The sequence below is a fragment of the Streptomyces sp. RKAG293 genome (genome assembly GCF_023701745.1).
GTDB lineage: Bacteria > Actinomycetota > Actinomycetes > Streptomycetales > Streptomycetaceae > Actinacidiphila.
This window is the reverse complement of the sequence record NZ_JAJOZB010000001.1, coordinates 6783358-6897303: the sequence shown is the minus strand read 5'-3', so window position 1 is coordinate 6897303 and position 113946 is coordinate 6783358. Positions and strand designations below refer to the sequence as shown.

The following is a 113946-nucleotide window of genomic DNA, read 5'->3' as shown; positions in this document are numbered from 1 at the left end:
TGCACAGCTCGCCCGCCGTACCGCGCGGCACCGTCGCACCGGTCGCCGGATCGGCGACCTTCACCTCGAGGTGCGGCATGACGCGGCCGACGGTGGCGGTGCGGCGCTCCAGGTCGTCGTCGCGCCGGGTCTGGGTGGAGACGGGCGAGGTCTCCGTCATGCCGTAGGCGATGGACACCTCCGCCATGTGCATCTCGGCGACGACGCGCTTCATCACCTCGACCGGGCACGGTGAACCGGCCATGATCCCGGTGCGCAGCGAGGACAGGTCGAAGGTCGCGAAGTCCGGCAGGTCCAGTTCGGCGATGAACATCGTCGGCACGCCGTAGAGCGAGGTGCAGCGCTCCCGTTCGACCGCGTGCAGGGTGGCGACCGGGTCGAAGGCCGGGGCCGGGATGACGATGCAGGCGCCGTGGCTGGTGGCGCCGAGATTGCCCATCACCATGCCGAAGCAGTGGTAGAAGGGAACGGGCAGGCAGATCCGGTCGTGCTGGGTGTAGCCGATCATCTCGCCGACGAAGTACCCGTTGTTGAGGATGTTGTGGTGCGAGAGCGTGGCGCCCTTGGGGAAGCCGGTGGTGCCCGAGGTGTACTGGATGTTGACCGGGTCGTCGCAGCTGTTCGCCGCCTCGCACGCGGCCAGGTGCCCGGCCGGCATCCGGGCCCCGCCCGCCACCAGCTCGTCCCAGCCCGGGTCGCCGATGTACACGACCTCGCGCAGCAGCGGACAGCCACCGCGTACCTGCTCCGTCATCGCCCGGTAGTCGCTGGCCTTGTACGCGGTCGAGGCGATCAGCACCCCGATGCCGCCCTGCCGGAGGACGAACTCCAGCTCGTGCACCCGGTAGGCCGGGTTGATGTTGACCATGACGGCGCCGAGCCGCGCGGTCGCGTACTGGACGAGCACCCACTCCGGGCAGTTGACCGCCCAGATGCCGACCCGGTCGCCCCGGGCCACGCCCTTGGCGGCCAGCCCCAGCGCCACCTCGTCGACGGCCCGGCCGAACTCGGTGTAGGTCCAGCGGCGGCCGGTCGGCACGTCCACCAGCGCCTCGCGCCCGGGGTACGCCGCGACGGCCCGGTCCAGGTTGCGGCCGATGGTGTCGCCGAGCAGCGGGGTGCCGCCGGTGCCGCTCGCGTAGGACGGTGCGGCCGGGGAGGGTTCGGCCGGCTCAATCGGGGCCGACGGTTCGGCCGGTCCGGTCCCGGTCATCGGTGGTCCTCCTCGCGGTATTCGGCGCTGCCGTCCCGGGCCGTGGCCTCGCGCAGCTCGATACGGCGGATCTTGCCGGAGACGGTCTTGGGCAGCTCCGCGAACTCCAGGCGGCGGACGCGCTTGTACGGAGCCAGCGCCGCGCGGGAGTGCGCGAAGATCGCCTTCGCGGTCTCCGCACCCGGCTCCCAGCCCGCGGCGAGCACGATGTACGCCTTCGGCACGGCGAGCCGCAGCGGGTCGGGCGCCGGCACGACGGCGGCCTCGGCGACCGCCTCGTGCTCCAGCAGCACGCTCTCCAGCTCGAACGGGGAGATCTTGTAGTCGGAGGCCTTGAACACGTCGTCGGAGCGGCCGACGTAGGTGATGTAGCCGTCGGCGTCCCGCGAACCGATGTCGCCCGTGCGGTAGTAGCCGCCCGCCATCGCCTCCGCGGTGCGCTCCGGGTCTCCCGCGTAGCCGGTCATCAGCCCCACGGGGCGGTGCGCGAGGTCCAGGCAGATCTCGCCCTCGTCACCCTCCTTGCCGGTGACCGGGTCGACGAGCACGACCACGTAGCCGGGGCACGGGCGGCCCATCGAGCCGGTCTTGAGCGGCTGGCCGGGGCTGTTGGCGACCTGCACCGCCGTCTCGGTCTGGCCGAAGCCGTCCCGGATGGTGACGCCCCAGGACCGGCGGACGTGCTCGATGACCTCGGGGTTCAGCGGCTCGCCCGCCGCGACCACCTCGCGCGGCGGGGTGCGCAGCGCGCTCAGGTCCGCCTGGATCAGCATCCGCCACACGGTCGGCGGGGCGCAGAAGCTGGTGACCTCGCAGCGGTCCATCTCCGCCATCAGCCGGGCCGCGTCGAAGCGCGTGTAGTTGTGGATGAAGACCGTCGCCTCCGCGTTCCACGGCGCGAAGAGATTGCTCCAGGCGTGCTTGGCCCAGCCCGGCGAGGAGATGTTGAGGTGGACGTCCCCGGGCCGCAGGCCGATCCAGTACATGGTGGCCAGATGCCCGACGGGGTACGAGAGGTGGGTCTGCTCGACGAGCTTGGGCCGGGCGGTGGTGCCGGAGGTGAAGTAGAGCATCAGCGGGTCGGCGCCCCGGGTGGGGCCGTCCGGTTCGAAGGAGGCCGGGCTCGCGTACGCCTCCTCGTACGGGTGCCAGTCCAGGGCCTCGCCGCCGACGACGATGCGGGTGTAGTCCCCCGGCACCCCGTCGAACTTGGCGGTGTCCCCGGCCCGCACCACGACGTGCTTGGCGCCGCCGCGCTCGATGCGGTCCGCCAGGTCGGCCGGCCCGAGCAGCGGGGTGGCGGGGATGACGACGGCGCGCAGCTTCATGGCGGCGAGTGCGGTCTCCCACAGCTCGACCTGGTTGCCGAGCATCACGACGATGCGGTCGCCCGCCCGCACTCCGAGGCCCCTGAGGTGGTTGGCGACACGGTTCGACCGGTCGGCCAGCTCCGCGAAGGAGAAGACTCCCTCGGAGCCGTCCTCCTCCACGATCCACAGGGCGGTGCGGTCGTTGTCCTCGGCGATCCGGTCGAACCAGTCCAGCGCCCAGTTGAAGTACTCGGGCTCGGGCCAGCGGAATCCCGCGTAGGCCGCCGCGTACTCCTCGCGATGCCGCAGCAGGAAGTCGCGGGCGGCCCGGAACTCCCCGGTCGGCCCCTCGGTCGCTCCGGTCGTCCCACCGGTCACCGCCATGTGTCCTCCTCAGTGCCTGACCGCTGAGTAGCATCGTCCATCCAGTGACCCGGGTCTCACCACCCCCGGACGGGGGTGTCGGGCTGAAGGAGTGACCGTGACCGAATCCGGCGAAGCCGTCGACGTACGGGCGGCCCTGCTGCGCATGCGGCGGTCCGGCGGACTGCCGGTCGCCTTCGGCGGGCTGCTGTCGGGCGGCCGGCAGCTGCGGATCTCGGAGCTTTCCGGCACGGAGACCTCCGCCCTGCGCACCCTGGCGATCACCCCGGGCAACGGCCTGGGCGGCAAGACCATCGCCATGGCCCGGCCGTTCGCCGTCACCGACTACCACGCGTCGCGGGTCATCAGCCATGAGTACGACCAGGCCGTCGCCGCCGAGGGTCTGCGGTCGGTCCTGGCGGTGCCGGTGGTCGTCCGCAGCAGGGTCCGCGGGGTGCTGTACGGCGCGCTGCGCCAGCCCATGACGCTCGGCGACCGGCCGCTGACGGCAGCCGTGGACGCGGCGCGGGAGCTGGAGCAGTCCCTCGCGGTCCGCGACGAGGCCCACCGGCTGCTGGCCGTCTTCCACCAGCCGGTCTCCGTCGACCCCCGGGCCTGGGAGGAGGTCCGCGAGGCGCACGGCGAGCTGCGCGCCCTCGCCCCACGGATCACCGATCCCCGGCTGCGGCAGGCGCTGCTGACCGCCTGCGGGCGGATCGCGGCCGCGTCGGGGGCGGCGGGGCGGGACGGCGCGGTCCTCGATCCAGTGCCGCAGCCGGCGGTGCCGGTCCCGCCGCTGGCGCCGCGCGAGATCGATGTGCTGGCCGCGGTGGCCTCGGGTGCGACGAACGCGGCCGCCGCGCGGCGGCTGGGGCTGCGGCCGGAGACCGTCAAGAGCTATCTGCGTTCCGCGATGCGAAAACTGGGTGCTCACACCCGGCTGGAGGCGGTAGTGTCCGCGCGCCGGGCAGGGCTGCTGCCCTGACGGCCACGGAGGTGATGGTGATGGTCTCGACCGACCGCCTGCTGGCGTTCGCCGCGATGTCCCTGCTGCTGGTCCTGATACCGGGCCCCAGCGTGCTGTTCGTGCTCGGCCGGGCCCTCGCCCACGGCCGCCGCACCGCCCTGGAGAGCGTGCTGGGCAACACGGTGGGCTCCTATGTCCTGGTCATGGCGGTGTCGCTCGGGCTCGGCTCGCTGGTGGCGGGCTCCGCCGCGGTGTTCCTGGCGCTGAAGCTGGGCGGCGCCGCGTATCTGGTGTTCCTCGGGGTGAAGGCGCTGCGGCACCGCGGCGACCTGACGATGGAGCAGAACGTCCCCGGCACCGCCGCCCACGGCGGGCTGCGGACCCTCTGGGAGGGGTTCGTGGTCGGTGTGACGAACCCCAAGACGATGGTCTTCTTCGCTGCCGTGCTCCCGCAGTTCGTGGACCGGTCCGCGGGCCGGGTCCATCTGCAGCTGCTGATCCTGGGCATGGTCTTCAGCCTGACCGCGCTGGTCTTCGACAGCCTCTGGGCCCTCACCGCCTCCGCCGCCCGCACCTGGTTCGCCCGCTCCCCGCGCCGCCTGGCGGCGATCGGCGGCACGGGCGGTCTGGCGATGATCGGCCTGGGCGTCACGGTCGCGGTCACCGGCCGGACCGACTGACCCCCCGGCGATCGGGCCACCCGGTCGCCGTCCGCCCGGGATACCGGTAGACGTACGGAGCCGGGCCGTCGGCGCCGCCCTCCCGGGCGAACGCGCGGACCAGGCCGTGGTCCGGGGAGAGACCACAGGCCGGGTCGGTGCGGGCGGCGTCGCCCGTCAGGGCGAAGGCCTGGCACCGGCACCCGCCGAAGTCCTCGTCCCGGCGGGAGCAGGACCGGCAGGTGTCGCTCATCCAAGCGGTGCCCCGATAGCGGTTGAAGGCCGGGGACCGGTCCCAGATCCACTCCAGGGTGTGGTCCCGGATGTTCGGCGCGTCCAGACCGGGCAGCGTGGCGGCGGCCGGGCACGGCAGGACGGTGCCGTCCGGAGAGACCGTCAGCGAGACCGCGCCCCAGCCGCCCATGCACGGTTTGGCGACGCCGTCGAAGTAGTCGGGCACCACCCACACCAGGTCGGGGTGGCCGCCGAGCCGGGTACGCCACCGGTCGACCGCGTCCCGTGCCACGGCCAGCTGTTCGTGGGAGGGCAGCAGCGCGGCACGATTCAGCAGGCCCCACCCGTAGAACTGGGCGTTGGCCAGTTCGATCCGGTCGGCGCCCCAGGCCAGGCCCAGTTCGACGAGGGCGTCCAGGGCGTCCAGGTTGTCGCGGTGCAGGACGACGTTCAGGCCGAGCGGCAGTCCGGCGGCGCGCACCAGCGCGGCCGCCCGTTCCTTCGCCGCGAAGGAGCGGCTGCCGGCGATCCGGTCCGAGGCCGCCGGGTCCGCGTGCTGCACGGACAGCTGGACGCTGCGCAGCCCGGCCGCGGTGAGCGCGCCGAGCCGGGCCTCGTCGAGCCCGGTGCCGCTGGTGACCAACTGGGTGTAGATCCCGGCGGATTCGGCGGCGGTGACGATCTCCTCCAGATCCGGCCGCAACAGTGGCTCGCCGCCCGACAGATGGGTGTGCACGACGCCGAACTCCCCGGCCTGGCGCATCAGGTCCTGCCAGTCCCCGGTCGCCAGCTCCTGCGAACGGGCCTTCAGCTCCAGGGGGTTGGAGCAGTACGGGCAGTGCAGCGGACAGGCGTGGGTGAGTTCGGCGAGCAGCGCCCAGGGGCGCGGCACCGCGGGTTCTGACGTCGCGGATCCAGACGTCTCGGATCCGGCGGGGGCGGCGGAGGCGGTGGATCCGGTGGGGGTGGCGGGGGTGGTCATCGCAGCCAGCCCTCCGCCCGCAGCCGGTCGAGGAAGACGGGTACGTCCGTGGCCACGGGTGCGCCGGGGAAGCGTCCGGAGAGTTCGCCGACGATCTCCGGAACGCTGTGGCCGCCGTCGCAGAGCCGGACGATGGCGCCCGCCCGGCCGCTCAGCACGACGACCCGCTCGGGCAGCACCAGCAGGTCCGTCGAACGGACCCGGTCGCGGCGCAGCAGGATGGCGGGGGCGAGCGCGGGCCGCCAGTCGTCGCTCATCGCGGTCGTCACGCGTGGTCCACGGCGTCGAGCAGCGCCCACAGCACATCGCACTTGAAGCGGAGCGCGGCCACCGCGCGCTCCTGGTCGTCCCGGGTACGGGCCCAGCGCATGACCAGATCGAGCGCCTCCCCGCTGTCCCGGCGGCCCTGCGTGACGCGGGTACGGAAGTAGTGCAGCCCGTCCGGTTCGATCCAGCGGTAGTGCCGTTCGAAGGCGTCGATGCGGGTGCACATCAGGTCGGGGGCGGACAGTTCGGTGAGTGAGGCCGCGACGGCCTCGAGCGCGGGGCGCAGCCGGCAGAAGTTGACGTAACCGTCGACCGCGAGACGTACCCCGGGCAGCACGGTGGCGCCGGAGAGCAGTTCCGCACGGTCGAGCCCCGCTGCCTCGCCGAGGCGGAGCCAGCGTTCGATGCCGCCCTCGCCGTCCCGCGAGCCGTCGTGGTCCTGGATGCGGCGCAGCCACATCCGCCGCAGTGCGGGGGTGTCGAACTTCGCGGTGATCAGGGCGTCCTTGACGGGGATGTGCCGCTGGTAGTGGAAGCGGTTGGCGATCCAGCGGCGCAACTCGTCCTGGCTGAGCGTCCCTTCGTGCATCCGCAGATTGAAGGGGTGGCGGTCGTGGTACCGCTCCTCCCCCACCGCGCGCAGCCGTGCCTCGAACACGGCGGGGCTCCAGGGCCCGATGCCGATGGCGGAGTCCGTGGGCGTTGCGGGCGGCCCCGCTGCTGTCGTGGGCGCTGCCGTCATAGCTCGATCACCATCCCGTCGGAGGCCACCTCGATGCCCAGCCCGGCCAGCAGCTCGTGCTGCGGCGCGGCCGGGTCCACGAGGGGGTTGGTGTTGTTGAGGTGGGTGTACAGGCGGCGCCCCGGCAGGCCGGTGAGGCGTTCCGCGGTGCCGTGCGGTCCGTCGATCGGCAGATGTCCCATGCCGGTGGCGGTGCGCTCCGAAATGCCGGTGCGGCGGGGCTCCTCGTCGTCCCAGAAGGTGCCGTCGACGATGACGCAGTCGGCTCCTTCGGCGGCTCGCTGGAGGGGGTCGGGCCAGTCGGCCAGGGCGGGGGCGTAGACGGCGGAGGCGCCGGTGGTGCGGTCGCGCAGCCGGAGCGCGACGACCCAGGAGGCGTCGGGAGCGCTGTCGGCGGCGTAGCGCGGCCGCTTTCCGGACACCGGGATGGCGTCGATCTCCACGTCCGAGCCGGCGGCCAGCGGCTCCGCTACGGTCCCCAACTCCCGCCATTCCAGAACGGTGTACGGCGTAAGGACATCACCCAGGCGCAGCTTCGTCAGAAGGGCGTGTCGTACGGGCGCGGTCGACACCACCTGCAGTCCGCCGGCCTCACGGAGCCGGGCGAGGCCGAGGGTGTGGTCGAGTTCGGCGTCGGTGAGGACGAGTCCGGCCACCGGCGACTGCCGCGCGCCGGGTCCGGGGCGCAGCTCCGGGCAGTCCTCGATCTGATCGCCGATGTCAGGGGTCGCGTTGACGATGTACCAGCGGCCGGTGGCCGCGCGGACCGCGAGCGACGCGTGGCGGCGGCGCCACCCCGGGTGGCGGCGTGCCCCGGAGCACCCGGGGCACGCGCAGTTCCACTGGGGGACGCCGCCGCCCGCCGCGGTACCGAGTACCCGCAGCAGCACGGCGGCGGGCTCAGCGAGTGGCGAGCGAGTAGGCGGTCACTTCGAGCGCGGTCTCGACGACCGTGTACTCGGGCGTACTCCAGACCGCCGGGCTCTCCGGTCGCTCCCCCTGAGCCGGGGTCTGTTCCGTCGTGTCGGCCATGGCTGTGCACCGTCCTTCCTGTCGTGATGTCCTCGCGTGGATAGATCCGATCAGTTGGTGCGCGTGTGACAGCAGAACTGCCACAGCAGGCAGCAGCGCCATCAATCGGAGCGTATTCATCCGATCTGCTATCTGTAAAGGTTCTTGACGATTACTCGGCGGGCTCCTACCTTTCCGGTGCCGACCCGAGGAGGATGCCGTGAGACCGCACCGCCTGCTCTGCTCCGTACTGGCCACCGCGACCATCGCCGCCGCCGGAACCTTCGTAGCCCTGGCCCCCGCTGCCCCCGCCCACGCCCTGGAGAACGGCCTGGCCCGCACCCCACCGATGGGCTTCAACAACTGGAACACCACGCAGTGCAGCGCCACCTTCAACGAGGCGATGGTCAAGGGCGTCGCCGACAGCTTCGTGTCGCTCGGCCTCAAGGACGTGGGCTACCAGTACGTCAACATCGACGACTGCTGGGCCGAGAAGACCCGCGACGCGAGCGGCAACCTGGTGCCGGAGCACACCCGCTTCCCGCACGGCATCAAGTCCGTCGCCGACTACGTGCACGCCAAGGGCCTCAAGTTCGGCCTCTACACCAGCGCGGGCACCAAGACCTGCAACGGCACCGGCGGCTTCCCCGGCGGGCTCGGCCACGAGCAGCAGGACGCCGACCTGTTCGCGTCCTGGGGCGTGGACTACCTCAAGTACGACAACTGCAACAACCAGGGCGTCGACGCGCAGCAGCGCTACAAGGAGATGCGCGACGCGCTCAAGAAGTCCGGCCGCCCGATCGTCTACAGTATCTGCGAGTGGGGCCGCACCGACCCCAAGGTGTGGACCTGGGGCGCCGACGTCGGCAACCTCTGGCGCACCACCGGTGACATCAGCGACAACTGGTCGAGCATGATCAGCAGGGTGCACACCAATGACGATCTCGCCGCGTACGCGGGGCCGGGCCACTGGAACGACCCCGACATGCTCGAGGTCGGCAACGGCGGCATGACCGCCACCGAGTACCGCACCCACTTCAGCCTGTGGGCCATGATGTCGGCGCCGCTGTTGATCGGCAGCGATGTCCGCTCGGCGTCCGCCGCCACCCAGGCGATCCTGAAGAACACCGACGTCATCGCCCTGGACCAGGACCCGTTGGGCAAGCAGGCCACCATCGTCTCGGCCACCAGCGGCCTCGCCGTCTACAGCAAGCAACTCGCCGACGGCGACCGGGCGGTGGCGCTGCTCAACGAGACCGGCGCGACGGCGACGGTCTCCACCACCGCCTCGGCGATCGGCCTCGGCGGCTCGCCCTCGTACACGCTCAAGGACCTCTGGTCCAAGGCCACCCGCTCCACGACCGGCGCGATCAGCGCGGCCGTGCCGTCGCACGCCACCGTCGTCTACCGGGTCTCCCGTGCCGGAGCGCAGCCGGACGGCTGGTACCAGGCCGAGGACGCCACCGTCGCGCAGGGCGCGGTGGAGTCCGACCACACCGGCTACACCGGCAGCGGTTTCGTCAACTACGACAACGTGAGCGGAAGTTACGTCCAGTGGTCGGTGACCGCCGCGCAGGCGGGGCCCGCCACGCTCACGCTCCGCTACGCGAACGGGACCACGACCGGCCGGCCGATGGACCTCGCCGTCAACGGCACGGCGGTCTCCACCGGGCATCCGTTCGCCGGGACGGGCGACTGGAACACCTGGCAGAGCGCGTCCCTGACGGTCACCCTCAAGGCCGGCGCGAACACCGTCCGCGCGACCGCGACCACCGCGAACGGCGGACCGAACGTGGACCGGCTGGAACTCACCCTGCCATAACGGTCCCGGGACGCTCCGCCGGACCGGACCATGGCGCCCGCCACTGCCTTCCCGCGCGGTGGGCGCCATGGTCGCGGCGCCCGCCGTGCGCTACGCTCGCGCGCATGTTCCTCACCTCTCGTGCCTAGGCCGCAGCCCGCCCTTCGCGCCGGCCTGCCCGCCTCTGCCTGAGGAACAACAACCATGTCTTCGCCACGCCCGGCGGCGTCCTACGCCGCCGTCCTGCGGGTCCCCCATGCCCGCCGCACCTTCGCCGCCGCCCTGTTGGGCCGGCTCTCCTACGGGATCGTCTCCCTCTCCCTGCTGCTCTCGCTCGCCGCGGCGACCGGCTCGTACGCCGCCGCCGGCATGATCACCACGGTCTTCGCCGCGACCAGCGTCGTCCTCGGCCCGGCCCGTGCCGGGCTCATCGACCGCTGGGGCGCACGGCGCGCCCTGCCCGCCCTCGCCACCCCGTACGCGGTGGCGCTGACCGCGCTCTGTCTGGCCACCTGGCGGCCGGGTGCCCCGCTCTGGCTGCTCACCCTCCTGTCGGCGGCCGCGGGCACCCTCACCCCGCCGCTCGGCCCGACCATGCGGGCGCTGTGGAGCGCCCTCGTTCCCGACAAGCGCCTGCTGCAGCGGGCGTTCAGCCTGGACACGGTGGCGGAGGAGGGCCTGTTCATGACCGGACCGCTGATCGCCGTCGCCGTCCGCCCCGCGCTCGGCCTCGCCCTGTCCGCCACCCTGGTCCTCATCGGTACTCTCGCCCTGACGGCGTCCCCGGCCGCGAAGCTGCTCACCGCGCGCGAGCCCTCGGTCCCGGCCGCGCGGCTGCGGTCGGCGGGGGTCCGCAAGGCGGCGTTCGCGGCGGCCGGGCTCGGCTGCTGCCTGGGCGCCATGGAGCTGTACGTCGTCGCCTTCACCGACCACCACGACCGTGCCTCCGCCGCCGGCTGGATCCTCGCGGCGCACGCGGCGGGCAGCGCGATCGGCGGGCTCCTCTACGGCCGGATCGCCTGGCGGCGCCCGGCGGCCGGCCGGCTGCCGTATCTGCTCGCCGCCCTCGCCCTGCTCTTCGCCCTCACCGGCGCCGCCCCGACCGTCGTCCTCTTCGCCCTCGGCATCGCCGCCGCCGGCACCGTCGTCTCCCCCACCATGGCGACCGCGTACCTCGCGGCTGACGAACTCGCCCCGCCGGGGACCGCCACCCGCGCCACCGCCTGGGTCAACACGGGGGTCAACGCGGGCTCCTCGCTGGGCTCCGGCACCGCCGGGCTGCTCGTCGACCGGCTGCCGCTGCCGCTGTGCTTCCTGCTGGCGGCCGCGCCTCCGCTGCTGCTCGCGCTCCGCGCGTATCCCCGGTCCGGGCGGGACGCTCAGGACCGTGCCGCCGGGCTCCTCGCGGAGGCTTCCGAGGGCCGGGCATAGCGGCTCTCCGGCCGATACCTCGCGTGTCCGCCCATACCTCGCCCGCCGCGTACTTCAATCGTCAACTTCCCTATGCCACAGGCATGTTGGCGCTTACTGTGGCCCGCAGCACCAGACGTCAAGGAGCCGCGGTGGGCAAGCGCCAATTAGGACAATATCCCCAGTCCCGGTACACACACCTGCTCTCGTCCGAACGTAACAGCAACTACACACAGCACCGGCCGGCGACCTTCGAGATCCCCGTCGAACGGCCCCCGAAGGGCTGCCAGTCGTGCACCCTCGCCTGCGAGACCTGCCGTACGTCGCTCACCTACACGGTCTTCAGCATCCCGGCGACCAGAGCCCGGCGCTGGGCGTGGCTGCTCACCACCCTGGCGGGCATCGCCTCGATGCTCGTCTCGGTCCTGGCCATCCACCACCTCGGCGGCGAGCAGCCCGGCGAGCCCGGCGAAGGCGTCAGCGGGCTCCTCACCCTCGGCTCGGTCGGCGGCTTCATCGTCGCCGCCATCGGCCTGAGCTTCTGGTGGTACGAGGACGGCGTCCGGGGCCCCGGCCGCCTGATGGGCATCGGCGGCCACACCATCAAACGCTGACGGCGCGCCACGGCCTCGTAGCCGTGGCGCGCCGCAGTGGCGTGCGCTGTTCCGCGTGCGTCGTTCCGGGTGGGCGAAGGAGGATTTGAACCTCCACAGCCGAAGCGGGGGCTTTACAGGCCCTTGGGATCACCGATTCCCAGTTCGCCCGGGACAAAGAAAGCCGCCCTGGCGGGGATTCCCGCGGGCGGCTCGGCGACATCCGTCACCGGTGGCTACGTGGCCTGCCCGGGGCTCCCCTGCTGGGAACGGGTACTGGAAGAGCGCTGATACGCCTGCGACAGACCGGCCTGGACGTTCATCGTGCGCTCCCCTCTCGCCTCGTTGGTGGTGTCACCACTGTGCGGGGCGCCGCCCGCCAGAGCAACGGATTATCCGCCGGGTTCAGCCGATCCCACCGAACCGGCCGGGCTGAACCACCGCTGACCGGTGGCCGGACGGCGAGTGGCGGCCCGGTGTCCATTCCCCCGGTTCAGTGCCAACCGGGCATGGACGACCGGTTATCGAGGTGAGTGGGGACGGTTGTGGCGATAACGTCGGGAACGTCGGGGCGGCATCCGCACCGATGCCGCCGCCCCGCACCGCCACCTCGACACCGGAACAACCCGTCCGCTCCCCCCGGAGGACCGCAATGCCGCGCAGCCGCGCAGAAGAGCCCGGGAACGATGTCCCGGCGGGCCCGCTGTACGTACCCGTACGGCGCGGTCCCGCCGGTTACGCGCTGCGGCTGTGCCGTACGCCGCTCGGATCGAGGACCGCCGTCGCCTTCACCAGCGAGCGGCGGCTGCGGTCGGTCATGGGCGCCGGGCAGGAGTGGATCCGGCTCTCCGAGCCGGCGGTCCGGGCGCTGTCGGCGCCGCTGGGCGCCACCACGGTGACCGTCGACCCGCTGCTCACCGCCCGCCGGGTGCGGGACCCGGAGGCCGTCGCCGTCGCCCTGTGCTGATGACGGCCACGTCCACTATCCCCGCTCACACCGCGGGCTGTACGTCGCCCACCATCGAGGAGGGGACGTCGCCGCGGCCCGCCAGATCGCCCGGCGGGATGCCGGGGTGGTGCCGGGCGGCCGCGTCCGGGCCCGGAGCCCCGGCCTCGCCGAGGGCGAGCCGGGAGACGATCCGGTAGCGGTCGCCGCGGTAGAGCGAGTGGACGTACTCGACCGGGCGGCCGGTCTCGTCCCTGGTGAGGCGTTCGAAGAGCAGGGCCGGGGAGAGCAGCGGCACGCCCAGCAGCCGGGCCTCGACCTCGTTGGTGACGGTCGGCTCGATGGACTGGACCGCCTCGTGGACCCGCACCCGGTGCTCGTCGCGCAGGAACCGGTAGAAGTCCCCGGACTCCATGTCCGACGGCCGCAGACCCGGCACGAGCAGGGCGGGCACGTGCAGGTATTCGATGGCCATCGGCTCGCCGTCGACGAGCCGGAGCCGGGCGATGTAGGTGATCTCGGCCGCGGGTGAGATGTGCAGTTTGCGGCCCACCCTGGCACCGGCCTGGACGGTGGTCAGCTCCAGGACCTTGCTGGACCAGGTGCCGTCGGCCTTCGGCAGCGAGAACGAGTGCTCGTCCGCCACCAGTTCCTGGGTGATCTTGGCGGGAGCGACGAACATCCCGCGCCCGTGCTCGCGGACGATCAGTCCGGTGTTGACCAGTTCGTCGACCGCGGAGCGCAGCGTCGGGCGGGAGACCGACAACTGCTCGCACAGGGTCCGCTCGGAGGGGATCGGATCGCCGGGCACATGGGATTCGACGAGCTCCAACAGGTAGTCACGCACCCGTTCGCGCTTGAGCGCCGACCGCGGCGACTCGCTTCCCATACCTGACTCCTTCGTGCCGTCCGGGGTCCGCCCCGGCGCGTCCGGGCTGTGTGCCGTCTGCGTCCTGTCCAGTCCCGCCCCTGAAGGCTATCCAGATCCTGACCAGTACGCCAGGCCGGTCCGTCCCGAGTCGGCGGACGGGTTGCGACCGGAACCGAAGATCCGGGGGAATCAGGGGGTCAGGCCTTTGCCTGCACGACCTCTTGACGGCATCACTGGTCTATGCCACCTTCTCCAACCAGCACCAGACCAGTTGTGAAGTGGTAAGTTCCGCCGCTCCTATTCGAGGTGACAGACCCCGTGAGAACCAGACTCCTTGCAGGCACCGCGGCGCTCGCGATCGCCGTAGCCGGCCTGAGCGCCTGCAGTTCCTCCTCCGACTCGTCGAACACCGCAGGCGACGGCAAGAGCCCCGCCGAGCTCACCGTGTGGATCATGAAGGGCAGCGTCTCCGATCCGTTCCTCCAGCGGTTCAGGACGGACTTCGAGACGACCCACTCCGGAACCACCCTGAAGATCCAGATCCAGGAGTGGGACGGTATCGGCGCGAAGATCACCAGTGCTCTGGCGAGCAAGGACGCGCCGGACGTCATCGAGGTCGGCAACACCCAGGTCGCGCAGTACGCCGCCAGCGGCGGGGTCAGGGATCTGACCGGGAAGGTCGCCGACCTCAAGGGCGCGGACTGGATACCGGGCCTGGCCGAGCCCGGAAAGATCGACGGCAAGCAGTTCGGCATCCCCTGGTACGCCGCCAACCGCGTGGTGGTCTACAACAAGGACCTCTTCACCCAGGCCGGCATCACCACCCCGCCCAAGACCCGCGACGAGTGGATCGCCGACACCACCAAGCTCAACACCGGTGGCAACGACGGCATCTATCTGACCGGACAGACCTGGTACGCGCTGGCCGGCTTCGTCTGGGACGAGGGCGGTGAGTTCGCCGTCAAGGACGGCGACCAGTGGAAGGGCACCCTCGACACGCCCCAGGCGCAGGCCGGGATGGCGTTCTACAAGAAGCTCCAGGCCCTGGGCAAGGGCCCGAAGGACTCCGACGAGGCGAAGCCGCTCCAGGCAGAGGTCTTCGCGAAGGGCAAGAGCGCGCAGATCATCTCGGTCCCCGGTGGCGCGGCCGCGATCATCAAGGCCAACCCGGCGATGAAGGACAAGATCGGTTTCTTCCCGATCCCCGGCAAGACGGCCGACAAGCCCGGCGCGGTCTTCACCGGCGGCTCCGACCTCATCATCCCGGAGGCGTCGCAGCACCAGGACGCCGCCTACGAGGTCGTCAAGGCGCTGGCCGGCGAGAAGTGGCAGACGGACATGGCCAAGGAGATGAGCTACGTCCCCAACAGGACGTCGCTGGCCGGTGTGCTGGCGGGCAACGAGGGCGGCGCGGTGATGGCGGTCGGCGCGGCCAACGGCCACGGCACCCCCAACTCCCCCAACTGGGCGGCCGTCGAGGCGAACAACCCGATCAAGCAGTACATGACGCAGTACCTGACCGGAGCGGACCCGGCCGCGGCCGCCCGTACCGCGTCCGAGGCCATCACCAAAGCCCTGAACACCGCTTCCTGAACGGGGACCGGTCCGTGCGGGCCCGTGCGGCCGCCCCCGCCTGACGAGACAGCCCCCACCAGGACACCAGGAGAAGTGCCGTGCCCGCTGCACCCCCCGCCGCCCGCCGGCGGCCCCCTCAACAGACCTCCGTGGATCCGCCCCCGGCACCCCGCCGCCGCCGGCGCCCCGTGCTCGGCGCCGTCTGGCCGTATCTGTTGATCGCTCCCACCGTGGTGGGCACGGCCTTCCTCCTGCTCTACCCGCTGATCCGCAACACGGTGATGTCCTTCCAGCACTTCCGGCTGGGCGAACTGATCCGCGGCGGCGCCACCTTCGTCGGGTTCGACAACTACTCGGAGGTGCTGAACGACCCCGAGTTCTGGACGGTGGTACGCCGCACCCTGTGGTGGACCGCGATCGACGTCGTTCTCATCATGGTGATCGGCACCCTGGTCGCGCTCATGCTGGCGCGGCTCGGCAAGCGGATGCGGCTGGCCGTGATGAGCGCCCTCGTCCTGACCTGGGCGACGCCGGTGATCGCCGCCACCACCATCTTCCAGTGGCTCTTCCAGTCCCGCTTCGGAGTGGTCAACTGGGTGCTGGTGGAGCTCGGGTTCGACTCCTACCGCGACTACTCCTGGTTCGCCGACGGGAACTCGACCTTCTTCATCCTGGTCACCCTGGTCGTCTGGCAGTCGGTGCCGTTCGCCGCGCTGACCCTCTACGGCGGGCTCACCACGATCCCCGTCGAGCTGTACGAGTCGGCCCGGCTGGACGGCGCCGGCGGCTTCCAGGTCTTCCGGCACGTCACCTTCCCCATGCTGCGGCAGCTGTTCGCCCTGATCACCTCGCTCGAAGTGATCTGGTGCTTCAAGTGCTTCGCCCAGATCTGGGTGATCAGCGAAGGCGGCCCGAACGGGGCGACCACCACCCTGCCCGTCTACGCCTTCCAGATCGCGCAGTCGCTCCACAAGTACGACGTCGGCTCGGCGGTCTCCACGCTCACCGTGCTGATCCTGCTCGTGGCGCTCGTCTTCAATCTGCGCCGGATGTTCCGGCAGGAAGGAGAGGCGCTGTGACCCGGTCGCTGCGCAAGGTCCCGCTCAACCTCGCCGCGCTGTTCGTGGTGGCGGTGTCGGTCTTCCCCGTCTACTGGATGGTGCTGACCGCCTTCAAGCCGACCGTGGACATCCAGGCCGACACCCCGTCGTTCTGGCCCCGGCACCTCACCCTCGACCACTTCTCCACCGCCGTGCACGCCGACGGCTTCGGCACCTTCTGGCGCAACAGCCTCACCGTCACCCTCGGCGCGGTGCTGCTCTCGCTGGCCGTCGCGCTGCTGGCCGCCTTCGCGGTCGGCCGGATGCGCTGGCGCGGCAGGCGGGCGTTCATCCTGATGGTGTTCACCGCGCAGATGGCGCCCTGGGAGGCGCTGCTGATCCCGATGTACGTCATCGCCCGGGACACCGACATGCTCGACAAGCTGTCGATGCTCACCCTGGTCTACTTCATGACCACGCTGCCGTTCACCATCGTGACGCTGCGCGGGTTCCTCGCCGCGATACCGGTGGAGCTGGAGGAGGCGGCCCAGGTGGACGGCTGCACCCGGCCGCAGGCGTTCCGCCGGGTGACGTTCCCGCTGCTGGCCCCCGGGCTGCTGTCCACCTCGCTGTTCGGGTTCATCACGGCCTGGAACGAGTTCGCGTTCGCCAACACGCTGATCATCAAGAACCAGGACGCCAGGACGCTGCCGGTGTGGCTCTCCTCGTTCAGCAATGTCTTCGGCACCGACTGGGGCGCCACCATGGCCGCCTCCTCGCTCTTCATGCTCCCCGTCCTCGTGGTCTTCCTCGCCCTGCAGAACCGGGTCACCTCCGGGATGACCGCCGGTGCGGTCAAGGGCTGATACGCGTGCTGAGCGGGCTGACCCGATTCCGTCCGGGCCTGGAGGCCGAGCTGTGATCATTCCCCACCCCAGTCATCTGGTCCGTATCCCGGGCCACTTCACCTTCACCACCGACACGACCGTCCGGGTCACCGAGGGCGCGGAGGGCGCCGCCCGGCTGCTGCGCACCCTGCTGGGCCCCGCCACCGGGCTCCCGCTCCGCTCCTCCCCCGACGGCAACGTCATCCTCGCCCTGGACCCGCAGCTCGGCGGGCTGGGCGCGGAGGGCTACGGGCTGACCGTCGGCCCGGACGCGATCCTGCTGCGGGCGGCGCAGCCGGCCGGGCTGCTGAACGGCGTTCAGACGATCCGCCAACTGCTGCCCCCCGAGGCGCTGTCGGCGGTGCCGGTCACCGGGGTGCCGTGGCGGCTGCCGTGCGTCCAGGCCACCGATGTGCCGCGGTACCACTGGCGCGGGGCGATGCTCGACGTCGCCCGGCACTTCCAGCCGGTGTCGTTCCTGCGGCGCTTCGTGGACCTGCTCGCCTTCCACAAGCTCAACGTGCTGCATCTGCACCTCACCGACGACCAGGGCTGGCGGATGCCGGTGCCCGGGTACCCGCTGCTGACGGAGACCGGCGGCCACCGGCCCCGCAGCATGACCGGCCGGGCCGGCAGCGCCAGTTACGACGACACCCCGCACGGCGGTGTCTACACCGCCGCCCAGCTGCGGGCGCTCGTCGGCTACGCGGCCGAGCGCGGTGTGACCGTGGTCCCCGAGATCGAGATGCCGGGCCATGCGCGGGCGGCGCTCGCCGCCTATCCACAGCTGGGGAACGTCCCCGGCCGGCAGCTGGACGTGTGGACCGAGTGGGGGGTGTGCGAGAACGTCCTGGGCGTGCACGACGAGGTGCTGGAGTTCTGCCGCACGGTGCTCGGCGAGGTCCTGGACGTCTTCCCGTCCCCGTACATCCACATCGGCGGCGACGAGTGCCCCACCGTCGAGTGGGAGAACAGCCCGCGGGCACGGCAGCGGGCGGTGGCCGAGCGGCTGGCGGGGCCGAAGGCACTGCACGGCTGGTTCCTCGGGCGGATCGGCGACTTCCTGCTGCGGGAGGGCCGCAAGCCGGTGTGCTGGGCGGAGGACGGCGGGGTCCTGCCGCCGGAGTTCACCGTCATGCCGTGGCGGGACTCGGGCCACGGGCTGGCCGCCGCCCGCCGGGGCCATGACGTCGTGATGGCGCCGTACCGCTCCACCTATCTCGACTATCCGCAGACCGACCGGCCGGGCGAGCCCTTCGGGCAGTCCGGTGCCGTCGTCGATCTGCGGGCCGTGCACGGCAACGACCCCGCGCCGCCGGACTGGGAGCCGGCGGCCGCGGCCCGGGTGCTGGGCACGCAGGGGCAGTTGTGGACCGAGTTCGCCGCCACGCCCGCCCAGGTCGAGTACCTCGCCTTCCCCCGGCTGTCGGCGCTCGCCGACAGCGCGTGGAACCCGCGCAGCGACTGGACCACCGACTTCCTCCCCGCCATGCGCCACCACGAGGCCCGGCTCGCGGCGCTCGGCACCCACCGCTGACAGCCGTCCCGGCACCGCCGGGCGCGTCCCCCACAGATGTTCCACCGCGCACCACCCGCAAGCGCACCACCCGCAGTCGCACCAGCAGTAGTTCCTTCCAGCACCTCCCCCTGCGACACCCCCACCTGGAAAGGGATTCACCGTGTCCGCAAGATCACGTATACCCGTCCGCGTGCGTACGGCGATGGCCCTGTGCACCTCCGCGGGGCTGGCCTGTGCCGCGCTGACGGCCATGCCCGCCTCGGCCGCCCAGGACTCGCTCAGCGCGCAGTACCGCACCAGCGCGACCGGGGCCACCGCCGACCAGTCGGAACCGTGGCTGAAGGTCACCAACACCGGCAGCACGACCGTGCCGCTCAGCGGTGTGACGGCGCGCTACTACTTCAAGGCCGACACCGCCGACTCCTCGTACCGCTTCGCCTGTTCCTGGGCGGTGCGCGGCTGTGCCAACATCACCGGCACGTTCGGCACCCTGGCGCACCCCACCGCCACCGCCGACCGCTATCTGGAGATCGGCTTCACCGCGGGCGCCGGCTCGCTCACACCCGGCGCCGACACCAGCGACATGCAGCTGCGGTTCTACCGGTCCACCTGGGCGACGCTCCGGCAGAGCGACGACTACTCGTTCAACGGCGCCCAGACGTCGTACGCCAACTGGTCGAAGGTCACCGTGCAGCGCGGCGGGACGGTCCTGTGGGGCACCGCACCGGCCGGGAACGACCCGACACAGCCGCCGACCGACCCGCCGACGACGCCCCCCACCACGCCGCCGAACCAGAACGGCCCCGCGCTCTTCGACGACTTCAACTACACCAGCAGCAGCGACCCGCTGGTGCAGCAGCACGGCTGGACGGTGAAGTCCGGGCAGGGCGGGCCCGGTGTCCCGGGCGCCACCTGGTCGCCGCAGGACGTCACCTTCGCGCCGGAGAACGGCAACAGCATCATGAACCTCCGGCTCACCACCGACGGAACGGCCGCCGGCACCAAGGAGACCGAGATCCAGACCACCGCGCGCAAGTTCCGCAACGGGACGTACGCCGCCCGCGTGAAGTTCAACGACACCCCCGCCACCGGCCCGGACGGGGACCACGTCAACCAGACGTTCTTCGCCTTCACGCCGCTCGCCCACGACATGGACCCCGACTACGGGGAGCTGGACTTCGAGTACCTGCCCAACGGCGGCTGGGGCGAGACCGGCGACATCATGTACACCACGTCCTGGGAGACCTACCAGAACGACCCCTGGAACGCGGTCAACACCCACACCGAGAGCCGGCAGAGCTACGACGGCTGGCACGACCTGATCGTCACCGTCGACAACACGAACATCAAGTACTACATCGACGGGCAGCTGTTCGGGACGCACGGCGAGCCGTACCTGCCGGAGACGCCGATGTTCATCGACTTCAACCACTGGCTCATCGACCTCGCGGGACAGACCGGCAGCACGCCCCGCTCGTACGACCAGAAGGTCGACTACGTGTACTTCGCCAAGGACCAGGTGCTGAGCCCGGCCCAGGTGCAGACCCAGGTGGCCGCCTACCGGGCGGCCCATGTCACCCAGGTGGACACCGTCCCGGCGAGCTGAACCCGCCGGAGCGGCGGCACCGTCAGCCCGCGGGTTCGATCCGGACCTCGTGGGTCCCCGCCGCCGGGTCGCTGACGGCCAGCAGCCGCGCGCCCTCCGCCATGAGGGCGTCGCGGTCGCCGGCCGTCAGCCGTACGAAGGGCGTGACGCTCACCGCGGCGCCGGCCTTCGTACGATCGAACCGCCAGGTGCCGCCGACGAAGCCGTCGACCAGGATCGTGCCGCGGACGATGCCGTTGACCGTCATCACCCGCTTCCGGTGCTCGTCGGCGAGGATCCGGGTCCGGTCGGCGTGCGACAGCAGCAGGTTGTCGAAGTCGGCGACGAAGCGGGCCGGGACGGGGACGTCCCGGTCGGGGAGCGCCGCGCCGGGCAGATCGTGGAGCTCCCGGCCCTCCTCGTCACGGTATGGACGAAGGTCCAAGCCCGCCACGACCGAGCGCAGCCCGGTCAGTCCCGACCACTTCTGGAGGTCGGCGACGGTCGCGGGGCCGAACGCCGCGAGGTAGCGCTCGACGACGGGGCCGGGGTCGGGGTCGGCGAGCGGCGCGCCGAGGTACTCCTCGACGGTGGCGTAGGTGGGCTGCCCGCTCTCCCCCCACAGCCCGCGCGGCGGCAGCTGCACCAGCGGCGCCCAGGTGCGCAGCGCCTTCTCCAGCGAGTCCGGTGCGGTGTCCGGCCAGCGGAGGGCGAGCAGCTCGCGCAGTTCACCGGGATTGCGCGGGCGCTCGGCGAGCAGTTCGCGGCCGGCGGCCACCAGCTCGGCGCGGTCCACGCCGGCCAGCGCCGCCCCGCCCCACGTCGCGCTCCCGACCACCCGGTCGAGCATCGGCTGCAGCACCGGCCGCAGCAGCAGCGCGTCGGCCGCGCTCACCAGGTGCACGGTGCCGCGCATCAGCGTCAGCCGCACCGCGCCGCGGTCCTTCATCAGCCGCGCCAGCTCGTCGAAGGAGAAGTCCCGCAGCCGGGTCCACAGGCCGATGTACGGGGCGCCGGACGCCTGGGACTGCATGCCGAGCAGCCGCTCGATCATGTCGATCGCGGGCATCTCCGCCCGCTCCAGGAGGAGTTGGCGCTCCAGCAGAGCACGGTTGAGCGTACGGCGGTCCAGTGTCGTCGTCGGCATGGCGCCCACGCTACGACGCCTTGCGGACGGTTCCGGTCCGCAACGACGACGCGAGCAGGCGCTATGCCGCGGAGGAGCCGACCCGCCGGGCTATCGGGGGTTCGGCCTCGTGATGGATCGGGGTGTGCGCTCCGGTCAGCGGGACGCCGCTGCCGCCGCGCCGGTGGGCGACGATCTCCGCGGCGATGGACAGCGCGGTCTCCTCGGGCGTCCGGGCACCGAGGTCGAGGCCGATCGGCGAGCGCAGCCTGGCCAGTTCGAGCTCGGTGACGCCGACCTCCCGCAGCCGCTCCAGGCGGTCCAGGTGGGTGCGGCGTGAGCCCATGGCGCCGACGAAGGCGATGGGAAGCTTCAGGGCCCGCTCCAGCAGCGGTACGTCGAACTTGGCGTCGTGGGTCAGTACGCAGATGACCGTACGGCCGTCGACGCGTCCCGCGGCGGTGGTCTCGTCCAGGTAGCGGTGCGGCCAGTCGACGATGACCTCGTCGGCCTCCGGGAAGCGCGCGCGGGTAGCGAAGACGGGGCGTGCGTCGCAGAGCGTCACCTCGTAGCCGAGGAACTTGCCGACCTTGACGACGGCGCCGGCGAAGTCGATCGCACCGAAGACGATCATGCGGGGCGCCGGCACGCTGGACTCGACAAGCAGGGTGAGGGGTTCGCCGCAGCGGCTGCCGTCCGCGCCGATCCCGATGGTGCCGGTCCGGCCCGCCTCCAGCAGGGCGTGGGCCTCGGCCGCCGCCGTGCGGTCCCGCTCGGGGTCGCCGAGGCTGCCCGCGTACCGTCCGTCGGCCCGCAGGGCCAGGGCCCGGCCGAGCAGTTCGGCCGGTCCCTCGACGATCCTGGCCACCGCGGCCGTCTCTCCCGCTGCGGCGGCGGCCAGGGCCGCCGTGAACTCCGGCCGCACGCCGGGGTCCACTCGCTGGACGAAGATGTCTATGACGCCGCCGCAGGTGAGTCCCACGGCGAACGCATCGTCGTCCGAGTATCCGAAGCGCTGGAGCACGGGCTCCGCCGAGTCCCCTGACTCCAGCGCTTCCTTGCAGAGCTCGTAGACAGCTCCTTCGACACACCCTCCGGACACGCTGCCGATCGCGGTGCCGTCGGAATCGACGGCGAGCGCGGCACCGGGCTGCCGGGGAGCGCTTCCGCCCACCGCGACCACGGTCGCGACGGCGAACGGACGCCCCTGGCGGCACCAGCGGTGCAGCTCGTCAGCGATGTCCAGCATGGTGAACAGCTCCTCTACTTGACGCCGAGCCAGCTCTCGATGGGGTGGAGAGCGAAGAAGACGAAGAACACCGCCGTGAGCACCCACATGAAGAGGCCGGGCTCACGCCACTTGCCCTGCGCCGCCTTGATGGCGGTGTAGGAGATGACGCCCGCGGCGACACCTGCGGTGATGGAGTACGTGAAGGGCATGAGGGCCACGGTCAGGAAGACCGGGACCGAGACCGAGCGGTCCGACCAGTCCACGTGCCGGGCGTTGCTCATCATCATCGCGCCGATGACGACCAGCGCCGCGGCCGCGACCTGGCCCGGGACGATCTGGGCCAGCGGGGTGAAGAACAGGCCGGCCGCGAAGAGCAGACCGGTGACGACGCTGGACAGACCCGTGCGGGCGCCCTCGCCGACTCCGGTGGCCGACTCGATGAAGACCGTCTGGCCGGAGGCGCCGGCGACGCCGCCGATCGCACCGCCCGCACCGTCGATGAACAGTGCCTTGCTGAGGCCGGGCATCCGGCCCTGCTCGTCGGCGAGCTTGGCCTCGGTGCCGACGCCGATGATGGTGGCCATCGCGTCGAAGAAGCCGGCCAGCACCAGGGTGAAGACGATGACGCCGACGGTCATGCCGCCGATGGAGCCCCAGCCGCCGAACTCGACGTGTCCGAAGAGTCCGAAGTCGGGCATGGAGACCGCGCTGCCGTGCAGCTTCGGGGCCGCACCGCCCCAGTCCTGGTCGGTCAGGCCGCCGACGGAGTTGACCACGACCGAGAGGATCGTGCCGACGACGATGCCGATCAGGATCGCGCCGGGGATGTTGCGGGCCTGCAGCATGAAGATCAGGAGCAGCGTGACGCAGAAGAGCAGGACCGGCCAGCCGGAGAGCTGTCCGCCGATGCCGAGGGTGACCGGGGCGGTGCCCTTCACGTCACCCTTGCCGACGAAGCCGGCGTTCACCAGGCCGATGAGGGCGATGAACATGCCGATGCCGATGGTGATGCCGTGCTTCAGGGCCAGCGGTATCGCGTTCATGACGATCTCGCGGAGCCCGGTCACCACCAGCAGCACGATGATGACGCCGTAGATCACGCACATGCCCATGGCCTGCGGCCACGTCATGTTGGGGGCCACCTGGGTGGCCAGTACACCGGAGACGCTCAGTCCCGCGGCGAGGGCGAGCGGAACCTTGCCGAGGAAGCCCATCAGCAGGGTGGAGACCGCCGCGGCGAGGGCCGTCGCGGTGATCAGTCCCGCATGGCTGAGCTTGTGCCCGCTGGCGTCCGGGCCGGAGAGCAGAAGGGGGTTGAGGAGCAGGATGTAGCACATCGCCATGAAGGTCGTGATGCCGCCGCGGACCTCGCGGGGGATCGTCGACTCTCTTTCGGAGATGTGGAAGTACCGGTCGAGCCAGGATCGGCCGGCCGGTGGGCGCGAGCCCGCGCCCGCGTCCTCCGCCGTGGTCTTCAGCTCTACAGGGGTTTGGGTCATGGTGCCGACTCCCAAGGTTCAATGGGACACCCGCACATGGTGTGCGGATTTTGGGATGCTGCTATGGCTGCACGACCCGGGGGACGGCCCGAGGCGAACGGGGTGGAGCGGGGTGGCCGGTGCGCGCGGCGGGAGCCGGGCACGGGCCGGAACGGCGTCCGGCCGGCGGCCGCGGGTGCGGCCGGTCCGGTCGGGGTGCCGTTGCCACGGAGGCCGGTTGGTGGCGCCTCGGTGGCCCCGGACGGGGCGGGGTTCGTCATTCCCCCACCCCGTCCGGAGGTCGTCACGTGCCGGTGAGGTGTTCGGGCCTGACCGGTACGCGCTTGAGTGCCAGACCGGTCGCGGCGCGGATGGCGGCGACGACGGCGGGCGTGGAGGAGAGGGTCGGGGCCTCACCGATGCCGCGGAGCCCGTACGGGGCGTGCTCGTCGGCGAGTTCCAGCACGTCGACCGGGATGGTCGGCGTGTCGAGGATGGTGGGGATCAGGTAGTCGGTGAAGGACGGGTTCCGTACCTTCGCGTTCTTGTCGACGATGATCTCTTCCATGACGGCCAGGCCGAGGCCCTGGGTGGTGCCGCCCTGGATCTGGCCGACGACCGACAGCGGGTTGAGCGCCTTGCCGACGTCCTGGGCCGCGGCCAGCTCGATGACCTTGACCAGGCCCAGCTCGGTGTCGACCTCGACGACCGCGCGGTGGGCGCAGAAGGAGTATTGGACGTGACCGTGGCCCTGCCCGGTGACCAGGTCGAACGCCTGGGTCGGACGGTGCCGCCACTCCAGCTCGAGATCGATGGTCTCGCCCTCGATGACGTCCACCAGATCGGCGAGCACCTCGCCGCCGTCGGTGACGACCTTGCCGCCCTCCAGGAGGAGTTCGGCGGTGGCCCACGCGGGGTGGTAGCTGCCGAACCTGGCGCGGCCGAGCTCCAGGACCTTCTCGCGGACGGCCTCGCAGGAGTTCTTCACCGCGCCGCCGGTCACATACGTCTGCCGGGAGGCGGACGTGGAGCCGGCGGAGCCGACCTGGGTGTCGGCGGGGTGGATCGTCACCTGCGCGACGCCGAGTTCGGTGCGGGCGATCTGGGCGTGCACGGTGACGCCGCCCTGGCCGACCTCGGCCATCGCGGTGTGCACCATGGCGACCGGTTCGCCGTTGATGACCTCCAGCCGCACACGGGCGGTGGAGTAGTCGTCGAAGCCCTCGGAGAAGCCGACGTTCTTGATGCCGACCGCGTAGCCGACCCCGCGCACGACACCTTCGCCGTGGGTGGTGTTCGACAGACCGCCGGGCAGCGCGCGGACATCGGTGCTCCGGCCGGCGGAGTCGCCGGCCAGCCACTGCTGCTCGGGCGGCATCGGCAGCGCCTTGACGCGGCGCAGCAGTTCGGCGACCGGGGCCGGGGAGTCGACCGGCTGGCCGGTCGGCATGATCGTGCCCTGGCTCATGGCGTTGAGCTGACGGAACTCGACCGCGTCCATGTCGAGCGCGGCGGCGAGCTTGTCCATCTGCGCCTCGTAGGCGAAGCACGCCTGGACCGCGCCGAAGCCGCGCATCGCGCCGCAGGGCGGGTTGTTGGTGTAGAGCGCGACGGCCTCGATCTCGACGTCGTCGATCACGTACGGGCCGACCGCCAGCGAGGAGGCGTTGCCGACGACGGCCGGGGAGGCCGAGGCGTAGGCGCCGCCGTCCAGCACGATCCGGCACTTCATGTGCGTGATCTTGCCTTCGCTGGTGACACCGTGCTCGTACCAGAGCTTCGCCGGGTGGCGGTGCACATGGCCGAAGAAGGACTCGAAACGGTTGTAGACGATCTTGACCGGCTTGCCGGTGCGGAGCGCCAGCAGGCACGCGTGGGCCTGCATCGACAGGTCCTCACGGCCGCCGAACGCGCCGCCGACGCCGGACAGCGTCATACGGATCTTGTCCTCGGGCAGACCGAGGACCGGGCCGAGCTGGCCGAGGTCCGAGTGCAGCCACTGGGTGGCGATGTACAGATCGACGCCGCCGTCCTCGGCGGGCACGGCCAGGCCGGACTCCGGGCCGAGGAAGGCCTGGTCCTGCATGCCGACCTCGTACTCACCGCTGATGACGATGTCGGCGCGCTGGGCGGCCTCGTTCGCGTCGCCGCGGATGATCGGCTGGCGGTGCACGATGTTCGGGTGCGTGACGTGGCCGGCGTGGTGGTCGTCGCGGTTCGGGTGCAGGATCGGCGCACCGTCCGCGAGCGCCGTCTCCTCGTCGATGACCAGCGGCAGCAGCTCGAACTCGACCTTGATCTTGGCGGCCGCGCGGCGCGCGGTCTCCGGGTGGTCGGCGGCGATGATCGCGATCGGCTCACCGTGGTAGCGCACGACGCCGTCGGCGAGGACCGGGGTGTCCTTGTACTCCAGCCCGTACTTGGTGAAGGCGGGCAGGTCGTCATGGGTCATGATCGCGTAGACGCCGGAGGTGGCGAGCGCCTCGCCGGTGTCGATCGACAGGATCTTCGCGTGGGCGTGCGGGCTGCGGAGCGTGAAGCCCCACAGCATGTCCTCGTGCCACATGTCCGAGGAGTAGGCGAACTCACCGGTGACCTTCAGGGTGCCGTCCGGGCGCAGCGTGGACTCGCCGAGGCCGCCCTTGGTCTTGCTGCCCTGGGTGATGTTCGTGGGATTACGGGTAACGCCCATGGTCAGACGCCCTCTCCGGCGGTGACGGACTCGCCGCGCGCTGCCGCGAGGCGGACCGCGTCGAGGATCTTCTCGTAGCCGGTGCAACGGCACAGGTTGCCCGAGAGCGCCTCGCGGATGTCCTGGTCGGACGGGGACGGGTTGCGCTCCAGCAGTTCGTCGGCGGCGACGAGGAGGCCGGGGGTGCAGAAACCGCACTGCACCGCGCCGGCGTCGATGAACGCCTCCTGGATCGGGGACAGGTCCCCGGACTCGGTGCTCTCACCGGTCTGCCCGTCGGCCGGCTTGGCGGCCCACTTCTGGGCCTCGCCGAGCGGGGTGCCGCAGGCGCCGGTCCCGCAGCGGCCGGCCGCGCGGTCCTTGGCGTAGTCCGCCAGGCCCTCCACGGTCACGACATCGCGGTCCTGGACCTGAGCGGCGGCCACCAGGCACGCACACACCGGCACACCGTCGAGGCGGACCGTGCAGGAGCCGCACTCGCCCTGCTCACAGGCGTTCTTCGAGCCCGGGAGTCCCATGCGCTCGCGGAGGACGTAGAGAAGGCTCTCGCCTTCCCAGACGTCGTCGGCCTCCTGCGGGCGGCCGTTGACATTGAAGGTCACGCGCATGACTGCGTCCTCTCGTTCCCACGGTACTCGTCCCAGGTCCAGCCGAGCGTGCGGCGGGCCATGACGCCCAGCGCGTGACGGCGGTACGAGGCGGTGCCGCGTACGTCGTCGATGGGGTTGGCGGCCCCGGAGACCAGCTCCGCGAACTGCCGTGCCACGGCCGGCGGGATGATCTTGCCGTTCTCCCAGAAACCGCCCTCTTCGAGCGCGGCGGTGAGGAAGTCCTCGGCGACGCGGGCCCGCAGCGGGGTGGGAGCGGCCGAGCCGATGCCGGTCTTGACCGTCCTGGTCTCGGGGTGCAGCGCCAGGCCGAACGCGCAGACCGCGATGACCATCGCGTTGCGGGTGCCGACCTTGGAGAACTGCTGCGGCCCGTCGGCCTTCTTGATGTGCACGGCGCGGATCAGTTCATCGGCGGCGAGCGAGTTCCGCTTCACGCCGGTGTAGAACTCCTCGACCGGGATCAGCCGGGTACCGCGGACGGAGACGGCCTCGACCTCGGCGCCCGCGGCCAGCAGGGCCGGGTGCGAGTCGCCGGCCGGGGAGGCGGCACCGAGGTTGCCGCCGACGCTGCCGCGGTTGCGGATCTGCGGGGAGCCGACGGTGTGGGCGGCGAGCGCCAGACCGGGCAGCTCGGTGCGCAGGTGCTCCATGATCCGGGTGTACGGGACCGAGGCGCCCAGGCGGACGGTCTCCTCGGTCACCTCCCACTCCTGCAGCTCACCGATCCGGTTCAGGTCCAGCATCACGTCGGGCCGGCGGTGGTCGAAATTGATCTCGACCATCACGTCGGTGCCGCCCGCGATGGGCACAGCTGTGGGGTGCTCGGCCTTTGCGGCGAGCGCCTCCTCCCAGCTTGCGGGGCGCAGGAAGTCCATGGGGGTTCTCTTCTCGAATCTCGAGCGGGGCTGTTCACGTGTTGTTAACGCTGCGTGGGGCCCAGTACACGGCCCACCACCCTTCCGGGTGCAGTCACTGAAAACATGAAGGACTTGGCTGGCCAGTACTCATGTCTTGTAGATTCCTATGAAAGGGCGCCGTCCGAAACCTCGCGGCATCGGACCGGCAACACCGATGGAACGAACCAGGCGCCACCCTGGTAGGGCTTTGACCAGGCAAGCGTTCGAGACAAGGCGACAACGATGCGGCTGCGCGCACTGCTGGACACCGATGTTCTAGGCCTGCGCCTGCTCGGTGGTGAGGACGAGCTGGATCGCACGGTCCGTGGCGTGATGACCACGGATCTCCGCGATCCGAGCCGTTATCTCACGGGCGGTGAGCTGGTGCTCACAGGACTCGCCTGGCGGCACGAAGCGGAGGACTCCGAGCGATTCGTACGAATCCTCGCCTCGGCCGGTGTAGCGGGACTCGCGGCGGGCGAGGCCGAGCTGGGCTCCATCCCCGACGATCTGGTGGCGGCCTGCTTCCGGCACCGGCTGCCGCTGTTCGCCGTGGACGAGAACGTCGCCTTCGCCTCGATCACCGAGCACGTGGTCCGGCAGGTCTCCACGGAGCGGGCCGGCGATCTGGCCGCGGTCGTGGACCGGCACCGGCGGCTGATGTCGTCGGGCCCCGCGGGCGGCGGCCCCGACGCCGTGCTGGATCTGCTCGGCACCGACCTGGACCTGCGCGCCTGGGTGCTGTCGGCCACCGGACGGCAGATCGCCGGTTCTGAGCATCCGCTGCCCACCGCGGTGCGCGCCGAGCTCGCCGGCGCCCATCTGGCCGCCATGCGCACCGCCCGGCCCTCCCCGCACCGCACGTCGCTCGCGTCCGGCGGCACCACCAGCACGTACTCGCTCTTCCCGATCCGCACCGGCGGCACCACCCCCGCGGCCGATGTCCGGGCCACCCTGCTCTCGGACTGGTTCCTCGCCGTCGACGCCGACGCCGGGGACTGGCCCGCGGAGCGGCTGGACCTGCTCCAGGGCGTCACCCAGCTGATCGCCGTCGAGCGGGACCGCCACGACGCCGCGCGCACCGTGCGCCGCCGGCTCGCGCACGAGGTGCTGGAACTGGTCCAGGCCGGCTCGCCGCCGGCCGAGATCGCCGCCCGACTGCGGGTCGCCGCGCCCGTCCTGGTCCCCGGGCTGGGCGCCGCGCCGCACTGGCAGGTCGTCGTCGCCCGGGTGGACTGGGCGGGCGGCGACGTGCCCGCGGGACCGGCCGCCCAGATGCTGCTGGAGGAGGCGCTGGTCGACCCGGCCGCCATCGGCCCCGACCCCACCGACCGCATCGCGGTGGCGCACGCGGGCGACGAGGCGATGGCCCTCGTACCGCTGCCGCCCGCCGACCCGTCCGACGGCGGCTTCACCGACGACTGGCGCGCCGACGGCCTGCTCGACACCCTGCGGGGCCCGCTCAGCCGGGGCCTGGCCGACGACGGACGGCTCACCATCGGCGTCAGCGCCACCGTGCACTCCGCCGAGGGACTGCGCGGCGCCCTGGAGGAGGCCCGGCATGCCCGCCGGGTCGCCGCCGCCCGCCCCGGGCGGGTCTGTGTGGCCGGGCACGAGGAGCTCGCCTCGCACGTCCTGCTGCTGCCCTTCGTGCCGGACGACGTCCGCCGCGCCTTCACCGCGCGGCTGCTCGATCCGCTGCGCGCCTACGACCGGCGGCACCGCGCCGAGCTCATCCCGACCCTCGAGGCGTTCCTGGAGTGCGACGGCTCCTGGACCCGCTGCGCAACCCGGCTGCATCTGCACGTGAACACTCTGCGGTACCGTATCGGCCGGATCGAGCAACTGACCGGGCGTGATCTCGCGCGTCTGGAAGACAAGTTGGACTTCTTCCTCGCGCTCCGCATGAGCTGACGCCGTACCGGCGGACCCTCGATCACTCGGATCAGGAGCAATTGATCACCGCCCTCTTGGCGCGGGCCCCTGCGGCATGCTGGACTTCGACCACTTGGCTCGACGATGCGCTTGGGGGGGTAGGTTGTGGCGGATACCGCCATGCCGGAATCTGTGGTGGGCACGCCCGATGTGTGGCGCCTCAGGGCCCGCGGCTGCTGGGCGGAGGCGGCGGCGATACTCGCCCCGTTCTGCGCCGACAGCCCGGACACGGCGCTGCGCCGTGCCGCACTGCTCGTCGAGGGGTGCATGTTCACCCTCGACGGCTGGTCCGAGGCGGAGGACGCGCTGCGCTCCGCCGAGGCGCTGGCCGGCAGTGACGAGGAGCGGGGCGCCGCCGCGTGCGAGCGCGGCCATCTCGCCTACGCCGCCACGCTCTTCTCCGTCCGTGACCGCGCCGACGAGGCCCGGGCCGCGTTCGGCCGCAGCGCGGCGCTGCTGAGCCAGGTGTCGCCGGGAAGGCCGCTGCTCGACTTCCGCCGGGGTCTGTTCGCCGAGAACGTCGCCCAGAACCCCACCGCCGCCCGCGCCGCCTACCGGCGCGCGCACGCGGGCGCCGTCGCCCACGGCGACGCGCTGCTGACCTCGTTCACCTGGCGCCATCTGGCCGGCCTCGCCGCCGCCGACGGTGACCTCGCCGAGGCCCACCGGGGCTTCACCGAGTCCCTCCGCATCCGCGTCGACATCGGCTACCTCGTGGGCACGGCCCCGGCCATGCTCGCCCTCGCCGAGGTGGAACCGGAACCCGCCGCGACGGCCCTGCGCGCCGAGGCCGCCCGCCTGCACGCCCTGCTGGGCGGAATCCCGGTCTGGCTCCCGCACCCGGCGGAGAGCGCCTGATCGGGGCCGGGCGCCCCGTCAGCCCCAGGCGGAGCCGGAGAAGTGCTCACGGACGAGTGATTCGACCGTGACCACGTCTCCGGCCACCAGCGCTTCCAGCAGCACGGCGTGCTCCGTCGCGTCGGCGAGCAGCTCCGCCGGGCGCGACGGAGTGCGGGACGGTCCGGAGACCGGCCACTGGGAGCGCCGGTGCAGCTCGTCCGCGACGGCGACCAGCTGGTGGTTGCCGGAGAGTTCGAGCATCGCGCGGTGGAAGACCCGGTCGGAGTCCGCGTAGGCGGCCCGGTCGCCGCGGGCGGCCGCGGCGACGGTGGCGGCGGCGAGCGGGCGCAGCGCCTCCCACCGCTCGGGGGCGATGGTGCGGGCGAGGCCGAGGACGACGGGGACCTCGATCAGCGCCCGGACCTCCGCCAGTTCCGCGAGGTCGCGCGCACTGCGTTCCGCGACCCGGAATCCGCGGTTGGGCATGGCCTCGACGGCGCCCTCCCGGGCGAGCAGTTGCATGGCCTCGCGGACCGGCGTGGCCGATACGCCGTAGCGCTCGGCGAGCGAGGGCGCCGAGTAGACGGCGCCGGGCCGCAGTTCACCGCTGACCAGCGCGCTGCGCAGCGCGTTCAGCACCTGGTCGCGGACCGAGTAGCGCTCGGGCAGCCGCCGCTCGGCGGGGACGGTGTCACCGGCCGGTGCGGCGAATGCCGCGGCATGCGGGTGAGTTCCGCGGACCTGTCCGGGGCGGCGGGGCGGCGGGACGGACGGGGTTCCCGCAGGGCGCGCGGCGGCGGTGTCGTTCACCGGGTCCTTCCCTCTTGGACGGCACCACTCGTGTGGCGTAGTGCCGTTAGGTTAAACCCCCACCCCATCGGATAAGGTAAGCCTTACCTCCCTTGGAACCCTTTCTGGACGGTCCGCCATGCTCGCCATGCCTGTCACCGCGCCCGCCTACGCCCGCCTCACCGGGGCGTATCCCTCGCTGCGCGTGACCGAGGAAGCGCCCCGCAGCGGGGACGGCTGGGTGCGCGCCGACGAGCTGGCGGCGGGCGGAGCGGCCCTGGACACCTTCCTGGTCTGGGACGAGCAGCAGGTGCTGCGCGACCACGGGAAGCGCGCCCGCCCCGATGTGATCGCCGGCTTCGGCCTGCACCGCTACGCCTGGCCGGCCTGCCTGCTCTTCACCGTCCCGTGGTTCCTGCACCGCAGGGTCCCGTGGCTGCCGGTGTCCGATGTGTCGTTCCACCGCACCCAGGGCCGGCTGACGGTCCGCACCCACGACTTCAGCTGCCTGCCGGACGACCCGGCCGCCGTTCTCCCCGGAGCCCGCGTCGTGCCCTCCGAGGAGGCGCTGCGCCTGGAACTGCGCTCCGCGCTCGCCGAGCACCTCGGACCGCTGCTGGACGGCTTCCAGTCCCGGCTGAGGCGGGGCAGGCGCGCCCTGTGGGGGATGGCGACCGACGAGGTCACCGAGGGCCTGTGGCGGGTCGGACATCTGCTCGGCGAGGGCGAGCGGGCGATGTCCGAGCTGACGGCCCTGCTGCCCGGCACCAGCGCCCCGTACACCGGCGGCGCGGGCTTCCGCGAACTGCGCGCACCACGGCCGCTGCCGGACCGCGTGCCGTCCGGCACCCGGGACCGGGTCACCTGCTGCCTGTTCTACACGGTGCGCCCCACGGAGACCTGCGGCACCTGCCCGCGTACCTGCGACGCCGATCGGATCGAACGCCTGGCCGCCGCCAGCTGACCTGTTCGACCTTTCCATCCATAGGCGTGTTATTCCGGCGAAACCTCTTCACGTCCGTGCGCCGTTCGCCAAGATGGCGCCCGTAAGCCGTCCCGCGGCCCGAGCGCGACGGAAGCGACGCTAGGAATCGCACATGAGACTTACCGACATATCGCTGGACTGGACGCTCTCGGGGGCCGTGGGCCTGGCGGTCCTCGCGGCCTCGGCGGTCGCGCTGCGCAACCGCCGTGCGCGCGGCGGCGACGAGAACGTACCCGGCAGCGATTCATGGGAGCGCAGCGAGGAACGCCGGCGCCGCAAGGAAGCGGTCTACGGAAGCGCGTCGTACGTCCTGCTCTTCTGCTGTGCGGCGGTCGCCGCGGCGCTCTCCTTCCACGGACTGGTCGGCTTCGGCCGGCAGAACCTCAACCTCGACGGCGGCTGGGAGTACCTGGTCCCGTTCGGCCTCGACGGCGCGGCGATGTTCTGCTCGGTGCTCGCGGTGCGCGAGGCCAGCCACGGCGACGCGGCGCTGGGCTCCCGGATGCTGGTGTGGATGTTCGCGGGCGCCGCGGCCTGGTTCAACTGGGTGCACGCGCCACGCGGTATCGAGCACGCCGGTGCCCCGCAGTTCTTCGCCGGGATGTCCCTGTCGGCGGCGGTGCTGTTCGACCGGGCGCTCAAGCAGACCCGCCGGGCCGCGCTGCGCGAACAGGGCCTGGTACCGCGTCCGCTGCCGCAGATCCGGATGGTCCGCTGGATGCGGGCCCCGCTGGAGACCTACGGCGCCTGGTCGCTGATGCTGCTGGAGAACGTGCGCTCGCTCGACGAGGCGGTGGAGGAGGTCCGCGAGGACCGCAAGCAGAAGGAAGTGAACGACGTCCGCCGCCGCGACCACGACCGGCTGGAGCGGGCCCGGGTCAGGGCGCTCAACCGGCAGCACCGCGGCTGGAGCCGGGACCGGGGCGACCGTCGCCCGGAACTGCCCGGCGGAGGTTCCGGCGGCGGAGGTCAGGGCGGCACCACGGAGCCCGTCATAACCGCCGGGACGGCCGAACTGCCGGTGCGCCCGCGTCCCGCCTTCCAGCCGGAGCGCTCGGAGCGGTCCGGGCTGCCCGCACCGGCACCGGTGCCGGAGGAGAAGCCGCTCACCGTCGACCTCACGGCCGAGGACGACACGCTGACGATCCCCCGGCTGGATTCACTGGAGCGCAAACTCCAGGACCTGGAACGGCAGTTCGGCTGATCGTCGGGAGCACCGTCGTCACGTCAGGCGGTGTCGACGTCCAGCTCGAACCAGACGACCTTCCCGGTGCCCAGTGAGCGCACGCCCCAGGAATCGGCGAGCGCCTGCACGAGCAGCAGCCCGCGGCCCGACGTGGCGTTCTCGCCCGGTGTGTGCAGCCGGGGGCGCCTGGCCGCGTGGTCGTGCACCTCGACGCGCAGCCGGTGCACCGGCCCGCCGGAGAGCGTCGCGGTGAGCACCGCTCCCTCGTCGGTGTGCTGGAGCGCGTTGGTGACCAGTTCGCTGGCCAGCAGTTCGGCGATGTCGACCAGTCCCGGCACACCCCAGTGCCGCAGCTGCTCGCGCAGCAGCCTGCGCGCCTCGGCTATCGCCGAGAGATCCGCGTGGCGCAGGGCGTGCCGCAGTTCCCGCACCTCGACGGTGCCTCGTGGTCCGTGGCCGCATTCTTCCTTCGGCTGACGCTCCATCGCTCCGCTCCGGCCGCCGCCCTCATCCCCGTCGAACATCCTGTCGGGATGCATGCCCACCGCGGGGCCATCCAGTCATGGGCCCGGGCTCCTCCGGGGGCACGGCGGAGCCGCCCACGACCGGCCGGACGGGCGCTTGTTGCGGACGCTGGGGGAACGGGTAACCCCTCGCATGAGCCGATTCCGCCGGGGATTGACCCCCGAACCCCTCAGGAGCCGTGATGCACGACGACCGGCAGTTGGTCGAAGGACGTCTGGACCGGGCGCTCTCCCAGTTCATCAGGCCCGCCCAGTACGCCGCCCGGGTGCCGCTGACCCTGTCCGTGTGGCAGGTGGCCGGTGAACCGGTGCCGGTGGAACAGGCGCTGCGGGGGGTCTTCGAACCCTTCGCGCCCGGCACGGAATGGGGCACTCCGTGGTCGACCAGCTGGTTCCGGCTGGAGGGCGCCGTGCCACAGAACTGGGTCGGGCAGCGCGTCGAGGTGGTCATCGACCCCGGATTCACCGGCGAGGGGCCGGGGTTCCAATGCGAGGGGCTGGTCCACGACGCCGCCGGGGTGCCGGTGAAGGGCATCCACCCGATGAACCGCCATGTCCCGGTGACCGCTTCGGCGCTGGGCGGCGAGCCGGTGCACCTGCTGCTGGAGGCGGCCGCCAACCCGGCCGTGCTGCAGCACTTCGCCCCCACCCTGCTCGGTGACGTGCTGACCGCCGGGGACCGGCCGCTGTACCGTTTCGCCTCGGCCGACCTGGCGGTCCTCGACGAGCAGGTCTGGCATCTGCTGCTGGACATCGAGGTGCTGTCCGAGCTGATGGGCGAGCTGGCCCCGCACGAGCCGCGCCGGCACGAGATCCTGCGCGCGCTGGAGAACATGCTGGACGCCCTGGACCTGCACGATGTGCGCGGCACCGCGCGCGCCGCCCGCGCCGAGCTGGTCGAGGCGCTGTCCCGGCCCGCGCACGCCAGCGCCCACCGGATCTCCGCCGCCGGGCACGCCCACATCGACTCGGCCTGGCTGTGGCCGCTGCGCGAGACCGTCCGCAAGGCGTCCCGGACGTTCGCCAACGTCACCGCGCTCGCCCAGGACTACCCCGAGCTGGTCTTCGCCTGCTCGCAGGCTCAGCAGTACGCCTGGGTCAAGGAGCACCAGCCGCACATCTGGCAGCGCGTGCAGCGGGCCGTACGCGACGGGTCCTGGGCGCCCGTCGGGTCGATGTGGGTCGAGTCGGACGCCAACATGCCCGGCGGCGAGGCGCTGGCCCGGCAGCTCGTGCACGGCAAGCGGTTCTTCCTCGACGAGCTGGGGGTGGAGACCGAGGAGATCTGGCTGCCCGACTCCTTCGGCTACACGGCCGCCTTCCCGCAGCTGGCGGAGCTGGCCGGGGTCCGCTGGTTCCTCACCCAGAAGCTGTCGTGGAACCAGTCCAACAAGATGCCGCACCACACGTTCTGGTGGGAGGGCATCGACGGGACGCGGGTGTTCACCCACTTCCCGCCGGTCGACACCTACAACTCGCACTTCGCGGGCCACGAACTCGCCCGCGCGGTACGGAACTTCGCCGAGAAGGGCCGCGCCACCCGCTCCCTGGTGCCGTTCGGCTGGGGGGACGGCGGCGGCGGTCCGACCCGCGAGATGATGGAGAAGGCCCGCAGGCTGCGGTCGCTGGAGGGCTCACCGCGGGTCGACATCGAGAAGCCGGCCGCCTTCTTCGCGGTGGCGGAAAGCGAGTACGCGCGGGAGGCGCCGGTCTGGTCCGGCGAGATGTACCTGGAGCTGCACCGGGCCACGTACACCACCCAGGCGAAGACCAAGCAGGGCAACCGGCGCAGTGAGCACCTGCTGCGGGAGGCCGAGCTCTGGGCCACCACCGCGGCGCTGCGCGACCCCGCGTACGGCTATCCGTACGACGACCTGGACCGGATCTGGAAGACGGTGCTGCTGCACCAGTTCCACGACATCCTGCCGGGCAGCTCGATCGCCTGGGTGCACCGCGAGGCCCGCGACACCTATGAGCGGGTGCGCGAGGAGCTGACGGGGATCACCGCCGCAGCCGTCCGGTCGCTGGGCGGTGGCGCCGCCGCCGTCCTCAACGCCGCACCGTACGGCCGGGACGAGGTGGTCGAGGCCGACGCCGCAGGGCTGCCGGACGGCATCGGCGCCCAGTGGCTGGCGGACGGCCGGGCGGCGGTCGCCGTCCGGGTGCCCGCGCTGGGCTCCGCGCCGCTGGCCGGCACCGACCCCGGGCACCCCCCGGTCTCGGTCACCGTCAGCGGCGGCACGCACATCCTCGACAACGGTCTGCTGCGGGTGGTCGTCGACGCGGACGGGCTGCTGGCCTCCGTGACCGACCTGCGGGCCGGCGGACGCGAGGTGCTGGCGCCCGGCACCCGCGGCAACCTGCTGCAGCTGCACCCCGACCACCCCAACAAATGGGACGCCTGGGACATCGACCGGCACTACCGGCGGCGGCGCACCGATCTGACGGCCGCCGAGTCGGTCGCGGCGACCGCCACCGGCCCGCTGCTCGCGGTGGTGCGCACCGTACGGGCCTTCGGCGCCTCCCGGGTGCGGCAGGACATCCGGCTGCGCGCGGGCAGCGCGCGGCTGGACTTCGTCACCGAGGTGGACTGGCACGAGTCCGAGAAGGTGCTCAAGGCCGCTTTCCCGGTCGATGTGCACGCCGACCGCAGCGCGTCCGAGATCCAGTTCGGCCATGTCTTCCGCCCGACGCACACCAACACCAGCTGGGACGCGGCTCGTTTCGAGATCTGCGCGCACCGCTGGCTGCGGGTCGCGGAGCCCGGCTACGGCGTCGCGGTGCTCAACGACTCGACGTACGGCCATGACGTGACCCGCACCGTGCACGCCGGACGGACCGGGACCACCGTCCGGCTGACCCTGCTGCGCGCGCCGCACAGCCCCGACCCGGAGACCGACCAGGGCACGCACCGGTTCACCTACGCGCTGCTGCCGGGTGCCGGGACCGGCGACGCGGTGGCCGAGGGGCTGGCGCTGAACCTGCCGCTGCGGATCGCCGGGGCTCCGGCGTCGCCGTCACTGGTGTCCGCCGGTCACCCGTCGATCACCGTCGAGGCGGTGAAGCTCGCCGACGACCGCTCGGGCGATGTGGTGGTGCGGCTCTACGAGTCGCGCGGCGGCCGCGCTGCCGGCACCCTCTCGACGGCGTTCCCGGTCGCCGACGCGACGGTGACGGATCTGCTGGAGCGTCCGCTGCGGGCCGCGGAGCGGGCCGGGGGCGGCGGCGTCGCGCTGGAGCTGCGGCCGTTCCAGATCCTGACGCTGCGGCTGCGGCCGGCGCGTTCCTGAGCAACCACCGCAAGGGGCCGGGGTCAGGGCCGCGGCACGTTCCGCAGGTTGGAGCGCGCCATCTGCAGCATCCTGCCGACCCCGCCGTCGAGCACGGTCCTGCTCATCGACAGCGCGAAGCCGCCGATCTGCTCACCGGTGATCTTCGGCGGGATGGACAGCGCGTTCGGATCGGTGACCACGTCCACCAGCGCCGGCCCCTTGTGCCTGAACGCGCCGCGCAGCGCGTCCCGCAGCTCCTTCGGCTTCTCCACCCGGACCCCGTAGGCCCCGCACGCCCGCGCGACCGCCGCGAAGTCCGGGTTGTGGTTGGTCGTTCCGGACGCCGGCAGTCCCGCCACCAGCATCTCCAGCTCGACCATGCCCAGCGAGGAGTTGTTGAACAGCACGATCTTCACCGGCAGATCGTGCTGCACCAGGGTCAGGAAGTCGCCCATCAGCATCGCGAACCCGCCGTCGCCGGACATCGCGACGACCTGGCGGCGGCGGTCCAGGAACTGGGCGCCGATCGCCTGCGGCATCGCGTTGGCCATCGAGCCGTGGGTGAACGAGCCGATCACCCGGCGCCGGCCGTTCGGGGTCAGGTAGCGGGCCGCCCAGACGTTGCACATGCCGGTGTCGACGGTGAAGACCGCGTCGTCGGCGGCCTCCTCGTCCAGGACCGAGGCCACGTACTCGGGGTGGATCGGGACGTGCTTCTCGGCCTTGCGGGTGTACGCCTTGACGACGCCTTCCAGGGCGTCGCTGTGCTTCTTCAGCATCCGGTCGAGGAACTTGCGCTGCGTCTTGACCCGCACCTTGGGCGTCAGACAGCTCAGCGTCTCGCGCACATCGCCCCACACCGCCAGATCCAGCTTGGAGCGGCGGCCGAGGTGTTCCGGGCGGACGTCCACCTGGACGATCTTCACGTCGTCGGGCAGGAAGGCGTTGTACGGGAAGTCCGTGCCGAGCAGGATCAGCAGGTCGCACTCGTGCATCGCCTCGTACGCGGCGCCGTAGCCGAGCAGTCCGCTCATGCCCACGTCGTACGGGTTGTCGAACTGGATCCACTCCTTGCCGCGCAGGGCGTGGCCCACCGGTGCCTTCACCCGCTCGGCGAACGCCATCACCTCGTCGTGCGCGCCGGCCGTGCCGCTGCCGCAGAACAGCGTCACCTTGTCCGCGGCGTCCACCATCCGGGCGAGCGCGTCGAGCTCGGCGTCACCGGGCCGCACCGAGGGCCGGCGGGTGACGAGCGCGTGCTCGATGCTGCGCTGCGGGGCGGGCTGCGCAGCGATGTCGCCGGGGAGGCTGATGACGGAGACGCCGCCGCGGCCGATCGCGTGCTGGATCGCGGTCTGCAGCACCCGGGGCATCTGCTGCGGGTTGGAGATCAGCTCGCTGTAGTGGCTGCACTCCTTGAACATCTGGTCCGGGTGGGTCTCCTGGAAGTAGCCGGTGCCGATCTCGCTGCTGGGGATCTGCGCCGCCAGCGCCAGCACCGGGGCCATCGACCGGTGCGCGTCGAACAGGCCGTTGAGCAGATGGACGTTGCCGGGGCCGCAGGAACCGGCGCAGGCCGTCAGCTTCCCGGAGATCTGCGCCTCCGCGCCCGCGGCGAAGGCCGCCACCTCCTCGTGGCGCACATGCACCCATTCGATGGCCGCGTTGCGCCGGATCGCGTCGACGACGGGGTTGAGGCTGTCGCCGACGACGCCGTACATCCGCTCCACCCCGGCGCGCACCAGGACGTCGACGAACTGCTCGGCCACGGTCTGCTTCGCCATCGGGCGCACCAATCGCTCGTCGCGGGGACTTCGCTCCATCTCCCCACGACGAGGACGGGTCCGCCACTCAGGCGCCCGCGGGCGCGTTCAGGCGTCCCAGACGCCGACGGCGGTCCGGTCGTCGGCGTAGCCCTTGACGCGGGTCTGCGCCTCGGCCAGGAACGCGGTGAGACCGGGCGGGCGGCCGCTGCCCCACTGGTGGGCCAGCCGGGCGGCGAGGGCCGGCTCGCCGCGCAGCGGTTCGGCGAGGCCGCCGCTGCACAGCAGCAGCGCGTCGCCGGGGTGCGCGACGGAGGCCCGGAACCGGAAGCGCTCGCCGGGCTCCGGCTCCTTCCCGACCGGGTCCAGGTCCTGCCAGCTGCCGTCCCGGATCCGGAACAGCCCCCCGTCCCCGACCCCGAAGAACAGCCGGATGCGGCAGGACGGGTCCACCGGCAGCAGCAGGCAGCGCAGCGAGGCCGTGTACTGGCCCTCCTCCAGGCCGAGATCCTCGCCGCGGGCGCGCAGCCGCCCGTAGCAGCGGTCGGTGAGCCGGTGCAGCCCCGACTTGAGCGAGCCGCGGCGGGCGGCGCGGATGTCCTCGGACAGCCGCAGCTGGCTCCGGCCGACCGCGCCGGCGATCCACCGGCAGGCGTCCTGCGCGGCCCGGGGCGCGTCATCGGCGGCCCGCGCGCCACTGGCGACCGCCAGCAGCAGGAGGCCGTCGTCGCCGCTGCCGAAACGTGCCGTCAGCAGCGCGTCCCGGCGGGGCTGGCCCCGGTACCGCGCCGAATCCCCGCGCACGGAGGCGGTCCGCAGCGTCAGGACGCCGTACTGCGCCCCGTCCAGCACCGTGTCGGGTACGAGGCTGTCGAGCTCGTCCGGGTGCGCCACCGGCCAGGCCGTCGGCTCCGCGGCGTACGTCGGGGGCCCGTCTCCCACGAACGGCGGCGCCGTCTCGACGGCCGGCTCCGCCGCCGCCCACCCGGGCGGCAGGTCCGGCGCCGGACCGGGATCAGGATCGCTCCACGTCACCGGGCCTTCGCCGAAGGCGGTCGGCGCCGGTGCCTCGTAGGGCTGTTGGTACGCCTGCCGCGGTTCCCCGTAGGGCTGCTGGTACGACTGCGGCCCCCACGCCTCGCCCGCGGTGGGGATCACCCCGCCGCGCGGCGGCCGGTCCGCCGGGGCCGGCTGCGGGGTCAGCTGCGGGGCCGTCTGCTGGGACGGGACGGTCGGCGATGGCGATGGCGATGGCGGTGCGGGCGGTGCGGGTGCCACAGGCGGTGCCTGCGCTGGTGCGGCCTGGGCGGCGGTCTGGCCGGTCCGGCGGAGCCGGAGGGTGTCCGGCGGGCCGGGGTCGCCGTGCTCGGGCGCGTCCTGGTCGTACGGGCTCCGGTCGTACGGGCCCGGTGCGTACGGATCCCGGGCGGGCGGCACCCCGTCGGCGGACGGCTCGTCCCGAACAGGCGGATCGTCCCGAACAGGTGGATCGTCCCGGACAGCCGGTTCGTCCCGGACGGTCGGTTCGTCCGGAGCGCCCACGGCGGACAGGGCCGAGGCGTAGTGGTCGTCGACCGTTTCGGCCGACTCCTGTGGATCGCCCGGCTCCGGGCTCCCGTACAACTGGCGCCACCACTCGTCCTCTTGACGAGGGTGCGTCTCCCCCTGCTGGCTCATGCCCTTATTGTCCACCGCGAAGGGCCTTCGGAAACGGTGGATGTCATACCTGACGCGGGTCCGTCGGCCGGCCCTCCCCCCACGGTGGGGTCGGCCGACGGCGCTCGAGCGAAACGACCCAAGTCGTGCCAAGTCATGCCCGCATCGCCGCCACACTGGCAGAGCAGGGGGGTGAGCAGGGAAGATGTCCGCGGCGGGAAACCGCCGTGGCTCATTCCCGCCACCTTGGGGAGGGGGCGCCGTGCTCGGTGCCATAGGACTCGACGACGTCCAGGAGTCCGCTTACCGCGCGTTGATCGGGCTCGGTGCCGCCGAGATATCCGATCTCGCGCAGCGCCTCGGCACGTCCGAGGAGGATGCGGCCCGCACACTGCGGCGGCTGGAGGGGCACGGGCTGGTGGCCCAGTCCTCGGCCCGGCCGGGCCGCTGGGTGGCCGCACCACCGGGCGTCGCGCTGGCCGCGCTGCTCACCCAGCAGCGGCATGAACTCGAACAGGCGGAGCTCGCGGCGGCCGTGCTCGCCTCGGAGTTCCGGGCCGAGGCCACCGAACCCGCCGTCCACGACCTGCTGGAAGTGGTGACCGGCGCGAACGCCGTCGCCCAGCGCTTCCTGCAACTGCAGCTCGGCGCGGAGAAGGAGGTCTGCGCCCTGGTCACCGGCACCCCCGTGGCGGTGACCGGCATGGACAACAGCGCCGAGGAGCAGGCCGCCGAACGCGGTGTCGCCTACCGCGTGGTGATCGAACGCGAGATCCTCACCAGCGCGAACGGCATCACCGAGCTCTCCGCCGCGATGAACCGCAACGAGCAGGTACGGGTGATCGACCGGGTCCCGACGAAGCTGGTGGTGGCCGACGCGTCGCTCGCCATGGTGCCGCTGACCCGCCGCACCGGACAGCCCGCCGCGCTGGTCGTGCACGCCAGCGGGCTGCTCGAATCCCTGATGGGGCTCTTCGAGGGGGTGTGGCGCACCGCGATGCCGCTGCGCCTGAACGGCCCCGGCGTCGACGAGGTGCCACTGGACGCGCCCGACTTCGTCGATCTGCAGATCCTCTCGCTGCTCCTCGCCGGGCTCACCGACGCCAGCGTCGCCAAGCAGCTCGATCTCGGGCTGCGCACCGTACAGCGCCGGGTCAAGCACCTCATGGAGATCGCCGGGGTCACCACCCGGCTCCAGCTCGGCTGGCACGCCTACGAGCGCGGCTGGGTCGCCCGGCACGGGTGACCACCCGGCCGATATCCGGGGGCGGGCGCGGCGACTATCCGGCAGGGTGAGCCCATGGGGACACCACAGCTGTGCCTGATCGGCGTCGTGATGCTGCTCGGCCTGCTCGGCGTGCTGGTCCCCGGTGTGCCCGGGTCGCTGCTGTGCTGGGGCGCCGTCCTGTGGTGGGCGACCAATCTGCACACGCCGCTGACCTGGGGGGTCCTCGCCGCCGCCACCGGTCTGCTGGCGCTCAACCAGGTGGTCCAGTGGCTGCTGCCGGCCCGCCGTATCCGCGATTCGGAACTCACCTGGCGCAATGTCTTCGCCGCCGGTTGCACCGCCATCGCCGGGTTCTTCGTCCTCCCGGTGATCGGCGCGCCCATCGGCTTCGTGGCGTACATCTACGCCGTGGAACGCGTCCGGCTCGGGTCGCACGGCGGCGCCTGGACCGCCACCCGCACCGCCATGCGCGCCATCGGCCGCTCCGTCCTCGCCGAGCTCTTCGCCTGCCTCCTGGTGGCGGGCGCCTGGCTCGGCGCCGTCGTCTTCGGCTGACGGCCGGGTTCATGGGCCAGGGGCCCAGGCCCTAGGTCCAAGAGCTGATGCACCGGCGTCACCCCGGTGTGAGGCTGGCCGTATGACGATTTTCAGTGCGGACGAGCGGGCGTATCTGGACGAGCAGAAGCTGGGCCGGCTGGCGACGGTGGACGGGAAGGGGCAGCCGCAGGCGAACGCGGTGGGGTTCGTGGTGCGGGACGACGGCTCGATCGACATCGGCGGTTATGCCATGGGGACGACGAAGAAGTGGCGGAACATCGCGGGGAATCCGCTGGTGTCGCTGATCGTCGACGACATCGTCACCCAGCATCCGTGGGCGGTGCGCGGCATCGAGATCCGGGGGGACGCGGAGCAGCTGACCGGGGCGCACGATCTGGGCGCCTACCTCAGCCCGGAGGTGATCCGGATCCGGCCGCGCCGGGTGATCACCTGGGGCATCGGGGGCGGGGAGCCCGGGATGCACGGGCGGACGGTGTCAGAGGACGCCCTCTAGCGCGAGCAGGGTCCGCTTGCGCTCCAGACCGCCGGAGTAGCCGGTGAGACTGCCGTCCGCGCCGATCACGCGGTGGCAGGGGCGGACGACGAGCAGCGGGTTGGCGCCGACCGCGCCGCCGATGGCACGTACCGCGCCGGGCGATCCGGCGGCTTCGGCGAGCCCGCGGTAGCTGACGGTCGCACCGTACGGAACGGTGTCGAGGGCGTTCCACACCCGGAGCCGGAAGTCGGATCCGGCGGGGGTGAGCGGGAGGTCGAACGTCCGGCGCTCGCCCGCGAAGTACTCCTCGAGCTGGCGCTCGGCCTCGGCGAACGCGGTGGGCTCACGGCGCCAGCCGGGCAGGACGGTGCCGCCGCCGCGCTGGCCGGGGACGGAGAGCGAGGTGAGGGCGGTGCCGTCGCCGGTGAGGAGCAGTTCCCCGAGGGGGCTGTCGACGGTGGTGTACAGGGTCACCTGGCCGGTCGCGGGGGTCGCGGAGGCTGCGGGCGGTACGGGCGCTACGGGGCTTACGGGGTTGGTCATGTGGTCGTCATCTCCATTCGGGGGCGGGCGCGGTGGCCCGCGGCCCGGAGGTGGTGCAGGGCGTAGCTCCGCCACGGGCGCCACGCGTCGCTGAGCGGTGGTTCGTTGGGCAGCGCGACATCGGGGTCGCCGAGGGCGCGGAGCCGGATGTATCCGGCCGTCCACGCGTCGACACCCGGCAGGGCCAGCAGTGCGCGGCCCGCCTCGTCGCGGTCGGCGCCCGGGTCGAGGCGCAGGGTGCCGGCGGCGAGCGCGGTGGTCAGCGGGCGCAGGGCGGGTTCGTCGATGCGGGCGGGTTCGGGGAAGAGGTGGGTGAGTCCGCCGTCGGGGGCGGGGAGCGGATCGCCGCAGGCCGTGACGAGCTCCCCGGCGGCGGCCGGGTCGGCGAGTACCGCGCGCACGGCGAGCTCGTCGGGGTCGGCGGCGCCCGGTGAGCGCAGCCCCGGCCGGGCGGCGACCAGCGGTCCGAGGAGCGGGTCACCGCCCAGCGAGTCCGCGACGGCGTACGGGTCGGCGTCCAGGTCGAACAGCCGGCGTACCCGCTGGACGGCGGTGGTCAGGTCCCGCAGGTCGGCGAGGCGGAGCCGGCAGTCGAGCCAGCCGGCCCGGCGGCGCTCGTCCACCTCGGCCACGCCGGGGCCGTGCGGCAGCCGCAGCGTCCGCCGGTAGGTGCGCCGGCCGGGCGGTCCGGTGATCTCCTCGATCCCCGGCACCAGGTCCGTGTGCAGGAAGTCGAAGACCCCCCGCGCGTCGTAGGGACCGCGGTAGGCGAGCCGCAGGGGCACCCCGGAGGCCGAGCCGGGCTCCGCCGCCCGCCCGGTGGTGGCGGGGACGGTGCCGGCCCGCGCGGCGGCGCGCAGCTCGCTCGGGGTGCGGGCGTAGATCTCGCGGATGGTGTCGTTGAACTGGCGGACGCTGGCGAAACCGGCGGCGAACGCCGTGTCGGTGACGGACAGGGTGGTGGTCTGGAGCAGGACCCGTGCGGCCAGCGCGCGCTGTGCGCGGGCCAGCGCCACCGGGCCCGCGCCGACCTCGGCGGTGAGCTGGCGGTGGACTTGGCGGGAGCTGTAGCCGAGCCGGTCGGCCAGGCCCGCCACGCCCTCGCGGTCGACCACGCCGTCGCCGATCAGCCGCATGGCGCGGCCCACGACGTCGGCGCGGACGTTCCACTCCGGGGAGCCGGGCACCGCGTCCGGCCGGCAGCGCCGGCAGGCGCGGAAGCCACCGCTCTGGGCGGCGGCGGCCGTGGGGTAGTAGCGCACGTTCCGCTGCTTGGGCGTCACCGCCGGGCAGCTGGGGCGGCAGTAGATGCCGGTCGTCGCGACCGCGAAGAAGAAGACGCCGTCGAAACGGGCATCGCGGCCGCGTACCGCCGCATATCCGGTCTCTTCGTCAATCATGTTCCCCAGTCTGCGGCATCGGGCGGCCGTCGACTGGCGGAAATCGGACAGGGAGATCAGTGGGAGATCAGCGAAGAGCGGCAACCTATGAGAGCGCTCTCCCAAGGCTGGACCAGGGAGATACCCTGTCCGCATCCAGCTCGCAGAGGAGCGTGCAGTGTCCGAGCAGACCTTCCCGTCCCGTCCCACCCTGGAGGCCGTCGCCGAGCGGGCCGGGGTGTCACGGGCCACCGCATCCCGCGTGGTCAACGGTGGTGCGGGGGTGCGCGCGCCGCTGGCCGACCGGGTGCGGCAGGCGGTCGACGAGCTGGGCTACGTACCGAACCAGGCGGCCAGAACACTGGTCACCCGCCGCAACGACGCGGTGGCCGTCGTGGTCGCGGAACCCGAGACCCGGTTCTTCTCCGACCCGTTCTTCGCCCAGCAGGTGCGCGGCATCAGCAAGGAGCTGACCGCGCACGACAACCAGCTGGTGCTGCTGCTGGTCGAGGGCACCGCCGACTACGACCGGGTCGGCCGCTATCTCGCGGGCGGCCATGTCGACGGCGCGCTGATCTTCTCGCTGCACGCGCACGACCCGCTGCCCGAGCTCGCCCGCAAGGCGGGCATCCCCACCGTCTTCGGCGGGCGGCCCGGCTGGGCGGAGACCGACCGGGACCGCAACGCGCTCTATGTGGACTGCGACAACCGGGGCGGGGCGCGGACCGCCGTGCGCCATCTGACGGGGCTCGGCCGCCGCCGGATCGCCCACATCAGCGGGCCCCTCGACCAGACCGCGTCCGTCGACCGGCTCGACGGTTTCCGCGACATCCTGCCGAACGCCGATCCGGCGCTGATCGCCGAGGGCGACTTCACCCCCGACGGCGGCGAGCGCGCGATGGCCGAGCTGCTGGACCGCTGCCCGGATCTGGACGGCGTCTTCGCCGCCTCCGACCTGATGGCCTCGGGGGCGCTGCGGGTGCTGCGGGAGCGCGGGCGCAGCGTGCCGGACGACGTCGCGCTGGTGGGCTTCGACGACATGGTCCAGGTCGCGCAGCTGACCGATCCCCCGCTGACGACGGTCCGTCAGGACATCGAGGAGATGGGACGGCTGATGGCCCGTCTGCTGCTGCGCAGCCTCGACCCGCGGCGTGACGCCCCCGGCGCTCTGCCGCTGTCCTCGGTGGTCACCCCCACCCACCTGGTCCGACGGCGCTCCGCCTGACGCGGTGGGCGAGCACGGTCCGGCCGGGGTCGCCGGGGCGGGATCCGGCCGTCGAAGTACTGGTTCCCGCTGGGACGGTTGGGAACGAAAGGCAACGGGAAGGTCACGGAACGACAGCGATTGTGAAGGTGCGGTGACGGTACGCACCCCCGCCAACAGGAGGACGCTCATGGTCTACACGATCATCCTCGGCATTGTGATCGTGGCCCTCGGTATCGCGAGCGTCGTGGCCACGTTCTGGAGCGAGGGAAGCCCGATCGCGATCCGGCGCCGTCATCGTCACAACGGCGCCGGCTGAACCGGCGCTCACCTGGGGCCTGTCTTCAATGTGCCGCCTGCCCGGCGGGCGAACGCCGCCACTTTGAGGACAGGCCCTGGCCTCGTTGAAGGCCGTGGCGGGTCCGTCACCGGACCCGCCACCGGACCCGTCTCAGGCCTGCCTGCGGTGGCCGCCACCACCACCGCGCTTCGCCTCGTACATCGCCCGCCCCGCCGCCGACTTCATCTTCCAGTCACGGCGCATCTCGGCGCGCAGCCGCTGGTCGGTGCGGGAGGCGATCCAGGCGTTCTCGCGCAGCAGTTTGCGATAGCTCTCCAGCCTGCGGTGCGGCAGCGAGCCGTCCTCCAGGGCGGCGAGCACCGCGCAGCCGGGCTCCGCGACATGCGAGCAGTCGTGGAAGCGGCAGTCGGCGGAGAGCGCCTCGATCTCCGAGAAGACCTGTGAGAGCCCGGACTCGGCGTCCCACAGCCCGACCCCCCGCAGCCCGGGGGTGTCGATCAGCACCCCGCCGGACGGCAGCGGCAGCAGATCCCGCGTGGTGGTGGTGTGCCGCCCCTTGCCGTCGGCGTCACGGATGGCCTGGACCTCCTGGATCTCCTGGCCCAACAGGGCGTTGGTGAGGGTGGACTTGCCCGCGCCGGACTGGCCGAGGAGCACGGAGGTGCTGCCGGCCAGCACCGCGGCGAGCACCTCGATGCCCTCGCCGGTGGCGGCGCTCACCACGAGCACCTGGACGCCGGGCGCCGCGCCCTCGGCGTCGGCCAGCAGATGCGTCGTGTCGGGCACGACGTCCGCCTTGGTCAGGACGACGAGCGGCTGCGCGCCGCTCTCCCAGGCCAGGGACAGGAAGCGTTCCAGCCGGCCCAGGTCGAGTTCGGCCGCCAGCGACACGGCGATCACGGCGTAGTCGATGTTGGCCGCCAGCACCTGGCCCTCGGAACGGCTGGACGAGGTCGAGCGGACGAAGGCCGTCCGGCGCGGCAGCAGCGCGCGCACGGCGGGACCGGTCGGCGCGTCCGGGTCGAGGGCCACCCAGTCGCCGGTGCAGGCCAGCTTCATGGGATCGGACGACGAGTTGACGAAGGTGGTGTCCGCGCGCAGCGTGCCGTCAGGGGTGACGACGTCGCAGAGCCCGCGGTCGACCCGCACGATCCGGCCGGGCAGCAGGCCCTGGTCGGCGTACGGGGTGAATTCGGTGTCGAGAATGGAGTCCCAGCCGTACGAGGTGAACGGGAGGGAAGCAGATCCGTTGGTCAACGGAATGCCCTTCGAAAGGGCGGCCCCGGAGCTGAGGGTCTGGAAGAGGTCAGCCGGCGACCGCGGAAGTGAGGATGCTGTGCGACGGAATGAGGGCAGCGCCCTGCGCAATGACAGTCATCGAAAAACACCTCCGCGTTTGTGTGCCGGCCGCGGTCTTCCACCGCTGCGGTCCTGAGGACGGTACGACGGGGCCCGAAGCGCTGTCCACCGGTTTATCGCGACGAGTTCGTCGCGACGGGGCGAAGCGGTTCGATGTCCGATTCGTTCAAGACCCCGGGGCCGCGGCGCACCTAACGTGGCGGCCATGACTCCTCGATTCGCGTTCATCGGTCTGCTCGCCTCCGACATGGCCGCGTCGCTGGCCTTCTACCGCCGGCTCGGCCTGGACATCCCCGCGGAGGCCGACACCCAGCCGCATGTGGAAGCGGCGCTTCCCGGCGGTCCGCTCCTCGTCTGGGACACCGAGGAGGTCGTACGGTCCTTCACCCCGGACTGGCAGGCCCCGCCGCAGGGCGGCGGCCGGGCCGGACTGGCCTTCACCTGCGACGGCCCGGCGGCGGTCGACAAGGTCTACGCCGACCTCACGGGCGCGGGGCACACCGGGCACCTCGCACCGTTCGACGCCCCGTGGGGCCAGCGCTACGCCACCGTCCTGGACGCCGACGGCAACCACGTCGACCTGCTGGCGGCGCTGCCGGCCGGGCCGGGCCCCGCCGCCTAGGGCCTGTCCGGCCTCAACCGACGAGCTCGCCGAGCGGCACCCCGGCCAGCGCCTTCACCTCGCGCGCGAGGTGGGCCTGGTCGGCGTACCCCGCCGCCACCGCGACCCCGGCGAACGGGGTGCCGCGCCGGGCCAGTTCCAGCGCCCGCTGCAGGCGCAGGACCCGCGCGAGCGTCTTCGGGCCGTAGCCGAACGCCGCCAGGCTGCGCCGGTACAGCTGCCGCTCGCCCAGCCCGGCGGCTGCCGCCGCGGCGGCCACGCTCCCGCCGGAGGCCAGCCGGGACGCGGTCGCGGCCAGCAGCGGGTCCGCGGCTCCGGGCTCGCGCCGGGCGCCGGTCCCGGGTACGGACCCGGTCACCGCGTCCTCCAGCGCGCTCCCCGGATCGGCCGCGTCCCCGATCCGCTCGGCGATCCGCCGCGCGGTGCCGCCGGGCCACACCGCGTCCAGCGGCACCCGCAGATCCCGCAGTTCGTACGCCGGAACGCCCAGCACGCCCGGCCCCTGCCCGGGCGCGAACCGCAGCCCGGCGAAGCGCGCGCCGGCGGGGGTCTGCGCGAGGTGCGCGCGGGTGTCGGGGCCGGTGACGATCAGTTCCCCGTCGCACCAGATCACGTCCATGCAGCCGTCGGGCAGCACCCGGTAGGGCCCGCCCTCCCCGGCCCCGACGGTCCGGGTCCAGAGGACCGCGCCCGCGACCCGCGACCGCCTCTCCTGGTACACGGCTCTATTCTGCGCCGCGCCGGTCGCGGCGGCGAAGGCGCGCGCGGACGTCCGACGGCGGCAGGAAGCGCGTCCAGCGTTCGGGGAACTCGGCGGGCGGGGGGTCGTCCGGGCCGAGATCCCCGTCGTCGTCGAAGTCGTCGTCGCGGCCGTCCTCCGCGGCACGCCGTCTGGCGGCGTCGGCGACCACCCGGACCGCGGCCGCCTCCAGGGCGCGGGCGTTCTGCGCGCGGGCGGCGGCGGTGGCGAGCGACGGCCAGATACGGTCCACGGCCGCGTTGACCGCGGCGCCCACGAGCACCGCGAAGGCGGAGATGCCGATCCACAGGAGCACCGCGACGGGCGCGGCCAGCGAACCGTAGATCGTCGGGCCCTCGACGGTGTTCGTGAGGTAGATGCGCAGCAGGAAGCTGCCGAGGACCCACATCATGAGCGCGATGAGCGCGCCCGGCACGTCCTCGTACCAGGGGGACCGCACGGGCACCGACACGTGGTAGAGCGTGGTGAGGAAGGCGATCGACACCAGCAGGACGACCGGCCAGTAGAGGATGTGGATGGTGCCCTGGCTGCGCGGCAGCAGCGAGACGAACGCGTCGGGTCCTGCCACCATCAGCGGCAGCACCAGCGCGCCGACGACGAGCGCGACGATGTAGAGCAGCAGGGCGAGCAGCCGGGTCTTGACGATCCCGCGGTGCCCTTCCAGGCCGTACATGATCGTGATGGTGTCGACGAAGACGTTGACGGCACGGGAGCCGGACCAGAGCGCGATCACGAAGCCGAGCGAGATGAGATCGGGCCGCCGCCCGTGGAAGACGCTGTCCACCAGCGGCCGGACCAGCTGGTTCACCCCCTTGTCCGACAGGACCGTCGCGGACGCGGTGAGGATGTTCTCGCGCAGGTGCGCGATGGTGTCGGTGCGGATCACGGTGTCCACGTAACCGAGCGCGCCGACGAGGCCGAGCAGCAGCGGCGGGAGGGACAGCAGCACGAAGAAGGCCGCCTCCGCGGCGAGTCCGGTGACCCGGTACTCGATGGAGGAGTTGACGGTGTCCTTCAGCAGCAGCCAGCCGACCTTGCGCTTCGACACGTTCCGGTACAGAGCCCGAGCCCTGCCCCAGCGGCCGGGAGGCCGCCCTTTTCTTCCATCCGCTGCTTGCACCCGCCTACGGTATCCGCCCCGGGCGGGCCCGGTCCCACCCCCTGCCGGGCTCTCCCGCCGGCCCGGCGGCGGCGGGTGCGGCGCCTTCCTTCCGGCGCGCGCGGGCGCCTACGGTTGCTGCCATGAGCGCCCCCACGCACACCGTGACCAACCAGCCTCCGCCGCTGGTCGGATATGACGTCCACGCCTCCGACACCGCGCTCGTCGAGGCCGTCGAACGCCACGCCGCTCCGGAGCGGCTGGCGGAGATCCAGAACGAACTGGGCGAGCTGGGCCGGGCCGCGGGCTCGGCCCAGGCGCAGCGCTGGGGGGAGGAGGCGAACAGCAGTTCCCCGGTGCTGCGCACCCATGACCGGTACGGCAACCGGATCGACGAGGTCGACTTCCATCCGTCCTGGCACCGGCTGCTGGGCCACGCGGTGTCGGCGGGCCTGACCGACGCCTGGTCCCGCCCCGACGGACATCTGCGCCGCGCGGCCGGGTTCCTGGTCTGGTCGCAGGCCGAGGCCGGACACGGCTGCCCGGTGTCGATGACGCACGCGGCGGTGCCGGCCCTGCGCGCCGATCCGGCGCTGGCCGCCGAATGGGAGCCGCGGCTCCGCTCCCGGATCTACGATCCGCTGCTCGCCCCGGCCGGCGCGAAGCCCGGCGCGCTGTTCGGCATGGGGATGACGGAGAAGCAGGGCGGCTCCGACGTCCGGGCCAACACCACCCGCGCGGAACCGCTCGCCGAGGACGGCGCCTACGCGCTGACCGGCCACAAGTGGTTCTGCTCCGCGCCCATGTCGGACGGCTTCCTGGTACTGGCCCAGGCCCCGGACGGCCTCAGCTGCTTCCTGCTGCCGCGGGTGCTGCCGGACGGGACCCGTAACGTCTTCGCGATCCAGCGGCTGAAGGACAAGCTCGGCAACCGTTCCAACGCCTCGTCCGAGGTGGAGTTCGACGGGACGTGGGCGCGCCGGGTCGGCGAGGAGGGCCGCGGGGTGGCGACCATCATCGAGATGGTCGCGGCGACCCGGCTGGACTGCGCCGTCGGGTCCGCGGCCATCATGCGGCAGGCGGTCGCCCAGGCTGTGCACCACGCCACCCACCGCGGCGCGTTCGGCGGCCCGCTGATCGACAAGCCGCTGATGCGCAACGTCCTGGCGGACCTCGCCCTGGAGTCGGAGGCCGCCACGACCACCGCGCTGCGGCTCGCCGCCTCCTACGACACCGGCACCGAGCAGGAGCGGCACTTCCGGCGGCTGGCGGTGGCCGTCACCAAGTACTGGGTGACGAAGCGCTGTCCGGCCGTCGCCGTGGAGGCGCTGGAGTGCCTCGGCGGCAACGGGTACGTCGAGGAGTCGGGGATGCCCCGGCTGTTCCGCGAGTCACCGCTGAACTCGGTCTGGGAGGGTTCGGGCAACGTCCAGGCGCTGGACGTGCTGCGGGTGCTGCGGCGCGACCCGATGGCCCTGAACGCGTTCCTCACCGAGATCGGCCTGGCCCGCGGCGCGGACCACCGGCTGGACGGTGCCATCAAGGGGCTGCTGACCGAACTCGCCGACCTGGACGGTGTGGAGGCCCGTGCCCGGCGCATCGTCGAACGGATGGCCCTGATCCTCCAGGGCTCCCTGCTCGTACGGTTCGCCCCGTCCGCCGTGGCCGACGCGTTCTGCGCCTCGCGGCTCGGCGGCGACTGGGGAGCCACCTTCGGCACCCTGCCGCACACCCTCGACCTGGCCTCGATCGTGGACCGCGCCCGGCCGCTCACGGACTGAGCGCCGCTACGTGCCGGGCGCGGAGGGGGTGCGGGGCGGCGCAGGTGGTCGCGGCAGGGGTGGCGCGGCGGCGGCCCTCACCCTCGGAGGGGGGCCTGGAAGGGTGAGCGGCCGCCACCGCGCCGGCAGAGGGTGGCGCCGCGCCGACTCGGCACCACCCCCGGTCCTGGTGCCCTCGATGCCCGAGGGCAGCCGTGCCGGAATCACGAGGTCGGCCGGGACGGTGAGCGACGCCGACAGCCCGTCCACACAGGCTACTTGGGAGCGTGAAGAAGGGGACCCGTCAAGCACGTATCCGACGTCGGGAGCACCACCGGCGACCACCCGGGACGGAGTGGTCGACATGGCGGGATTCCCCCCTTGTGTGACGCGTCGGACGGTGCAACGGATCTCGCCGGACCGGATGCGGCACCGTCGCGTCACTGTCCGTCGGGCCCCCGCACACCCGCAACGGTTGCAGCTCGTTGCAATGGATATGCCGGTTGCCCGGGCACCGCGGACGGAGCGGCGGCACCATGGGCAGCAGGACGTGAGAAGCAGGCAAACCGGGGGCAATGTGTCAGACCCACCGATCGGTCTCGGCCGTCTCGGGGCCATGGGCGTCCGCGAGTCGGCGCGGTTGCTCGCCGGCGTGCACGAGGCCGCTCTGGCGGGTGACGCCCCGCCCGCGGTGCCCCGCACGGTGATCAGCGAGTCCTGGCTGCGGGTCAGGAACCACGGTGTGGATCCGGACATCGGCCGGCACGCCGGCCTGCTCTCCACGGAGGAGCTCGAACACCGCCGGCAGTCCTCGCCGCTGGGCGACGTCATGCCGCTGCTGCGCGAGGGGCTGCTGACCGTCGCCGACGTCGCCTGGCACATCATGGTGGTCACGGACGGCGAGGGCCGGGTGTTGTGGCGGGACGGCAGCCTCGCGGTGCGCAGGAGTGCGGACCGGCTCGGCTTCGCCGAGGGCGCCTCCTGGGCCGAGGACGTGGTCGGCACCAACGCGATCGGCACCGCGCTGGTGACCCGCGCACCCGTCCAGGTGCACTCCTCCGAGCACTTCGTACGGACCCACCACGCGTGGACCTGCGCCGCCGCGCCCCTGCACGATCCGCGGGACGGCCGGCTGCTCGGCGTCGTGGACATCAGCGGCCCCGCCGCCACCATCCACCCGGCCACCCTGTCCCTGGTCACCGCCGTGACCCGGGTCGCCGAGGGCGAACTGCGGCTGCGGCACTGGGCCTCCATCGAACGGCTGCGGGCGATCGCGGCACCGCTGCTGGCGCGGATGGCGGGGTCGGACGACCGGGCCGTCGCGGTCGACCGCAACGGCTGGACCGCCGCGGTCACCGGCATGGCGCCCCCGGACCGGGTGGCCCTGCCGGCCGCCGTACGGTCCGGCGAGATGTGGCTGCCGAGCCTGGGCAGGTGCTCCCTGGATCCGCTGCCCGGCGGCTGGCTGATCCGCCTCGGCGACGACCGGGACCCGGCGGCCCCCATGAGCCGCGTCGTCCTGGACGTCAGCCGGGCACGCGCCTGGACGGTGACGGTCTCGGGCGCGGCGGGCAGCTGGGCACAACAGCTCAGCCCGCGCCATGCCGAGCTCCTCTTCGTCCTGGCGCTGCACCGGGGCGGCCGCAGCGCGGCGGAACTGGCCCAGGACCTGTTCGGCGACGCGGGACGGACGGTGACGGTCCGCGCGGAACTGTCGCGGCTGCGCCGCAACCTTGCGGGGGTGCTGGCACATCGGCCCTACCGCTTCGCGGACGGGGTCGAGGTGGAATTGGTGCGTCCGGAGCGGGGTGTCGATCTGTTGCCGCATTCGGTGGCGCCGGCGGTTCTGGCTGCCCGGCACTAACCGTTGCCCACGGGCGAGAGAGAGCCGGCCGCAAGCGCAGCCTTAGAACTGGTGCGGCCAGGGCGGGTTCGCGCCCTGGACCGCGCAGGTGGCGGCGGCCACCGCCGTGCCCAGGGCCACGGCCTCCTGGACCCCCGCGGGGGTGAGTGCGGTGAGGCGGCCGCCCAGGTGACCGGCGGCGTACAGATGGTGCAGCAGGCCTGCCATGAACGCGTCGCCCGCTCCGACGGTGTCGACGACGTCGCACGGCTGGGCCGGTACCTGGAGCCGTTCGCCGTCGAGGGAGGCGAGGGCGCCGTCGGGGCCGAGGGTGATGACGACGAGGGGGACGCCGAGGGCGTGCCATTCGTCGCAGGCTTTTTCCAGCGGGGTGCCGGGGTGCAGATGGGCGAGGTCGTCGTCGCTGAGGCGGAGGATGTCGGCCGCCGCGCACCAGCGGGACAGCCGCTGCCGGTAGCGGTCCGGGGGTACGAGGCCCGGCCGGACGTTGGGGTCGATGCTGATGGTGGTGCGGGGGCGGAGGTCGTCGAGGAGCTCTTCGATACGGCCGGCCCCGGGGTCGCGCACGAGGGCGAGGGAGCCGGTGTGCAGACAGGCCGGGTCGGCGGGCAGCCCGGCCGTCAGCTCGGCTGCCGTCCACTGCCAGTCGGCGGTGCCTTCGGCGTGGAAGGTGTAGCGGGCCCGGCCGGCCGCGTCGAGATCCGCGACGGCGAGCGTGCTGGGCTCGGCCGCGTCGGGGCAGCCGGTCAGGTCGGCGCCGGAGCCGGCCAGCCGCTCGCGGAAGAGCCGGCCGAAGACGTCGCCCGACAGCCGGCCGAGGAACCGGGTGGGCGTGCCGAGCCGGGCCAGCGCGACCGCGGTGTTGGCGGGGCCGCCGCCCGGGACGACGGTCAGGTCGAGACCGGCGGCCGGCTCGCCGGTCCGGGGGGCGGCGAAGGCGTCGGCCACGCATTCGCCGAGGACGACGACGGGGCGGCTCGGACTCGTGCGGGACATGCGGGACAGCGTACGAGGCCCTGCCGGATGGCGGCAGGGCGTGGAGGGGGCCGGCTCCGGCGGCCGCGGGGCGCGCGCTCCGCGCCACCCGATCGCCTGTCAGCTGTCGCCGCCCGACCGCCGCGCGTCTAGCGTTTCGGAGGGTGGTCCCCCGGGGCCCCCGAGCGGGAGGAAGGCCATGGCCACGGAGCAGCCGGCGCGCAAGGGCATCGGCGCACCCGTCGCCGTCGCCCTGATCGCCGTCGTCGGGGTGGCCCTGGTCCGCGGCGGTGCCGCGGAGCAGGCCCTTCCGCCGCAGCCCGCCGCGGCGGCCGCCGTCGACACGATTCCCGGTGTCGTCCCGCCTGCCGCCCGGCAGGTCACGCCGCCGTTGCCGGCCTCGCCGCCGGTCCGGGTCAGGATCCCGTCCATCGGGGTGAACGCCCCGCTGATCACCGTCGCGCTCGACAAGGACGGCTGGGTGGGCTCGCCGCCGCCGGCCGACAAGAACCTGGCCGGCTGGTTCAGGAACTCCCCCACGCCGGGCGCGGCCGGCACCTCCGTCATCGACGGGCATGTCGACAATCTGGCCGGGCCCGCCGTCTTCTACGGGCTCGGCGCCCTGAAGAAGGGCGGCCGTATCGAGGTGACCCGCCAGGACGGCCGCACCGCGGTCTTCGACGTGTACGGCGTCGAGGTGTTCGCCAAGAACGCGTTCCCGGCGAAGCGGGTGTACGGCGACACCGGCGCGGCCGAGCTGCGCGTCATCACCTGTGGCGGCGGGTACACGGAGAAGGGCGGATACGACGGGAACGTCGTCGTCTTCGCGCGGCTGGGCGCGGTGCGCTGATCCGGTCGCGGCCGTCGGGTCGCGGCCGGCCGGCGGCGGCTGTCCCGCGGCGGCGAATTAGGGTGGTGGCATGAGCATCAGCGTGACCACCTGGTCCCTCGAACAGACCGCACCGGCGGATCTGCGGCCCTCGGCCGTGCCCGCCGCCGGGCCGGGGGTCCGGATCGTGGCCGCCGAGGTGCCGTCGCCCGATTTCAGCCGCTTCCTCTATGCGTCGGTCGGCGCGGACTGCCGCTGGACCGACCGGCTGGGCTGGACGTACGGCCGCTGGCAGGCGCATCTGGACCGGCCGGGCTCGGAGACGTGGGTGGCGTACGACCGGGGCACCCCGGCCGGGTTCGTGGAGCTCGACCCGCAGGACGACGGCGTCGTGGAGATCATGTACTTCGGGCTGCTGCCCGCCTTCCGGGGCCGCGGGATCGGCGGCCATCTGCTGTCGTACGGGACCGCCCGCGCCTGGGACCTGGCCGGCCGGTGGCCGGGGCGGACCGCGACGAAGCGGGTGTGGGTGCACACCTGCAGCCTGGACGGGCCGCACGCGATGGCGAACTACGAGCGGCGCGGCTTCCGGCTCTTCGACACCAGGACGGCGGACGAACCGGATCAGCCGGTCCCGGCCGGGCCGTGGCCCGCGGAGCAGTGACGCAGAGCACAGCGTCTCACCTGATGGGATAATCTGGTCCACATACTGGACGACGGTGGACTCGTCCAAGACCCTCATGCCACGCTTCCGACATGTCCCGCACTGGAATCGCCTTGGTAGGTCGGCCGCACGTCGACTTCTGCCGCGTGTCCAGCGCCATCTGTCCGGCGAGCTGATCGCGCCGCGCCGGTTGGCGCCGGCACCCCCGCCACCCTCTCGCGCCGTGGTCGCGCATGCGCCCCGCCGCCGCCAACTGCCCTGATCGATTTCAGGTTTCCGCAGGCCATAGGGTGCATCCGCGCTACCACCGACGTATTCGCCCCTGCCCGAAGGACGCATCGCCATGGCCTCCACTCCTGATCAACCAGCCGACACCACGGCCCGCCGCAAGGCCGGACGCCACCGTGGTGAGGGCCAGTGGGCCATGGGCCACTTCACGCCGCTCAACGGCAACGAGCAGACGAAGAAGGACGACGACGGTCTCAACGTGCGGACACGCATTGAGACGATCTACTCCCAGCGCGGTTTCGACTCGATCGACCCCGCCGACCTCCGCGGCCGCATGCGCTGGTGGGGTCTCTACACCCAGCGCAGGCCCGGGATCGACGGCGGCAAGACCGCCATCCTGGAGCCGCACGAGCTCGACGACGAGTACTTCATGCTGCGGGTCCGCATCGACGGCGGCCGGCTCACCACCGAGCAGCTGCGCGTCATCGGTGAGATCTCGCAGGAGTTCGCCCGCGGCACCGCCGACCTGACCGACCGGCAGAACGTCCAGTACCACTGGATCCGGATCGAGGACGTTCCGGAGATCTGGCGCCGGCTGGAGGCCGTCGGCCTGTCCACCACCGAGGCGTGCGGCGACACCCCGCGCACCATCCTCGGCTCGCCGGTGGCGGGGATCGCGGCCGACGAGATCATCGACGGCAGCTCCGCGATCGACGAGATCCACTCGCGCTACATCGGCTCCAAGGACTTCTCCAACCTCCCGCGCAAGTTCAAGACGGCGATCTCCGGTTCGCCGCTGCTGGACGTGGCGCACGAGATCAACGACATCGCGTTCGTCGGGGTGCACCACCCCGAGCACGGCCCCGGCTTCGACCTGTGGGTCGGCGGCGGGCTGTCCACCAACCCCAAGCTCGGGGTGCGGCTCGGCGCGTGGGTCCCGCTGGACGACGTCGCCGACGTGTGGGCCGGTGTGATCGGCATCTTCCGTGACTACGGCTACCGCCGGCTGCGCACCCGCGCCCGGCTGAAGTTCCTGGTCGCCGACTGGGGCCCGGAGAAGTTCCGGCAGATCCTGGAGGACGAGTACCTCCAGCGCAAGCTCACCGACGGCCCCGCCCCGGAGTACCCCGAGCAGCAGTGGCGTGACCACGTGGGTGTGCACCGCCAGCAGGACGGCCGCTTCTACGTGGGCTTCGCGCCGCGGGTCGGCCGGATCGACGGCTCGACGCTCTCCAAGATCGCGGACCTGGCCGCCGGACACGGCTCGGGCCGGCTGCGCACCACCGTCGAGCAGAAGATGATCGTGCTGGACGTCGAGGAGCCGCGGGTCGAGTCCCTGGTGGCCGCTCTGGAAGCGCTCGGCTTCCAGGTGAAGCCGTCGCCGTTCCGGCGCGGCACCATGGCCTGCACCGGCATCGAGTTCTGCAAGCTGGCCATCGTCGAGACCAAGGCGCGCGGCGCCTCCCTCATCGACGAGCTGGAGCACCGGCTGCCGGACTTCGACCAGCCGCTGACCATCAACGTCAACGGCTGCCCCAACTCCTGTGCCCGCATCCAGGTGGCGGACATCGGTCTCAAGGGCCAGCTGGTCACCGACGAGAACGGCGAGCAGGTCGAGGGCTTCCAGGTGCACCTGGGCGGCAGCCTCGGTCTGGAGCCCGGCTTCGGCCGCAAGGTGCGCGGTCTGAAGGTCACCTCCGCCGCGCTGCCCGACTACGTCGAGCGGGTGCTGCGGCGCTTCGAGGAGGAGCGCGAGGACGACGAGCGCTTCGCCACCTGGGCCGCCCGCGCCTCCGAGGAGGCGCTGTCATGACCGAACGCGCCGCGCCGTTCTACTGCCCGTACTGCGGGGACGAGGATCTGCGCCCATCCGAGGAGAAGGTTCCGCACGGTTCGGGTGCCGCCTGGGAATGCCGGGCGTGCAACCGCGCCTTCCAGTTGAAGTTCCTCGGTCTGCTGACCGAGGGACTTCGCAAGAACCCCCCGACCGGAGGCGAGTCGTGACCACCGCACAGCACACCGCCGAGGACCTGCGCGCTCTGGCCGAGCAGTCGGGCCGCGACCTGGAGGACGCGTCCCCGCCGGACATCCTGCGCTGGGCCGCCGAGACGTTCGGCCCGCGCTTCTGCGTCACGTCCTCGATGGAGGACGCCGTCGTGGCGCACCTCGCGTCCCGCGCCTTCCCGGGCGTGGACGTGGTGTTCCTCGACACCGGCTACCACTTCCCCGAGACCATCGGCACCCGTGACGCGGTCGGCGCGGTGATGGACGTCAACCTCATCACGCTGACCCCGGTCCAGAGCGTCGCCGAACAGGACGCCGAGTACGGGCCGAAGCTGCACGACCGCGACCCGGACCTGTGCTGCGCGCTGCGCAAGGTCAAGCCGCTGGAGCAGGGCCTGACCGGGTACGACGCCTGGGCCACCGGACTGCGCCGCGACGAGTCCCCGACCCGCGCGAACACTCCGGTCGTCGGCTGGGACGAGAAGCGCCGCAAGGTGAAGATCTCCCCGATCGCCCGCTGGACGCAGGCGGACGTGGACGCGTACGTCGCGGAGCACGGGGTGCTGACCAACCCGCTGCTGATGGACGGTTACGCGTCCGTCGGCTGCGAGCCGTGCACCCGCCGGGTGCTGGAGGGCGAGGACGCCCGCGCCGGCCGCTGGGCCGGCCGCGGCAAGACCGAGTGCGGACTGCACGGCTGATGACCACTCAGATATCCCAGGAGCGAGCGATGAGCGTGCCGGCGAGCCCGCAGCAGGCGGGTGCCACGGTGTGGCTCACCGGTCTGCCGAGCGCGGGCAAGACCACGGTCGCCTTCGCGCTGGCCGACCGGCTGCGTGACGCGGGCCACCGGGTGGAGGTGCTGGACGGCGACGAGATCCGCGAGTTCCTCTCCGCCGGGCTGGGCTTCACCCGCGAGGACCGGCACACCAACGTGCAGCGGATCGGCTTCGTCGCCGAGCTGCTGGCCTCCAACGGCGTCAAGGTCCTCGTCCCCGTCATCGCTCCCTACGCGGACAGCCGCGAGGCGGTCCGCGGGCGCCACCAGAAGCAGGGCACCCCGTACTTGGAGGTGCACGTGGCCACACCGGTCGAGGTGTGCTCCGAGCGCGATGTGAAGGGGCTGTACGCCAAGCAGGCCGCGGGTGAGATCTCCGGTCTCACCGGGGTCGACGACCCGTACGAGGCGCCCGGGGCACCGGATCTGCGCCTCGAGACCCACGGCCGCACCGTCGAGGACTCCGCCGCGGCGCTGGAAGCGCTGCTCGTCGAGAGGGGACTGGCACTGTGACCACCGTCGCCGCGCCCAATGAATCCGCGTACGCGCTCAGCCACCTGGACGCGCTCGAGTCCGAGGCCGTGCACATCTTCCGTGAGGTCGCGGGCGAGTTCGAGCGGCCGGTGATCCTCTTCTCCGGCGGCAAGGACTCCATCGTCATGCTGCACCTGGCGCTGAAGGCGTTCGCGCCCGCCGCGGTGCCGTTCTCGCTGCTGCACGTGGACACCGGCCACAACTTCCCCGAGGTGCTGGAGTACCGGGACCGTACGGTCGCCGAGCACGGACTGCGGCTGCACGTGGCGCGGGTGCAGGACTACATCGACGACGGCCGGCTGCGCGAGCGCCCCGACGGGACCCGCAACCCGCTGCAGACGGTGCCGCTGCTCGACGCGATCGGCGAGGGTAAGTACGACGCGGTCTTCGGCGGCGGCCGCCGTGACGAGGAGAAGGCCCGCGCCAAGGAGCGCGTCTTCTCCCTGCGCGACGAGTTCGGCGCCTGGGACCCGCGCCGCCAGCGCCCCGAGCTGTGGCAGCTCTACAACGGCAAGCACGCGGCCGGCGAGCACGTCCGGGTGTTCCCGCTGTCCAACTGGACCGAGCTGGACGTGTGGCAGTACATCGCCCGCGAGGGCATCGAGCTGCCGCAGATCTACTACGCGCACGAGCGGGACGTCTTCGCCCGCAGCGGCATGTGGCTGACGGCGGGCGAGTGGGGCGGCCCGAAGTCCGGGGAGACCGTCGAGAAGCGGCTCATCCGCTACCGCACCGTCGGTGACATGTCCTGCACCGGCGCGGTGGACTCCGACGCCTTCACCATCGACCAGGTCATCGTGGAGATCGCCGCGTCCCGGCTCACCGAGCGGGGCGCGACCCGCGCCGACGACAAGATGTCCGAGGCCGCGATGGAAGACCGCAAGCGCGAGGGGTACTTCTAAATGACCACCATCAGCGACGTCACCAGCGCCGAGCAGATCGCGGCCACCTCGCAGCTGCGCTTCGCCACCGCCGGCTCCGTCGACGACGGCAAGTCCACCCTGGTCGGGCGGCTGCTGCACGACTCCAAGTCGGTCCTGACCGACCAGCTGGAGGCCGTCGAGCACGCCTCGCGCCGCCGCGGCCAGGAGGCGCCGGACCTGGCGCTGCTCACCGACGGCCTGCGGGCCGAGCGCGAGCAGGGCATCACCATCGATGTGGCGTACCGGTACTTCGCCACACCGCGGCGCCGGTTCATCCTCGCCGACACGCCGGGCCATGTGCAGTACACCCGCAACATGGTCACCGGCGCCTCGACCGCGGAGCTGGCCGTGGTGCTCGTCGACGCCCGCAACGGCGTCGTGGAGCAGACCCGGCGCCATGCCGCGGTGGCCGCGCTGCTGCGCGTCCCGCACGTGGTGCTGGCCGTCAACAAGATGGACCTGGTGGAGTACGCGGAGCCCGTGTTCGCCGCCATCGCCGAGGAGTTCACGGCGTACGCGGCGTCGCTCGGCGTCCCGGACATCACGACGATCCCGATCTCGGCGCTCGCCGGGGACAACGTGGTGACGCCGTCCGCGAACATGGACTGGTACGGCGGCCCCACCGTCCTGGAGCACCTGGAGACGGTGCAGGTCGGCACCGACCTGACGGACGCCCCGGCCCGCTTCCCGGTCCAGTACGTGATCCGTCCGCAGACCACCGAGCACCCGGACTACCGCGGCTACGCGGGCCGGATCGCCTCCGGCATCCTGCGGGTCGGTGACGAGGTGACGGTCCTGCCGTCCGGCGCGACCAGCACCATCACCGGCATCGACGCCCTTGGCGAGCCGGTCGACGTCGCCTGGGCGCCGCAGTCGGTGACCGTGCTGCTCGCCGACGACCTGGACATCTCGCGCGGCGACCTGATCGCGCCGACCGCCTCGGCGCCGGCGACCACCCAGGACGTCGAGGCGACCGTCTGCCATCTGCACGAGCGGCCGCTGAAGGTCGGCTCGCGGGTGCTGCTCAAGCACGCGACGCGCACGGTGAAGGCCGTCGTCAAGGCGCTGCCGTACCGCATCAATCTCACGGCCGGGCTCGCGCACGAGTCCGGGCCGGCGCAGCTGGACGTCAACGACATCGGCGCCGTCGTGCTGCGCACCGCCGAGCCGCTGCCGCTGGACGCCTACGCGGACTCGCGGCTGACCGGCTCCTTCCTGCTGATCGACCCCGCGGACGGCACGACGCTGACCGCGGGCATGGCGGGCGAGGCGTTCGCCGAACCCGCGGCGGCCGGTGCGTCCGCCGTGGAGAAGGAACAAGAGGGGTGGGACTTCTGATGGTCGATGCCTATTCGGGCTTCGCGAAGGAGGGCGGCCGCGTCGGCAGCGGCCTCCTCGGCGCCGGCACGGGCGGGGTGGCGCGATGTGCGCTCTAACCGCTCAGCCCCGCACCCGCACGCGAGTACGCCCGCACCACCGAAGACCTGACGACTTTCCGGCCGCGCCCAGATAGGCGCGCTCCGGCTCTCCGAGAGGAACACCTCCCGTGTCTGCCGCAAGAACCACCCGCAGCCTGAAGCGATCGATCGCCGCTGCCGCGACCCTCCCGCTGCTCTTCGGCGCTCTCGCCGCCTGCGGGTACGGCTCGAAGTCCGACGACACGAAGGACAGCAACGCTGCCCCGGTGGCCAGTTCGGGCGCGAAGAAGCTCTCCGCCGACGAAGTGAAGATCGGCTACTTCCCGAACCTCACCCACGCCACCGCGCTCGTCGGCCTCAACCAGGGCCTGTTCGCGAAGGAGCTGGGCGGCACCGCCATCAAGACCCAGACCTTCAACGCGGGCCCGTCCGAGATCGAGGCGCTGAACGCCGGCTCCATCGACATCGGCTGGATCGGCCCCTCGCCATCCATCAACGGCTACACCAAGTCCAAGAGCACCAGCCTGCGGATCATCTCCGGCTCCGCCTCGGGCGGCGTGAAGCTGGTCGTCAACCCCGCGAAGATCAAGACCCTGGACGACCTCAAGGGCAAGAAGATCGCGACCCCGCAGCTGGGCAACACCCAGGACGTGGCGTTCCTCAACTGGATCGCCGAAAAGGGCTGGAAGGTCGACGCGCAGAGCGGCAAGGGCGACGTCTCCGTCTTCCGCACCGACAACAAGGTCACGCCCGACGCCTACAAGTCCGGTTCCATCGACGGCGCGTGGGTGCCGGAGCCGACCGCGTCCAAGCTGGTCTCCGAGGGCGGCAAGGTACTGCTCGACGAGCGCGACCTGTGGCCCGACAAGAAGTTCGTGATCACCAATGTGATCGTGTCGCAGAAGTTCCTGTCGGCGCACCCGGACGTCGTCGAGGCGGTGCTGCGCGGTTCGGTGAACACCAACGCGTGGATCACGGCCAACCCGGACAAGGCCAAGGCCGCCGCGAACGCCCAGCTCAAGAAGGACACCCAGAAGGCACTGCCGGCCGAGATCCTCGACCCGGCGTGGGCGAGCATCCAGGTCCTCGACGACCCGCTCGCCAAGTCGCTGACGTCCGAGGCCGACCACGCCGTCAAGGCCGGTCTGCTGAAGAAGCCCGACCTCGCCGGGATCTACGACCTGACGCTGCTCAACAAGGTCCTCACGGCCGCCGGCAAGCCCGCGGTGGACGCGGCGGGACTCGGCAGGCAGTAGCAGCACCGCGTCACGGAAACACCCGGAAGCAGCCGGTGTCCGGCCCGCGATGGCCGGACACCGGCGGCCCGCAGCACGCACCGCCCGCCCACGTACCAGGAGGTGACCGGATGGCCACGGCAGTCAGGACCACCGAGCAGCACAGCGCGGACACCGCCGTCGCGGACGGCGCGCCCGCCGTTCGCATCGACCACGTCCACAAGGTCTTCGGCCGTCCGGGCTCCGCCCAGGCGGTGCTCGACGACATCACCCTCGACGTCCGTCCCGGTGAGTTCGTCTGCCTCCTGGGTGCCTCCGGCTGCGGCAAGTCGACGCTGCTCAACCTGGTCGCGGGCCTGGACCAGCCGACGGCGGGCACCATCACGGTGCCGGGCGGCGGCCGTCCGGCGCTGATGTTCCAGGAGCACGCGCTCTTCCCCTGGCTCACCGCCGGCAAGAACATCGAACTGGCGCTGCGGCTGCGCGGCGTGCCGCGCGCCGAGCGCCGCCCGGAGGCCGAGCGGCTGCTCAGCCTGGTGCGCCTCGACGGCTCCTACGGCAAGCGGGTCCACGAGCTGTCCGGCGGTATGCGGCAGCGCGTCGCGCTCGCCCGTGCGCTGGCCCAGGACTCCAACGTGCTGCTGATGGACGAGCCGTTCGCGGCGCTGGACGCCATCACCCGGGACGTCCTGCACGGCGAGCTCACCCGTATCTGGGCCGAGACGGGCGTCTCCGTCCTCTTCGTCACGCACAACGTCCGCGAGGCCGTCCGGCTCGCGGAGCGCGTGGTGCTGCTGACGTCCCGGCCCGGCCGGGTCGCCCGCGAATGGGCCGTGGACATCCCGCAGCCGCGCCGTATCGAGGACGCCGCGGTCGCCGAGCTGTCCATCGAGATCACCGAAGAACTGCGTGGGGAGATCCGCCGACATGGCCAGCACTGAGACCGTTCCGGCCGACAAGAAGGACAGTGCGGGCTCCCAGGACCTCGCGGGTCTGGAGGCCGGGCTCGACGCCCTGGACGCGGTCCAGGTCCGGCGCACCCCGTTCACCCAGGTCCTGGTCAAGAAGGTCCTGCCGCCGGTCTCGGCGGTCCTCCTGGTGCTCGTGGTGTGGCAGCTCGCCGTGCTGGCCGGGTTCGCGCCGGAGACCAAGCTGCCCGCCCCCGGGCGGTCGGCAGCAGCTTCATGACGCTGTGGAACGAGGGCCAGCTCCTCGACATCATCTGGACCAGCGTCGAGCGCGGGCTGCTGGGCTTCCTCGCCGCGGTCGCCATCGGCACCCCGGTCGGCCTCGTCGTGGCCCGCGTCCCGTTCGTCCGGTCCGCCATCGGGCCGATCCTGTCGGGCCTGCAGTCGCTGCCGTCGGTGGCCTGGGTGCCCGCCGCGGTCATCTGGCTCGGCATCACCGACTCCGCGATGTACGCCGTCATCCTGCTCGGCGCGGTGCCGTCCATCGCCAACGGGCTGATCTCCGGCATCGACCAGGTGCCGCCGCTCTATCTGCGCGCCGGCCGCACGCTCGGCGCCAGCGGGGTGAGCGGTGCCCGGCACATCCTGCTGCCGGCCGCGCTGCCCGGCTACCTGGCCGGCCTCAAGCAGGGCTGGGCGTTCTCCTGGCGCTCCCTGATGGCCGCCGAGCTCATCGCCTCCTCCCCCGACCTCGGCACCGGTCTGGGGCGCTATCTGGAGAACATGCGCGAGGGGTCCGACATGCCGGGCATCTTCCTCGGCATCATCCTCATCCTCGTCGTCGGTATCGCCATCGATCTGCTGATCTTCAGCCCGCTGGAGCGCCGTGTGCTGCGCACCCGTGGCCTGGTGTCCCGGAGCCAGTAATGAACGGTCCCGCCCACCCGTCACCCGCCACCACCCTTCCAACGTGGCGCTATGCGCCGCCCCTTCTGATCATCGCCCACGGCAGTCGCGATCCGCGCCATGCCGCGACCGTCCATGCGCTGACCGAGCAGGTACGGGCCGCCCGGCCGGGGCTCCGCGTCGTCACCGGATACCTCGACTTCTGTGCGCCGACCGTGGCGCAGGTCGTCGACCGCCTCGCGGCGGAGGGGGTGCGCGACATCGTCGCGCTGCCGCTGCTGCTCACCCGCGCCTTCCACGCGAAGGCCGACATCCCCGCCGTGCTGCGCGAGTCGACCGCCGCGCACCCCCGGCTGAGGGTCGTGGTGGCCGATGTCCTCGGCCCCTCGCCCCTGTTGACCGCCGCCCTGGAGCGGCGGCTGGCCGAGGCCGGGGTCACCCCCGGCGACCGCTCGACCGGGGTTGTCCTGGCCTCGGCGGGCTCCACCGACCCGGAGGCGATCGCAGTGATCGCTGAAATCGCGCGGGAGTGGCGGCACACCGGTTGGTGCGCCGTGCGGCCTGCGTTCGCCTCCGCATCGCTGCCCAGGACCGAGGACGCGGTCCGGCAGCTGCGGGCCGAGGGCGTACGCCGTATCGCGGTCGCCCCGTACGTCATCGCACCGGGCTTCCTGCCCGACCGCATCGTCCGCGGTGCCCGCGAGTCCGGCGCCGACGCCCTCGCTCCTGTGCTGGGCGCGGCCCCGGAACTCGTCGAGCTGCTGCTGGAGCGCTATGCGGGGGCCCTTCTCCCCCGCCGGATCCTGCTCTCCGCCTGACGCGTCAGGCCGCGGGTGTGGTGCCGTTCGCGGTCACCGAAGGACCGGTTCCCGCGGCGGTGACCGCCGCGATGGTGACCTTGTACGCGGTGCCCGGGGTGAGACCGCCGATGACGCGGAACATCCCCTTGCCGGACGGCTGCGTGACGAGCGCGTCCCGGCCGGCGACCTCGATCGTGCGGCCGTCGGAGACGGTGATCAGATAGCCCGTGACCTCGGCGGCGCCGGTGTCCACCGGCGGCGTCCAGACGACGGTCGCCGCGTGCGCCTGGGCGCGGAGTTTCGCCCCGGTGGGTGCGGCGGGCAGCGTCGTCACGGCGGCGGGCACCAGAGCGTTCGACGGCAGCGAAGCCGCCCCGCTTCCACGGGAGTTGGTCGCGCTCACGGAGACGGTGTACGGCTCACCGGGCCGCAGTCCCGTGACGCGGAGGTAGCCGCGGGTGCGGAACTCCGCGGCCGTGACCGGCACCGTCGCCGCCTCATGGCCCGCGGCGTCGTACACGTGGGCCGTGTAGGACGTCACGGCCGCTCCGCCGTCGGCGAAGGTGGGGTTGAAGGTGACGACCAGCGCGGTCGTGCCGCCGGAGCTGGTGCCGACGCGTGACGGTGCCTCAGGAGTGCTGAGTGCGCCGATCCGCCGGTTCAGCAGCCCGCGGTAGGCGGGTTCGAGGCCCGCGTTGGCGACGATCGCCCCGGGGGCGTCGGAGGGGGCGGCGATGATGCGGTTGCCGGTGGTGACGAGTCCCTTGTTGTCGGCGTCGCCGGTGCCCTCCTCCCACCAGTTGTCCTTGACGAGCGTCGGGTCGTTGTTGCCGAGCGCGTCGCGGAAGTCGGTGTGGCGGCTGGCGACGTTGGCGTACGAGGCGCCGTACAGGACGTTGCCCTGGACCGTCTCGTACGTGCAGCCGTTGTCGGTGTAGACGCTCTTGCCCAGGCCCCACTGGCCGTGGATGACGTTGCCGGTGACCTTCTCACCGTCGGCGATCGAGGTGCCGGTCAGCCCCTGGGTGTAGATGCCGCCGCCGTCGTCCAGCATCTGCATGTAGTCGAAGATGAGGTTGTCGCGTACCGCGTTGTCGTGACTGCTGTTCGGGGTCGCGGGCGAGCCGACCTTGTCGGGCCAGCCGCCCCAGCCCAGTGAGATCGCGGAGTAGCCGACGTGGTCGATCTGGTTGTGGGCGATCGTGGTGCGCTGGGTGTAGCCGTTGACGATCGCGACCCCGCCGTGGAATTCGCGGGGCAGCGCGTAGAGGTGGTTGTCGGTGACCTGGACGCCGGTGGCGGGCTCGGCGCCGTCGACCCCGCCGATCTCCAGGCCGTTGCCGGAGATGTCGGTGAAGATGCTGCCGCTGACCCGGGCGTCCTTCGTCCCGGTGCCCAACTCCAGTCCGGCGGCGCCGAGATGCGCGAAGACATCACCGGAGAACTCGACTCCGCGGCTGTGCGCCAGGGAGACGTTGCCCGGCATCTTCGTCCAGTCGGCGAACGGGCAGGTGCCGCCCTCGACGAAGTGGCACAGGCCCTGGGTGGCCCAGCCGGTCGGCCCGGTGATCGTGTAGCCGGCCTGGATCTCGGAGAACCCGCCGGGACCCGACGGGGTCAGCCAGGTCGCGTAGCTGAACTGCAGCCCGCGGAAGGAGACGTCGTGCAGGGGCGCCGCGGCCGTTCCGCCGCCGTCGATCAGCTTCTGCGCGACCGGTGCCTCGACATCCGCGTGCCGCGGGTCCTCGCCGGGGCGCGGGAGGTAGTAGACGGTGTGGGCCTTGCGGTCGAAGTACCACTCGCCGGGCTGGTCGAGCAGCTCGTAGGCGTTCTCGATGTACGAGGCGTGGCCGCTGTTGGTGAGCTTGCCGGGGCCGACCATGCTGACGGTCCTGCCGGGGATGTCGGGGAACTCGACACGTTTGTTGGAATTGTCCCAGCAGGGCTGGGCCATGGTGATCGTGGTGCCGGTGGCGGAGGCGATGGGGCAGCGCGGCTCGGTCCACTGGCCGAGGCCGTCGCGGTCGATGTTCCACAGCGATTCGCCGCTGGTGTAGACGAACTCGGCGTCGCCGATGTTCCGCCAGCCGGCGAGGGTGCCGGCGGAGGCCGTGTAGCCGGTGGCGGTGGCGGTCAGTCCGACGGGCACCTGGCCACGGGCGCGCTGGGCGCGCACCCCGTCGACGTACAGCTGCCGGGTGTTGGTGAGGCCGCTCGGCGCGGGCGCGGACCACAGTCCGGGCCGGCCGGCGACCTGGTGCCAGCCGGTCACCTGGCGGCCCCCGCTGATGACCGCGGACCCGGCGCCGTCCCAGATCACCCGGTGGCCGTTGCCCCCGGAGTCGCGGGCGTCGAGCACGAGGGGCTTGGACTGCCGGTAGGTACCGGGTGCCAGATGGACGGTCAGATCGGCGGTGAGGTGTCCGGCGCGGGCGCGGACGAGGTCGCGGGCGTGCTCCAGGGTGCGGACGGGGTGCTTGGTGGTGCCGGCGGCGTGGTCGTCACCGGCCGGGGAGACGTAGACATCGCGTGCCGCGGCCGCCGGAGCTCCGGCGGCCGGGGATATTCCGGTGGTGGCGAACGCGGCGACGGCCGCCAGCGAAGCGCAGACGGCTGCGGCTCTGCGGCGAACGGGCCTCAGGGGTGCGGGCATGGTCCCTCCCGTGGGATCGGCCTCGTAAGTGCCGGAAACATACGACCACTGACAGCCGATGGTCAAGGAAATACGCAGCAATCACCGCCTCATTGCGGGGAAGTTGGCTGATTCATCGGAGCACTGAAGGATGGTTTCCTTAGGCGATCTTTATAGGTGTAAGGGACCGGCGTCCTCTGAGGGTGGGGCTAGCCTCCCCTGGATGGGGGAGAACCCCCACCGCCAAGTCACCTGGAAGCCTGATGGGTCGGCCGCCCCTCAGCCCCTAGCGTCATGGGTGAAGCAAGCGGTGCGGTGCCGCTGCCATGACGAGGGGGAACCGTGAGTCGCGGACGCGCACACGGCAGCAAAATGGGAATCGCTGCGGCAATGGGTGGCTGGAGCGCCCGGCACCGCTGGACGGCCGTCATCGGCTGGTTGGTCTTCGTGGTCCTCGCGCTCGCCATCGGACAGATGGCCGGCCGGGTCGACGCCAGCCAGGAGGAGGGCCTGCCGGGTGAGGTCAGCCAGGCGGCGGGGATCATCGACGACGCGGGCATCAAGGGTGCTGCCGGCGAGATGGTGCTCATCCAGGTCAAGTCCGGCGGCACGGTCGCGGACCCCGCGGTCCACACCGCCGTGGACGCGGTCATAGCCGCGGTCAAGGGCACCGGCCAGACCACCAACATCAGCTCGCCCTACGACACCAAGGCGATCTCCGCGGACCAGAAATCCGCACTGGTCCGGTTCGAGATGACCGGCGAGAAGGAGACCGCCGACGACCGCGTCACCAAGGTCACCGACGCGGTGGCGGGCACCCAGGCCAAGTACCAGGACCTGCGGATCGAGGAGTTCGGCGACGCGAGCTCCGAGAAGGTGCTCGGTGACGCGTTCGGCGACGACTTCAAGACCGCCGAGTTCTCCGCGGTCCCGGTCGCGCTCGGCATCCTGCTGATCGCCTTCGGCGCGCTGGTCGCCGCCCTGCTGCCGGTCCTCCTCGCGGTGACCGCCTTCGTGGCGACCACCGGTCTGGTCGCCGTCGTCAGCCACCTGGTGCCGATGAGCGACACCGCCAACTCCGTGATGCTGCTGGTCGGTCTGGCCGTCGGCGTCGACTACTGCCTGTTCTACCTGCGCCGCGAGCGTGAGGAGCGGGCCGCGGGACACGATGCGCAGACCGCCATCAAGATCGCCTCGGCGACGTCCGGCCGCGCCATCCTCATCTCCGGCATCACCGTGATCGTCGCGATGGCCGGCATGCTCTTCACCGGCATCGCGGACTTCAAGGCCATGGGTGTGGCCACCATGATGGTCGTCGCGGTCGCCATGTTCGGCTCCGTGACCGTCCTTCCCGCCCTGCTCTCGCTGCTCGGCCACCGGGTCGAGAAGGGCCGGCTCCCGTTCCTCAACCGCGCCCGGAAGAACACCTCCCAGCGCTCCGCCACGAGCAACAGCCGCTTCTGGACGGCCGTTCTCACCCCCGTGCTGCGCAACCCGAAGACCGCCACCGTCATCGCGGGCGGCGCACTGATCCTCATCGCCTCCCCGGCGCTCGGGCTGCACACCGCGAACCTCACGATGAACCAGGAGCTCGGCGACGGCCTGCCGATCATCCAGACCTACGACCGCATCAACGTGGCGTTCCCCGGCGGCCCCGACCCGGCGCACGTGGTCGTCAAGGCCGACGACATCAACGCGGCGCCCGTCAAGCAGGCGATCGAGGACTTCCGCGCCGAGGCCGTCTCGAAGGGCGCCAGCAAGGGCCCGGTCACCGTGGTCGTCCACGCCAAGGAGAACATCGCGCAGATCGACGTCCCGCTGGCGGGTGGCACGGACAAGACGAAGGCCGAGGCCGGGCTGGTCCAACTGCGGGACGAGGTACGGCCGGACACGCTCGGCAAGGTCCCGGGGCTCGAAGCGCCCATCACCGGTCAGACGGCCGGCTCGATGGACTTCACCAACAAGATCACGAGCAGCGTCCCGCCGGTCTTCGCCTTCGTGATCGTCTTCGCCTTCCTCCTGATGCTGCTGTCCTTCCGCTCCCTCACCATCGCCGCCACCTCCATCGTCCTCAACCTGCTGTCGGTGGGCGCGGCCTACGGTGTCCTCGCCGCCGTCTTCCAGCACGGCTGGGGCGCGGGACTGGTCGGTGCCACGGGAACGGGCGCGGTCGTCGCCTGGCTGCCGCTCTTCCTCTTCGTGATCCTGTTCGGGCTGAGCATGGACTACCACGTCTTCGTGGTCTCCCGGATCCGTGAGGCCAAGATGCGCGGCCTCAGCACCCAGAGCGCCATCCAGCACGGCATCACCACCACGGCGGGCGTCGTCACCAGCGCGGCGGTCATCATGGTCGCGGTGTTCGCCATCTTCGGAACGCTCTCCATGCAGAGCATGAAGCAGATGGGCGTCGGCCTGGCGGTGGCCGTCCTCATCGACGCGACCGTCATCCGCGGGGTCCTGCTCCCCGCCGTCATGGCCCTGCTCGGCGAGCGCAACTGGTACCTGCCCAAGTGGCTCGGCTGGCTGCCGGACATGACCCACGACGAGGCCGTACTGGCCCCGCCGGCGCCGGCCCCGGCCGCCCGCCCCGCAGAGGAGTACGACGCGGCCCGCGTCTGACCTTCTCCCGCTCACTGCCGGCCCGGTCTCTCACGGGGGAGACCGGGCCGGCCCATGCCGTTTTCCGCACGGCGCCCATGGGCGGCGCACCCCTGGCACCGCCGGTCTCTCAGCCGGCGGTGGCGGCGTGCTTGGCCGCGTACCGCCGTGCCTTGGTGCGGTTGCCGCAGACGCGCATGGAGCACCAGCGGCGGCTGCGGTTCTTGGAGACGTCCCAGAAGACCCAGGCGCAGGCGTGCTCGGCGCAGCGCTTGAGGCGGGCGGCCTCGCCGGTGATGACCAGTTCGGTCCAGGCGACGGCGATCAGCGCCAGCGCCTTCCTGGCGGGCGGCAGTTCCGGCGCCGGGAGCAGGGCGGCCGACGGGCCGCGCCGGACGGTGCTCAGCAGCGGGAGTTCGCGCAACGCCTCATCGGCGGCGCGGAGCAGGTCCGGGTCCGGGGCGTCGCCCACATGGACGCCCAGCTCCTCGCGGATACCGGCGCGCAGCCGCAGACCGAGCTCGTGATCGGCGGCGGAGAGCGGGCCGCCGGCTTCGAGCAGCCCCCGGTCCGCCAGCCAGCCGGCGAGCTCACCGGGCGCGGCGAGGTCGTCGGTGCCGAGCTCCACGTCGACGGTGTTGGCGAACGCCTCGACCAGCTGGGCCGAGGACGGTGCTTCGATCACGGGCCACCTCCTGGAGGACACCAGCCTACCGCGGAAGTAACCGGCTAACCGCTTGACCGGTTCGGTGGCCCATGGAATGCTTCATCGATGCGCTCAACCAGTAAACGTGTTAGACGGTTAGGGGATCTTCCATGAGCACCCAGGCCCTGCCCGCCGCCAGAACACCGGTGCGGCCCGCCGGTCCGCGGGGCACCCGCAACACCGTCGTCCTGCTGGTGTTCACCGCGATCACCAATCTCGCGGACGGGATCACCAAGATCGCGCTGCCGGTGCTGGCCACCCGGATCACCAGCTCCCCCGCCGCCGTCTCCCTGGTCGCCCTCACACTGACGCTCCCCTGGCTGCTCGCCTCCCTCCCGGTCGGTGTGCTCGTCGACCGCGCCGACCGGCGCCGGCTGCTCTGGCTGGCCAACGGGATCCGGCTGCTCGCGGTCGGCTGCCTGCTGCGGATCGTCGCCACCGGGGACGTCACGCTCTGGGCGCTGGCCACCGCCGGGACCGTGCTCGGCATCGCCGAGGTGATCGCGCTGACGTCGGAGTCGGCGCTCGTCCCGGCGATCGTGCCGCGCGCGGGACGTGAGCGCGCGAACGCCTGGATCACCGGCGTCGAGACCGCCGCCAACGAGTTCTGCGGCCCCTTCGTCGGCGGGCTGCTCCTGGCCGCCGGCACCGGCGTCGCGCTCGGCACCACGTGGGTCGCGTATCTGGCGGCCGCCCTGGTCCTGCTGCTGCTCACCGGCCGGTTCCGCGCGGTGCGGACGGCGGCGGCGCCCGGGAGCGTACCGGCGGGCGCCGGCCGGCAGTTCACCGAAGGGCTGCGCTACCTCTGGCGCCACCGGCTGCTGCGCACCATGGCGCTCATCCTGACGGTGCTGTGCGCGAGTTGGGGCGCCTGGCTGGCCCTCATGCCGCTCATCGCCAAGGAGCTGCTGGGGCTGTCACCGCGGGAGTACGGCGTCGTGCTCAGCGCGCTCGGGGTCGGCGGCCTGGTCGGCGCGCTCACCGTCGGCCGGGTGAACCGGCTGCTCGGCCACCGCTGGGCGATGTTCGCCGACCTCGTCAGCACGCTGGTGATGATGGCCGTCCCGGTCCTCACCAACAGCCTGTGGGCCGTCGCGGCCGCCGCCTTCCTCGGCGGCATGGGCGGCACCCTCTGGTCGGTCAACGCCCGGCTCATCGCCCAGAACATCGTGCCGGACGCGATCATGGGCCGGTTCAGCAGCGCTGCCCGCCTGCTGAGCTGGGGCGCCATGCCGCTGGGCGCCGGGCTGATCGGCGTCCTCGCCGAAGGGTTCGGGATACGGGTCGCCTTCCTCGTCTTCGCCGCCGCCGTCGCGGCCACGATCCCGCCGTTCCTGCGGGTCGTCACGGCGGGCGAACTGCGCGGCGCCGTCTGAGCCGGCCAGACCTACCGCTGGTAGCGGGCCAGGACGCGGTTGCCGTCGGTCACCAGACGGTGGCGGAGTTCGTCGAGGCCGATGGCGCCGCTGTAGTACTCCTGGAAGGCGGGCGTGGCGACCTTGTCCTTCCACTCCGGGTAGCCGCGCACGGACTGGGCCGGCGCGGAGCGGAGGTAGGGGGCCAGCGCGGTGCCGGTGGACCAGCCGTTCCGATCCGTGTGCAGGGCCGGGTCGCGCAGGGCGGCCGTGGCGGTGGGGAGCATCCAGTCGCCCTTGGCGAGCCGGACCACGTTGTCGGTGCGCAACAGGAAGTCGATGAACCGCACGGCCTCCTTCTTGTGCGCGCAGTCCTCCGAGACGGACAGGGTCTGCGGGCTGACGCCCTGCGCGCGGTTGCCATCGGGTCCCATGGGGGCGGGGAGCACGATCCAGTCGAAGCCCTTCGGGGCCTGCTGCTGGATCTGCTGACGGTAGGAGAACCCCAGTGGGACCATGGCGTACTTGCCGCCGAAGAAGCCGGGGAGGGTGTCGGAGCCACCCATGCCGAGCGTGGTGCGCGCTGCGCTGTGGTCGGTGTCGACCATGTCGTGGATGGCCCGCGGTACGGCCTGGTCGGCGGCGTCGAACCGGACGGTGACCTTGCCGTCGGCGCCCCGCTGGAAGATCTGTCCGCCGGTGGACAGCGAGAGGTTGAGGGTCGAGCTGACCGGCTCCTTGAGCGGCCAGGCGACCCCGTAGGTCCCGTTGCCGGTCAGCTTCTTCGCGGACTGCTGGAACTCCTCCCACGTCCAGGGGGTGTCGGCGGTCGGGATCCGGACGCCGGACTTCACCAGCAGGGCGCGATTGGCGATGATCATGCGCGGTTCCTGGAGGAACGGCACTCCGTAGACGCCCTTGCCGAAGGTCGTGGTCTGCCAGGAGGCGCCGGGGATCGCGTCGCGCAGCGTCGCGGGCAGCAGGCCGCCGAGCTCGGCGAGGTCGCCGCCGTACGCGAAGTCCGCGAGGTCGTCGGACGCGTCATGGATGATGTCCGGCGCCTCCCCGCCCTCGAAGGAGGTGAGGAGCTGGTCGTGGACGCTGTCCCAGCTCCCCTGCACGTACTCGACCCGGACGTCGGGGTGGGTGCGGTTCCACTCGGCCACGAGCTGCTTGTTGGCGGCGACGGAGTCCTGCTGCCAGGCCAGGCTCTGGAAGCGGAGCGTGATCCGCCCGTCGTCGGAGGCACCGCCGCCCCCGGAGCAGCCGGCCGCCAGCAGGGCGAGCGCGGCGCCGATCGCGGCCGCGCACCGCGAGAGCCTGGGGTAAGGGGAGACCATCAGCCCTTCACCGCCCCGGCCACCATGCCGCCGGCGATCCGCCGCTGGATCAGTGCGAAGAGCAGCAGGCTGGGAAGGGTCGCGAGCAGCGCCGCGGCGGCGAGCGGACCGAGGTCCGCGACGCCCTCGGCGCCGATGAAGTGGGTGAGGATGATCGGCATGGTCTGCTTCTCCGGGGTTTTCAGCAGCACCAGCGCGAAGAAGAACTCGTTCCACGCGGTGATGAAGGCGAACAGGCCGGTGGCGACGATGCCGGGGGCGAGCAGCGGCGCGGTGATCGAGACGAGGGTGCGGAGCCGGCCGGCGCCGTCGACCGCGGCGGCCTCCTCCAGCTCGCGCGGCACGGCGCGGACGTAGCCCGTCAGCATCCACAGCGCGAACGGCAGCGTCCAGACGACGTAGACCATCACGAGGCCCGGCAGCGCGTTGATCAGATGCAGTCGCTTGAGGATCAGGAACAGCGGAATGATCACCAGCACGAACGGGAACGCCTGGCTGACCACGACCCACCCGGTGGCGGCCCGGCTCAGCCGTGAGCGGTGCCGCGCCATCACGTACGCCATCGGCGTCGCGAGGAGCACCGCGATGACGGCGGAGCTCAGCGCCACCAGCAGGCTGTTCAGTGCGGCGTGCAGCAGCGGCTGCTCGTCGAAGGCCTGCCGGAAGTTGTCGAGGGTCGGGTGCTTCGGCCACCAGGTGGGGTGCAGGGTGGCCAGCTCGCGCGGCGGTTTGAACGCCGTCGAGACCAGCCACAGCAGCGGGAAGCCGAGGAAGACCAGATAGCCGACGAGCGCGAGGTACTGGCCGGTGCGGCCGGCCCGGCGCTTGATCAGCCGGGTGCGGGCGGTCGGGGTGCGGGCGGCATGTGTGCGGGCGGTCGGGGTGCGGGCGGTCGTCACTGGTCGTCCCCCTTGAGCCGGCCGGCCAGATACACGGCCAGGAGTACGGAGATCACCGCGACCATGACGCAGCCCATCGCCGCCGCATAGCCGAACTGCCCGTAGCGGAAGGCCTCTTCGTAGGCGAAGAGCATCGGCAGCCGGGTGCGGCCGCCGGGACCGCCGTTGGTGAGTACATAGACCAGCGCGAACGAGTTGAAGTTCCAGATGAAGTTCAGGGCCGTCATGGCGAGCGCCACCGGCCGGAGCGCGGGCCAGGTCACCGTCCGGAATCTGCGCCAGGCGCCGGCGCCGTCCACCGCGGCGGCCTCGTGCAGCTCGCGCGGTACGTTCTGCAGCCCGGCGAGGAGCGAGACGGTGGTGGTCGGCATCCCCGCCCAGATGCCGACGACGATCACGGCGGGCAGCGCGGTGGACAGCCCGGCGAGCCAGTCGGTGCCGTCGCCGAGGTGGAGTTGGCGCAGCGTCTCGTTGAGCACGCCCGCGTCCGGGTGGTAGACGAGCCGCCACATGATGCCGACGACGACCTCCGGCATCGCCCACGGGACGATGGCCAGCGCGCGGGCCAGCCAGCGCATCCGCAGCGGCTGGTTGAGCAGCAGCGCCAGGCCGAGCGCGAGCAGGAACTGGGGCACGGTCACCCCGACCGCCCACACCAGGCCGATCCGGAACGAGTCCCAGAAGAGGGAGTCGTGCAGCAGGTCGGAGAAGTTCTGCAGCCCGGTCCACCGGGTCGGCTGGGTGCGGCCCGACTGCGAGTCGGTGAACGCGAGCCCGATCCCGTACAGCAGCGGTCCGACGCTCAGCAGCAGGATCGGGATCAGTGCCGGGAGGACGAGGAACCACACGCCCCGGTCATGACGCCGCGGGCGGGTCCTGGGTGGCGCGGTGGCCAGGGTCACGGCAGGCGGCTCCTTCGCGCGGCTCCGTCGGACGGGCCGCCCGGCCGGTGCGGAGCCGGCCCCGGCGGGCCCCCGTCATGGTCCGGACCCCCGGGCGGCCCGTCAAGACCATGTGACGGCACGTCGGCTCCGGGCGGGCGGCCGCGGGCGGCTGCCCGCGGGCAGGTGCGAGACTGTCGGTGATCATTCGAACGGGGAACGGCGGAGGCGGTCGTGGAGCAATCGGGCACGGCGTTCACGGAGGAACGGGCACGGGCCGTCCTGGCGGCAGCGGCGAGGCCCGCGGCGGCTTCCGCCGCGGCCTCCGCAGCGGATCCGGCGGTCTCCGGGGCGCCGGACGCGGCCGGGGCGCGGCTGCTGGCGCTGGGCGAGAACGCGGTGTTCGCGGTGGGCGACGGTCTCGTCGTCAAGGTCGCCCGCAGCGCCGAACTGCTCGAGCGCGCCGAGCGCGAGGTGCGGATCGCCGGCTGGCTGGCGGAGCACGATGTGCCGGCGGTCCGGGCGGCCTCGCCGCGGGCCCGGCTGGTCGACGGCCATCCCGTCACGTACTGGGTGCGGCTGCCCGAGCCGGTGCGCCCCGCCGGGCCCGCCGACCTCGCCGGACTGCTGCGGCTGGTGCACGCGCTGCCGGAGCCGTCGGGCCCGTCCGCCCCCGTGCTGCCGCCACGCGATCTGCTGGGCGGGGTGGAGCGCTGGCTGCGGCTCGCGGGTGAGGCGATCGACCCGGCGGACGCCGCTTATCTGCGCGACCGGCGGGACGGATTCGCCGCGACGGCCTCCGCGCTGACGCCCCGGCTGCCGCGCGGCCCGGTGCACGGCGACGCGCTGCCGCGCAACGTCCAGGTCGGCCCCGACGGGCCGGTGCTCGTCGACCTGGAGACGTTCTCCTCCGATCTGCGCGAACACGATCTGGTGGTGATGGCGCTCAGCCGGGACCGCTACGGTCTCGACCCGGCCGCCTACGACACGTTCACGGCGGCCTACGGCTGGGACGTGCGCGAGTGGGACGGCTGCGCCGTGCTGCGCGGCGCGCGGGAGACCGCGAGCTGCGCCTGGGTCGCCCAGCACGCGCCCGCGAACCCGGCGGCACTCGCCGAGTTCCGCCGCCGCGTCGCGTCCCTGCGGGACGGCGATCCGACGGTGCGCTGGTACCCGTTCTGAACGAGGGCGTCCACGTCCCTGCGGGCGCCGGAGGGAGTCAGCCCTGGCCCGGCAGATCCGACTCGTCCAGCAGCGGGACGCCGCCGACCGGCGCGGCGCGCTGCTGCGGGAGCAGAGCGTCCAGCCGCAGCGGCCAGGACGCGTCGACGACGGCCTCCGGGTCGCGGTCCCGGCGCAGCCACTTCTGGTAGCCGGTGGCCCAGTCGGTGTACCAGCGGATCTGGGAGCGGTGCAGGTCCCAGAGCTCGGCCTCGCCGGCCTCCGGGTACCGCTCGCCCAGCGCGCGGGCGACCCGGACGGCGGCGAGGGCGTCGGCGCCCGCCTCGTGCGCGTCGTCCAGCACCACCCCGTACACCGCGCAGGCGGCCTCCAGATTGCGCTTGCCCTTGCGGTACTTGTCCAGCGCCCGGTCCATGACCAGCGGGTCCAGGACCGGTCCGACGGCCGGGCCGGGGGCGCCGCCGAGGCCGGGCAGCTCATGGCGGCGCAGCTCGGCGGCGAGCAGGCTCAGGTCGAAGGGGGCGTTGTAGACGACGACCGGTACACCGTCCGCCCAGTACTCGCGCAGCGCGCGGGCTATCTCGGCGACGGCCTCCCGGGCGGGGCGGCCCTCCGCCACGGCCCGCTCGGTCGTGATGCCGTGGATGGCGGTCGCGCCCTCGGGAATGGCCACGCCGGGATCGACGAGCCACTCCCGGTGCCGTATCGGCTCACCGCCCTTGACCTCGGTCACCGCGGCCGTGACGATCCGCGCCTCGTGCGGGTCCGTCCCCGTCGTCTCCAGGTCGAAGCCGACGAGCAGCTCCCGATGCCATGCCATGCGCCTACCTCCCACTGGTCCCCCGTGTGCTCTGCCATCCTCTCGTGCACCACTGACAGTGGGTCCCCCGGGTCCGCGCCGCCGGGCGCGTCCGGCCGGACGCGGAACCCCGGGTGTCAGGACACCGGCCGGGAGTCGGCCCAGACTCCTTCGAACTCCTCGCGGTAGACGTCGAAGAGTCCGCTGTGCTCACCGCGCCGGTCGTCCTTGACGACATGGCGCGAGGGACCGCGCAGCACCATCACCGGGACCTCCATCCCGCGGGCCTTGCGCAGATAGGACTGGACGACCGCGAGTCCGTCGGCGCTGTCGCCGTCGACGAGGTACGCGGTGAAGCGCGGGGTCTCGTCGAAGACCCGGATCTCGAAGGCCGCGGGGTCGCGCAGCCGGGCCCGGACCCGGCGCATGTGCATGATGTTCATCTCGACGGAGCGGCTCAGCTCGCCGCGCCCGAGCCCCAGCTCGCGCTCCCGGCGGCGGACCGCGCTGCTGGCGGGGTTGAGGAAGAGCAGCCGGATACGGCAGCCCGACTCCGCGAGCCGCATCAGCCGGCGGCCGGAGTAGTTCTGCACGAGGAGGTTCAGGCCGATGCCTATCGCGTCCAGCCGGTGCGCCGAGCCGAAGAGGTCCTCGGCGGGCAGCTGGCGCTGGAGCCGGACCCGGTCGGAGTAGACGCCGACGACATCGGCGTAGCGGTCGGCGACCAGTTCCTCGACGACGTCGACGGGGAGCCGGTCGGCCGCCGCGTAGCCGGATCCGGAACCGAGGATGTCCAGCAGCCGGGCGGCGGCCCGTTCGGCCTGCGCGAGGACGGTGCGGGACAGCGCGCGGTTGCGGGAGACGACATGCCGGGCGACCTCGAGCTCGTCGAGCGCGAGTTCGAGATCGCGGCGCTCGTCGAAGTACGGCTCGAAGCACGGCCAGTGCTGCACGACGAGTTCCCGCAGCTGCGGGAGGGTCAGGAAGCTGAGGATGTTGTCGTCGGCGGGGTCGAGCAGGAAGCCCTTGCGGCGGCTGACCTCACGGACGGCGGCAGCGCGCTGCACCCATTCGTGTCCGGCCGGGCCCGCGGCGGCGACCACCCACTCCTCGCCGTGCACGGGCTCGTAGATCGGGCGCAGCACGGCGTTCACGACGGCGCGCAGGCGCTGCTCGACGAGGTTGAGCCAGACGTATGCCCGCCCGGCGCGGCTGGCACGGGTGCGCACCTCCGCCCAGGCGTCGGCGCCCCAGTCCAGTTCCGCTCCTATCTCCAACGGCTGCGCGAGCGTGACCGCGCCGGGCGCACCGTCGGCAGTGGCGCCGCTCTGGTCTCCCTGATCTCCGCCACTGGGGAGCACAAGGCCTCCCGACGTCACCACGCCACCGCCTCCCTCCCCCGTCCACGATCAAGGAAGGCTACTGCCCACCGGGTGGCACCGCAGCCCTATCGACCCTACTTGACTACAACCGCACCGCGTCATCACCCTTACGGTTGCTGACCGTTGGGACACCGGGTGACGTACTGAACCCTTTCCGGGGAAGATCCGATCTTCGCAAATGGCACTTTTGCCCCCACATCTACGCGAAGATACAGCGTTGACAACGATGTGACCGGGCGAGCGGCCTACCGTCATCCGGTCCCGGAGTGGAAGAGTCGCGACATGCAAGTCTGGCCGGGTACGGCATATCCCCTCGGCGCCACGTACGACGGCGCGGGCACCAATTTCGCCCTCTTCTCCGAAGTAGCCGAACGCATCGAACTGTGCCTGCTGCACGACGACGGCTCCGAAACGGCCGTGGAGCTGCGGGAGGCCGACGCCTTCGTGCGGCACGCCTATCTGCCGGGCGTGATGCCGGGTCAGCGGTACGGATTCCGGGTGCACGGCCCGTACGAGCCGGCCAAGGGCAACCGCTGCAACTCGTCGAAGCTGCTGATGGACCCCTATGCGAAGGCCGTGAGCGGGTCGATCGACTGGGACGAGGCGGTGTACGGCTACCAGTTCGGCCAGCCGGAGACCCGCAACGACCAGGACTCGGCGCCGCACACCATGACCTCGGTCGTGGTGAACCCGTACTTCGACTGGTCCGACGACCGGCCGCCGCGGATCGACTACCACCGCATGGTGATCTACGAGGCCCACGTCAAGGGCCTGACGATGCTTCACCCCGATCTGCCCGAGGAGATCCGCGGCACCTACGCGGCCCTGGCGCACCCGGCGGTCATCGGCCACCTGGTGGAACTGGGGGTGACCACGCTGGAGCTGATGCCGGTTCACCAGTTCGTGCTGGACCACCGGCTGGCGGACGCGGGGCTGAACAACTACTGGGGTTACAACACCATCGGTTTCTTCGCCCCGCACAACACGTACTCCTCGCTGGGCGACCGGGGGCAGCAGGTCCTGGAGTTCAAGACGGCGGTGCGGGCGCTGCACGCCGCCGGTATCGAGGTGATCCTCGACGTGGTCTACAACCACACCGCCGAGGGCAGCCACCTGGGTCCGACGCTGTCCTTCCGGGGGCTCGACAACGCGTCGTACTACCGGCTGGGCGATGACAAGCGCTACTACATGGACACCACAGGCACCGGCAACTCGCTGCTGATGCGCAGTCCGCACGTACTGCAGATGATCATGGATTCGCTGCGCTACTGGGTCACCGAGATGCACGTGGACGGCTTCCGCTTCGACCTCGCGGCGACGCTGGCCCGGCAGTTCCACGAGGTGGACCGGCTGTCGTCCTTCTTCGACCTGGTCCAGCAGGACCCGGTGGTCAGCCAGGTCAAGCTGATCGCCGAGCCGTGGGACGTCGGCGAGGGCGGCTACCAGGTGGGCAACTTCCCGCCGCTGTGGGCCGAGTGGAACGGCAAGTTCCGCGACACCGTCCGGGATCTGTGGCGGGGCGAGAACGCCACCCTCGCGGAGTTCGCCTCCCGGCTGACCGGCTCCTCGGACCTCTACCAGGACGACGGCCGCCGCCCGCTGGCCTCCATCAACTTCGTGACCTGCCACGACGGCTTCACCCTCAACGACCTGGTCTCGTACAACGACAAGCACAACGAGGCCAACGGCGAGGACAACCGCGACGGCGAGAGCCACAACCGGTCGTGGAACTGCGGCGAGGAGGGCGAGACCGAGGACCCGGGCATCCTGGCCCTGCGCGGCCGCCAGCTGCGCAACTTCATCGCCACCCTGATGCTCTCCCAGGGCGTGCCGATGCTCTCCCACGGCGACGAGTTCGGCAGGACCCAGCGCGGCAACAACAACGCCTACTGCCAGGACAACGAGCTGGCCTGGGTGCGCTGGCCGAAGGCGGACGAGACCGGGGCGCAGCGGCTGCACGAGTTCATCCGCACCATGGTCTGGCTGCGCCGCGACCATCCGGTCTTCCGCCGCCGGCGCTTCTTCCACGGCCGTCCGGTGGAGGGCACCCACGACGAGCTCTCCGACATCGCCTGGTTCACCCCGGAGGGCGAGGAGATGGCCCAGCGGGACTGGCAGGCGGCGCACGCCAAGTCGCTGGTGGTGTTCCTCAACGGCAGCGCGATCTCCGAGCCGGGCGCGCGCGGCGAGCGGATCACGGACGACTCCTTCCTGCTGCTGTTCAACGCGCAGGCCGAGGAGCTGGAGTTCGTGGTTCCGGTCAACCACGGCAAGGAGTGGCAGCTGGTGGTGGACACCGGACGGGCCGAAGGGGTGGAGCCGGGCAGCGGGCGGAAGGTCAAGGCCGGCGACCGGCTGCAGCTGACCGACCGGAGTCTGGTGGTGCTGCAACGGCCGGCGTAATCGATCGGTCGATGTGATCGTAGGACCGTGCGGCGGGGTACGCACTCCTGCATGACCCCGCCGACGGCCGCCGTGCCCACTGCCACCTACCGGCTGCAGCTGCAACCGGACTTCACGTTCGCCGACGCCGAGGCGGTGGTGCCCCACCTCGCCGCGCTCGGCGTCTCCCATCTGCATCTGTCCCCGGTGCTGCAGGCCGCGCCCGGCTCCACGCACGGGTACGACGTGGTCGACCACACCCGGATCAGCGCGGAGCTGGGCGGTGAGGAGGGGCTGCGGGCGCTGTCCAGGACCGCCCGGGCGCACGGGCTCGGCCTCGTCCTGGACACCGTGCCCAACCACATGGCGGTACCGGCTCCGGAGTACCTCAGCCGCCCGCTGTGGTCGGTACTGCGGGAAGGGACGGACTCCCCCTACGCCCGGTGGTTCGACATCGACTGGGCGGCGCTGGACGGCAAGCTGCTGATGCCGGTCCTGGGCGCCCCGCTCGACGAGGTGCTGGGCCGGCTGCGGGTCGAGGACGACAAGGCGCTCGGCGAGCCGGTGCTGCGCTACTACGACCACGCCTTCCCGCTGCGGGCCGGCACCGAGGAGCTCCCGCTGCGCGCGCTGCTCGACGCCCAGTGGTACCGGCTCGCCCACTGGCGGGAGGCGCGGACCGATCTCAACTACCGGCGCTTCTTCACGATTTCCGATCTGATCGCGGTCCGGGTCGAGGACCCGGAGGTCTTCGACGCGACCCACGCCAAGCTCCTGGAGCTGCTGCGCGAAGGGGTCGTGGACGGCCTGCGCATCGACCATCCCGACGGCCTCGCCGACCCCGCCGGATATCTGCGCCGGCTGGCCACGGCGACCGGCGGCCGCTGGACCGTCGTGGAGAAGATCCTCGGCCATGACGAGCGGCTGCCCGCCGACTGGGCCTGCGCGGGGACCACCGGGTACGACTCCCTGGACCGGGTCGACGGGCTGTTCGCCGATCCGGCCGGGGTGGAGCGGATCACCGCGGGGTACGCCGACTTCACCGGCCAGGACGCCGACCGGGGCGGCGAGTGGGCGCCCACCGCTCGGCGCGCCGCCTACAAGATCGTGACCCGGGACCTGGCCGCCGAGGTGAGCCGGCTCGGACGCACCGCGGCCCGCGCGCTGCCGGACCAGGACCCGGCCGTGCTGCGCCGGGCCATCCGCGAGCTGCTGGTCCGGCTGCCGGTCTACCGCCCCTACGTCGTGCCGGGCGAGGACGCGCCGGCCGAGGCGGTCACCATGCTGGAGACCGCGGCCCGCGAGGCGGGGGTGCCGGGCGCGGCGGAGATCCGTGATCTCGCGCTCGGCGCGGACGCCCGCTTCGCGGTCCGCTTCGCCCAGGTCGCCTCCGCGCTGCACGCCAAGGCCGTCGAGGACACCGCCTTCTACCGCTGGTACCCGCTGCTGCCGCTCAACGAGGTCGGCCGCGACCCCGCGCACCCCACCACCACTCCGGAGGAGTTCCACGCCTTCTGCGCCCGCCTCCAGCGCGACTGGCCGGCCACCGGCACCGTCCTGTCCACCCACGACACCAAGCGCAGCGCCGACGTCCGCGCCCGGCTCGCCGCGATCTCGGAGCACCCGGCCCTCTGGCGGACCTGGCTGCGCCGCGAATCGGACCATCTGCGCAGCTACTTCACCCGCGCCGGCATTCCGCTGGTCGACCGGCACGCCGAGTACCTGGCGTGGCAGTACGCCGTGGTCTTCTGCAGCTACGGCGCCGAGGACGTGGTCGCCGCGACGCTGCTGAAGTCGGAACGCGAGGCGGGGCTGCGCACCAGCTGGACGGAGCAGGACCCGGCGTACGAGAAGCGGCTCGACACCTTCACCCGCGAGCTGATCACCGGGCCGACCTACTACGCGACCGCCGACATCTCGCGCGCGATCGAGGCGCCCTCACAGGTCAACCGGCTCGGCGCGGTGCTGCTGCATCTGACGATGCCGGGCGTACCGGACATCTACCAGGGCGACGAGCACCCCCAGCTGCTCCTCGTCGATCCCGACAACCGCCGCCCGTACCGGCCGGAGGACCGGCGGGCGGGCGGGCCGGACGGCCCGAAGGAGCTGGTGACGACGACGGCGCTGCTGCTGCGCCGCGAGCACCCCGGCTGGTTCGGCGCCGAGGCCACGTACGAGCCCCTGCACGCCACCGGCCCGGCCGCCGCGCACTGCGTCGCCTTCGTCAGGACCGGACGCTCGATCACCGCCGTCACCCGTCTCTCGCACGGTCTGGAGCAGGCGGGCGGCTGGCGGGACAGCGAACTGGCCCTGCCGCCGGGCGACTGGACCGACCGGCTGACGGGCACTCACCACCGCGGCACCGTACCGGTCGCGGACCTGTTCGCGACGCACCCGGTGGCGCTGCTCACGTCGTAGCGTTGCTCACGGCGTAGCGCCACCGGCTCCGAGGGCTCCCCGGTCGGTGTCGGGGAGCCAGTGCCTTGCGGGGTCGTAGGCGAGCCAGTCGTGGGCCCGCGCGGTGCGGGCGAAGGCGTCGAGGAGCGGTCCCAGCGCCGGGTGGCTCTCGCTCGCGCGCCAGATGACGTGCCAGGCGTAGAGCGGTGTCGGGTCCACCACGGGGATCTCGACCAGGCCCGTGCCGGACGGGATCTCCACATCGGTGGGCAGCAGCGAGAAGAGGTCGGGGCGGCCGCGCAGATGGTCGAGGAAGGGTTCGAGACCGAGGTTGATCCCGCCGAAGTCGCCCGGGATGTCGAAGCGTTCCACGAAGCTCCGGAGGAATTCGAGCTTCTCTATCGCGGCCGGGAACCACAGCCGGCCGGCCCGCAGATCGTCCGGGCGCAGCGCGGAGGCGGCGGCGAGCGGGCTGTCCCGGCTCAGCACCGCCTTGACCGGGTCGAGCCGCACCAGCCGGCGGGTGAGGGTGCGCGGCCACGGCTCGTCCAGGCCGTGGGTGCGGCCGAGCGCGAAGTCGATCTCGTCGGCCCGCAGACCGGCCAGCGCCGTCACGAATCCGGGCCGCAGGCTCAGCTCGATGTCCAGGTCCGGCTGTTCCCCGACGACCAGCCGGATCGTCCGCAGCGGGACGAACATATGGCCCCACACGGTCACCCGCAGCGGGCGCTCGCTGTGCCGGGCGGCCGCCACCGCCGCCTCCCCGGCCCGGACGACGTCCTGGGCGGGCCCGAGGAACCGCTGACCGGCGGGGGTCAGCCCGACGCCGTGCCCGGTGCGGTCGAAGAGCCGCACGCCGAGCGCGTCCTCCAGGCGGGCGATGCGCTTGGACAGCGCCTGCTGGCTGAGGAACAGCTCGGCGGCCGCCTGTCCGAAGTGCAGCCGCTGCGCCGTGACGACGAAGGCCCTGACCTGCGCGAGATCGAGATCCACCGCCGACGTTCCCCCGTTCCGGTACGGCTCATGCCTGCCGGGTCGGCAGCACGATCACCTGGCGCAGGTTAACGTGCGCGGGGCGGCTGGCGACAAACCCGATGATGTCGGCGATCTCGTCCGACGACAGGGTGCCCATCGCCTCGTACATGCCCCCGAGCTGCGCCGACAGCTCCTGGTTGTCGATGTGGTGGCCGAGCTCGGTGTCGGTCAGCCCCGGCTCGATGTTGGTGACGCGGACATCGCGCGGGCCGAGTTCGGAGCGCAGCGACGCCGAAAGGTGGGTGAGCGCGGCCTTCGTCGCCCCGTAGACGGCGTAGTTGGGGAACGTCACATGCGCGCCGATCGAGGAGATGTTGACCAGATCGGCGGGCCGCCGCTCGGCCGCGGCGGCGACGAGGTCGGCGGTGAAGGCGCGGATGATCCGCAGCACGCCCGTCACATTGGTGTCGATCATGCGGGACCATTCGTCGATCCGGCCGTCGTCGAGCGGGTTCGGCAGCATGACGCCGGCCGAGTTCACCACCAGGTCGACCGGTCCGTACGCCTGGTGGATCCGGTCGGCGGCCGCGTCCACGGACGCTCCGTCGGTGACGTCGACCGGTACGGCCAGCGCCTGGCCGCCGGCCGCGGCGATCTTCCCGGCCAGCTCGTCCAGCCGGTCCGCGCGGCGGGCCAGCAGCGCGACCCGGGCGCCGTGCGCGGCGAGCAGCCGGGCGGTGGCCTCACCCATGCCGCTGGCGGCTCCGGTGACGACCGCGGTACGGCCGGCGAGGTTGTCGTAGCTCATGAGGAAGTGCTCCCTGAAGTGGTGGTGCGGGGGTGTCCTGCTGACGAGCTCCACTCTGCGACCGTTCGCGAAGGCCACCCAGGGCTGTGCTTTTCCTGGGTCCGGCAGTACCAGGCTGGCTTTCGGGCGGCGTTCTACGCTCTGTCCATGGACAGAGATCTGAGCGGGTTCCTGCAGTCACGCCGCGCGCGTATCCAGCCGGACGACGTGGGTCTGCCCTCGCACGGCCGGCGGCGGGTGCCGGGGCTGCGCCGCGAGGAGGTCGCCCAGCTCGCCGGGGTGAGCGTGGAATACTACATCCGGCTGGAGCAGGGCCGCGGCCAGAACGTGTCCGACGCCGTGCTCGACGCGATCGCCCGGGTGCTGCGGCTCGACGAGACCGAGCAGGAGCACCTGCGGGCGCTGGCCCGGCCGGCCCGTACCGCCCGCGCGGCGGCGCGCGGCAGCCGGCGGGTACGGCCGGGGCTGCGGCTGCTGCTCGACTCGATGAGCGGGCCGGCCTTCGTGCTGGGACGGCGGATGGACGCCCTGGCCTGGAACGCGCTCGCTGACGCCGTCTCCGGGTTCTCCGCGTACCCGGACGGCGAGTGCAACATCGCCCGGTCGGTGTTCCTGGACGAGCAGACCCGCGGCCTGTATCCGGACTGGAACGCGGTGGCCGCCGAGACCGTCGCGTATCTGCGGCTGGACGCGGGGCGGCACCCGGACGACCAGCGGATGGCCGCGCTGATCGGCGAGTTGTCGCTCAAGAGCGACGAGTTCCGGCGGCTGTGGGCCGATCATCTGGTCAAGGAGAAGACCTACGGGATGAAGCGGATCGCCCACTCCGTCGTCGGCGAGCTGGACTTCGGCTACGAGACGCTCACGCTGCCCGGTGATCCGGACCAGACGCTGGTCGTGTACACCGTCGCGCCGGGCTCGAAGACGGCCGAGCGGCTGGCGCTGCTCGCCAGCTGGATCACGGAGCCGGCCGTCCGGACCCCATGACACCCCCTGGAGTGCACTGACAACCGACGGTTGTCGAGACCGCCAAAAGGCTGTTGGACACACCCTCTGACCTGCGGCTTTCCTGGATCTCAGCGCGGCACACCCGCACCGCGCCGGATCGAGGAACAGACGATGAAGGCACTGCTGCCCACCGGGCGCCCCGACGGCCTGGTGGTCCTGGGCGACACGGAGGAGCCCCGGCCCGCACCGGACGAGGCGCTGGTCAAGGTCGAGGCGTTCTCCGTCAACCGGGGTGAGGTCTTCCGGCTCCACACCCCGCAGCCGGGGCGGCCCGGCAAGGACATCGCGGGTCTGGTCGTCCAGGCCGCGGCGGACGGTTCCGGGCCGCGGGCCGGACAGCGGGTCGTCGGTCATCCGGCGGGCGGCGGCTGGGCCGAGTACGCGGCGGTCCGCACCGACGCGCTCGCCGTCCTGCCGGACGGCGTCTCCTCGATCCGCGCCGCCGCGCTGCCGCTGGCCGGGCTCACCGCGCTGCGGCTGCTGCGCACCACCGGCTGTGTGTCCGGACATCCGCTGCTGCTCACCGGCGCGTCCGGCGGCGTCGGCCACTACTTCACCGAACTGGCCATCGGCGCGGGCGCCGAGGTCACCGCCGTCACCGCGACGCCCGAACGCGGCAAGCGGCTGGCCGAGTTCGGCGCGACCGTCGTGCATGATCTGGCCGACGCCCGCGGCCCGTTCCACACGGTGCTGGAGTCGGTGGGCGGCGCCACCACCGCCCGGGCGCTGGCGCTGCTGCGGCCGCGCGGCACGCTGATCTGGTTCGGCCAGGCGTCCCGCGAGCCCGCCGAGCTGAGCTTCTTCGGCTTCTTCCAGGGCCCCCGCTCCGGCACGGTGCGGCACTTCCACTACGAGCACTTCGACGAGGCGTTCGGCCCCGATCTGGCCGCCCTCGTCCGGCTGGTGGCGAACGACCGGCTGCACCCGGAGATCGGGCGCCTGGCCGGCTGGCAGGACACCGCCGCCACTCTCAACGACCTCCGCGACCGGCGGATCACCGGCAACGCCGTACTCACGATCGGACAGTAGTGATGACCACCCTCACCACGTCACCCGCCACCGAGGACGGGGCCGCCGCCGGCCCGGACGGCCTCCTCCGGATGACCGCCCGTCAGCGCCTCGTCCTCCTGCTGCTCCTCGGCTCGCAGTTCATGCTCGCCGTCGACTTCTCGATCCTCAACGTGGCGCTGCCCGAGATCGGCCACGGCCTGGGCTTCTCGCTCGCGAACCTGCAGTGGATCGCCACCGCGATGATGCTGCCCGCCGCCGGGTTCACGCTGCTCTTCGGCCGGCTCGCCGACTTCGTGGGACGGCGCAGGATGCTGCTGGCCGGCATGGCCCTGCTGGCCGCCGGATCGCTGGCCGGCGGCCTCGCCACCGGTCCCGAGATGCTGCTCTGCGCCCGGGTCGCCCAGGGCCTGGCCTCCGCGATGGCCACCCCCGCCGCGCTCTCGCTGCTCACCACCTCCCTGCCGGAAGGTCCGCTGCGGGCCAGGGCGCTGGGCCTGAACGGCACCCTCATGTCGGCCGGCTTCACCGTCGGCGCGATCTTCGGCGGTATCCTCACCGACCTGCTGAGCTGGCGCTGGGCCTTCTTCCTCAACGTGCCGGTCGCCCTGGTCATCCTCTTCGCCGCCCCGGCCGTGATCGAGGAGAGCCGCGGCGCCCGCTCCAAGCTCGACGTCCCCGGCGCGATCACCGTCACCGGCGGGCTGCTCGCCCTGGTCTACGGCGTCACCCTGGCCGGCCAGCACGGCTGGACCGACACCACCGCGCTGGGCTGCCTCGCCGCCGCCGCTCTGCTGTTCCTCGCCTTCTGGCGCATCGAACTGCGCGCCGAGGCCCCGCTCGCCCCGCTGCGGATACTGACCCGGCCCGCCGTCAAGTGGGGCAACTTCGGCGGCCTGATCACCTTCACCATGGAGAGCTCGGTCGTCTTCCTGCTGACGCTGTACATGCAGCAGGTGCTGGACTACTCGCCGCTCCAGACCGGCCTGTCGTTCTGCGGTCTCGGCGTCGCCGCCTTCGCCGGCGGGATGGCCGCCCCGCGGCTCATCGGCCGCCACGGCACCCGCACCGTGATGACCTGCGGGCTCCTCGTCCAGGCCGTGGCCACCGCCGCCTTCTGCTGGCTGGGCACCGGCGGCGGCAGCGCCCTGACGCTGCTCCTGGCCGCCTCCGCGGTGGGCGCGTTCGGCCACCTCGCGGCGATCGTCGGCTACATGGTCACCGCGACCTCGGGTCTGCCCGACGACGAGCAGGGCCTGGCCACCGGTCTCGCCTCGATGACCCAGCAGGTCGGCATCACGATGGGCATCCCGGTGCTCAGCGCGATCGCCACCGCCCGCACCACCGCCACCGGTTCGGTGCTGAGCGGCATCCACACCGCGCTGCTCGTCGACGCACTGATCGTGCTGGCCGGCTCGGCCCTGGTCTTCGCCGGACTGCGCCGCCGGTAGGCCCGTGGAACAGCGGAGTCCCCCCTGTCACCGCTGGGGGGACTCCGCCGTTCCGCGGTCGAACGCATCGGCGATCGCTCATACTCACCGGCGTGACCACCGACTTCATCGACTCCGCCGAGCAGGAGACCCTGCGGGTCAGCCCGCTGGAACTCTTCTTCGACCTCGTCTTCGTCTTCACCATCACCCAGCTCACCGCCAGCCTCGCCCACCATCTCGACGGGGGCGGGCTGCTGCGCGTCGTGATCATGCTCGCGGTGATCTGGTGGATGTACGACGCGTTCATCTGGCTCACCAACGCGGTGCCGCCCACCACCCACGGCCGGCGCGGGCTGATGCTCGTCGGCATGGCCGGCTTCCTGATCATCTCGCTGGCGATTCCACACGCCTTCGACGGCAGCGGTGTCGTCTTCGGCCTCGCCTACCTCTTCGTCATAGCCGTGCACACGGGCACGTTCGCCGCCTCGGGGGTGGACCTGAGCTCGGTGGCCCGGATGGGCGCGCTGAACGTCCTCAACGCCGCCCTCGTCGTCATCGGCGGCTATCTGGAGGGCACCGCGCAGCTTTCCCTGTGGGCGGTGTCCCTCGTCATCCAGCTCTCCACGCCCCGGCTGGTGGGTCTGGGGGAATTCACCATCCGCTGCGGCCACTTCGTCGAGCGGCACGGCCTGGTCATGATCGTGGCGTTCGGCGAGTCCGTGATCGCGATCGGCGTCGGGGCGGGCGACGCGCCGCTCACCGCCGGGCGGGTCAGCGCCGCCGTCCTGATGCTCTGCGTCTGTCTCGGGCTGTGGTGGGCGTACTTCGGCCACGGGAACGACGAACGGGGAGAGCACGCCCTGGCGGAACTGCCCGCCCGGCAGCGGAACTTCGCGGCCGTGCGGATCTACAACCTCGGCCACTACGGGCTGCTGCTCGGCGTCCTGCTCTTCGCCGCGGGCGTCAAGTCCGCCGTCGGCCACGCCGGGGACCAGCTCGGCGACGCCCAGGCCTGGGCGCTCGCGGGCGGCATCGCGCTCTTCCTCGCCGCCGACACCGCCATCCGCCGCGCCATCCGCCTCGGGCCGCTCCTCCCCCGGCTCTGCGCCGCTGCCCTGCTCGCCGTCACCGTCCCGCTCGGCACCCGTCTCACGGCACTCGCCCAGGTCGGCGGTGCCGTCCTGGTGCTGGGTCTGTGCTTCGGCTACGAGGAGCTGACGGCGCGCAGCGTTCCCGCGCCGGCCGGCACCGTCCAGGCGTAGCGGCGCTTCTCCCGGGAGGTGGCGCCGAGGCGGTCGTAGAACCGGATGGCGCCCTCGTTCCAGACCGGGGTGTTCCACTGCACCTCCTGCAGACCGAGCGCCGCCGCCTCGGCCGCGACCGCGTCGATGAGCAGCCGGCCGAGGCCCAGGCCGCGGTGCTCGCCGTCGAGGAAGAGGCAGTCCATGTGCAGGTACTCATGGCCGGACCAGGTGGCGAACTCGGGGGTGCAGGTCGCGTAGCCGGCCAGCGAGCCGTCCCGCAGCTCCGCCACGAGGCAGATCAGCCGGGGCTCGGGACGGTCGAAGAGCGCGTCGGCGAGCCGCTCCGCGAAGCCTGCGGCGGGCGGGTCGGCCTGCTCGTAGGCGGCATGGGAGATGGCGAGTTCCGCGACGCGCGGCAGATCGGACCTGGTGGCATGCCGGACGACGGGTACTTCCTGGCGCTGGATCATCCGGCCAAAATAGTCCCTGGACAGCCTCTCCGGGACCGGGCTACGGTGTCCGCACGCCCAAGATGATCACGGAAGGAGGCGAGAGCGATGTCCGTCACATCCTCCCCGCGCTCCCGCCCTGACCACCGGGCGTCCCACATCTGACCGGGAGCGCGGCACTCTCCCGAAGGACCTCATGTCTGAGCTGGTCATCCGTCCGCTCGTCGCGGGCGAAGCGCATCTCTTCACCTCCCTCGCCGATCCCGGGCTCGTCGGCCGCGCGATCCTCGGCGACCCGTACCGCATGGTCGCCGACGGCGGCGACTACCGCCCCGAATGGACCTGGGTCGCCCTGCGCGACGGTGTCGTCGTGGCCCGCGCCGCCTGGTGGGCGGGCGCCGACGACGAGCAGCCGAAGGCGCTCGACTGGTTCGACTTCGCCGACGGCGAGGCCGGCGCGGGGGTACGACTGCTCAAGGCCGCCCCGCTGTACGGCGAGTACGACCTGCTGCTGCCGCCCGGCTGGCGCGAACGGCCGGAGCTGCTGGCCGCCGCCCGGTCCCGGATCGACGCCGTCACCGAGGCCGGGCTCAAGCAGCTCGTCGAGCGCTACCGCTACACCTGGACCGCCGGCGACCCGCTCCCCGCGCGCACCGGGCGCCTGGAGTACCGGCCCGAGCCCGACGACGCGGTGATCCTGGACGTCGTGCGCCGCATCCAGCAGGGCACCCTCGACGCGCACGACCGTGCGGAGATCGACAAGGTCGGTGGCGAGGCCGCCGCCACCGCATTCCTCGGCTGGCTCCACTGGCTGCCCTCACCGCGCGACTGGTGGCGGCTGGCCTGCACCCCCGACGGTGCGCCGGCGGGCCTGCACATCCCGGCCCACAACCCGGCGGGCCCGACCATCGGCTTCATCGGCGTCGTGCCGGAGCAGCGCGGGCACGGTTACGCCTACGATCTGCTCGTCGAGTGCACGCAGGACCTCGTGGAGCAGGGCGCGACCCGCATCACCGCCGCCACCGACCAGGGCAACTTCCCGATGGCGGCGAACTTCGCGAAGGCGGGCTACCCCATATCCCAGGAGCGGATCAACTTCATCTGATCCTGCCCGCCGCACGCCGGACGCCGCGGTGCGGTGTGCCGGGCGGCCGGGCCCTGATGCCCGGCCGCCCGCCGGACACTAGGGTGCGAAGGTCCGCGAAGGCCGAAGAACGTCCCCGAGGGACCGATCCGAGGAGCCGCCAGTGCTGTTCGAGGTGTGGGCGCCGAACGCGGCGCGCGTCGACGTGCTGACCGGGGACCGCACCCGTCCCCTGGCGCCGGATCCGGCCCGCGGCGGCTGGTGGCGTACCGAGGCGCCGGCGGGCCCGGACGGCCGCTATGCGTACGTTCTCGACGGCGGCCCGCCGCTGCCCGACCCGCGCTCGCGCCGCCAGCCGGACGGCCCGGACGGCGCGAGCGCCGTCGTGGACCATGACGCGTTCGACTGGACGCTTCCGTGGGACGGCCGCCCGCTGCCGGGCGCGGTGCTGTACGAGCTGCACGTCGGCACGTTCACCCGTGAGGGCACCTTCGACGCCGCGATCGGGCACCTGCCGCATCTGGCGGAGCTGGGCGTCACCCATGTGGAGCTGATGCCCGTCTGCCCGTTCCCCGGCACCCACGGCTGGGGCTACGAGGGTGTCTCGCTGTGGGCCGTGCACGAGCCCTACGGGGGGCCCGACGGGCTCAAGCGGTTCGTGGACGCGGCCCATGCGCACGGCCTCGGGGTGGTCCTGGACGTGGTCCACAACCATCTCGGCCCGTCCGGGAACCATCTCCCGCCGTTCGGCCCGTACTTCACCGACCGGCACCACACCCCGTGGGGCGACGCCGTCAACCTCGACGCCCCGGGTTCCGACGAGGTGCGCGCGTTCCTCATCGGCAGCGCCCTGGCCTGGCTGCGCGACTACCACCTCGACGGGCTGCGGCTGGACGCCGTGCACGCGCTCGTCGACACGCGGGCGCTGCACTTCCTGGAGGAGCTGTCGGCGGCGGTCGACGCGCTGTCGGACTCGCTCGGCCGTCCGCTGTTCCTGATCGCCGAGTCCGACGTCAACGACCCGCGCACCACCACCCCCCGCGAGGCCGGCGGGCTCGGTCTGACCGCGCAGTGGAACGACGATCTCCACCACTGTCTGCACACCGCGCTGACCGGTGAATCCCAGGGCTACTACGCCGACTTCGCGCGCGAGCCGCTCACCGCGCTCGCCAAGACGCTGACCCGCGTCTTCTTCCACGACGGCAGCTACTCGTCCTTCCGCGGCCGCCGTCACGGCCGGCCGGTGGACCGTGCGACGACCCCGGCCCACCGTTTCCTCGGCTACTCGCAGACCCATGACCAGATCGGCAACCGCGCCACCGGCGACCGGCTCACCCCGGAGCAGCTCGCCCTCGCCGCCGCGGTCGTCCTCACCTCGCCCTTCACCCCGATGCTCTTCATGGGCGAGGAGTGGGGCGCGGCCACGCCCTGGCAGTTCTTCACCGATCACGACGACCCGGACCTCGCCGCGGCGATCACGCGGGGCCGCCGCCGGGAGTTCGCCGGGCACGGCTGGGCCGCCGAGGACATCCCGGACCCGCAGGACCCCGCCACCCGCCTGCGGTCCTGCCTCGACTGGTCGGAGCCCGACCGCGATCCGCACGCCCGGCTGCTCGGCTGGTACCGCGAACTGATCGCGCTGCGGCAGGCCGAGCCGGAACTGTCCGGCGCCGGGCTGCTGACGCCCCCGCCCGACATCGGCATCACCGGGGAGGTGCTCACCGTGCGCCGCGGGCGCTTCCTGACCGCGGTGAACTTCTCGGACGGCCCGGCGGCCGTCCCGCTCACCGGCCCGTTCGCCGCCGAGCCCGCGGGGCCCGCAGGCACCACCGTCGCCGCGGCCTGGCCCCGCTGCGAGCCGCCCGGCCCGGACGGCGTGCTGCACCTGGCCGCCCGCGCGGCCGTGGTGCTGCGCAGTACGGTGGACGGGTGACCGAGTGCTACGCCGACCCCGGCGAACCCGAAGCGGCCCCCGCCCCGCCCCTCACGCAGGACGGGCCGCGCGCCGCCTGCGTGCTGTGCGGCAAGCCGACGGAGTATCCGGCCTCGCTGCCCGGCCTGACGATGTGCCCGGTCTGCGAATGGCAGGAGGCCCAGCGCACCGCCTGTTCCGGCTGACGCCGGTCCGGGCTCACGGTCAGGTGGCGAGCAGCCGCGCCCGGCACTCCTCGACGTCGAAATCGCCCTTCGGGTAGGCCGGGTCCATCAGCTCCAGGTGTTCCAGCAGCAGCTTGCTGATCGCCCAGTTCCGGTACCACTTGCGGTCCGCGGGGACCAGGTACCAGGGCGCGGCGTCGGTGGAGCACTTCTGCAACGCGACCTCGTACGCCTGCTGGTAATCGGGCCACAGGGCCCGTTCCTCGATGTCGCCGACGTTGAACTTCCAGTGCTTCTCCGGGTTGTCGAGCCGTTCCAGCAGCCGGTCGCGCTGCTCCTCGTGGCCGATGTGCAGGAACACCTTCACGATGGTGGCGCCGTCGTCGACGAGCGACTGCTCGAACGCGTTGATGGTCCGGTAGCGCTTGGACCAGGTGGCGCGCGGCACCAGGTTCCGGACCCGGACGATCAGCACGTCCTCGTAGTGCGAGCGGTCGAAGATGCCGACCTCGCCGGGGCGCGGCAGCGCCCGGCGGATCCGCCAGAGGAAGGGGTGCTGCTGCTCCTCGTGCGTCGGCGCCTTGAAGGCGCGCATCCGCAGCCCTGACGGGTTGAACTGGCCGACGACGTGCTTGACCGTGCCGCCCTTGCCGGAGGTGTCCATGCCCTGCAGCACGAGCAGCAGGGCGCGCGGGTCGCCCGCCGTGCTCTGCGCGAAGAGCCGTTCCTGCAGTTCGGCCAGGCGTACGCCCATCTCCGCGGTCTCGGCCAGCGCCTGCTTCTTGCCGGACGGCCCGCCGGGGGTGCCGGAGGAGTCGTGCGCCTTCAGCCGGACCGGGCCGCCGCCCGGTGTCACCCGCAGCAGCGAACGGAGGTCGGCGACGGGGGCGTCCACGTCGCGCCGCGTCCCGCCCTTGCCGCTCGTCCGGCCCGGTTCGTCCTTGCCGTGCTTGCCGGCCTTGTCGCTCTTGCCGTCCTTCGCCATGCCTCGATCCTGCGACGGATCAGGCGGTGGCGCCAGCGCCGGGGAGCTGCTTCGCGTCACGGGCGAGCGCGGTGAGCCGGGATATGGCCCGGAAGTACTTCTTGCGGTAGCCGCCGGCCAGCATCTCCTCGCTGAAGATCTGGTCGAACGGGGTGCCGGAGGCCATCACGGGCACCTCGCGGTCGTACAGCCGGTCGGCGAGCACCACCAGCCGCAGCGCCGTGGCCTGGTCGGCCACCGGTCGCACGGCCCGCAGGAAGACGGCGTCGACGCCGTCGCACAGCGCTCCGTAGCGGCTGGGGTGGACCCGCGCCAGGTGGTCGAGGAGCGGGCCGAAGTCGTCGAGCGAGGCTCCCGGCGTACGGTCCGCCGCCTCGGTGACCTGCCGGTCCGAGTAGGGCGACGGGGCCTCGGGCAGTCCGCGGTGCCGGTAGTCCTGGCCGTCGATGCGCAGCGGGAGGAAGCGGGAGGACAGCCCCTGGATCTCCCGCATGAAGTCGGAGGCGGCGAAGCGGCCCTCGCCGAGCTTGCCCGGCAGCGTGTTCGACGTCGCGGCGAGCTTCACGCCCGCGTCGGCGAGCTTGCCGAGCAGGGAGGACACCAGCACGGTGTCGCCCGGGTCGTCCAGCTCGAACTCGTCGATGCAGACCAGCCGGTGGCCGCTCAGGGCCTGTACCGCCTGCTGGAAGCCGAGCGCCCCGACGAGGTTGGTGAGCTCCACGAACGTGCCGAACGCCTTCAGCTCGCGCGGCGCGGGGGCCGCGTGCCAGAGCGAGGCGAGCAGGTGGGTCTTGCCGACGCCGTACCCGCCGTCGAGGTAGACCCCGCCGGGCCCGGCCGGGGCCTGGGACTCGCGCCGGAACCAGCGCTTCCTGCCGCCGTTGACCGCCGTCGCCCCGCCGAGGGTCGCCGCGAAGCCGCTGAGCGCCTTCACCGCGTCCGTCTGGCTGGGCTGATCGGGGTCCGGGAGGTAGTTGTCGAACCGGACGGTGTCGAAGCGCGGCGGCGGCACCATTTCGGCGACCAGCCGGTCCGCGGGTACCTGGGGCATCCGGCCGCACAGGGTCGCCGGGCCTCCGGCGACGGAGGCGGAACCGGCGGTCTGGGCGAGGGCGGAGACAGGGGTTGACACAACCATTCAGCCTAGTCCCTCCGGCACGCAGTGCCACGGCAGTGTGGCGGACCCCACTCCCGGCCTCGGGCGGGCGGCCGGGCCGGTCCCGCCCGGCGTCCGGAGAGCGGCCGGCCGGACCGGTGCCCGTTCGGAGCGGGCCGATCATCGCCCCGGAAAGGGCCGCGTGCCAGACTGCGGGGCATGCGCCGCCTGTTTCCCGTGCCCAGTGCCCGTCCCGCCCCCAGCGCCGGCGAGAGCCCCGCCGCGCCCGGGTCCCGGCACCCGCGGGACTCCCCGGGCTCCCCGGCTGCTCCGAACGCCGCGGACCCGCTGGACTCGCTCGACGGGCTGGCCGACGCGTATGCCTATCCGGACCGGGCCGGAGGCCCGTGGCTGCGGGCGAACATGGTGGCGTCCCTGGACGGCGCCGCCTGGCATGACGGGAAGTCCCAGGGGTTGTCCTCGGCGGCCGACCTGCGGGTGTTCGGCACGCTGCGGGCGCTGGCCGACGTGGTGGTCGTCGGCGCGGAGACGGTCCGGCAGGAGGGCTACCGGCCGGCGAAGGCGCGGGAGGCGTTCGCGGAACGGCGGGCGGCCGCCGGCCAGTCGCCGGCGCCGGTGATCGCCGTCGTCAGCGCGAGCCTGGACCTGGACTTCTCGCTGCCGCTGTTCACCGCGCCGCTGATCCCGACGCTGATCCTGACCGGCGCCACCGCGCCCCCCGAGCGGGTGGCGGCCGCCACGAAGGCCGGCGCGCACGTCGTCACGGCGGGCGACGGGGCCGGCGCCGATCCGGTGCGGGCCGTCCGCGAACTGGCGGAGCTGGGGCTCACCAGGCTGCTGCACGAGGGCGGTCCGCGGTTGTTGGCACAGTTCACCGCTGCCGGGGTAGTCGACGAGCTGTGTCTGACCATCGCTCCACTCCTGACCGCGGGGGATGCCCCGCGGATCATGAACGGCCCCGGAGTCACCGTGCCGGAACGTTTCTCCCCCACCTCGATCCTCGAAGAGGACGGTTTCCTGTTCACCCGTTACACCCGCGGCTGACAATCTGCGGAATATGTCGTTCCGTTTGCTGTCGTGCGGGAACACTTACACCGCGTGCCCCGTACGGAGTCGGGGCAGGATGGTTTCTGTGCCGGCCCGGTGGCCCACGAGAAAGAAGGACGCGTCCGTGTTCACGACCGTACTCATGATCGAGAAGCCGCTCGCCCCCGCCGATGTGGAGCTCGTGACCACACTCCACGGCGACGAGCCCGTCTCCTTCGTCGTACTCATGCAGCCGCGCGGCGACCAGGACCGGCTTCTGCGGGCCGTGGACGATGTCGCCCTCGGCTACCTGGACGACGCCGCCAAGGAAAACGAGGTGCCCGAGGGGCAGGAGGCCACGCTCCCGGCCGAGCGGGCCCTGAGCCACTCGCTGGCCTCGCTGCGCGCCGCCGGCGTGGAGGCGATCGGCGAGGTGGTCGAGGACCACCCGCTGGACCTGCTGAAGTCGGTGGTCGAGCAGACCCACGCCGACGAGGTGATCGTGCTGACCGCGCCGCACTTCGTGGAGGAGTTCTTCCACCGCGACTGGACGTCGCGGGCGCGGCACAAGGTGGGGGTCCCGGTCCTGAAGCTCTTCGCTCAGCACGACTGAGAACCGGCCACGGCTGAGAATCGGCGGAACAGCGCGACCCCGGCCGGGAACGGCCGGGGTCGCGCTGCTGTCAGGACCGGCCGGCAGGCGTCGGAACCGCGGCCAGGCGGCCGTCCGTCATGTCCAGGAGGCGGTCGGCGCGGGCCATCAGGGCGCGGTCGTGGGTGACCATGACGGTCGCCGTGCCGTGCTCGGCGGTGACACGGGCCAGCAGGTCGACGATCCGCGCGCCGCGTTCGTGGTCGAGGGCGGAGGTCGGTTCGTCGACCAGCAGGACCGCCGGGCGGCCGAAGAGCGCGCGGGCGATGTTCACCCGCTGGCGCTCCCCGCCGGACAGCTGGTGCGGCCGCCGGGCGCGCTTCGCCGCGTCGAGGCCGACCGAGTCGAGCAGCGCCCCGGCCCGCTCCCGGGCCGCCCGCACCGGCCGGCCGCGCAGGTGCTCTACGACGAGCAGCTGCTCCAGCGCGGTCAGCGAACCGAGCAGGTTCGACTGCTGGAAGACGATGCCGATGTGCTCGCGGCGCAGCGCGGTGCGCTCCCTGTCGGTCAGCCGCGTGGTGTCCCGGCCGGCCACGACGACCTGTCCGGAGTCGGGCCGCAGCAGGGTCGCGGCCACCGCCAGGAGGCTGGACTTCCCGGAGCCCGACGGCCCGGCCACCGCCAGCAGTTCACCCGCCGCGACCTCCAGGGACACGGCGTCGAGCGCGGTCAGCCGGCGGTCCCCGTCCGGATAGGTGAGCCGGACGGAGTCGAGCGAGAGGACGGTCATCGGTTGGCTCCCAGCGCGGTCAGCGGGTCGACGGAGGTGATGCGGGCGATCGCGAGGGCCGAACCGGCCAGGCCGAGCAGCACCATGACGGCGACGGGCACGGCGACGGTGGCCGGGCCGACCGCGAACGGCACCGCCGACGCGGCGACCGCGCCTCCCCCGGCCCCGATCGCACCGCCGAGCAGCGCCCCGCCGCCGAGCACCGCCAGCGCCTGCGCGAGCGCGTCGCGCACCAGATAGCCGCTGCTCGCGCCGATCGCCTTGAGCACCGCCACGTCGGGCTTGCGCTGCACCGTCCAGACCGTGAAGAACGCGCCGGTCACCAGGGCGCTCACCGCGAACAGGAACACCTGGATCATCTGCAGGCTGAGGTGCTCGGCCTGGTAGCCGTCGATTCCCACGAGCGCGTCGCCGCGCGCGACGGTCCGGGTCCCCCGCGCCGCGTCGGCAGCTCCCAGGTCCGCCCCTGACCGGCGGACGGCGAGCACGGTGGGCTGCCGCTGGCCGCTGATCCGCTGCCAGGTGGCGAGGGTGGTCCAGACGGTCGCGGCGTGCCCGTACGAGCGGGTGGCGGTGATCCCCGACACCGTGACCTTCTCGGTGCCGAGCCCGAGCGTCCCGCCGGGGCCGACGCCGTAGGTGTCCGCGACCGACCGGCTCACCGCGACCTGGCCGTCGCGCGGGGCGCTGCCGGAGAGCAGCGGCGGCAGCAGGTCCGCCGGGCCGCCGAACAGGCTCACCGAGCCCGCCGCGGTGGCGCCGGCGGCCCGGGTCATCGCGACGCCGAGCGGTTCGGCGGAGCCGACGCCGGGGGTGCCGGCCCAGGCCGCGGCCTGGGCGGCGCTGATCGTGCTGCTGCTGAACGACACCTCGGCGGCGGCTCCGGCCGGGGCGCCGAACACGATGTCGGTCACGGGCAGCTCGTCGACGGCGGACGAGGCGTCGCGGCCGAGCCCGCCCGTCAGGCCGTAGAGGAACACGACGAGCGTGGTGATGAGCGTGACGACCACGCCCATGAGGGCGAACCGCCCCTTGGCGAATCTGATGTCACGGAGTGCGACGAACACCTTCTGGACCCTCCTGGGTCGGACTGCTCGGTTCCGCTGGGTCGTCCGGCTGCGTCTTCTCCCGGCTCTTCCTCAAGGCTGTCCGGCCGGGCCGCCGCTGCCATCAGGGAGAGGAGCGGTACCGGAATCCATCGAAAGGTTGATGCCGCGCCGCCGCCGGGGCCGTCCGGCTCCCCGTACCCTCGGTAGATGTGAGCAACTCCGGCATATCCCTGTCCCCGGGCCGGCCCACCGGCTCCCGTACGCCCGAGGACACCCCCGCACTGCGCCTGATGCGCGCCGCCCTGCACGGCACCTTCTTCGTGCTGCTCGCCGTGGCGCTCGGCCCCGTCGCGTTCGGCGGCGGGCCGGCCGCGCTGCTGGTGCCGGGCCTGCTGCTCGGACTGGTCTACGGCGCGGGCGTGCTGCGCGAGCGCCGGGACCCCTCGCGGTCCTGGGTGCTGGGCTGGCTCGCCGCCGTCACCGCCCTGTGGATCGGACTGCTGCTCGCCGACCGGGACTTCAGCTACGTCGTCTTCCCGCTGTTCTTCCTGTATCTGCACGTGCTGCCGCCGCGCTGGTCGCTGCCGGCCGTCGGCGCCGCGACCGCGCTGATCGTCGTCGCGCAGTCGCACGGGCCGGACGGCCTCACCGCCGCGAAGGTCATCGGACCGTCCGCGGGCGCGGCCGTCGCCGTGCTCACCGCGTTCGGGTACGCGGCGCTGTACCGCGAGAGCAGGCAGCGCCAGCGGCTGATCGACGACCTGACGAGGACGCGGGACGAACTGGCGGCCTCCCAGCGCGAGGCCGGCCGGCTCGCCGAGCGGCAGCGGCTCGCCCGGGAGATCCACGACACGCTGGCGCAGGGGCTGTCCAGCATCGTGCTGCTGGCCCGTGCCGCGGACAGCGCGCTGCTGCCCGGCGGCGCGGGCGCCGGCACGGCGAGCGAACGGATCCAGGAGGCAGGACGCACGGCGTCGGAGAACCTCGCCGAGGCCCGCCGCTTCGTGCAGGACCTCACGCCGCCCGCCCTCCAGGACGCCGCGCTGCCGGAGGCGCTGCGCCGCATCACGGCCGGTTTCGGCTCCGGCCCGCAGGCGTCCGCGCAGCCCGCTCCGGAGATCGTCTTCCGGCTGGACGGCGATCCGTACCCGCTGCCCATCGAGGCGGAGGTCGCCCTGCTGCGGCTCACCCAGGAGGCGCTGGCCAACGTCGCCCGGCACGCGCGGGCCCGCAACGCCGCCGTGACGCTGGTCTTCCTCGACGGCCAGGTGACGCTGGACGTGTACGACGACGGGGTCGGCTTCACCCCGCAGGACCCCGGCGGCCGGCCCGCGGCCGGTGAGCGCGTCTCCTTCGGCCTGCACGGCATGCGCGAGCGCATCGCCGGGCTCGGCGGCACGCTGACCGTCGAGTCCGCGCCGGGCGAGGGCACCGCGGTCGCGGCGGCCCTTCCGGTGCCCGCGGCCGACGCGGTCGTTCCGGAACCGGACGCACGGCCGGCGCTGGTCGCGGTGCCGAGGTGATCCGGATCCTGATCGTCGACGACCACCCCGTCGTACGGCGCGGGCTGCGCGCCATGGTCGACGACCTGCCGGAGCTGGCGGCGGTCGGCGAGGCCGCCGACGGCGCCGAGGCGCTGCGGCTGCTGGCCGGCGGGACCGTACCGCGTCCTGACGTGGTCCTCATGGATCTGCAGATGGGCGCCGGCATGCACGGGGTGGAGGCCACCCGGCGGATCACCGCGCTGCCGGACCCGCCGGCCGTCCTCATCCTGACCACGTACAGCACCGACGCCGACATCCTGGCGGCCGTCGAGGCCGGCGCCACCGGCTATCTGCTCAAGGACGCGCCGCCGGAGGAGGTCGCCGCCGCCGTCCGCTGCGCCGCGCGGGGCGAGACCGTGCTGGCCCCGCCGGTCGCCGCCCGGCTGCTGGGCAGGGTCAGGTCGGGGCGGCCCACGCTGTCGCCGCGGGAGGCGGAGATCCTGCAGCTGCTCGCCGAGGGGCTGGCCAACAAGCAGATCTCCCGCCGGCTCTTCATCAGCGAGGCCACCGTCAAGACGCATCTGGTGCACATCTACGACAAACTCGACGTCGACAGCCGCACCGGCGCCATCGCGGCGGGGCTGAGCAGCGGGCTGATCCGGGCCTCCTGAAATGTGGCATCGATGCTACTGACAACGCTGCGCCGAGCGAGTAGAGGAAAGTGCGAGAATCGGGACCGCAGGCAAGCCGTTCGAGACGTCCCGGGAGATCCACGTATGAGCCCCACCATTCCCTCCACGATGGACCGACCGCACTTCATCGGCATCGGCGGAGCCGGAATGTCGGGGATCGCCAAGATCCTCGCGCAGCGCGGCGCCACGGTCGCGGGCAGCGACGCGAAGGACTCCGAGACGGCCGAGGCGCTGCGTGCCCTCGGGGTCGCGGTGCGCATCGGCCATGACGCCCGGCATCTGGCCGCCGACGCCACCTGCGTGGTCGTCTCCAGCGCCATCCGCGCGGAGAACCCGGAGCTGGCGGCCGCCGCCGAGCGCGGCATCCCGGTCGTGCACCGGTCCGACGCGCTCGCCGCGCTGATGGACGGCACCCGCCCGATCGCGGTGGCCGGCACCCACGGCAAGACCACCACCACCTCGATGCTCGCGGTCAGCCTCACCGCGCTCGGCCTCGACCCCTCGTACGCCATCGGCGGCGACCTGGACGCGCCCGGCTCCAACGCCCAGCACGGCGGCGGCGAGATCTTCGTGGCGGAGGCGGACGAAAGCGACCGCAGCTTCCACAAGTACGCGCCCGAGGTCGCGATCATCCTCAACGTGGAGCTGGACCACCATGCCAACTACGCGTCGATGGACGAGATCTACGACTCCTTCGAGACCTTCGTCGGCCGGATCCGGCCCGGCGGCACGCTCGTCATCTCCGCCGACCAGCCGGGCGCCGTCGAGCTGACCTCGCGGGTCCGCGACACCGGCGGGCTGAACATCGTCACCGTCGGGGAGTCCGAGGGCGCCGACCTGCGGATCACCAAGATCAACCAGCGGGGTCTGACGAGCGAGGTCACCGTCCTGCTCGACGGGCGGATGCTCACCTTCACCGTCTCCGTGCCCGGCCGGCACTACGCGCACAACGCGGTGGCGGCGCTCGCCGCCGGTATCGCGCTCGGCACGCCCGCGCGCAATCTCGCCTCGGCGCTCGCCAAGTACACCGGCGTCCGGCGCCGCCTGCAGCTCAAGGGTGAGGCGGCCGGCGTCCAGGTGATCGACTCCTACGCCCACCACCCCACCGAGATGACCGCCGACCTGGAGGCCATCAAGGGCGCCGTTGGGGGCCCCTCCCGGCCGGAGGTTGGGGGAGGATCGCGCGTGCTGGTGGTCTTCCAGCCGCACCTGTTCAGCCGCACCCGTGAGCTGGGCGTGGAGATGGGCCAGGCGCTGACGCTGGCCGACGCCTCCGTGGTGCTGGACATCTACCCGGCCCGTGAGGACCCGATCCCCGGCATCACCAGCGCCCTGATCACCGACGCGGCCACCGCCGCGGGCGCCGATGTGACGACCGAGCACGACAAGGACGCGATCCCGGACGTGATCGCCGGAATGGCCAAGCCCGGCGACCTTGTTCTCACTATGGGCGCGGGCGACGTGACCGACCTCGGTCCGCTCATCCTGTCCCGCCTGGAGAGCCAGAACTGAGGAGCAACGGCATGCCGTACGAAGTCGAGAAGTCCGACGAGCAGTGGCGCGAGGAGCTGTCCCCCCAGGAGTACGCGGTCCTGCGCGAGGCCGGCACCGAACGGCCCTTCGTCGGCGAGTACACCGACACCAAGACCACCGGTGTCTACTCCTGCCGTGCCTGTAGTGCGGAGCTGTTCCGCTCGGACACGAAGTTCGAGTCGCACTGCGGCTGGCCGTCCTTCTACGACCCGGCCGACTCGGCCGCCGTCGAGCTGATCGAGGACCGCAGCATGGGCGCGGTGCGCACCGAGGTCCGCTGCGCGACGTGCGGATCCCACCTCGGCCATGTCTTCGAGGGCGAGGGCTACGGCACGCCCACCGATCAGCGCTACTGCATCAACTCGATCTCGCTGCGGCTGGCCCCGCAGGAGTGACCCCGGCCCCGCGGGAGTGACCCACCGGGAGTGATCCCGCGGGCACGGGCCGTGCATCCAGGGGGTGCGCGGCCCGGCCGATGCCGTGGTTCGGCCCGGGGCAGGCAGGCATTCAGGCACCTCACATCGCGGCGCCTCGCAATGGTCACGTCAAGTCCAGCCGGCGCGGCGATGAAGTACCCATGACGACCCTGGAATCCTTCGCCACCGCCGTCCCCGACTCCTCCGCCCCTTCCACCACCCCTCCCCCCGCCTCCCCGGCCGCCGCCGGAAGCCCGCGCTACTCCGTGTCGCTGGCCCGGGACGCGGCGGACGTACGGGCCGCGCAGCGGCTGCGTCACCAGGTCTTCGCCGGTGAGATGGGAGCACTGCTCGACTCCCCGGAACCCGGCTGGGACATCGACTCCTTCGACGCCCACTGCGACCACCTGGTCGTCCGCGAGGAGACCACCGGCACGGTCGTCGGCACCTACCGGCTGCTGCCGCCGGAGCGCGCCGCCGCGGCCGGGCGGCTGTACGGGGAGAGCGAGTTCGACCTCTCCCGGCACGCGGCCATCCGCGGCGACCTGGTCGAGGTCGGCCGGTCCTGCGTGCACCCCGACCACCGGGACGGAGCGGTGATCAGCCTGATGTGGGCGGGTATCGCCCGCTATCTGGTGCGCACCGGCCACAACTGGCTGGCCGGCTGCTGCTCGGTGCCGCTCGCCGACGGCGGGACGTCCGCCGCCGGGGTGTGGGACACCGTGCGGGCCCGCCACCTGTCGCCCGAGGAGTACCGGGTGCGGCCGCTGCGCGCCTGGGACCCGACGGGCGTCGAACGGCCGCGCCCCGGCGGCCGCAACGCCCTCCCGCCGCTGCTGCGCGGCTATCTGCGGCTGGGCGCCTGGGTCTGCGGCGAGCCCGCGCACGACCCGGACTTCGGCGTCGCCGACCTGTACATCCTGCTGTCGCTGCGCCGGACCGACCCGCGCTATCTGCGGCACTTCCTCTCGCTCGCCCCCACCCGATGAGACTCCTGACGCGCCCGTCACCCGACACGGTGGCGGTTCCCTCCGCGGTGCCGCCGACCCGAGTGCCGCACTGGCTGCCGAGTGCGCCCTGCACCCCCGGACACTGTCTGGCCGGGACCTTCGCGACCGTCGGACGGTCTCGTCAGGCGGCGCGCTGCGCGGCGGGGGTCGCGGTGGTGGCCGTCGGGCTCGCCCTGGCGCCGCTGGTGCGCTGCTGCCGTCCGGCGCTGCGGGGCCGGCTCACCCGGGCCTGGGCCCGGACGGTGCCCGCCGCCTTCGGAGTGCGGGTCCGGATCCGGGTGTCCGGTGCGGCGGTGGGCGTCCCGGCGGGCGGTGTGCTGGTGGTGGCCAACCACATCTCCTGGCTGGACATCCCGCTGGTCGCCGCCGTCCGCCCGGCCCGGATGCTCGCCAAGAGCGAGATCGCGTCCTGGCCCTTCCTGGGCGCCCTGGTGTCCCGCGGCGGCACCCTGTTCATCGAACGCGACCGGCTGCGGGCGCTGCCCGGCACCGTCGCCCGGATCGCCTCGGTGCTGCGCGCGGGCACCCCGGTCGTGGTGTTCCCGGAGGGCAGCACCTGGTGCGGACGGCGGCAGGGCCGCTTCCGGCCCGCCGTGTTCCAGGCGGCGCTGGACGCGGGGGTCGCGGTGCAACCGGTACTGATCCGGTACCGGCTCGGCGCGGGTCCGGCCACCGCGGCCGCGTTCGTCGGTGAGGACACGCTGGTGGCCTCGCTGCTGCGGGTGACCGCCGCCCGCGGCCTCGTCGCCGAGGTCAGCGTGCTGCCCCCGATCCCGCCCGGTGCCCACCACGACCGCCGTTCGCTGGCACGGGCGGCCCAGCGGGCGGTGGCCGGGCCGGAGTCCGGCCCGCAGGACCGGCACGGCCCGCCCCCCGAACCCCGCCGGCGTCCGGAGGGCCGGCTCGTCAGCGGCGGGCGGTGAGCCGGCCGTCCGCGAAGCGGTGGACGCCGGCCGGCTCGCCCGCGAGCCGCCGCGCGTCGTGGTCGACGAAGACGACGGCGCCGCCCGCCGCGACCCGCGCCGGCCACTGCGCCGCGCGCCCGGCGGCCGTGGTGCGGCGCAGCCCGTGGATCGCGCCGAGGTGGACGAGGTAGCCGTGGCATGTCAGTGGGAGTGCGGCGGGACGGAGGCGCCTTCGCTCGGCCGGACGATGACGAACCCGTCGCCCTGCAGCATGAGCTGCAGCGCTTCCCCGGAGCCGCCGCGCAGCATCGAGCCGAAGCTCTGCGAGCGGTGCAGGGAGGTCTGCAGGTGCGCGCTCCAGCCGACGACCGCGTCGGTGTCGACGTAGACCGGCGACTGCTGGCTGACGGGGATGATGATGGGGTTGCCCTCGCAGATCACGCCGAGCCGGCCGTAACCGGTGAAGACGCTGTTGAAGAGGCCGCCGCCGATCATCCCTGCGCCCTTCACCACCTTGATCTCATACGCGAGCGTGGTGTCGAAGCACAGCACGTTGCGGCCGTTCATCGTGATGGCGTCGCCCTGATCGAGGCTGATGATGAAGCAGTTGGCCGCCTCGTGCGCGAACCACGCCTCGCCCAGGCCGCGCACGGACATCAGGGGCAGTCCCTCCCCGGTGAAGGCGCGCTTGAGGAACTTGCCGACGCCCTGGCCCTTCACCTCGAACTGGAGGTTGCCGCGGAAGGCGATCATCGCCCCCTGGCGGGCGTAACACTCGCCGTTCACCGCGTACTTGACGGACTTGGCGTTCTCCAGGGTCATACCGGGCTCGGTGGCCGGCTTGGCCATGTTCTCGGCCGCGAAGAGGTCACTGTTCATGATCGCCATCCTGACCCGCCGGCCCCTTCCCCGCCAAGGCTTTCGGCCCCATGGGCTGCACGGGAACCGGCCGTGCCGGGCACCTCCGACGGCTCACGGTCGAGGGCGGGACGTACCTGCCGGCGCCGATCCGGCGGTGGGCGCTGCGGCCGTCGCGAGGACCTCAGGACTGCCGTCCGGCAGGAAGCGCTTCATCCGGCGCGGTGGAACGAGGGCCGGCAGCAGCAGGTTCCACATGTCCGAGGTGCGCCGGGTCAGGTCCTGCCGTCCGGTGAGCACGTCCGACGTGAGCTGGAGTCCGGTCCAGCACCCGACGATGAACTTCGCCACCGAGTCCACATCGACCTCGGGTTTGACGTCACCCCGGCCCTGCGCCTGCGTGAGGCAGTTGCGGAAGAGGTCGATCCAGGTGAGGTACGGCGCGGGGTTGGCGCCCTTCTGCGTGCTCTGCTCGACCACCAGCCGGATGCCGGCGCGGACCCGCTCGTTCTCCCGCAGGCTCTTCGCCATGCCGTGGAGCAGGTCGATCACCGTCTGGACGCCGGGGTCCGGCCCGTTCCGGAACGGGCTCCAGACGGCGAACTGCTCGGCGACGAGGGCCTCGCGGAGCGCTTCCTTCGACGCGAAGTGGAAGTAGAGCGCCCCCTTCGTCACCCCGGCCTCCTTGAGGATGTCGCTCAGACTCGTCCCCTGGAAGCCCGCGACGTCGAAGGCCCTGGCCGCGCCGTCCAGGATCGCTGTGCTGAGAAGTCCGGACGCCGCGCGCGGCCCGGCCGGTTCAGTGCGCGGTGGCCTCCGTGGCCACGGAGGCCACCGCGTCCGGGTCGGCGACGGCGACCGCGGCGGCGCGGTTCTCCCCCACGGCCACGTCGGCGATCGACCAGCCCGCCGGGCCCGGCGGGGGCGCCTCACCGGTCCCCACGTAGTCCGCCGAGGGATCGCGGCCGAGACCGATGCCCAGCCCCTTGAGGTACGCCTCCTTCCGCACCCACGCCCGCGCGAAGGCCGCGGGCCGCTCCGGCGGCTCCAGGGCGCCGAGTTCGGCGATCTCCACCCGGTGCATCACGGAGGAGATGTCCGCCACCGCGTCGGCGGACGGAACGGTCTCCACGTCCACCCCCACCGGGGTCGCGGCGAACGCCAGCAAGGCGAAGCCGCCGCTGTGCGACAGCGAGAAGTGCACCCCGCCGCCCGCCACGGCCGGCCGGCCGTGCGGCTCGCCGCACCCCGGGCAGTCCTCCCTGACCAGCCGAACGTCCGCTGGCGCGCTGCCGAGCTGGGCGCCGAGCAGCAGCCGCAGTCCGACGTGCGCGGCGCGGTAGCAGTCGCGGTCGGCGTCGGCGCGGAAGGCCGCGGCGCTGCGCAGTTCCCGCGGGTCGAGGACGTCGGCCGCCAGCCGGGCCGCGAAGGCGGCGTGCCGGGCCGCGTTCACCAGCCACAGCAGCGGTGGGTCACCGGGGGCGGGAAGCGCCATCCGCTCGACCGGTGCCACCGGGTCGAGCTCACTGGGAACGCGTATCGCGGCCGTATCCACCCGGTCATCGTAGATCGCCGGCGGTTCCCGGCGGGGCGGACCCGATGGCGGGCGCGGCGGCGAGCCCCGGAGGACCGAACGCGTCCGGCGCCCCGCTCGGTGGCAGACTGTGGCTGTGACCAGCATCGACCGCGACGCGGCGCCCCAGTTCGTCCTCCCGCTCGTCGTCCGCATCGAGAAGGACGACCCGCCGGCGCGCACCGACGCCCTGGAGACCGCGGCGCGCGCCGTGCTCACCCTGCTGTCCGACGAACGGGCCGAGGGCGAAGGCGAATGGGCCGAGGCGGTACGGGACTGGCAGGACGCCCGGATCCGCAAGGTCGTCCGCCGGGCACGCGGCTCGGAGTGGCGCCGGGCCGGATATCTGCCGGGCATCACCGTGACCGGGCTGGCGGCCGAGGTACGGGTCTATCCGCCGGTCCCGCTGGACGGCTGGCCCAAGCTGCTGGCGAAGCTCCAGGTCTCCGGCACCGAACTGGACGATCCGGAACCCCCGCCGCCGGCCGAGGCCGGGCTGCCGGTGCTGTGGATGAACCCGGAGCTCGAGATGTCCGCGGGCAAGGCCATGGCCCAGGCGGGCCACGGCGCGCAACTCGCCTGGTGGGAACTGACGGACGCCGAACGCACCGCGTGGCGCGACGCCGGTTTCCCGCTCGCGGTCCGCACCCCGGCGCCCGCCCGCTGGCCGGCGCTCACCGGCTCCGGCCTTCCCGTGGTGCGCGACGCCGGTTTCACCGAGATCGTGCCCGGCTCCTGCACCGTCGTCTCCGACTACCTCCCGCTGCGCCGCACCACCAGCGCGTAACGCCGGGCGGGCGGCGGGCCCGCACCGGCACGCGAACCTCAAATCAAGCTCTGAACCGGCCACCCGCAGGGTTCACCCGGTCCCGGCGGGGCCATCACCCCGGCACGGCGTGTGCGGGAAACGCGGAGGGGGACGGCATGAAGGACTTGGGTACGGGTATCGGCTGGCGGCCGGAGATCGCGGACGCGATCGAGGAGCTGCCCGGTGTCGACTGGGTGGAGGTCGTCTCGGAGAACCTCTGCGCCGATCACCTCCCGGAACCGCTGCGGCGGCTGCGGGAACGCGGCACGGTGGTGATCCCGCACGGGGTCTCGCTGGGCCTCGGAGGCGCGGAGCGCCCGGATCCCGGCCGGCTGGCGGCGCTCGCCACGCGGATCGGGCTGCTGGGGGCGCCCCTGGTCAGCGAGCACATCGCGTTCGTGCGGGCCGGCGGGCCGATGACCGGTTCGCCGCGGCTGGAGGCCGGGCACCTGCTCCCCGTGCCCCGCACCCGTGACGCGCTCGACGTGCTCTGTGCGAACGTCCGCATCGCGCAGGACGCGCTGCCCGTGCCGCTCGCGCTGGAGAACATCGCGCCGCTGCTCGGCTGGCCCGACGAGGAGTTCAGCGAGGGCGAGTTCCTGTACGAGCTGGTGGAGCGCACCGGCGTACGGCTGCTCATCGACGTCGCCAATCTGCACACCAACCATGTGAACCGGGGCGAGGACCCGGTCGCGGTGCTCGACGAACTGCCGCTGGAGGCCATCGCCTACGTCCATGTGGCGGGCGGGACCGAGAAGGACGGCGTCTGGCACGACACGCACGCCCATCCGGTGACCCGGCCGGTACTGGACGTGCTCACGGCGCTGCGCGAGCGGATCCGGCCGCCGGGCGTCCTGCTGGAGCGGGACGACAACTTCCCGCCCGCGGCCGAACTGGCCGCGGAACTCACGGCGATCCGCGGCGTCCCGTCGGCGGCGCGGCCCCAGGAGGCGCACTGTGTCTGACACCCGCGCCGTGTCCGACGCCGACGCCGACGGCGCCGCCGCCGCGCGGCAGCGGCTCGCGCTCGCGCAGACGGCGCTGCTGTCCGCGCTGGTGGCGGGCACGCCCGTCCCGGAGGGCTTCGACCGCGGCCGGATCGGCGTCCAGTCGCGGGCCCTCGCGGCCAAGCGCGCCGATGTGACCGCCAAGGTGGCCCCCGAACTGCCGGAGATCCTCGGCGACCGCTACCGCCCCGCCTTCCTGCGGTACGCGGCCACGCACCCGCTGCGGGGCGGCTACCGCCTCGACGCGCTGTGCTTCGCGGAACATCTCCTGGACGAGAACGAGGACACGGCAGCGCTCGACGACGCCACCCGCCGCCTGCTGGACGGCTGGTGGCGGGAGCGTTCGGGTCCCGCGCCGCTGTCCGCGGCCGACCGGACCGTCCGCCCCGCGCGGAGCGGACGGTCCGGACGGCTCGGCCGGCTCATGGACGCCGCGCGTACCGCGCTGCCGGGAAGGTGACCTCGATGACCGTCATGACCGGCCTCACGCTCACCGTGTACCTGCTGATCGCCGCCACCTCGGCGTATCTCGTCGGGGAGAAGATCCGCGCCCGCCGCTTCACCCGGCCGTACCACGGCGACATCCCCCGGGATCCGCTGGAGACCGCCTTCCTGGCCGGCGGTCCCGGCCGGGTCGCCGACACGGTGATCGCGGCGATGCACGCGGACGGCCGGATCGCGGTGGCCGCTCCCGGACAGCTGACCGTGCTCCGGCCGGTCGCCGGGAATCCGGTCGAGACCGCCCTGCTGGAAGCCTGTGGCGCCGAGTGGGGCGGCGGGCTGCGCCAGGTGCGTACGGCGGTGCTGACCGGACCCTCGGTGCAGTCGATCGGCGACCGGCTCGCCCGCCGCGGCCTGTTCTTCCAGCCCGAGGTGCACCGCAGATGGCGCCGGGTGTCGACGCTGCACAAGACCGTCTGGTGTCTGCTGCTGTTCCTGTCGCTGGCGGAGGTGATGCCGCACCTCGTCGTCGGTTCAGGGCTGCCGCTGTTCGTACGGGTGCTGCCGGGGCTCGCCACCGGGCTCTTCGTCCTCCTGACGTGCTCGGCGCCGCGCGGCAGGCTCACACCGGCCGGCAAGCGGGTGCTGCACGGGCTGCGCCTCAGCAACCGTCCGCTGCTGGCCTCCCGCACCGCGACCACCGGCTCGGACGCCACCCTGCTGTTCGCGCTGGCGGGTGCCGCCTCGATCCAGGACACCGTGCTGCGCGACCAGTTGGCGCAGTCCTCCCAGCCGTCGTCCAACGCGTCCGACCCGGGCTCGTGGGGCGAGGCGGCGGGCGGCTGGGCCGGCGGCGGCACCGGCTGCGGTGGTTCCGCCGCGAGTTGTGGAGGATCGTCGTCCAGCTGCGGCGGCGGTTCAGGGTCCAGTTGCGGTTCGGGTTCGGGGTCGAGCTGTGGTTCGAGTTCCGGTTCCAGCTGTGGTTCGAGTTCGGGTTCCAGCTGCGGATCCAGCTCGGGTTCCAGCTGCGGCAGCAGCAGTTCGTAACGGGCCGGCCGCCGTTCCGGTCCCACGGATCTCCCGGATCTCACGGGTCCCGCGGGCCGATCCGTGAAATTCCCGGCGGAGTGTCACTACCGTCGAGTAGAAATCCCTTATGTGGATGCTGTTCCTTCTCGTCGCGTGCGTCGCGGCGGTCGTCTCCTGCGCCCGTCTGTGCCGGGCCGCGATCGCGGCGGGCGCGCTGCCCGCCGCCGAGCCCGGCGGCCGGCCCCCGGTCGCCGGACTCGGTCTGTACGAGACGGCGTTCCTGTCCGGCGGACCGCGCCGCGTCACCGATCTGACGCTGGTCTCGATGGCGGGCGAGCAGCGGCTGCTGCTCGCGCACACCGGGTGGGCGACGGTGGTCGACGCCGAGGGACGCGACGATCTCGAACGGTCGCTGATCGCCTCGATCGGGCCGGGCGGCCAGTCCCCGGTCGCCGCGATACGGGTGGCGCACGCCGCGGCCGGCGCCCTCCGCGCCCTTGGGGAGCGGCTCGCGGGCGACGGCCTCGCGGTGCCGGCGGCGGCCCGGGAGAGCGTCTCCGCCGGGATCCGGCAGGTGCGCGGCGCCATACTCCTGAACCTGCTGATGGCCGGCGCCGCTCTGGTCCTGTCGGCCGGCGGGCAGCCCGACGGCGGACCGGCGCAGATCTGGTTCGTGCTGCCGCTGCTGCTGACCACCGGCTGCTGGATCATCGCCCGCGTGGAGGTCCACCCGTACACCCGCTGGGCCTCCCCCGCCGGGCAGGACGCGCTGCGCGCCGTTCCGGACGGCCCCGGTCCGCTCAGCGCGCTGGCGGTGCGCGGCCCGGCCGCGCTGCTGGACCCGGCGCAGCGGGCCGCGCTCGGCTGACGACCCCGGCCGGTCGTGCCCATCCCGCGCGGCCGGGGTGGTCGGGGGACGACACCCGCCGGTTGTCCTTTACTTCATCCACCACCGCCCCAAGGATCCCTTTTGTCATGACCTGACACGAGAGGATCATTGGTGCGATCAATTGCCCTGTACGGCGTCGCAGGAACCCTGGCGCTGAGCACCCTGGCCATCGCTCCCCCCGGATCGGCGGCCCAGGGACCGCCGCACGGCGACCGGGTGGCCGAGGCGCGCGGCGTGGCCGTCGCCGCCGGGCGCGCCGCTCTGGCCGGGGTGACGTACGGCAGGTGCGCCACCGCGACCCGGCTGCCCGCCTCCGTCCGGTGCGGCACCGTGTCCGTACCGCTGGACTACGCCCGGCCCGACGGCGAGCGGCTGAAGCTGGTCATCAGCCGCGTCGCCGCCACCGGACCGGCCGGCGAGCGGCAGGGCGCCCTGGTCTACAACCCCGGCGGACCCGGCGGCTCGGGGCTGTACTTCCCGCTGTTCAGCGTCCTGAAGATCAAGGAGTACGCCAAGGCCGCCCGCGCCTACGACTTCGTGGGCTTCGACCCGCGCGGCGTCGGCCGGTCGGCGCCCATCTCCTGCGAGGCCCCCGCGGACTACGCCAAGGCCCCCACCCGCGACGCGCAGCCGACCAGCGAGCGCGACAAGCAGGCCCGGATCGCGGACGCGAAGGCGTACGCGGAAGGCTGCGAGCGGCGCTCCGGGCATCTGCTGCCGTACCTCACCTCGCTCAACAGCGCCCGCGACCTCGACGTCATCCGCGCCGCGCT

The 113946-nt window shown here is 72.5% G+C and carries 101 protein-coding genes, 1 tRNA gene and 2 pseudogenes (2 of these 104 cut by a window edge); 62 read left to right on the top strand and 42 right to left on the bottom strand.

The window, feature by feature from the left end:
• Both LNW72_RS30530 and LNW72_RS30525 read right to left on the bottom strand, forming a co-directional pair.
• Positions 1-1213, bottom strand: partial view of an AMP-binding protein gene (locus LNW72_RS30530; protein ID WP_250978295.1) — the 5' portion only. It extends 491 nt beyond the left edge of the window; only the first 1213 of its 1704 coding nucleotides appear in the window; the start codon lies at positions 1211-1213; its stop codon lies off the left edge, out of view.
• Positions 1210-2907, bottom strand: coding sequence for an AMP-binding protein (locus tag LNW72_RS30525; RefSeq protein ID WP_250978294.1), 1698 nt, complete (start codon positions 2905-2907; stop codon positions 1210-1212). Before LNW72_RS30525 ends, LNW72_RS30530 begins: the two co-directional genes overlap by 4 nt.
• 97 nt (positions 2908-3004) lie before the next feature.
• On the opposite strand from LNW72_RS30525, the gene LNW72_RS30520 reads away from it, so the two are divergent.
• Entirely contained in the window at positions 3005-3871 is an 867-nt protein-coding gene (locus LNW72_RS30520) for a LuxR C-terminal-related transcriptional regulator (RefSeq protein WP_250978293.1), read from the top strand.
• Between the two features lie 20 nt (positions 3872-3891).
• On the top strand, positions 3892-4533 hold the full coding sequence (locus tag LNW72_RS30515) for a LysE family translocator (RefSeq protein WP_250978292.1): 642 nt from the start codon (positions 3892-3894) through the stop codon (positions 4531-4533).
• Here the strand turns inward: LNW72_RS30515 and pqqE are convergent.
• From pqqE to pqqA, 5 genes are read right to left on the bottom strand one after another with little or no spacing between them, the layout of a single operon-like run.
• A complete protein-coding gene (gene pqqE / locus LNW72_RS30510; protein WP_250978291.1) occupies positions 4514-5728 on the bottom strand; it encodes a pyrroloquinoline quinone biosynthesis protein PqqE in 1215 nt (404 codons plus the stop codon). The two genes, LNW72_RS30515 and pqqE, sit on opposite strands and share 20 nt — an antisense overlap.
• Positions 5725-5997 (bottom strand): pyrroloquinoline quinone biosynthesis peptide chaperone PqqD, encoded by a 273-nt coding sequence (gene pqqD / locus LNW72_RS30505; RefSeq protein WP_374117359.1) that lies wholly within the window; start codon positions 5995-5997, stop codon positions 5725-5727. The genes pqqE and pqqD overlap by 4 nt, the downstream gene beginning before the upstream one ends.
• A complete protein-coding gene (gene pqqC / locus LNW72_RS30500) occupies positions 5994-6737 on the bottom strand; it encodes a pyrroloquinoline-quinone synthase PqqC (protein ID WP_250978290.1) in 744 nt (247 codons plus the stop codon). The genes pqqD and pqqC overlap by 4 nt, the downstream gene beginning before the upstream one ends.
• Positions 6734-7627 (bottom strand): pyrroloquinoline quinone biosynthesis protein PqqB, encoded by an 894-nt coding sequence (gene pqqB / locus LNW72_RS30495; protein ID WP_250978289.1) that lies wholly within the window; start codon positions 7625-7627, stop codon positions 6734-6736. Before pqqB ends, pqqC begins: the two co-directional genes overlap by 4 nt.
• Positions 7628-7637: 10 nt before the next feature.
• A complete protein-coding gene (gene pqqA, locus LNW72_RS30490; protein ID WP_138357438.1) occupies positions 7638-7769 on the bottom strand; it encodes a pyrroloquinoline quinone precursor peptide PqqA in 132 nt (43 codons plus the stop codon).
• Between the two features lie 199 nt (positions 7770-7968).
• Here pqqA and LNW72_RS30485 point away from each other — a divergent pair, with 199 nt between their 5' ends.
• The 3 genes from LNW72_RS30485 to LNW72_RS30475 all read left to right on the top strand — a co-directional run bounded on the left by LNW72_RS30485 (position 7969) and on the right by LNW72_RS30475 (position 11573).
• Positions 7969-9570, top strand: a complete 1602-nt coding sequence (locus LNW72_RS30485; protein WP_374117358.1) for a carbohydrate-binding protein — start codon at positions 7969-7971, stop codon at positions 9568-9570.
• Positions 9571-9753: 183 nt separating this feature from the next.
• Positions 9754-10980, top strand: a complete 1227-nt coding sequence (locus LNW72_RS30480; RefSeq protein WP_250978288.1) for an MFS transporter — start codon at positions 9754-9756, stop codon at positions 10978-10980.
• 83 nt (positions 10981-11063) lie between these two features.
• Positions 11064-11573 carry a hypothetical protein gene (locus tag LNW72_RS30475; RefSeq protein WP_250978287.1) on the top strand — a complete coding sequence of 170 codons (510 nt, stop codon included), beginning with the start codon at positions 11064-11066 and terminating at the stop codon, positions 11571-11573.
• A gap of 70 nt (positions 11574-11643) precedes the next feature.
• Here LNW72_RS30475 and LNW72_RS30470 read toward each other — a convergent pair.
• A tRNA-Tyr gene (locus tag LNW72_RS30470) sits at positions 11644-11723 on the bottom strand.
• A gap of 481 nt (positions 11724-12204) precedes the next feature.
• Here LNW72_RS30470 and LNW72_RS30465 point away from each other — a divergent pair.
• Positions 12205-12519, top strand: coding sequence for an SAV_915 family protein (locus tag LNW72_RS30465; RefSeq protein WP_250978286.1), 315 nt, complete (start codon positions 12205-12207; stop codon positions 12517-12519).
• A 25-nt stretch (positions 12520-12544) separates the two neighbouring features.
• Here LNW72_RS30465 and LNW72_RS30460 read toward each other — a convergent pair whose 3' ends face one another.
• Positions 12545-13387 (bottom strand): GntR family transcriptional regulator, encoded by an 843-nt coding sequence (locus LNW72_RS30460; protein WP_250978285.1) that lies wholly within the window; start codon positions 13385-13387, stop codon positions 12545-12547.
• A gap of 300 nt (positions 13388-13687) precedes the next feature.
• On the opposite strand from LNW72_RS30460, the gene LNW72_RS30455 reads away from it, so the two are divergent.
• The 5 genes from LNW72_RS30455 (at position 13688) to LNW72_RS30435 (ending at position 19996) form a co-directional block, all read left to right on the top strand.
• On the top strand, positions 13688-14962 hold the full coding sequence (locus tag LNW72_RS30455) for an extracellular solute-binding protein (RefSeq protein WP_250978284.1): 1275 nt from the start codon (positions 13688-13690) through the stop codon (positions 14960-14962).
• Positions 14963-15042: 80 nt separating this feature from the next.
• Positions 15043-16023 carry a carbohydrate ABC transporter permease gene (locus LNW72_RS30450; protein WP_374117357.1) on the top strand — a complete coding sequence of 327 codons (981 nt, stop codon included), beginning with the start codon at positions 15043-15045 and terminating at the stop codon, positions 16021-16023.
• Positions 16020-16850, top strand: coding sequence for a carbohydrate ABC transporter permease (locus LNW72_RS30445; protein ID WP_250978283.1), 831 nt, complete (start codon positions 16020-16022; stop codon positions 16848-16850). Before LNW72_RS30450 ends, LNW72_RS30445 begins: the two co-directional genes overlap by 4 nt.
• Positions 16851-16902: 52 nt before the next feature.
• Positions 16903-18408 (top strand): beta-N-acetylhexosaminidase, encoded by a 1506-nt coding sequence (locus tag LNW72_RS30440; RefSeq protein WP_374117356.1) that lies wholly within the window; start codon positions 16903-16905, stop codon positions 18406-18408.
• A gap of 184 nt (positions 18409-18592) precedes the next feature.
• Positions 18593-19996, top strand: coding sequence for a cellulose binding domain-containing protein (locus tag LNW72_RS30435; protein WP_250980376.1), 1404 nt, complete (start codon positions 18593-18595; stop codon positions 19994-19996).
• Between the two features lie 22 nt (positions 19997-20018).
• Here the strand turns inward: LNW72_RS30435 and LNW72_RS30430 are convergent, their stop codons facing one another.
• The 6 genes from LNW72_RS30430 to LNW72_RS30405 form a co-directional block, all read right to left on the bottom strand.
• Positions 20019-21122, bottom strand: coding sequence for a winged helix DNA-binding domain-containing protein (locus LNW72_RS30430; protein WP_250978282.1), 1104 nt, complete (start codon positions 21120-21122; stop codon positions 20019-20021).
• 61 nt (positions 21123-21183) lie between these two features.
• A complete protein-coding gene (locus LNW72_RS30425) occupies positions 21184-22350 on the bottom strand; it encodes an XdhC/CoxI family protein (protein ID WP_250978281.1) in 1167 nt (388 codons plus the stop codon).
• Between the two features lie 14 nt (positions 22351-22364).
• Complete coding sequence (locus LNW72_RS30420; protein WP_250978280.1) at positions 22365-23831, bottom strand: NCS2 family permease; 1467 nt, start codon at positions 23829-23831, stop codon at positions 22365-22367.
• A gap of 283 nt (positions 23832-24114) precedes the next feature.
• Complete coding sequence (locus LNW72_RS30415; protein WP_250978279.1) at positions 24115-26502, bottom strand: molybdopterin cofactor-binding domain-containing protein; 2388 nt, start codon at positions 26500-26502, stop codon at positions 24115-24117.
• A gap of 2 nt (positions 26503-26504) precedes the next feature.
• Positions 26505-27110, bottom strand: a complete 606-nt coding sequence (locus tag LNW72_RS30410) for a (2Fe-2S)-binding protein (protein WP_250978278.1) — start codon at positions 27108-27110, stop codon at positions 26505-26507.
• A complete protein-coding gene (locus tag LNW72_RS30405) occupies positions 27101-27988 on the bottom strand; it encodes a xanthine dehydrogenase family protein subunit M (protein ID WP_138358062.1) in 888 nt (295 codons plus the stop codon). Before LNW72_RS30405 ends, LNW72_RS30410 begins: the two co-directional genes overlap by 10 nt.
• A 264-nt stretch (positions 27989-28252) precedes the next feature.
• Between LNW72_RS30405 and LNW72_RS30400 the strand changes: the two genes are divergently transcribed.
• A complete protein-coding gene (locus LNW72_RS30400) occupies positions 28253-29923 on the top strand; it encodes a PucR family transcriptional regulator (RefSeq protein ID WP_250978277.1) in 1671 nt (556 codons plus the stop codon).
• A 141-nt stretch (positions 29924-30064) separates the two neighbouring features.
• Positions 30065-30802 (top strand): hypothetical protein, encoded by a 738-nt coding sequence (locus LNW72_RS30395; protein ID WP_250978276.1) that lies wholly within the window; start codon positions 30065-30067, stop codon positions 30800-30802.
• 18 nt (positions 30803-30820) lie between these two features.
• On the opposite strand, the gene LNW72_RS30390 is transcribed toward LNW72_RS30395, so the two are convergent.
• The gene (locus tag LNW72_RS30390) at positions 30821-31594 is read right to left on the bottom strand and encodes a GntR family transcriptional regulator (RefSeq protein ID WP_250978275.1); all 774 of its coding nucleotides are present in this window, start codon (positions 31592-31594) and stop codon (positions 30821-30823) included.
• A gap of 118 nt (positions 31595-31712) precedes the next feature.
• Between LNW72_RS30390 and LNW72_RS30385 the strand changes: the two genes are divergently transcribed.
• Both LNW72_RS30385 and LNW72_RS30380 read left to right on the top strand, forming a co-directional pair.
• A complete protein-coding gene (locus LNW72_RS30385) occupies positions 31713-32537 on the top strand; it encodes a (2Fe-2S)-binding protein (protein ID WP_250978274.1) in 825 nt (274 codons plus the stop codon).
• A 133-nt stretch (positions 32538-32670) separates the two neighbouring features.
• Positions 32671-33762, top strand: coding sequence for a DUF2637 domain-containing protein (locus LNW72_RS30380; RefSeq protein ID WP_250978273.1), 1092 nt, complete (start codon positions 32671-32673; stop codon positions 33760-33762).
• A gap of 23 nt (positions 33763-33785) precedes the next feature.
• Here LNW72_RS30380 and LNW72_RS30375 read toward each other — a convergent pair whose 3' ends face one another.
• Positions 33786-34268: an ATP-binding protein gene (locus LNW72_RS30375; protein WP_374117355.1), complete on the bottom strand. Its 483-nt coding sequence runs from the start codon at positions 34266-34268 to the stop codon at positions 33786-33788.
• 182 nt (positions 34269-34450) lie between these two features.
• Here LNW72_RS30375 and LNW72_RS30370 point away from each other — a divergent pair, with 182 nt between their 5' ends.
• Positions 34451-37558 carry a glycoside hydrolase family 38 C-terminal domain-containing protein gene (locus LNW72_RS30370; RefSeq protein WP_250978272.1) on the top strand — a complete coding sequence of 1036 codons (3108 nt, stop codon included), beginning with the start codon at positions 34451-34453 and terminating at the stop codon, positions 37556-37558.
• Positions 37559-37581: 23 nt separating this feature from the next.
• On the opposite strand, the gene LNW72_RS30365 is transcribed toward LNW72_RS30370, so the two are convergent.
• Positions 37582-39324: a pyruvate dehydrogenase gene (locus LNW72_RS30365; protein ID WP_250978271.1), complete on the bottom strand. Its 1743-nt coding sequence runs from the start codon at positions 39322-39324 to the stop codon at positions 37582-37584.
• 87 nt (positions 39325-39411) lie between these two features.
• Positions 39412-40980, bottom strand: a complete 1569-nt coding sequence (locus LNW72_RS30360) for a protein phosphatase 2C domain-containing protein (RefSeq protein WP_250978270.1) — start codon at positions 40978-40980, stop codon at positions 39412-39414.
• A gap of 241 nt (positions 40981-41221) precedes the next feature.
• On the opposite strand from LNW72_RS30360, the gene LNW72_RS30355 reads away from it, so the two are divergent.
• The 3 genes from LNW72_RS30355 to LNW72_RS30345 all read left to right on the top strand — a co-directional run bounded on the left by LNW72_RS30355 (position 41222) and on the right by LNW72_RS30345 (position 43238).
• A complete protein-coding gene (locus LNW72_RS30355) occupies positions 41222-42205 on the top strand; it encodes a LuxR family transcriptional regulator (RefSeq protein ID WP_250978269.1) in 984 nt (327 codons plus the stop codon).
• Between the two features lie 54 nt (positions 42206-42259).
• Complete coding sequence (locus LNW72_RS30350) at positions 42260-42742, top strand: DUF456 domain-containing protein (protein ID WP_250978268.1); 483 nt, start codon at positions 42260-42262, stop codon at positions 42740-42742.
• Positions 42743-42824: 82 nt separating this feature from the next.
• On the top strand, positions 42825-43238 hold the full coding sequence (locus LNW72_RS30345) for a PPOX class F420-dependent oxidoreductase (RefSeq protein WP_250978267.1): 414 nt from the start codon (positions 42825-42827) through the stop codon (positions 43236-43238).
• Here the strand turns inward: LNW72_RS30345 and LNW72_RS30340 are convergent.
• Positions 43221-43763, bottom strand: a complete 543-nt coding sequence (locus LNW72_RS30340; protein WP_285369836.1) for a methylated-DNA--[protein]-cysteine S-methyltransferase — start codon at positions 43761-43763, stop codon at positions 43221-43223. The two genes, LNW72_RS30345 and LNW72_RS30340, sit on opposite strands and share 18 nt — an antisense overlap.
• Positions 43760-45163 (bottom strand): AlkA N-terminal domain-containing protein, encoded by a 1404-nt coding sequence (locus LNW72_RS30335; RefSeq protein WP_250978266.1) that lies wholly within the window; start codon positions 45161-45163, stop codon positions 43760-43762. The genes LNW72_RS30340 and LNW72_RS30335 overlap by 4 nt, the downstream gene beginning before the upstream one ends.
• A 157-nt stretch (positions 45164-45320) precedes the next feature.
• Between LNW72_RS30335 and LNW72_RS30330 the strand changes: the two genes are divergently transcribed.
• On the top strand, positions 45321-46367 hold the full coding sequence (locus LNW72_RS30330) for a LacI family DNA-binding transcriptional regulator (protein WP_250978265.1): 1047 nt from the start codon (positions 45321-45323) through the stop codon (positions 46365-46367).
• A gap of 169 nt (positions 46368-46536) precedes the next feature.
• Complete coding sequence (locus tag LNW72_RS41305) at positions 46537-46665, top strand: hypothetical protein (protein ID WP_269276532.1); 129 nt, start codon at positions 46537-46539, stop codon at positions 46663-46665.
• A gap of 132 nt (positions 46666-46797) precedes the next feature.
• On the opposite strand, the gene rsgA is transcribed toward LNW72_RS41305, so the two are convergent.
• Complete coding sequence (rsgA, locus tag LNW72_RS30325; RefSeq protein WP_250978264.1) at positions 46798-47904, bottom strand: ribosome small subunit-dependent GTPase A; 1107 nt, start codon at positions 47902-47904, stop codon at positions 46798-46800.
• 307 nt (positions 47905-48211) lie between these two features.
• Here rsgA and LNW72_RS30320 point away from each other — a divergent pair, with 307 nt between their 5' ends.
• Entirely contained in the window at positions 48212-48628 is a 417-nt protein-coding gene (locus LNW72_RS30320; RefSeq protein ID WP_250978263.1) for a VOC family protein, read from the top strand.
• 13 nt (positions 48629-48641) lie between these two features.
• On the opposite strand, the gene LNW72_RS30315 is transcribed toward LNW72_RS30320, so the two are convergent.
• Together LNW72_RS30315 and LNW72_RS30310 are read right to left on the bottom strand one after the other, a co-directional pair.
• Positions 48642-49349 (bottom strand): helix-turn-helix domain-containing protein, encoded by a 708-nt coding sequence (locus LNW72_RS30315; RefSeq protein WP_250978262.1) that lies wholly within the window; start codon positions 49347-49349, stop codon positions 48642-48644.
• 4 nt (positions 49350-49353) lie between these two features.
• On the bottom strand, positions 49354-50508 hold the full coding sequence (locus LNW72_RS30310) for a YihY/virulence factor BrkB family protein (protein WP_250978261.1): 1155 nt from the start codon (positions 50506-50508) through the stop codon (positions 49354-49356).
• 122 nt (positions 50509-50630) lie between these two features.
• On the opposite strand from LNW72_RS30310, the gene LNW72_RS30305 reads away from it, so the two are divergent.
• Both LNW72_RS30305 and LNW72_RS30300 read left to right on the top strand, forming a co-directional pair.
• Positions 50631-52268, top strand: coding sequence for an acyl-CoA dehydrogenase family protein (locus tag LNW72_RS30305; protein WP_250978260.1), 1638 nt, complete (start codon positions 50631-50633; stop codon positions 52266-52268).
• A 556-nt stretch (positions 52269-52824) separates the two neighbouring features.
• A complete protein-coding gene (locus LNW72_RS30300; RefSeq protein WP_374117354.1) occupies positions 52825-54111 on the top strand; it encodes a GAF domain-containing protein in 1287 nt (428 codons plus the stop codon).
• A gap of 42 nt (positions 54112-54153) precedes the next feature.
• Here the strand turns inward: LNW72_RS30300 and LNW72_RS30295 are convergent, their stop codons facing one another.
• Entirely contained in the window at positions 54154-55107 is a 954-nt protein-coding gene (locus LNW72_RS30295; protein ID WP_250978259.1) for a carbohydrate kinase, read from the bottom strand.
• A 178-nt stretch (positions 55108-55285) separates the two neighbouring features.
• Here LNW72_RS30295 and LNW72_RS30290 point away from each other — a divergent pair, with 178 nt between their 5' ends.
• The 13 genes and pseudogenes from LNW72_RS30290 (at position 55286) to LNW72_RS30235 (ending at position 66331) form a co-directional block, all read left to right on the top strand.
• Complete coding sequence (locus tag LNW72_RS30290) at positions 55286-55936, top strand: class F sortase (protein WP_250978258.1); 651 nt, start codon at positions 55286-55288, stop codon at positions 55934-55936.
• 70 nt (positions 55937-56006) lie between these two features.
• Positions 56007-56579, top strand: coding sequence for a GNAT family N-acetyltransferase (locus LNW72_RS30285; protein ID WP_250978257.1), 573 nt, complete (start codon positions 56007-56009; stop codon positions 56577-56579).
• 92 nt (positions 56580-56671) lie between these two features.
• Complete coding sequence (locus tag LNW72_RS42150; RefSeq protein WP_331283982.1) at positions 56672-56755, top strand: putative leader peptide; 84 nt, start codon at positions 56672-56674, stop codon at positions 56753-56755.
• A 167-nt stretch (positions 56756-56922) separates the two neighbouring features.
• Positions 56923-58620 carry a nitrite/sulfite reductase gene (locus LNW72_RS30280; protein ID WP_250978256.1) on the top strand — a complete coding sequence of 566 codons (1698 nt, stop codon included), beginning with the start codon at positions 56923-56925 and terminating at the stop codon, positions 58618-58620.
• Positions 58617-58811, top strand: coding sequence for a hypothetical protein (locus tag LNW72_RS30275; protein WP_138354334.1), 195 nt, complete (start codon positions 58617-58619; stop codon positions 58809-58811). The genes LNW72_RS30280 and LNW72_RS30275 overlap by 4 nt, the downstream gene beginning before the upstream one ends.
• Positions 58808-59512: a phosphoadenylyl-sulfate reductase gene (locus LNW72_RS30270; RefSeq protein WP_250978255.1), complete on the top strand. Its 705-nt coding sequence runs from the start codon at positions 58808-58810 to the stop codon at positions 59510-59512. The genes LNW72_RS30275 and LNW72_RS30270 overlap by 4 nt, the downstream gene beginning before the upstream one ends.
• Positions 59512-60102 carry an adenylyl-sulfate kinase gene (cysC, locus tag LNW72_RS30265; protein WP_250978254.1) on the top strand — a complete coding sequence of 197 codons (591 nt, stop codon included), beginning with the start codon at positions 59512-59514 and terminating at the stop codon, positions 60100-60102. Before LNW72_RS30270 ends, cysC begins: the two co-directional genes overlap by 1 nt.
• A complete protein-coding gene (gene cysD / locus LNW72_RS30260; protein WP_250978253.1) occupies positions 60099-61025 on the top strand; it encodes a sulfate adenylyltransferase subunit CysD in 927 nt (308 codons plus the stop codon). Before cysC ends, cysD begins: the two co-directional genes overlap by 4 nt.
• Positions 61026-62384: a sulfate adenylyltransferase subunit 1 gene (locus LNW72_RS30255; RefSeq protein WP_250978252.1), complete on the top strand. Its 1359-nt coding sequence runs from the start codon at positions 61026-61028 to the stop codon at positions 62382-62384.
• Between the two features lie 208 nt (positions 62385-62592).
• Positions 62593-63720 carry an aliphatic sulfonate ABC transporter substrate-binding protein gene (locus tag LNW72_RS30250; RefSeq protein ID WP_250978251.1) on the top strand — a complete coding sequence of 376 codons (1128 nt, stop codon included), beginning with the start codon at positions 62593-62595 and terminating at the stop codon, positions 63718-63720.
• 110 nt (positions 63721-63830) lie between these two features.
• Entirely contained in the window at positions 63831-64640 is an 810-nt protein-coding gene (locus LNW72_RS30245; RefSeq protein WP_250978250.1) for an ABC transporter ATP-binding protein, read from the top strand.
• A pseudogene (locus LNW72_RS30240) lies at positions 64627-65534 on the top strand (ABC transporter permease). The gene LNW72_RS30245 and the pseudogene LNW72_RS30240 overlap by 14 nt, the downstream one beginning before the upstream one ends.
• On the top strand, positions 65534-66331 hold the full coding sequence (locus LNW72_RS30235) for a sirohydrochlorin chelatase (RefSeq protein ID WP_250978249.1): 798 nt from the start codon (positions 65534-65536) through the stop codon (positions 66329-66331). Before LNW72_RS30240 ends, LNW72_RS30235 begins: the two are co-directional and overlap by 1 nt.
• A 4-nt stretch (positions 66332-66335) precedes the next feature.
• Here LNW72_RS30235 and LNW72_RS30230 read toward each other — a convergent pair whose 3' ends face one another.
• On the bottom strand, positions 66336-68966 hold the full coding sequence (locus LNW72_RS30230) for a fibronectin type III domain-containing protein (protein WP_250978248.1): 2631 nt from the start codon (positions 68964-68966) through the stop codon (positions 66336-66338).
• A gap of 351 nt (positions 68967-69317) precedes the next feature.
• On the opposite strand from LNW72_RS30230, the gene LNW72_RS30225 reads away from it, so the two are divergent.
• On the top strand, positions 69318-71564 hold the full coding sequence (locus tag LNW72_RS30225) for an MMPL family transporter (RefSeq protein WP_250978247.1): 2247 nt from the start codon (positions 69318-69320) through the stop codon (positions 71562-71564).
• A gap of 109 nt (positions 71565-71673) precedes the next feature.
• Here the strand turns inward: LNW72_RS30225 and LNW72_RS30220 are convergent, their stop codons facing one another.
• Positions 71674-72228 carry a CGNR zinc finger domain-containing protein gene (locus LNW72_RS30220; protein WP_250978246.1) on the bottom strand — a complete coding sequence of 185 codons (555 nt, stop codon included), beginning with the start codon at positions 72226-72228 and terminating at the stop codon, positions 71674-71676.
• Between the two features lie 131 nt (positions 72229-72359).
• Here LNW72_RS30220 and LNW72_RS30215 point away from each other — a divergent pair, with 131 nt between their 5' ends.
• Positions 72360-73625: an MFS transporter gene (locus LNW72_RS30215; RefSeq protein WP_250978245.1), complete on the top strand. Its 1266-nt coding sequence runs from the start codon at positions 72360-72362 to the stop codon at positions 73623-73625.
• 11 nt (positions 73626-73636) lie between these two features.
• Here LNW72_RS30215 and LNW72_RS30210 read toward each other — a convergent pair whose 3' ends face one another.
• The 3 genes from LNW72_RS30210 to LNW72_RS30200 all read right to left on the bottom strand — a co-directional run bounded on the left by LNW72_RS30210 (position 73637) and on the right by LNW72_RS30200 (position 76745).
• Complete coding sequence (locus LNW72_RS30210; protein WP_250978244.1) at positions 73637-74944, bottom strand: sugar ABC transporter substrate-binding protein; 1308 nt, start codon at positions 74942-74944, stop codon at positions 73637-73639.
• On the bottom strand, positions 74944-75777 hold the full coding sequence (locus tag LNW72_RS30205) for a carbohydrate ABC transporter permease (protein WP_250980372.1): 834 nt from the start codon (positions 75775-75777) through the stop codon (positions 74944-74946). Before LNW72_RS30205 ends, LNW72_RS30210 begins: the two co-directional genes overlap by 1 nt.
• Before the next feature lie 62 nt (positions 75778-75839).
• Positions 75840-76745 carry a carbohydrate ABC transporter permease gene (locus LNW72_RS30200; protein WP_250978243.1) on the bottom strand — a complete coding sequence of 302 codons (906 nt, stop codon included), beginning with the start codon at positions 76743-76745 and terminating at the stop codon, positions 75840-75842.
• A 213-nt stretch (positions 76746-76958) separates the two neighbouring features.
• Between LNW72_RS30200 and LNW72_RS30195 the strand changes: the two genes are divergently transcribed.
• Positions 76959-77906: an aminoglycoside phosphotransferase family protein gene (locus LNW72_RS30195; protein WP_250978242.1), complete on the top strand. Its 948-nt coding sequence runs from the start codon at positions 76959-76961 to the stop codon at positions 77904-77906.
• Positions 77907-77943: 37 nt separating this feature from the next.
• Here LNW72_RS30195 and LNW72_RS30190 read toward each other — a convergent pair whose 3' ends face one another.
• Together LNW72_RS30190 and LNW72_RS30185 are read right to left on the bottom strand one after the other, a co-directional pair.
• A complete protein-coding gene (locus LNW72_RS30190; protein ID WP_250978241.1) occupies positions 77944-78726 on the bottom strand; it encodes a 3'-5' exonuclease in 783 nt (260 codons plus the stop codon).
• Between the two features lie 116 nt (positions 78727-78842).
• On the bottom strand, positions 78843-80084 hold the full coding sequence (locus tag LNW72_RS30185; RefSeq protein ID WP_187145341.1) for an SAV2148 family HEPN domain-containing protein: 1242 nt from the start codon (positions 80082-80084) through the stop codon (positions 78843-78845).
• Positions 80085-80369: 285 nt separating this feature from the next.
• Between LNW72_RS30185 and glgX the strand changes: the two genes are divergently transcribed.
• Together glgX and treY are read left to right on the top strand one after the other, a co-directional pair.
• The gene (gene glgX, locus LNW72_RS30180) at positions 80370-82490 is read left to right on the top strand and encodes a glycogen debranching protein GlgX (RefSeq protein ID WP_250978240.1); all 2121 of its coding nucleotides are present in this window, start codon (positions 80370-80372) and stop codon (positions 82488-82490) included.
• A 51-nt stretch (positions 82491-82541) separates the two neighbouring features.
• Complete coding sequence (gene treY / locus LNW72_RS30175) at positions 82542-84887, top strand: malto-oligosyltrehalose synthase (RefSeq protein ID WP_250978239.1); 2346 nt, start codon at positions 82542-82544, stop codon at positions 84885-84887.
• 6 nt (positions 84888-84893) lie between these two features.
• On the opposite strand, the gene LNW72_RS30170 is transcribed toward treY, so the two are convergent.
• Together LNW72_RS30170 and LNW72_RS30165 are read right to left on the bottom strand one after the other, a co-directional pair.
• A complete protein-coding gene (locus tag LNW72_RS30170) occupies positions 84894-85859 on the bottom strand; it encodes a LysR family transcriptional regulator (RefSeq protein WP_250978238.1) in 966 nt (321 codons plus the stop codon).
• 28 nt (positions 85860-85887) lie between these two features.
• Positions 85888-86649: an SDR family oxidoreductase gene (locus LNW72_RS30165; RefSeq protein WP_250978237.1), complete on the bottom strand. Its 762-nt coding sequence runs from the start codon at positions 86647-86649 to the stop codon at positions 85888-85890.
• A gap of 147 nt (positions 86650-86796) precedes the next feature.
• On the opposite strand from LNW72_RS30165, the gene LNW72_RS30160 reads away from it, so the two are divergent.
• The 4 genes from LNW72_RS30160 to LNW72_RS30145 all read left to right on the top strand — a co-directional run bounded on the left by LNW72_RS30160 (position 86797) and on the right by LNW72_RS30145 (position 91357).
• Complete coding sequence (locus LNW72_RS30160; RefSeq protein WP_250978236.1) at positions 86797-87636, top strand: helix-turn-helix transcriptional regulator; 840 nt, start codon at positions 86797-86799, stop codon at positions 87634-87636.
• A 132-nt stretch (positions 87637-87768) separates the two neighbouring features.
• Entirely contained in the window at positions 87769-88686 is a 918-nt protein-coding gene (locus LNW72_RS30155) for a zinc-binding dehydrogenase (protein WP_250978235.1), read from the top strand.
• Between the two features lie 2 nt (positions 88687-88688).
• A complete protein-coding gene (locus LNW72_RS30150) occupies positions 88689-90116 on the top strand; it encodes an MFS transporter (RefSeq protein WP_374117353.1) in 1428 nt (475 codons plus the stop codon).
• A gap of 92 nt (positions 90117-90208) precedes the next feature.
• Entirely contained in the window at positions 90209-91357 is a 1149-nt protein-coding gene (locus LNW72_RS30145; protein WP_250978234.1) for a low temperature requirement protein A, read from the top strand.
• Here LNW72_RS30145 and LNW72_RS30140 read toward each other — a convergent pair.
• A complete protein-coding gene (locus LNW72_RS30140) occupies positions 91300-91809 on the bottom strand; it encodes a GNAT family N-acetyltransferase (RefSeq protein ID WP_250978233.1) in 510 nt (169 codons plus the stop codon). The two genes, LNW72_RS30145 and LNW72_RS30140, sit on opposite strands and share 58 nt — an antisense overlap.
• Before the next feature lie 175 nt (positions 91810-91984).
• Here LNW72_RS30140 and LNW72_RS30135 point away from each other — a divergent pair, with 175 nt between their 5' ends.
• The 3 genes from LNW72_RS30135 to LNW72_RS30125 all read left to right on the top strand — a co-directional run bounded on the left by LNW72_RS30135 (position 91985) and on the right by LNW72_RS30125 (position 94990).
• Positions 91985-92893, top strand: a complete 909-nt coding sequence (locus LNW72_RS30135) for a GNAT family N-acetyltransferase (protein WP_250978232.1) — start codon at positions 91985-91987, stop codon at positions 92891-92893.
• 142 nt (positions 92894-93035) lie between these two features.
• Positions 93036-94805: a malto-oligosyltrehalose trehalohydrolase gene (gene treZ, locus LNW72_RS30130; RefSeq protein ID WP_250978231.1), complete on the top strand. Its 1770-nt coding sequence runs from the start codon at positions 93036-93038 to the stop codon at positions 94803-94805.
• The gene (locus LNW72_RS30125; protein ID WP_250978230.1) at positions 94802-94990 is read left to right on the top strand and encodes a hypothetical protein; all 189 of its coding nucleotides are present in this window, start codon (positions 94802-94804) and stop codon (positions 94988-94990) included. The genes treZ and LNW72_RS30125 overlap by 4 nt, the downstream gene beginning before the upstream one ends.
• 19 nt (positions 94991-95009) lie before the next feature.
• On the opposite strand, the gene LNW72_RS30120 is transcribed toward LNW72_RS30125, so the two are convergent.
• Together LNW72_RS30120 and zapE are read right to left on the bottom strand one after the other, a co-directional pair.
• The gene (locus LNW72_RS30120; RefSeq protein WP_250978229.1) at positions 95010-95954 is read right to left on the bottom strand and encodes a polyphosphate kinase 2 family protein; all 945 of its coding nucleotides are present in this window, start codon (positions 95952-95954) and stop codon (positions 95010-95012) included.
• Between the two features lie 19 nt (positions 95955-95973).
• Positions 95974-97086 (bottom strand): cell division protein ZapE, encoded by a 1113-nt coding sequence (gene zapE / locus LNW72_RS30115; protein ID WP_374117352.1) that lies wholly within the window; start codon positions 97084-97086, stop codon positions 95974-95976.
• 183 nt (positions 97087-97269) lie between these two features.
• Between zapE and LNW72_RS30110 the strand changes: the two genes are divergently transcribed.
• Both LNW72_RS30110 and LNW72_RS30105 read left to right on the top strand, forming a co-directional pair.
• Positions 97270-98115 (top strand): pyrimidine reductase family protein, encoded by an 846-nt coding sequence (locus tag LNW72_RS30110; RefSeq protein ID WP_250978228.1) that lies wholly within the window; start codon positions 97270-97272, stop codon positions 98113-98115.
• Between the two features lie 127 nt (positions 98116-98242).
• Positions 98243-98710: an indole-3-glycerol phosphate synthase gene (locus LNW72_RS30105; RefSeq protein ID WP_250978227.1), complete on the top strand. Its 468-nt coding sequence runs from the start codon at positions 98243-98245 to the stop codon at positions 98708-98710.
• 70 nt (positions 98711-98780) lie between these two features.
• Here the strand turns inward: LNW72_RS30105 and LNW72_RS30100 are convergent, their stop codons facing one another.
• Both LNW72_RS30100 and LNW72_RS30095 read right to left on the bottom strand, forming a co-directional pair.
• The gene (locus LNW72_RS30100) at positions 98781-99479 is read right to left on the bottom strand and encodes an ABC transporter ATP-binding protein (RefSeq protein ID WP_250978226.1); all 699 of its coding nucleotides are present in this window, start codon (positions 99477-99479) and stop codon (positions 98781-98783) included.
• Positions 99476-100546, bottom strand: coding sequence for an ABC transporter permease (locus LNW72_RS30095; RefSeq protein WP_250978225.1), 1071 nt, complete (start codon positions 100544-100546; stop codon positions 99476-99478). Before LNW72_RS30095 ends, LNW72_RS30100 begins: the two co-directional genes overlap by 4 nt.
• 191 nt (positions 100547-100737) lie before the next feature.
• Between LNW72_RS30095 and LNW72_RS30090 the strand changes: the two genes are divergently transcribed.
• The 6 genes from LNW72_RS30090 to LNW72_RS30065 all read left to right on the top strand — a co-directional run bounded on the left by LNW72_RS30090 (position 100738) and on the right by LNW72_RS30065 (position 106586).
• Positions 100738-102051, top strand: coding sequence for a sensor histidine kinase (locus LNW72_RS30090; protein ID WP_250978224.1), 1314 nt, complete (start codon positions 100738-100740; stop codon positions 102049-102051).
• Positions 102048-102683, top strand: coding sequence for a response regulator transcription factor (locus tag LNW72_RS30085; protein WP_250978223.1), 636 nt, complete (start codon positions 102048-102050; stop codon positions 102681-102683). The genes LNW72_RS30090 and LNW72_RS30085 overlap by 4 nt, the downstream gene beginning before the upstream one ends.
• A gap of 105 nt (positions 102684-102788) precedes the next feature.
• The gene (gene murC, locus LNW72_RS30080; RefSeq protein ID WP_250978222.1) at positions 102789-104216 is read left to right on the top strand and encodes a UDP-N-acetylmuramate--L-alanine ligase; all 1428 of its coding nucleotides are present in this window, start codon (positions 102789-102791) and stop codon (positions 104214-104216) included.
• 11 nt (positions 104217-104227) lie between these two features.
• Positions 104228-104632: a peptide-methionine (R)-S-oxide reductase MsrB gene (gene msrB / locus LNW72_RS30075; protein WP_250978221.1), complete on the top strand. Its 405-nt coding sequence runs from the start codon at positions 104228-104230 to the stop codon at positions 104630-104632.
• A gap of 182 nt (positions 104633-104814) precedes the next feature.
• Positions 104815-105642 (top strand): GNAT family N-acyltransferase, encoded by an 828-nt coding sequence (locus LNW72_RS30070; protein WP_250978220.1) that lies wholly within the window; start codon positions 104815-104817, stop codon positions 105640-105642.
• Positions 105639-106586, top strand: coding sequence for a lysophospholipid acyltransferase family protein (locus LNW72_RS30065; RefSeq protein ID WP_250978219.1), 948 nt, complete (start codon positions 105639-105641; stop codon positions 106584-106586). Before LNW72_RS30070 ends, LNW72_RS30065 begins: the two co-directional genes overlap by 4 nt.
• A gap of 183 nt (positions 106587-106769) precedes the next feature.
• On the opposite strand, the gene LNW72_RS30055 is transcribed toward LNW72_RS30065, so the two are convergent.
• The 3 genes from LNW72_RS30055 to LNW72_RS30045 form a co-directional block, all read right to left on the bottom strand.
• Positions 106770-107447: an AIM24 family protein gene (locus LNW72_RS30055; RefSeq protein WP_250978218.1), complete on the bottom strand. Its 678-nt coding sequence runs from the start codon at positions 107445-107447 to the stop codon at positions 106770-106772.
• Between the two features lie 93 nt (positions 107448-107540).
• Positions 107541-108179 carry a ScbR family autoregulator-binding transcription factor gene (locus LNW72_RS30050; RefSeq protein WP_285370838.1) on the bottom strand — a complete coding sequence of 213 codons (639 nt, stop codon included), beginning with the start codon at positions 108177-108179 and terminating at the stop codon, positions 107541-107543.
• Positions 108180-108225: 46 nt separating this feature from the next.
• A complete protein-coding gene (locus LNW72_RS30045) occupies positions 108226-108921 on the bottom strand; it encodes a 4'-phosphopantetheinyl transferase superfamily protein (RefSeq protein WP_250980368.1) in 696 nt (231 codons plus the stop codon).
• A 175-nt stretch (positions 108922-109096) separates the two neighbouring features.
• Between LNW72_RS30045 and LNW72_RS30040 the strand changes: the two genes are divergently transcribed.
• From LNW72_RS30040 to LNW72_RS30020, 5 genes and pseudogenes are all read left to right on the top strand, one after another.
• Complete coding sequence (locus tag LNW72_RS30040; protein WP_250978217.1) at positions 109097-109786, top strand: peptidyl-tRNA hydrolase; 690 nt, start codon at positions 109097-109099, stop codon at positions 109784-109786.
• A gap of 137 nt (positions 109787-109923) precedes the next feature.
• Positions 109924-111274 (top strand): annotated as a pseudogene (locus LNW72_RS30035) (DUF692 domain-containing protein).
• Positions 111275-111279: 5 nt separating this feature from the next.
• Entirely contained in the window at positions 111280-112302 is a 1023-nt protein-coding gene (locus LNW72_RS30030; RefSeq protein WP_250978216.1) for a TIGR04222 domain-containing membrane protein, read from the top strand.
• A gap of 109 nt (positions 112303-112411) precedes the next feature.
• Positions 112412-113152: a TIGR04222 domain-containing membrane protein gene (locus LNW72_RS30025; RefSeq protein WP_250978215.1), complete on the top strand. Its 741-nt coding sequence runs from the start codon at positions 112412-112414 to the stop codon at positions 113150-113152.
• A gap of 132 nt (positions 113153-113284) precedes the next feature.
• Positions 113285-113946: the start of an alpha/beta hydrolase gene (locus LNW72_RS30020; RefSeq protein ID WP_250978214.1), read on the top strand. Its footprint extends 910 nt past the window's final position; the window shows 662 of its 1572 coding nt (coding positions 1-662); it begins with the start codon at positions 113285-113287; its stop codon lies beyond the right edge, outside the window.

Bases quoted from the DNA above. Each gene is read 5' to 3' on its own strand.
- LNW72_RS30120 (WP_250978229.1), bottom strand. From the start codon at position 95,954: ATGGCGAAGGACGGCAAGAGCGACAAGGCCGGCAAGCACGGCAAGGAC.
- cysC (WP_250978254.1), top strand. From the start codon at position 59,512: ATGACCACTCAGATATCCCAGGAGCGAGCGATGAGCGTGCCGGCGAGC.
- LNW72_RS30415 (WP_250978279.1), bottom strand. From the start codon at position 26,502: ATGGGCGTTACCCGTAATCCCACGAACATCACCCAGGGCAGCAAGACC.
- LNW72_RS30285 (WP_250978257.1), top strand. From the start codon at position 56,007: ATGAGCATCAGCGTGACCACCTGGTCCCTCGAACAGACCGCACCGGCG.
- LNW72_RS30235 (WP_250978249.1), top strand. From the start codon at position 65,534: ATGAACGGTCCCGCCCACCCGTCACCCGCCACCACCCTTCCAACGTGG.
- LNW72_RS30480 (WP_250978288.1), top strand. From the start codon at position 9,754: ATGTCTTCGCCACGCCCGGCGGCGTCCTACGCCGCCGTCCTGCGGGTC.
- LNW72_RS30305 (WP_250978260.1), top strand. From the start codon at position 50,631: ATGAGCGCCCCCACGCACACCGTGACCAACCAGCCTCCGCCGCTGGTC.
- LNW72_RS30465 (WP_250978286.1), top strand. From the start codon at position 12,205: ATGCCGCGCAGCCGCGCAGAAGAGCCCGGGAACGATGTCCCGGCGGGC.
- LNW72_RS30155 (WP_250978235.1), top strand. From the start codon at position 87,769: ATGAAGGCACTGCTGCCCACCGGGCGCCCCGACGGCCTGGTGGTCCTG.
- LNW72_RS30190 (WP_250978241.1), bottom strand. From the start codon at position 78,726: ATGGCATGGCATCGGGAGCTGCTCGTCGGCTTCGACCTGGAGACGACG.
- LNW72_RS30340 (WP_285369836.1), bottom strand. From the start codon at position 43,763: ATGACCAACCCCGTAAGCCCCGTAGCGCCCGTACCGCCCGCAGCCTCC.
- murC (WP_250978222.1), top strand. From the start codon at position 102,789: ATGAGCCCCACCATTCCCTCCACGATGGACCGACCGCACTTCATCGGC.
- msrB (WP_250978221.1), top strand. From the start codon at position 104,228: ATGCCGTACGAAGTCGAGAAGTCCGACGAGCAGTGGCGCGAGGAGCTG.
- LNW72_RS30295 (WP_250978259.1), bottom strand. From the start codon at position 55,107: ATGTCCCGCACGAGTCCGAGCCGCCCCGTCGTCGTCCTCGGCGAATGC.
- LNW72_RS30380 (WP_250978273.1), top strand. From the start codon at position 32,671: ATGAGACTTACCGACATATCGCTGGACTGGACGCTCTCGGGGGCCGTG.
- LNW72_RS30320 (WP_250978263.1), top strand. From the start codon at position 48,212: ATGACTCCTCGATTCGCGTTCATCGGTCTGCTCGCCTCCGACATGGCC.
- LNW72_RS30365 (WP_250978271.1), bottom strand. From the start codon at position 39,324: ATGGCGAAGCAGACCGTGGCCGAGCAGTTCGTCGACGTCCTGGTGCGC.
- LNW72_RS30255 (WP_250978252.1), top strand. From the start codon at position 61,026: ATGACCACCATCAGCGACGTCACCAGCGCCGAGCAGATCGCGGCCACC.
- LNW72_RS30065 (WP_250978219.1), top strand. From the start codon at position 105,639: ATGAGACTCCTGACGCGCCCGTCACCCGACACGGTGGCGGTTCCCTCC.
- LNW72_RS30030 (WP_250978216.1), top strand. From the start codon at position 111,280: ATGACCGTCATGACCGGCCTCACGCTCACCGTGTACCTGCTGATCGCC.
- LNW72_RS30435 (WP_250980376.1), top strand. From the start codon at position 18,593: ATGGCCCTGTGCACCTCCGCGGGGCTGGCCTGTGCCGCGCTGACGGCC.
- LNW72_RS30345 (WP_250978267.1), top strand. From the start codon at position 42,825: ATGACGATTTTCAGTGCGGACGAGCGGGCGTATCTGGACGAGCAGAAG.
- LNW72_RS30370 (WP_250978272.1), top strand. From the start codon at position 34,451: ATGCACGACGACCGGCAGTTGGTCGAAGGACGTCTGGACCGGGCGCTC.
- LNW72_RS30515 (WP_250978292.1), top strand. From the start codon at position 3,892: ATGGTCTCGACCGACCGCCTGCTGGCGTTCGCCGCGATGTCCCTGCTG.
- glgX (WP_250978240.1), top strand. From the start codon at position 80,370: ATGCAAGTCTGGCCGGGTACGGCATATCCCCTCGGCGCCACGTACGAC.
- LNW72_RS30225 (WP_250978247.1), top strand. From the start codon at position 69,318: ATGGGAATCGCTGCGGCAATGGGTGGCTGGAGCGCCCGGCACCGCTGG.
- LNW72_RS30395 (WP_250978276.1), top strand. From the start codon at position 30,065: ATGCCGGAATCTGTGGTGGGCACGCCCGATGTGTGGCGCCTCAGGGCC.
- LNW72_RS30360 (WP_250978270.1), bottom strand. From the start codon at position 40,980: ATGAGCCAGCAGGGGGAGACGCACCCTCGTCAAGAGGACGAGTGGTGG.
- LNW72_RS30420 (WP_250978280.1), bottom strand. From the start codon at position 23,831: ATGACCCAAACCCCTGTAGAGCTGAAGACCACGGCGGAGGACGCGGGC.
- LNW72_RS30400 (WP_250978277.1), top strand. From the start codon at position 28,253: ATGCGGCTGCGCGCACTGCTGGACACCGATGTTCTAGGCCTGCGCCTG.
- LNW72_RS30070 (WP_250978220.1), top strand. From the start codon at position 104,815: ATGACGACCCTGGAATCCTTCGCCACCGCCGTCCCCGACTCCTCCGCC.
- LNW72_RS30430 (WP_250978282.1), bottom strand. From the start codon at position 21,122: ATGCCGACGACGACACTGGACCGCCGTACGCTCAACCGTGCTCTGCTG.
- LNW72_RS30150 (WP_374117353.1), top strand. From the start codon at position 88,689: ATGACCACCCTCACCACGTCACCCGCCACCGAGGACGGGGCCGCCGCC.
- pqqC (WP_250978290.1), bottom strand. From the start codon at position 6,737: ATGACGGCAGCGCCCACGACAGCAGCGGGGCCGCCCGCAACGCCCACG.
- LNW72_RS30230 (WP_250978248.1), bottom strand. From the start codon at position 68,966: ATGCCCGCACCCCTGAGGCCCGTTCGCCGCAGAGCCGCAGCCGTCTGC.
- LNW72_RS30425 (WP_250978281.1), bottom strand. From the start codon at position 22,350: ATGCTGGACATCGCTGACGAGCTGCACCGCTGGTGCCGCCAGGGGCGT.
- LNW72_RS30290 (WP_250978258.1), top strand. From the start codon at position 55,286: ATGGCCACGGAGCAGCCGGCGCGCAAGGGCATCGGCGCACCCGTCGCC.
- pqqA (WP_138357438.1), bottom strand. From the start codon at position 7,769: ATGGCCGACACGACGGAACAGACCCCGGCTCAGGGGGAGCGACCGGAG.
- LNW72_RS30140 (WP_250978233.1), bottom strand. From the start codon at position 91,809: ATGATCCAGCGCCAGGAAGTACCCGTCGTCCGGCATGCCACCAGGTCC.
- LNW72_RS30100 (WP_250978226.1), bottom strand. From the start codon at position 99,479: ATGACCGTCCTCTCGCTCGACTCCGTCCGGCTCACCTATCCGGACGGG.
- LNW72_RS30135 (WP_250978232.1), top strand. From the start codon at position 91,985: ATGTCTGAGCTGGTCATCCGTCCGCTCGTCGCGGGCGAAGCGCATCTC.
- LNW72_RS30275 (WP_138354334.1), top strand. From the start codon at position 58,617: ATGACCGAACGCGCCGCGCCGTTCTACTGCCCGTACTGCGGGGACGAG.
- LNW72_RS30110 (WP_250978228.1), top strand. From the start codon at position 97,270: ATGCGCCGCCTGTTTCCCGTGCCCAGTGCCCGTCCCGCCCCCAGCGCC.
- LNW72_RS41305 (WP_269276532.1), top strand. From the start codon at position 46,537: ATGGTCTACACGATCATCCTCGGCATTGTGATCGTGGCCCTCGGTATC.
- LNW72_RS30375 (WP_374117355.1), bottom strand. From the start codon at position 34,268: ATGTTCGACGGGGATGAGGGCGGCGGCCGGAGCGGAGCGATGGAGCGT.
- LNW72_RS30165 (WP_250978237.1), bottom strand. From the start codon at position 86,649: ATGAGCTACGACAACCTCGCCGGCCGTACCGCGGTCGTCACCGGAGCC.
- LNW72_RS30385 (WP_250978274.1), top strand. From the start codon at position 31,713: ATGCTCGCCATGCCTGTCACCGCGCCCGCCTACGCCCGCCTCACCGGG.
- LNW72_RS30045 (WP_250980368.1), bottom strand. From the start codon at position 108,921: ATGGCGCTTCCCGCCCCCGGTGACCCACCGCTGCTGTGGCTGGTGAAC.
- LNW72_RS30055 (WP_250978218.1), bottom strand. From the start codon at position 107,447: ATGAACAGTGACCTCTTCGCGGCCGAGAACATGGCCAAGCCGGCCACC.
- LNW72_RS30475 (WP_250978287.1), top strand. From the start codon at position 11,064: ATGTTGGCGCTTACTGTGGCCCGCAGCACCAGACGTCAAGGAGCCGCG.
- pqqE (WP_250978291.1), bottom strand. From the start codon at position 5,728: ATGACCACCCCCGCCACCCCCACCGGATCCACCGCCTCCGCCGCCCCC.
- LNW72_RS30350 (WP_250978268.1), top strand. From the start codon at position 42,260: ATGGGGACACCACAGCTGTGCCTGATCGGCGTCGTGATGCTGCTCGGC.
- LNW72_RS30280 (WP_250978256.1), top strand. From the start codon at position 56,923: ATGGCCTCCACTCCTGATCAACCAGCCGACACCACGGCCCGCCGCAAG.
- LNW72_RS30335 (WP_250978266.1), bottom strand. From the start codon at position 45,163: ATGATTGACGAAGAGACCGGATATGCGGCGGTACGCGGCCGCGATGCC.
- LNW72_RS30245 (WP_250978250.1), top strand. From the start codon at position 63,831: ATGGCCACGGCAGTCAGGACCACCGAGCAGCACAGCGCGGACACCGCC.
- LNW72_RS30215 (WP_250978245.1), top strand. From the start codon at position 72,360: ATGAGCACCCAGGCCCTGCCCGCCGCCAGAACACCGGTGCGGCCCGCC.
- LNW72_RS30025 (WP_250978215.1), top strand. From the start codon at position 112,412: ATGTGGATGCTGTTCCTTCTCGTCGCGTGCGTCGCGGCGGTCGTCTCC.
- treY (WP_250978239.1), top strand. From the start codon at position 82,542: ATGACCCCGCCGACGGCCGCCGTGCCCACTGCCACCTACCGGCTGCAG.
- LNW72_RS30210 (WP_250978244.1), bottom strand. From the start codon at position 74,944: ATGGTCTCCCCTTACCCCAGGCTCTCGCGGTGCGCGGCCGCGATCGGC.
- LNW72_RS30460 (WP_250978285.1), bottom strand. From the start codon at position 13,387: ATGGGAAGCGAGTCGCCGCGGTCGGCGCTCAAGCGCGAACGGGTGCGT.
- LNW72_RS30525 (WP_250978294.1), bottom strand. From the start codon at position 2,907: ATGGCGGTGACCGGTGGGACGACCGGAGCGACCGAGGGGCCGACCGGG.
- LNW72_RS30405 (WP_138358062.1), bottom strand. From the start codon at position 27,988: ATGGACTTCCTGCGCCCCGCAAGCTGGGAGGAGGCGCTCGCCGCAAAG.
- LNW72_RS30160 (WP_250978236.1), top strand. From the start codon at position 86,797: ATGGACAGAGATCTGAGCGGGTTCCTGCAGTCACGCCGCGCGCGTATC.
- LNW72_RS30410 (WP_250978278.1), bottom strand. From the start codon at position 27,110: ATGCGCGTGACCTTCAATGTCAACGGCCGCCCGCAGGAGGCCGACGAC.
- LNW72_RS42150 (WP_331283982.1), top strand. From the start codon at position 56,672: ATGTCCCGCACTGGAATCGCCTTGGTAGGTCGGCCGCACGTCGACTTC.